The 115,343-nt window shown below is 48.8% G+C and carries 101 protein-coding genes (2 of these 101 cut by a window edge); 26 read left to right on the top strand and 75 right to left on the bottom strand.

The genetic code is table 11. The features are described 5' to 3' along the window. From LZP69_RS10720 to LZP69_RS10480, 49 genes are all read right to left on the bottom strand, one after another. On the bottom strand, window positions 1–50 hold the 5' end (the start) of the coding sequence (locus LZP69_RS10720) for an exonuclease domain-containing protein (protein WP_234200553.1). Its footprint begins 631 nt before the window's first position; only the first 50 of its 681 coding nucleotides appear in the window; its start codon is at window positions 48–50; its stop codon lies off the left edge, out of view. A gap of 1 nt (window position 51) precedes the next feature. Then, a complete protein-coding gene (locus LZP69_RS10715) occupies window positions 52–1,899 on the bottom strand; it encodes a DUF294 nucleotidyltransferase-like domain-containing protein (protein WP_234200551.1) in 1,848 nt (615 codons plus the stop codon). 167 nt (window positions 1,900–2,066) lie between these two features. Continuing rightward, entirely contained in the window at window positions 2,067–3,785 is a 1,719-nt protein-coding gene (locus LZP69_RS10710) for a sodium:solute symporter family protein (RefSeq protein WP_234200549.1), read from the bottom strand. 12 nt (window positions 3,786–3,797) lie between these two features. After that, window positions 3,798–4,064: a DUF4212 domain-containing protein gene (locus tag LZP69_RS10705; protein ID WP_234200547.1), complete on the bottom strand. Its 267-nt coding sequence runs from the start codon at window positions 4,062–4,064 to the stop codon at window positions 3,798–3,800. A 375-nt stretch (window positions 4,065–4,439) separates the two neighbouring features. Next, window positions 4,440–4,691 (bottom strand): hypothetical protein, encoded by a 252-nt coding sequence (locus LZP69_RS10700; RefSeq protein ID WP_234200545.1) that lies wholly within the window; start codon window positions 4,689–4,691, stop codon window positions 4,440–4,442. A gap of 20 nt (window positions 4,692–4,711) precedes the next feature. After that, on the bottom strand, window positions 4,712–5,008 hold the full coding sequence (locus LZP69_RS10695) for a hypothetical protein (RefSeq protein ID WP_234200544.1): 297 nt from the start codon (window positions 5,006–5,008) through the stop codon (window positions 4,712–4,714). A gap of 9 nt (window positions 5,009–5,017) precedes the next feature. After that, window positions 5,018–5,242, bottom strand: a complete 225-nt coding sequence (locus tag LZP69_RS10690; RefSeq protein WP_234200543.1) for a hypothetical protein — start codon at window positions 5,240–5,242, stop codon at window positions 5,018–5,020. A 34-nt stretch (window positions 5,243–5,276) separates the two neighbouring features. Next, a complete protein-coding gene (locus LZP69_RS10685; RefSeq protein WP_234200542.1) occupies window positions 5,277–6,482 on the bottom strand; it encodes a hypothetical protein in 1,206 nt (401 codons plus the stop codon). Then, a complete protein-coding gene (locus LZP69_RS10680; RefSeq protein ID WP_234200541.1) occupies window positions 6,482–12,286 on the bottom strand; it encodes a phage tail tip protein J-related protein in 5,805 nt (1,934 codons plus the stop codon). The genes LZP69_RS10685 and LZP69_RS10680 overlap by 1 nt, the downstream gene beginning before the upstream one ends. Then, window positions 12,274–12,669 carry a DUF6950 family protein gene (locus LZP69_RS10675; protein WP_234200540.1) on the bottom strand — a complete coding sequence of 132 codons (396 nt, stop codon included), beginning with the start codon at window positions 12,667–12,669 and terminating at the stop codon, window positions 12,274–12,276. The genes LZP69_RS10680 and LZP69_RS10675 overlap by 13 nt, the downstream gene beginning before the upstream one ends. 8 nt (window positions 12,670–12,677) lie before the next feature. Next, the gene (locus tag LZP69_RS10670; protein WP_234200539.1) at window positions 12,678–13,313 is read right to left on the bottom strand and encodes a hypothetical protein; all 636 of its coding nucleotides are present in this window, start codon (window positions 13,311–13,313) and stop codon (window positions 12,678–12,680) included. Then, the gene (locus LZP69_RS10665) at window positions 13,310–13,900 is read right to left on the bottom strand and encodes a hypothetical protein (RefSeq protein WP_234200538.1); all 591 of its coding nucleotides are present in this window, start codon (window positions 13,898–13,900) and stop codon (window positions 13,310–13,312) included. Before LZP69_RS10665 ends, LZP69_RS10670 begins: the two co-directional genes overlap by 4 nt. 82 nt (window positions 13,901–13,982) lie before the next feature. After that, entirely contained in the window at window positions 13,983–14,390 is a 408-nt protein-coding gene (locus LZP69_RS10660; protein ID WP_234200537.1) for a hypothetical protein, read from the bottom strand. A 64-nt stretch (window positions 14,391–14,454) separates the two neighbouring features. Next, on the bottom strand, window positions 14,455–17,349 hold the full coding sequence (locus LZP69_RS10655) for a tape measure protein (RefSeq protein ID WP_234200535.1): 2,895 nt from the start codon (window positions 17,347–17,349) through the stop codon (window positions 14,455–14,457). A 124-nt stretch (window positions 17,350–17,473) separates the two neighbouring features. Further along, a complete protein-coding gene (locus LZP69_RS10650) occupies window positions 17,474–17,788 on the bottom strand; it encodes a hypothetical protein (protein WP_234200534.1) in 315 nt (104 codons plus the stop codon). Between the two features lie 23 nt (window positions 17,789–17,811). Next, window positions 17,812–18,150, bottom strand: coding sequence for a hypothetical protein (locus LZP69_RS10645; RefSeq protein ID WP_234200532.1), 339 nt, complete (start codon window positions 18,148–18,150; stop codon window positions 17,812–17,814). A gap of 32 nt (window positions 18,151–18,182) precedes the next feature. Next, window positions 18,183–19,088 (bottom strand): hypothetical protein, encoded by a 906-nt coding sequence (locus LZP69_RS10640; RefSeq protein ID WP_234200531.1) that lies wholly within the window; start codon window positions 19,086–19,088, stop codon window positions 18,183–18,185. A 32-nt stretch (window positions 19,089–19,120) separates the two neighbouring features. After that, a complete protein-coding gene (locus LZP69_RS10635) occupies window positions 19,121–19,543 on the bottom strand; it encodes a phage tail terminator protein (RefSeq protein ID WP_234200530.1) in 423 nt (140 codons plus the stop codon). Then, a complete protein-coding gene (locus LZP69_RS10630) occupies window positions 19,543–19,968 on the bottom strand; it encodes a gp436 family protein (protein WP_234200529.1) in 426 nt (141 codons plus the stop codon). The genes LZP69_RS10635 and LZP69_RS10630 overlap by 1 nt, the downstream gene beginning before the upstream one ends. Then, the gene (locus LZP69_RS10625; RefSeq protein WP_234200528.1) at window positions 19,968–20,444 is read right to left on the bottom strand and encodes an HI1506-related protein; all 477 of its coding nucleotides are present in this window, start codon (window positions 20,442–20,444) and stop codon (window positions 19,968–19,970) included. Before LZP69_RS10625 ends, LZP69_RS10630 begins: the two co-directional genes overlap by 1 nt. A gap of 92 nt (window positions 20,445–20,536) precedes the next feature. After that, on the bottom strand, window positions 20,537–21,430 hold the full coding sequence (locus LZP69_RS10620) for a Mu-like prophage major head subunit gpT family protein (protein ID WP_234200527.1): 894 nt from the start codon (window positions 21,428–21,430) through the stop codon (window positions 20,537–20,539). A 67-nt stretch (window positions 21,431–21,497) separates the two neighbouring features. Continuing rightward, the gene (locus LZP69_RS10615; RefSeq protein ID WP_234200526.1) at window positions 21,498–21,896 is read right to left on the bottom strand and encodes a hypothetical protein; all 399 of its coding nucleotides are present in this window, start codon (window positions 21,894–21,896) and stop codon (window positions 21,498–21,500) included. Window positions 21,897–21,965: 69 nt separating this feature from the next. Next, a complete protein-coding gene (locus LZP69_RS10610) occupies window positions 21,966–23,162 on the bottom strand; it encodes a phage protease (RefSeq protein WP_234200525.1) in 1,197 nt (398 codons plus the stop codon). Window positions 23,163–23,442: 280 nt separating this feature from the next. Then, a complete protein-coding gene (locus LZP69_RS10605) occupies window positions 23,443–23,922 on the bottom strand; it encodes a phage virion morphogenesis protein (protein WP_234200521.1) in 480 nt (159 codons plus the stop codon). Window positions 23,923–24,044: 122 nt separating this feature from the next. Continuing rightward, the gene (locus LZP69_RS10600; RefSeq protein ID WP_234200516.1) at window positions 24,045–25,271 is read right to left on the bottom strand and encodes a PBECR2 nuclease fold domain-containing protein; all 1,227 of its coding nucleotides are present in this window, start codon (window positions 25,269–25,271) and stop codon (window positions 24,045–24,047) included. A gap of 2 nt (window positions 25,272–25,273) precedes the next feature. Further along, window positions 25,274–26,914 (bottom strand): DUF935 domain-containing protein, encoded by a 1,641-nt coding sequence (locus LZP69_RS10595; protein ID WP_234200514.1) that lies wholly within the window; start codon window positions 26,912–26,914, stop codon window positions 25,274–25,276. Continuing rightward, window positions 26,914–28,581, bottom strand: coding sequence for a hypothetical protein (locus tag LZP69_RS10590; protein ID WP_234200512.1), 1,668 nt, complete (start codon window positions 28,579–28,581; stop codon window positions 26,914–26,916). The genes LZP69_RS10595 and LZP69_RS10590 overlap by 1 nt, the downstream gene beginning before the upstream one ends. After that, window positions 28,581–29,156: a DUF3486 family protein gene (locus LZP69_RS10585; RefSeq protein ID WP_234200510.1), complete on the bottom strand. Its 576-nt coding sequence runs from the start codon at window positions 29,154–29,156 to the stop codon at window positions 28,581–28,583. The genes LZP69_RS10590 and LZP69_RS10585 overlap by 1 nt, the downstream gene beginning before the upstream one ends. 2 nt (window positions 29,157–29,158) lie before the next feature. Continuing rightward, a complete protein-coding gene (locus LZP69_RS10580; protein ID WP_234200508.1) occupies window positions 29,159–29,455 on the bottom strand; it encodes a VpaChn25_0724 family phage protein in 297 nt (98 codons plus the stop codon). Further along, window positions 29,455–29,784: a DUF2730 family protein gene (locus LZP69_RS10575; RefSeq protein WP_234200506.1), complete on the bottom strand. Its 330-nt coding sequence runs from the start codon at window positions 29,782–29,784 to the stop codon at window positions 29,455–29,457. The genes LZP69_RS10580 and LZP69_RS10575 overlap by 1 nt, the downstream gene beginning before the upstream one ends. Then, entirely contained in the window at window positions 29,777–29,992 is a 216-nt protein-coding gene (locus LZP69_RS10570; protein WP_234200505.1) for a hypothetical protein, read from the bottom strand. Before LZP69_RS10570 ends, LZP69_RS10575 begins: the two co-directional genes overlap by 8 nt. After that, window positions 29,993–30,547 carry a hypothetical protein gene (locus LZP69_RS10565; protein ID WP_234200503.1) on the bottom strand — a complete coding sequence of 185 codons (555 nt, stop codon included), beginning with the start codon at window positions 30,545–30,547 and terminating at the stop codon, window positions 29,993–29,995. After that, window positions 30,534–30,842: a hypothetical protein gene (locus LZP69_RS10560; RefSeq protein WP_234200501.1), complete on the bottom strand. Its 309-nt coding sequence runs from the start codon at window positions 30,840–30,842 to the stop codon at window positions 30,534–30,536. Before LZP69_RS10560 ends, LZP69_RS10565 begins: the two co-directional genes overlap by 14 nt. Then, on the bottom strand, window positions 30,842–31,357 hold the full coding sequence (locus LZP69_RS10555; RefSeq protein ID WP_234200499.1) for a glycoside hydrolase family protein: 516 nt from the start codon (window positions 31,355–31,357) through the stop codon (window positions 30,842–30,844). Before LZP69_RS10555 ends, LZP69_RS10560 begins: the two co-directional genes overlap by 1 nt. Before the next feature lie 75 nt (window positions 31,358–31,432). Continuing rightward, window positions 31,433–31,666, bottom strand: coding sequence for a hypothetical protein (locus LZP69_RS10550; RefSeq protein WP_234200497.1), 234 nt, complete (start codon window positions 31,664–31,666; stop codon window positions 31,433–31,435). Beyond that, on the bottom strand, window positions 31,654–31,881 hold the full coding sequence (locus LZP69_RS10545; protein ID WP_234200495.1) for a hypothetical protein: 228 nt from the start codon (window positions 31,879–31,881) through the stop codon (window positions 31,654–31,656). The genes LZP69_RS10550 and LZP69_RS10545 overlap by 13 nt, the downstream gene beginning before the upstream one ends. Further along, window positions 31,881–32,468, bottom strand: coding sequence for a KilA-N domain-containing protein (locus LZP69_RS10540; RefSeq protein ID WP_234200494.1), 588 nt, complete (start codon window positions 32,466–32,468; stop codon window positions 31,881–31,883). Before LZP69_RS10540 ends, LZP69_RS10545 begins: the two co-directional genes overlap by 1 nt. A 342-nt stretch (window positions 32,469–32,810) precedes the next feature. Then, the gene (locus LZP69_RS10535) at window positions 32,811–33,272 is read right to left on the bottom strand and encodes a Mor transcription activator family protein (RefSeq protein WP_234200492.1); all 462 of its coding nucleotides are present in this window, start codon (window positions 33,270–33,272) and stop codon (window positions 32,811–32,813) included. Then, entirely contained in the window at window positions 33,272–33,787 is a 516-nt protein-coding gene (locus LZP69_RS10530) for a hypothetical protein (protein ID WP_234200491.1), read from the bottom strand. The genes LZP69_RS10535 and LZP69_RS10530 overlap by 1 nt, the downstream gene beginning before the upstream one ends. Beyond that, window positions 33,784–34,440: a gp16 family protein gene (locus LZP69_RS10525; RefSeq protein WP_234200489.1), complete on the bottom strand. Its 657-nt coding sequence runs from the start codon at window positions 34,438–34,440 to the stop codon at window positions 33,784–33,786. The genes LZP69_RS10530 and LZP69_RS10525 overlap by 4 nt, the downstream gene beginning before the upstream one ends. Continuing rightward, the gene (locus LZP69_RS10520; protein ID WP_234200486.1) at window positions 34,430–34,624 is read right to left on the bottom strand and encodes a hypothetical protein; all 195 of its coding nucleotides are present in this window, start codon (window positions 34,622–34,624) and stop codon (window positions 34,430–34,432) included. Before LZP69_RS10520 ends, LZP69_RS10525 begins: the two co-directional genes overlap by 11 nt. Window positions 34,625–34,719: 95 nt before the next feature. Further along, the gene (locus LZP69_RS10515) at window positions 34,720–35,031 is read right to left on the bottom strand and encodes a hypothetical protein (RefSeq protein WP_234200484.1); all 312 of its coding nucleotides are present in this window, start codon (window positions 35,029–35,031) and stop codon (window positions 34,720–34,722) included. 9 nt (window positions 35,032–35,040) lie between these two features. Further along, a complete protein-coding gene (locus tag LZP69_RS10510) occupies window positions 35,041–35,661 on the bottom strand; it encodes a DUF3164 family protein (RefSeq protein WP_234200483.1) in 621 nt (206 codons plus the stop codon). A gap of 4 nt (window positions 35,662–35,665) precedes the next feature. Continuing rightward, the gene (locus LZP69_RS10505) at window positions 35,666–35,878 is read right to left on the bottom strand and encodes a hypothetical protein (protein ID WP_234200481.1); all 213 of its coding nucleotides are present in this window, start codon (window positions 35,876–35,878) and stop codon (window positions 35,666–35,668) included. Continuing rightward, window positions 35,868–36,407: a helix-turn-helix domain-containing protein gene (locus LZP69_RS10500; RefSeq protein ID WP_234200479.1), complete on the bottom strand. Its 540-nt coding sequence runs from the start codon at window positions 36,405–36,407 to the stop codon at window positions 35,868–35,870. The genes LZP69_RS10505 and LZP69_RS10500 overlap by 11 nt, the downstream gene beginning before the upstream one ends. Next, entirely contained in the window at window positions 36,400–36,975 is a 576-nt protein-coding gene (locus tag LZP69_RS10495) for a hypothetical protein (RefSeq protein WP_234200477.1), read from the bottom strand. The genes LZP69_RS10500 and LZP69_RS10495 overlap by 8 nt, the downstream gene beginning before the upstream one ends. Window positions 36,976–37,013: 38 nt before the next feature. After that, window positions 37,014–37,742 carry an AAA family ATPase gene (locus LZP69_RS10490; protein WP_234200475.1) on the bottom strand — a complete coding sequence of 243 codons (729 nt, stop codon included), beginning with the start codon at window positions 37,740–37,742 and terminating at the stop codon, window positions 37,014–37,016. Between the two features lie 70 nt (window positions 37,743–37,812). Beyond that, complete coding sequence (locus LZP69_RS10485; protein ID WP_234200473.1) at window positions 37,813–40,041, bottom strand: DNA-binding protein; 2,229 nt, start codon at window positions 40,039–40,041, stop codon at window positions 37,813–37,815. Between the two features lie 3 nt (window positions 40,042–40,044). Continuing rightward, complete coding sequence (locus LZP69_RS10480) at window positions 40,045–40,245, bottom strand: hypothetical protein (RefSeq protein ID WP_234200471.1); 201 nt, start codon at window positions 40,243–40,245, stop codon at window positions 40,045–40,047. A gap of 82 nt (window positions 40,246–40,327) precedes the next feature. On the opposite strand from LZP69_RS10480, the gene LZP69_RS10475 reads away from it, so the two are divergent. Further along, complete coding sequence (locus LZP69_RS10475; RefSeq protein ID WP_234200469.1) at window positions 40,328–41,122, top strand: helix-turn-helix domain-containing protein; 795 nt, start codon at window positions 40,328–40,330, stop codon at window positions 41,120–41,122. A 492-nt stretch (window positions 41,123–41,614) separates the two neighbouring features. Here the strand turns inward: LZP69_RS10475 and LZP69_RS10470 are convergent, their stop codons facing one another. The 6 genes from LZP69_RS10470 to smc form a co-directional block, all read right to left on the bottom strand. Continuing rightward, window positions 41,615–42,106 (bottom strand): thiol:disulfide interchange protein DsbA/DsbL, encoded by a 492-nt coding sequence (locus tag LZP69_RS10470; protein ID WP_234200466.1) that lies wholly within the window; start codon window positions 42,104–42,106, stop codon window positions 41,615–41,617. 27 nt (window positions 42,107–42,133) lie between these two features. Continuing rightward, window positions 42,134–42,961 carry an SDR family oxidoreductase gene (locus LZP69_RS10465; protein ID WP_234200464.1) on the bottom strand — a complete coding sequence of 276 codons (828 nt, stop codon included), beginning with the start codon at window positions 42,959–42,961 and terminating at the stop codon, window positions 42,134–42,136. Between the two features lie 166 nt (window positions 42,962–43,127). Next, complete coding sequence (locus LZP69_RS10460; RefSeq protein ID WP_234200571.1) at window positions 43,128–43,601, bottom strand: DUF2919 domain-containing protein; 474 nt, start codon at window positions 43,599–43,601, stop codon at window positions 43,128–43,130. Window positions 43,602–43,767: 166 nt separating this feature from the next. Continuing rightward, entirely contained in the window at window positions 43,768–45,777 is a 2,010-nt protein-coding gene (gene ligA, locus LZP69_RS10455) for an NAD-dependent DNA ligase LigA (RefSeq protein WP_234200462.1), read from the bottom strand. 90 nt (window positions 45,778–45,867) lie between these two features. Next, on the bottom strand, window positions 45,868–46,971 hold the full coding sequence (gene zipA / locus LZP69_RS10450; RefSeq protein ID WP_234200461.1) for a cell division protein ZipA: 1,104 nt from the start codon (window positions 46,969–46,971) through the stop codon (window positions 45,868–45,870). 23 nt (window positions 46,972–46,994) lie between these two features. Further along, window positions 46,995–50,453, bottom strand: a complete 3,459-nt coding sequence (gene smc / locus LZP69_RS10445; protein WP_234200460.1) for a chromosome segregation protein SMC — start codon at window positions 50,451–50,453, stop codon at window positions 46,995–46,997. A 303-nt stretch (window positions 50,454–50,756) separates the two neighbouring features. On the opposite strand from smc, the gene cysZ reads away from it, so the two are divergent. After that, on the top strand, window positions 50,757–51,509 hold the full coding sequence (cysZ, locus tag LZP69_RS10440; protein ID WP_234200569.1) for a sulfate transporter CysZ: 753 nt from the start codon (window positions 50,757–50,759) through the stop codon (window positions 51,507–51,509). Window positions 51,510–51,580: 71 nt separating this feature from the next. On the opposite strand, the gene LZP69_RS10435 is transcribed toward cysZ, so the two are convergent. After that, complete coding sequence (locus LZP69_RS10435; RefSeq protein ID WP_267962078.1) at window positions 51,581–52,633, bottom strand: RDD family protein; 1,053 nt, start codon at window positions 52,631–52,633, stop codon at window positions 51,581–51,583. 276 nt (window positions 52,634–52,909) lie between these two features. Here LZP69_RS10435 and cysK point away from each other — a divergent pair, with 276 nt between their 5' ends. From cysK to LZP69_RS10415, 4 genes are all read left to right on the top strand, one after another. Beyond that, window positions 52,910–53,878 (top strand): cysteine synthase A, encoded by a 969-nt coding sequence (gene cysK / locus LZP69_RS10430; RefSeq protein ID WP_234200457.1) that lies wholly within the window; start codon window positions 52,910–52,912, stop codon window positions 53,876–53,878. Between the two features lie 241 nt (window positions 53,879–54,119). Further along, window positions 54,120–55,193 carry a methyltransferase gene (locus tag LZP69_RS10425; protein WP_234200455.1) on the top strand — a complete coding sequence of 358 codons (1,074 nt, stop codon included), beginning with the start codon at window positions 54,120–54,122 and terminating at the stop codon, window positions 55,191–55,193. A 793-nt stretch (window positions 55,194–55,986) separates the two neighbouring features. Continuing rightward, entirely contained in the window at window positions 55,987–58,695 is a 2,709-nt protein-coding gene (locus LZP69_RS10420) for a TonB-dependent receptor domain-containing protein (protein WP_234200453.1), read from the top strand. A gap of 686 nt (window positions 58,696–59,381) precedes the next feature. Continuing rightward, window positions 59,382–62,078: a TonB-dependent receptor gene (locus LZP69_RS10415; RefSeq protein WP_234200451.1), complete on the top strand. Its 2,697-nt coding sequence runs from the start codon at window positions 59,382–59,384 to the stop codon at window positions 62,076–62,078. 69 nt (window positions 62,079–62,147) lie between these two features. On the opposite strand, the gene yfcC is transcribed toward LZP69_RS10415, so the two are convergent. Both yfcC and focA read right to left on the bottom strand, forming a co-directional pair. Continuing rightward, on the bottom strand, window positions 62,148–63,641 hold the full coding sequence (gene yfcC, locus LZP69_RS10410) for a putative basic amino acid antiporter YfcC (RefSeq protein ID WP_234200568.1): 1,494 nt from the start codon (window positions 63,639–63,641) through the stop codon (window positions 62,148–62,150). Between the two features lie 301 nt (window positions 63,642–63,942). Continuing rightward, window positions 63,943–64,818, bottom strand: a complete 876-nt coding sequence (gene focA, locus LZP69_RS10405; RefSeq protein WP_234200450.1) for a formate transporter FocA — start codon at window positions 64,816–64,818, stop codon at window positions 63,943–63,945. 1,116 nt (window positions 64,819–65,934) lie between these two features. Between focA and pflB the strand changes: the two genes are divergently transcribed. Beyond that, a complete protein-coding gene (pflB, locus tag LZP69_RS10400; RefSeq protein ID WP_234200448.1) occupies window positions 65,935–68,217 on the top strand; it encodes a formate C-acetyltransferase in 2,283 nt (760 codons plus the stop codon). Between the two features lie 90 nt (window positions 68,218–68,307). Then, window positions 68,308–69,048: a pyruvate formate lyase 1-activating protein gene (gene pflA, locus LZP69_RS10395; protein ID WP_234200447.1), complete on the top strand. Its 741-nt coding sequence runs from the start codon at window positions 68,308–68,310 to the stop codon at window positions 69,046–69,048. 26 nt (window positions 69,049–69,074) lie between these two features. Here pflA and yfbV read toward each other — a convergent pair whose 3' ends face one another. After that, entirely contained in the window at window positions 69,075–69,518 is a 444-nt protein-coding gene (gene yfbV, locus LZP69_RS10390; RefSeq protein WP_234200567.1) for a terminus macrodomain insulation protein YfbV, read from the bottom strand. 198 nt (window positions 69,519–69,716) lie between these two features. Between yfbV and ackA the strand changes: the two genes are divergently transcribed. From ackA to LZP69_RS10370, 4 genes are all read left to right on the top strand, one after another. Further along, window positions 69,717–70,913 (top strand): acetate kinase, encoded by a 1,197-nt coding sequence (gene ackA, locus LZP69_RS10385; RefSeq protein ID WP_234200446.1) that lies wholly within the window; start codon window positions 69,717–69,719, stop codon window positions 70,911–70,913. Window positions 70,914–71,022: 109 nt separating this feature from the next. Beyond that, the gene (gene pta / locus LZP69_RS10380; RefSeq protein WP_234200445.1) at window positions 71,023–73,158 is read left to right on the top strand and encodes a phosphate acetyltransferase; all 2,136 of its coding nucleotides are present in this window, start codon (window positions 71,023–71,025) and stop codon (window positions 73,156–73,158) included. Between the two features lie 312 nt (window positions 73,159–73,470). Further along, window positions 73,471–73,902 carry a hypothetical protein gene (locus LZP69_RS10375; protein WP_234200443.1) on the top strand — a complete coding sequence of 144 codons (432 nt, stop codon included), beginning with the start codon at window positions 73,471–73,473 and terminating at the stop codon, window positions 73,900–73,902. 556 nt (window positions 73,903–74,458) lie between these two features. After that, window positions 74,459–74,683, top strand: a complete 225-nt coding sequence (locus LZP69_RS10370) for a hypothetical protein (RefSeq protein WP_234200442.1) — start codon at window positions 74,459–74,461, stop codon at window positions 74,681–74,683. Between the two features lie 82 nt (window positions 74,684–74,765). Here the strand turns inward: LZP69_RS10370 and LZP69_RS10365 are convergent, their stop codons facing one another. Further along, window positions 74,766–75,695 carry a class I SAM-dependent methyltransferase gene (locus LZP69_RS10365; RefSeq protein ID WP_234200441.1) on the bottom strand — a complete coding sequence of 310 codons (930 nt, stop codon included), beginning with the start codon at window positions 75,693–75,695 and terminating at the stop codon, window positions 74,766–74,768. An 18-nt stretch (window positions 75,696–75,713) separates the two neighbouring features. After that, on the bottom strand, window positions 75,714–76,781 hold the full coding sequence (locus tag LZP69_RS10360; protein ID WP_234200440.1) for an AI-2E family transporter: 1,068 nt from the start codon (window positions 76,779–76,781) through the stop codon (window positions 75,714–75,716). Window positions 76,782–76,854: 73 nt separating this feature from the next. On the opposite strand from LZP69_RS10360, the gene folX reads away from it, so the two are divergent. Together folX and LZP69_RS10350 are read left to right on the top strand one after the other, a co-directional pair. Further along, window positions 76,855–77,223, top strand: coding sequence for a dihydroneopterin triphosphate 2'-epimerase (folX, locus tag LZP69_RS10355; protein WP_234200439.1), 369 nt, complete (start codon window positions 76,855–76,857; stop codon window positions 77,221–77,223). A gap of 133 nt (window positions 77,224–77,356) precedes the next feature. Then, the gene (locus LZP69_RS10350; RefSeq protein ID WP_234200437.1) at window positions 77,357–78,286 is read left to right on the top strand and encodes a TIGR01777 family oxidoreductase; all 930 of its coding nucleotides are present in this window, start codon (window positions 77,357–77,359) and stop codon (window positions 78,284–78,286) included. A gap of 117 nt (window positions 78,287–78,403) precedes the next feature. Here the strand turns inward: LZP69_RS10350 and LZP69_RS10345 are convergent, their stop codons facing one another. Both LZP69_RS10345 and LZP69_RS10340 read right to left on the bottom strand, forming a co-directional pair. Next, a complete protein-coding gene (locus LZP69_RS10345; protein ID WP_234200435.1) occupies window positions 78,404–80,863 on the bottom strand; it encodes an ABC transporter permease in 2,460 nt (819 codons plus the stop codon). Then, window positions 80,863–81,582: an ABC transporter ATP-binding protein gene (locus LZP69_RS10340; protein ID WP_234200433.1), complete on the bottom strand. Its 720-nt coding sequence runs from the start codon at window positions 81,580–81,582 to the stop codon at window positions 80,863–80,865. The genes LZP69_RS10345 and LZP69_RS10340 overlap by 1 nt, the downstream gene beginning before the upstream one ends. A 31-nt stretch (window positions 81,583–81,613) precedes the next feature. Between LZP69_RS10340 and LZP69_RS10335 the strand changes: the two genes are divergently transcribed. Further along, window positions 81,614–82,198 (top strand): arylesterase, encoded by a 585-nt coding sequence (locus tag LZP69_RS10335; protein ID WP_442800678.1) that lies wholly within the window; start codon window positions 81,614–81,616, stop codon window positions 82,196–82,198. Between the two features lie 166 nt (window positions 82,199–82,364). On the opposite strand, the gene sohB is transcribed toward LZP69_RS10335, so the two are convergent. Together sohB and LZP69_RS10325 are read right to left on the bottom strand one after the other, a co-directional pair. Beyond that, window positions 82,365–83,381 (bottom strand): protease SohB, encoded by a 1,017-nt coding sequence (sohB, locus tag LZP69_RS10330; RefSeq protein WP_234200430.1) that lies wholly within the window; start codon window positions 83,379–83,381, stop codon window positions 82,365–82,367. A gap of 193 nt (window positions 83,382–83,574) precedes the next feature. After that, a complete protein-coding gene (locus LZP69_RS10325; RefSeq protein WP_234200428.1) occupies window positions 83,575–86,049 on the bottom strand; it encodes a VolA/Pla-1 family phospholipase in 2,475 nt (824 codons plus the stop codon). Between the two features lie 260 nt (window positions 86,050–86,309). On the opposite strand from LZP69_RS10325, the gene LZP69_RS10320 reads away from it, so the two are divergent. Then, a complete protein-coding gene (locus tag LZP69_RS10320) occupies window positions 86,310–87,047 on the top strand; it encodes a YciK family oxidoreductase (protein ID WP_234200427.1) in 738 nt (245 codons plus the stop codon). Window positions 87,048–87,119: 72 nt separating this feature from the next. Here the strand turns inward: LZP69_RS10320 and fabB are convergent, their stop codons facing one another. Beyond that, on the bottom strand, window positions 87,120–88,331 hold the full coding sequence (gene fabB, locus LZP69_RS10315) for a beta-ketoacyl-ACP synthase I (protein WP_234200425.1): 1,212 nt from the start codon (window positions 88,329–88,331) through the stop codon (window positions 87,120–87,122). 212 nt (window positions 88,332–88,543) lie between these two features. Here fabB and mnmC point away from each other — a divergent pair, with 212 nt between their 5' ends. Continuing rightward, a complete protein-coding gene (mnmC, locus tag LZP69_RS10310) occupies window positions 88,544–90,499 on the top strand; it encodes an FAD-dependent 5-carboxymethylaminomethyl-2-thiouridine(34) oxidoreductase MnmC (RefSeq protein WP_234200424.1) in 1,956 nt (651 codons plus the stop codon). Window positions 90,500–90,554: 55 nt separating this feature from the next. Here mnmC and LZP69_RS10305 read toward each other — a convergent pair whose 3' ends face one another. The 6 genes from LZP69_RS10305 to prmB form a co-directional block, all read right to left on the bottom strand. Continuing rightward, window positions 90,555–91,097: an RNA methyltransferase gene (locus LZP69_RS10305; RefSeq protein ID WP_234200420.1), complete on the bottom strand. Its 543-nt coding sequence runs from the start codon at window positions 91,095–91,097 to the stop codon at window positions 90,555–90,557. 63 nt (window positions 91,098–91,160) lie between these two features. Further along, window positions 91,161–91,442 carry a YfcL family protein gene (locus LZP69_RS10300; protein ID WP_234200415.1) on the bottom strand — a complete coding sequence of 94 codons (282 nt, stop codon included), beginning with the start codon at window positions 91,440–91,442 and terminating at the stop codon, window positions 91,161–91,163. Window positions 91,443–91,468: 26 nt separating this feature from the next. Further along, window positions 91,469–92,605 carry an ATP-NAD kinase family protein gene (locus tag LZP69_RS10295; protein WP_234200414.1) on the bottom strand — a complete coding sequence of 379 codons (1,137 nt, stop codon included), beginning with the start codon at window positions 92,603–92,605 and terminating at the stop codon, window positions 91,469–91,471. Window positions 92,606–92,634: 29 nt separating this feature from the next. Beyond that, window positions 92,635–93,834, bottom strand: coding sequence for an MFS transporter (locus tag LZP69_RS10290; RefSeq protein WP_234200566.1), 1,200 nt, complete (start codon window positions 93,832–93,834; stop codon window positions 92,635–92,637). Between the two features lie 151 nt (window positions 93,835–93,985). Next, window positions 93,986–95,080, bottom strand: coding sequence for a chorismate synthase (aroC, locus tag LZP69_RS10285; RefSeq protein ID WP_234200565.1), 1,095 nt, complete (start codon window positions 95,078–95,080; stop codon window positions 93,986–93,988). Between the two features lie 117 nt (window positions 95,081–95,197). Further along, the gene (prmB, locus tag LZP69_RS10280; protein ID WP_234200411.1) at window positions 95,198–96,142 is read right to left on the bottom strand and encodes a 50S ribosomal protein L3 N(5)-glutamine methyltransferase; all 945 of its coding nucleotides are present in this window, start codon (window positions 96,140–96,142) and stop codon (window positions 95,198–95,200) included. Window positions 96,143–96,221: 79 nt separating this feature from the next. On the opposite strand from prmB, the gene smrB reads away from it, so the two are divergent. Continuing rightward, window positions 96,222–96,749 (top strand): endonuclease SmrB, encoded by a 528-nt coding sequence (gene smrB / locus LZP69_RS10275; protein ID WP_234200404.1) that lies wholly within the window; start codon window positions 96,222–96,224, stop codon window positions 96,747–96,749. 209 nt (window positions 96,750–96,958) lie between these two features. On the opposite strand, the gene sixA is transcribed toward smrB, so the two are convergent. Then, window positions 96,959–97,429, bottom strand: a complete 471-nt coding sequence (sixA, locus tag LZP69_RS10270; protein ID WP_234200398.1) for a phosphohistidine phosphatase SixA — start codon at window positions 97,427–97,429, stop codon at window positions 96,959–96,961. A gap of 209 nt (window positions 97,430–97,638) precedes the next feature. Between sixA and LZP69_RS10265 the strand changes: the two genes are divergently transcribed. From LZP69_RS10265 to LZP69_RS10255, 3 genes are all read left to right on the top strand, one after another. Continuing rightward, window positions 97,639–100,428: an insulinase family protein gene (locus LZP69_RS10265; RefSeq protein ID WP_234200396.1), complete on the top strand. Its 2,790-nt coding sequence runs from the start codon at window positions 97,639–97,641 to the stop codon at window positions 100,426–100,428. Window positions 100,429–100,676: 248 nt separating this feature from the next. Further along, window positions 100,677–104,960, top strand: coding sequence for an EAL domain-containing protein (locus LZP69_RS10260; protein ID WP_234200394.1), 4,284 nt, complete (start codon window positions 100,677–100,679; stop codon window positions 104,958–104,960). Between the two features lie 145 nt (window positions 104,961–105,105). Next, entirely contained in the window at window positions 105,106–105,531 is a 426-nt protein-coding gene (locus LZP69_RS10255) for a hypothetical protein (protein ID WP_234200391.1), read from the top strand. Window positions 105,532–106,288: 757 nt separating this feature from the next. Here the strand turns inward: LZP69_RS10255 and fadJ are convergent. Together fadJ and fadI are read right to left on the bottom strand one after the other, a co-directional pair. After that, window positions 106,289–108,409, bottom strand: a complete 2,121-nt coding sequence (gene fadJ / locus LZP69_RS10245; protein WP_234200388.1) for a fatty acid oxidation complex subunit alpha FadJ — start codon at window positions 108,407–108,409, stop codon at window positions 106,289–106,291. Window positions 108,410–108,413: 4 nt separating this feature from the next. Next, entirely contained in the window at window positions 108,414–109,724 is a 1,311-nt protein-coding gene (gene fadI / locus LZP69_RS10240; RefSeq protein WP_234200387.1) for an acetyl-CoA C-acyltransferase FadI, read from the bottom strand. Between the two features lie 413 nt (window positions 109,725–110,137). On the opposite strand from fadI, the gene LZP69_RS10235 reads away from it, so the two are divergent. The 5 genes in view from LZP69_RS10235 to LZP69_RS10215 are tightly spaced (at most 14 nt apart) and all read left to right on the top strand, a layout consistent with a single transcriptional unit that may run on beyond the window. Next, a complete protein-coding gene (locus LZP69_RS10235) occupies window positions 110,138–111,094 on the top strand; it encodes an AAA family ATPase (RefSeq protein WP_234200384.1) in 957 nt (318 codons plus the stop codon). Then, window positions 111,094–112,023, top strand: coding sequence for a DUF58 domain-containing protein (locus tag LZP69_RS10230; protein WP_234200383.1), 930 nt, complete (start codon window positions 111,094–111,096; stop codon window positions 112,021–112,023). The genes LZP69_RS10235 and LZP69_RS10230 overlap by 1 nt, the downstream gene beginning before the upstream one ends. After that, on the top strand, window positions 112,024–112,521 hold the full coding sequence (locus LZP69_RS10225) for a DUF4381 domain-containing protein (RefSeq protein ID WP_234200382.1): 498 nt from the start codon (window positions 112,024–112,026) through the stop codon (window positions 112,519–112,521). Further along, complete coding sequence (locus LZP69_RS10220; protein WP_234200380.1) at window positions 112,509–113,510, top strand: vWA domain-containing protein; 1,002 nt, start codon at window positions 112,509–112,511, stop codon at window positions 113,508–113,510. Before LZP69_RS10225 ends, LZP69_RS10220 begins: the two co-directional genes overlap by 13 nt. Before the next feature lie 14 nt (window positions 113,511–113,524). Then, a protein-coding gene (locus LZP69_RS10215; protein ID WP_234200378.1) for a VWA domain-containing protein crosses the window boundary here: on the top strand, window positions 113,525–115,343 show its 5' portion. Its footprint extends 86 nt past the window's final position; the window shows 1,819 of its 1,905 coding nt (coding positions 1–1,819); it begins with the start codon at window positions 113,525–113,527; its stop codon lies off the right edge, out of view.

Raw genomic sequence — 115,343 nt, 5'->3', positions numbered from 1 at the left:
CTGAAGGCTCGCCAACATAAACGGCTTTTCAGTAGCGACAGCTTGAGCATATTAAAGGGTCCGGGTGAATTTGAGTTTTAAACCAGCCTGAGCATCATGCACAACCTTAAACGCATCTCGCAGCTGATGACGCACCAAGGATGAGACTTGCTGAGGCTTTAAGAAGTTGCTCAAGGGCTCGCCATGGGTAAATTGATAGCCCTGATTGGACAGACGCATGTGAGCAATAAATTCGTGGGCATCGGCAAGATTCAGTGCATCTTTTCGATGAATGATATTCTTCTCCATCAATGCCCGGATCCGCTTGGCGGTATTGACCTCTTTAATCCCCGCAGACAAAGCATACACCCTGGCGATGTCATTGATTAGCGCATTGCCTTTATGTTTTAGATCTATCCCTTTCACCTCTTGTCCATCGCGCTCTAAGACAAACTTCCTAAAAAAGCCTAAAGGAGGCGAGACTTTTAACGAGTTAATCGCCATACCTGCAAGAAAGATGTCGTTATCTTTTGTCGAGGCCAGCACTTCTGACTGCAGCGAGTCGAACAGTGAACTGGCACCATAAACACAACGCATATCGAAGAAGATACTGGCGTGCATTAGCGCCTTAGGCTCGGGTCTTTCGACCCAGTGTTTAAACTTTTGCTGCCACTGCTTCAGGCTCATTTGCCACTTAGGGTTTTGCGCCATGATATCGCCTGGGCAATAGACATAACCACAGCTGTCCAGACCCGCACACACGGCCTTGGTTAGGGTATGAAAATAAGCCTTGGCATAATCATCCATCTCATGGGCGAGTAGCAAACCATTGTCTTGATCGGAACAGGCCGCCTGATCCTGCCGCCCCTGAGAGCCAAATGCCAGCCAACAATAGGGCATAGGCGCCTCGCCTAATATCTGCTCGTTAAGCACTATGAGACGCCGAGTCAGTGCATCTGTGACCGAAGTTAGAATCCGCCCTATCTCCTCTGCCCTGGCATCGGCACCAATTAAGTTTTGCAGCAGCAAGGGGATCTGTTTACTGACACTTATCAGGCTTTCGACACTGTTTTGCCGCTCAATTTCGCCGATCAAGAGTAAAGGCTGTGAACTTTGGCTACGCAAAATGTCTGTGCTGGTGATAATTCCCACGGGCTCACCATCATCGACTATGGGCAAATGATGAATATTATGCTCACTCATCAACAACATAGCTTCGAAAACCAGTGCTGAGGAATGCAATGAAACCGGCTGGCTTGTCATCGCCTGATGCGCGGGCAGACTGGCATCAAGCCCCTCAGCCAACACCCGATTACGCAGGTCCCTGTCGGTTAATATCCCCACCATTTTATGATTATCCATCAGCAACACAGAGGAGACCCTGGCATCTCGCATGCAGCGGGCAGCTAGAGTCACTGTGGCATGGCAATCGAGAGTCAACGGCTGCTTAGACATCAGACTGCTTACCCTATTGGTAGAGCCTAAATCTATCGCCTTGAAACGGCCTTGGTGGCGCAGACGCTTGGCAAAGGCGCGATTAAAGAAACGATCAAATTCACGGCTCTCACTGCGTAAAGCGTTAAAGGTATCTGGGTCTAAGTGATAAACCAAACCATCTTCTAAGATAAGAATACGGTTACTGATCTTCTCGCCGGAAAGCAGAGAGGGGAAACCAAAAAAATCGCCATCACTGAGTCTGTCGATCAACTCTTCATCTTGATCGCGCACCTCAAACACACCGCTACGGACTATGTAGAGCTGAGGATGGGATTCATCTAACGGGACATATTTAGCCGCTTTACTGTAATAGCCTACGGTCAATGCACGGCAACAACGCTCAAGTGTTGCATCAGACAAACTATTAAAAGGCACAAGCTGATGTAAAAACTGGCTGATGGGAAGTAGCTCGCTGGCATCCATGTTATGTCTCAGAGTCAACTGTGATATTGATACTATAACTTTAGCGAACAAAGACTTGATATACGACTAAAGGCCAGATAAGTCATCAGATGCAATACCTATAGAAACACAAGCCAAACAAAAGAAAAAGGAGCGCGATGCGCTCCTTTCATTGCCTAACTCAAAGCTTAGTGTTCATGGGCCTGACCCGAGCCTTTAGGGAAACGGATTGACTCAACCATGTCCACCACATTTTGTGGCACTGCTGCCGTGACTTTGCTGACCACAAATGCAACACCAAAGTTCACTAACATACCTACCATACCTATGCCCTCTGGCGAGATACCAAACAACCAGTTCGATGCATTGTTATCACCAGGATTAATAAATTTAAAGTAGATGATGTAAGAGGCCGAGAACAGCAGACCAGTCACCATACCCGCAATCGCACCCTCTTTATTCATGGTTCTTGAGAAGATACCCATGATGATCGCCGGGAACAGAGATGAAGCCGCCAAACCGAATGCGATCGCCACCACTGCGGCCACAAAGCCTGGAGGGTTGATACCAAAGTAACCCGCCATCACAATACCGGCCGCAGCGGCGATACGTGCATACATCAATTCCTGTTTATCCGAGATATCCGGCATCAAATTCTTCTTAAGCAAGTCATGGGATACCGAAGTCGAGATAACCAGGAGCAAACCAGCGGAAGTAGACAGTGCTGCCGCCAAACCACCTGCCGCAACCAACGCAATGACCCAAGCTGGCAGGCTAGCAATTTCAGGCGTTGCCAACACCATGATATCGCGGTCGATCTTCATCTCATTGGTATCACCTTTGGCATAATAGATGTTGCCATCACTGTTCTTGTCATCCCATTGGATCAAACCGGTTTTTTCCCAGTTTTTAATCCAATCTGGCGCAGTCTCATAAGCGACACCTGTCGATTCAGGACCATTGATGGTTTCAATCATATTTACGCGAGAGAAAGCGGCCAAAGCAGGAATAGTGGTGTACATGATAGCGATAAATACCAAGGTCCAGCCGGCTGAGACACGCGCATCTTTCACCTTAGGCACAGTGAAGAAACGCACAATCACGTGAGGCAGACCCGCAGTACCAAACATCAGCGCCGCAGTGATACAGAAGACATCGATCATGCCTTTGGAGCCTTCGGTATATTGGGAGAATCCAAGCTGCGCCGATAAACCATCGAGTTTATCGAGCAGATAAGTGCCTGTCCCATTCCCCGCGGCATCAATTAGCTCAGCGCCAAAACCAATCTGAGGCAGGATATGACCTGTCATCATGATTGAGATGAAGATAGCTGGCACCATGAAAGCAAAGATAAGCACACAATATTGAGCAACCTGAGTGTAGGTGATCCCCTTCATGCCGCCTAATACCGCATAGAAGAACACCACAGCCATGCCTATGTATACGCCCGTGTTGATATCGACCTCAAGGAAGCGCGAGAACACCACACCCACACCACGCATCTGACCCGCAATATAGGTGAAGCTGATGAAGATAGCGCACACAACGGCAACGGTACGCGCCGCCTGTGAGTAATAACGGTCACCGATAAAGTCTGGCACTGTGTACTTACCAAACTTACGCAGGTAAGGCGCCATACAGAGCGCCAACAGTACGAAACCGCCCGTCCAGCCCATCAGGTAAACCGAACCATCATAACCCACGAAGGAGACGATACCCGCCAAAGAGATAAATGAAGCCGCCGACATCCAGTCCGCCGCCGTCGCCATACCATTTACAACCGGATGCACACCGCCGCCTGCAACGTAAAACTCTTTAGTCGAGCCAGCACGAGACCAGATAGCGATGCCGATATAGAGGGCAAAGGTAAAGCCCACTATAAGATAAGTTAGTGTTTGAACATCCATACTCGTCACTCCTTAATCTTCATGAACATTGTATTTTTCATCTAACGCGTTAGCTTTCTTCACGTAGATAAAAATCAGTGCAACGAATACATAAATCGATCCCTGCTGTGCAAACCAGAATCCCAGTTTGAAGCCCATCAGGTGGATCTCGTTCAACACATCAACTAATAAAATGCCACAGCCATACGACACCGCAGCCCAAATTGCCAGCAGTCCTAATACCAAGCGTAAATTTTCACGCCAGTAACCTTCTGCCTTTTCGTTATTTTCAAAAGCCATAGCGACTCCCCTATGCTGATTATTGTTAAGTCATCAAGTAATCTAGCAAGTAACGAAATAACAACAATCGAGACCTTAGTCTAACGCCCACGTCAACATTGGAAATCACAAAGCATTTACATAATTAAAAACATATACTTATAAAATTAAATTACTTTTACGTAAACGTAATAATGATTAGACTAAGGTCGGACGGCATGTTGCATAAATGTAGAAAAAACCGCCGTTTGGTGTAGCGCGCCGCTTGGTTTTGAATATGAAATCGCTTAGTTTTGAATATTTGCGAGTTCGTTAGGTTTTGAAAACTCAGGTCGGGTAGTTTGAGGCCCTCTAATTTAAACCGCCGTTAAACTCCTTTTTAACGGCTGATTTAATCTACTTCTTTCCACTCTTCGCAGCAGGCTTTTTCTCAGTGGCTTCTAATGCCTGACGTTGCTTGCCGATCAACTGCACAAGTGAGTTCACATCTTGGCCATGCTCTTCTGGATTGAATCCAGTGGCATCGACCACAGCTTTAATGATTTTATCTTTCTCCTGCAGCGCTTCGCTTAAGTCGAAAATTCGAGCCTTGAGGGCTGTTGCCTGAGCTTGTAATTGCTGCTCGTGTTGAGTAGGTGTGGCTTCCATGTTTTTATCCTTTTCTGTGATTAGTGGTACTGGCCTATGAGGCAGTGTAAAACCTCATGTCCCAGCGTCATAGTGATGTCATCGTCAACCGCTTTGGGTTGCTGCAGATAAACATCGCACTGGTTGTCACTCGGCGACCACACAGCAAAGCCTCGTTCTTTGCCAATCAGTCCCCTTGCCTGCGCTGCTGATGCAAGCTCAGCCGAAGACATAAAATGACGCTGCAGTATCACCTGCTCGCGATCAAACTCAGGCTTAACTGGCTTGCCACATGCTGCCAATAAACAGCACACCATCAGTGCGATAGTAAATCTCATCTGAGATACCTAACTGTTCTCAGGCAGGCGACGGGTAATGCGTGCGCCATCGACGGTACACTCTACTGTAGTAGAGGCTACTGGCGTTACACTGCCGCCCTCAGCTGGGTATTGCAGGTTAATATGACCGTGCTGAAATGTGGCATCTGGGCAAGCGGTTAAAAAATCGCTGACCGCTTGGTTGATGGCTGCATTCATCGCGTCTTGCGCTGTGGCTAAATCGTTTAGTGTCATGGTGGTTTCCTTATGGTGTTAAATTAAATACTGGTTATAAGCCGAAGAAACTTAGATACATATTGAATGTGGCGCTAATAATGTATGTCGGCTTGAGCTTGTGGCGGATCTCCACCTTAACGCTGATGTTATACTCCTTGTCTACGGTGCCGCTGACGTTGGCGCTGAATGTCAATTGTCGGCTGGCGCTGCGCCAAGAGGTGTAATTGCTCGGCGTGATTGAATAGTTAGCGTCGGCAAACGACGAGCTTAAGATCGTGTGCCGCACCTCAATGTTATCGCGCATATCCGGCCCATAGCCGATCGTGTAATGGCTCACATCTTCCGACGTGAGCGTCAGACTGCCGCCAGGGGTCGCCCCTGTGTCTCGTCCGGCAAACATGCCGCCGGGGTACTTGGTGAAATACAGCGAGCTGTAAGACGAGTAAAAATTGCTGAACGCAATCGCCCCCGAGGTCGGGATCGCGGCGTTTTGGCTAATGTTGGGCACACGCCCGCCGCCCTTGTAATACTTGTCGATCTCGAACGTCGCGCCGCCAAACAAACCCATAATATCACTGGCACTAATCCCACCACTGCTGATGCCCAGCGGGATCAATAGGCCATTACCAGGATCAAGCACGGTTTTGATTGACCACACATCACTGACGCCGCCAATGGTTAATGTGGTGCTAACTGTGGTGTTATACAGGCTGCTGGAGTTCATGCGCACATAGACGCGATCGCCGTTGCTGACCGTGGTGCTGGTCGTGCGCCAGCCAGTAGTCGAGTTGTTTACAGCGAACTGCGCGCCGTTGCCGCTAATGCTGATCGTCGCTGCCGCGTTAATGCCTGACACAATAAAGCTGTTGTGGTTGTATAACACACTGGGCGCCGCGTCGGTTATGTCAGTAAAACTAAAAGCATTCGGCGTGGTATCAACACTCGATATAACAGAAAAACTCTTACTTTGTGCCGACTGTGCTGTGGCTGAAAAGGTCAAAGAGAAGCTACCTAAAGTAGCTCCAGACTTAATAGTTTTAACAGCACTTTGCCCATTAGTAAGGGATAAATTGCTAGTATTGGTAAATACTCCAGAAGAGAAATTTGATACTGAGGCTGTGCCACTATACCCATTAAAGCTTGCGGAGAATGTTAATGTATCCCCAGCCACTAGTTGTACACCAGTGCCGCCAATGAATAATTGGAAACCAAACTCGGAATCGTAGGCAGCACTTATACCGACGTTATAATTAGCCATTAGTTCAGCCTCCCGCGCAGCTCAGCCACTTCCGCCCTAAGCTCTTTAATCGCGGCCGCCATCATAGCAACTAACTCATGACCTCCCTGTTTAATGGTCTTGTGCTGCATATTATTTTCAGTCACCACATGATCAATGGTGGCCTCAATATCCTGGGCGATCACGCCCGATTCTGACTCCCAACCTGTATGCTTGCCGTCCTCGAAAGTCATTTTTTCGTAGTAGCCAGTGCGCCATGAACAGACTTTATCCAGTGCATTTTCAAACGGGGTGAAATTGCGCTTAACGTTCCAGTCTGAGGTTTGATAGCCTTTGACGTTCCCTGTGGCGTACACATCACCAGGACAAATAATCGCACCGTTAGTGTCAAACAACCATTCTTTGGTCGGATAGCCATCATTACCGCCAAAAGCAATATAGGCATAATCCCACCCACTATTCGTGCGCTTATGTCCCATAGACAGATGTTGTCGATACCCGTTATCTGCCTTGCTGTTGCTAGCAAACGAGGGATAGTATTGTGTGCCATTAGCGCGGGCATGGTCTGGGTGGTTCGCTCGGAAAGCGCCGATGTAACCAATGTTCGCCAGTGCCGCACCCTTGCCTGAGTAATAAGAGTGGCTCTGACCCTCGCAAAGGAAATCTTTGCCACCATACACCCGCACAAAGGTAGTATCGGTCATGTAAATACCGCCACCGTAAGTGCCATTATACCAGCCAGTCGCACCGCTTGACCTGAACCAGTTGGAACAGTTTACCGAGTTAGCAATACCAGAATCGTAGCCGGTATAAATGCGGCCGCCTACTATTGCACCCATAACTGAAAGGTTGCCAGTAGAAGCAGTAAGGTGCATTGCGGAATAGGAGTCATAATAATCCCAAGACCATCCAGTAACCCCGTTACCGCTAGACCTTTGCGAGAACCATGTACTGCCCATGACAGCACTATTAACCCGCATAAGGTTTTGATTGCCAGTACCAAATGCTATCGGGTTCGAGCCAGATGCGGTAACTGTGCCAGTTAATGTGCCACCACTTATAGGCAGCGCACCCACATCACTTGCAGTAAGGCTTATATTCGCTGAGCCATCAAAACTAACTCCTGATATAGTTCTTGGTGTTTGTAGCTTAGTGGCAGAGGCAGCATTACCAGTTAAAGGTAAAGCACCCACATCTGCTGCCGTGTGCGTGTGTGACGTTAGCGCGTATTCACTGTGTGTATGTGAAGTCGCGGCATAACCACTGTGCGTATGTGACAGTGCCGCAAACTTACTGCTGACCGCTGTGCCCTGGTCGTACAATACGCCGGTACTGCTGGCAATCTTGGTCGCAAAGTTGTTGACGTGCAGATCGCCATTGAGTACTGACGCGCCCTGGCCGCCCACAGTGAAATAGTTAACACTGTTGCTGGCCAGTGTTTGGATCACGATGCCGCCAGAGCTGCCGACCGGCTCAGTGGCGGTAAATGACAGCGTCGCCGCAGATAACAAACTGCTGGCGTCGGCAACAGTGATCACCGCACTGTACACATGGTTCTGTCCCTGGGTGGTGGCAAGGTCGGAAAATTCCCAGTTTATCGCGCCAAAGTGCAATTCCCAGGGGTCGCCTGGTGGCTGGATCACGCTGCCGCTAAAGACCTGAGTGTCCAAGGTGGTGCTGTCGCGCTTAATCGCCACAGTCACGCTGGGCGCGCTCGGTTTTGTGCCTAGCCCGGTCGAAAATACGCCGCCCATGTAGACGCGCAGCTTGGTGGTTAAGCCGCCGCTGGCAATCGCGCCCAGGGTGATAGTGCGACTGACACAAGTGCCGGAACCTGTCTTGGTACCGCCGGTTGTCACTGCGCTTGGGTCGATGCGCGCCAAGCTGTTTAGAAAACTGACGTCGAGCATATCCTCAGCAATAGAGCTGGTCGGCAGGTTGACATACTGAGTCACTGCTAGGCTATCGGCGGTAATTGAGCCACCGACAAAGTTGGCGGCGGTGAGGTTTCTTACCAACGCATCGGCGATCACGGTTTTCCCTGTGGTGGCATCGATGATAAAGGGTGACACCGATTCGGTTGCATCATCGCTATCAGGCGGCAATACGATAAATTTGTCAGCGTTAAAGTAGATCGCCGTTTCATCAGGATTAGCCAGCAAGCCAATGCCCGCTACGCGCCCGTTAGCATCCACTTTTAATGAATAAAACGCCTCGTTTTCGTTGGCGGTCATGCGCTGCTCAACGGCGGTAACGCTGGCCTTTGTGGCGTAACTGGTTAAGCTGCTATTGGTTGCATAATCGGCGCTGGCTAACGCGGTGTTGGTTACATAACTGCTTAACGTGGTGCCCAAGCTGCTGGTTGTCACATAGGCAGTTAAATCGCTGCTCTTAGCAAACTGCTCATTGGCGAGCTGGGTGCTGGTGACATAGCTCGATAACCTGGTATCCAAGTCCGTCTGCAGCACGTAAGCGGTTAAGTCGGTGTTTGTGGCATAATCGGCATTCGCTAACGCCGTGGTGGTCACATAGCTGTTTAGCGTGCTGGTTAAGTCCGTTTCTAACACATAGGCGGTTAAACTGGTGTTTGTGGCGTAATCTGCGCTTGCTAGCTCGGTCTGTGTCACATAACTATTTAACGTGACATCAAGGTCATCTTGTTGCACATAAGCCGTTAAACTGGTGTTTGTGGCGTAATCTGCGCTTGCTAGCTCGGTCTGTGTCACATAACTATTTAACGTGACATCAAGGTCATCTTGTTGCACATAGGCCGTTAAGCTGCTGTTCTTCGCATAATCCGCATTCGCCAAGGCTGTGGTGGTTACATAGCTGCCTAGCGTGGTGTTGAGGTCGGTTTGCTGGACGTAAGCCGTTAACGCCGTATTAGTCGCATAATCAGCGTTAGCTAGCTCTGTGTTGGTCACATAGCTATTTAATGTGGCATTAAGGTCATCTTGTTGCACATAAGCCGTTAAACTGGTGTTTGTGGCGTAATCTGCGCTTGCTAGCTCGGTCTGTGTCACATAACTATTTAACGTGACATCAAGGTCATCTTGTTGCACATAAGCCGTTAAACTGGTGTTTGTGGCGTAATCTGCGCTTGCTAGCTCGGTCTGTGTCACATAACTATTTAACGTGACATCAAGGTCATCTTGTTGCACATAGGCCGTTAAGCTGCTGTTCTTCGCATAATCCGCATTCGCCAAGGCTGTGGTGGTTACATAGCTGCCTAGCGTGGTGTTGAGGTCGGTTTGCTGGACGTAAGCCGTTAACGCCGTATTAGTCGCATAATCAGCGTTAGCTAGCTCTGTGTTGGTCACATAGCTATTTAATGTGGCATTAAGGTCATCTTGTTGCACATAAGCCGTTAAACTGGTGTTTGTGGCGTAATCTGCGTTAGCTAGCTCTGTGTTGGTCACATAGCTGTTTAATGTGACATTCAGATCGGTTTGCTGCACATAGGCGGTCAAACTGCTGTTCTTGGCAAAGTCCTCATTAGCCAGGGCGCTGGTTGTCACATAGCCGCCCAGCACCGATCCTAAATCTGTGTCGGTGATGTAATCTTCTAAAGTCAGCAACAAGCTATCGCCTGTCACATAATCGCTGAGGGATTGCGCTAACAAGTCTTGGGTTGCATAGCTGCCAAGGGCGACCATTAACGCGCTGCTATCAATATAATCACTGGCGATATTGCCCACCTGCTCGGTCAGGCCGCCGGGTTGATCGACCAGATCGATTCTGTCGCGTAGTGACTCTGTTAAGTGGTTTTCCTCAATCACCAAATCATCCATGATCAAATCAAGGATCGGCGTACTGTCCTGCGCAGTCGTTACCAGCGTCGGCCCAAACCATTCACCCACACCATAGTTGTTAACAGTTCTTGCCCACAGATAATACTGCGTTGCCGGTTGGCGTTCTGCCCACACTACGGTTTTACCGCTGCCCACAAGCAGCGCATCGGCAAACACATTGGTTTGCGCCCCATACACCTCAAAGGAGGTTGACTGGGCAGTCGCAGCGGCTGTCTGCGGCGTGACGGTTAAACTAAGCGATCCCACCTCAACCACTAGGCCTGTCACTGGCGGTGGCACACTGGCACCGATTGCTATCGTTGCAGGTACGTTCGAGCGGTTAGCGAACAGATTCACCGCCCATAGGGTGATGGTGTAATTACCGGCATCGAGCTTAGGGATATGGTGGCGGGTGCCGTCAATATTGGCCTGATACACCACCACATCTGAACTATTACTGACTTCGAGGCGATAACGATAAGCACTGTTGCCGCCGGGCGCATCCCACGTCAACACCCCCTGCCAGTTGGCATCATCACCCATGGCTGTCCACACCGCGCCAGTGGGTGTTGGGACGCGCGTTGGCGATGGCAGGTTAAGCACTGGGGTCAGTTTACGGCTGGTATAACTGCCTTTGTCATAATCAAACAGGCTGGCGGTAGTCTCGCGCAAAGTCACTTTAACGGGTTGGCCAAAATCAAATGACCAGTCCATCACCTGGTACTCGGCTTTAATTCCCAAGCGCGGCAGGTCTAGCTCAACCACCTGCCCTACGCTGATGCTCAAGCCAATCATGTTAAGCGGTACTGAGATCTGCTGCCCGGCGCGGTTAAGCTCCAAATAGAGTTTGGCTAGGCGCTGGGCGGTATAGGTCGATTGCGTAAAGGGTAGATCGATGTCCTGGTCGATATACTCATCGTTATCCTGGCCGCGATAATAGGCCGACTCATAGGGCGCAAAATCGGTGGGTTGATAAAAATTGTCAGGGTCGACAAAGGTACCGCGCACCGCGTTACACAAGGCAGCGCGTGGGGTAAAGGGGCGTAGCTCCACTTCACCGGCTAAATCGGCCTCGCCCAGGCTGAGCACATACGGCCCCTGATACACCCCAGAGAACAGCTGGTACCGACCAGAGCAGTAGGTTTGCATCCCCGCACCTGCCGTCAGCAGCTTATCCAATACAGATACGGGCGTCATCGACTGGGTAAATGTGCCATTACAGGTGTAACGCGGCTCGCTGTTGCCCTCGTCGTCATACTCTACTGGCTCATCACTGTCGTTGGCCGCCAAGGCATAAGATGGCAGATCAATCTCACTGGCCAGCGCCCCGACACCCGACTCAAAACGGGTGTAATCGAGCACACACAGCGCCCAGTTATCGCTCCATTCCCACGTGCTGTCATCATCCCATCGATGGCTACCGCTGCCACCGACAGTCGAGTCCTTACGGGGATCATAAATCTGCTTGCCCTTCACCAAGGCTTTGATATTGGGCAGGCCGCTGGCAAAAAACTCAGGGTCGTATTTCAGGCGCACATACAGATAAGTGATCCCAAGGCCAAGGTGCTCGGCTGTCCAGTTGTCACATTCGCTCACCAAATCGCTATCGGCTGCAGTCTGGTCGCCAAGATGGATATTAATCCGGGCGTGGTCGCTGTATTCGGCATCCAGACTGCCGCCACTGTATACCCGTTCATCATCAAAATAGATCTCCAGCACCTCTGTGCAGCGATGCGCCGCCAACGGGATCACCAGATGCAGAAATTCGTTGTCGGTACCAGACTCTTCGGCAAACACGATTGGGCCAGACACCATAGCTTTACCGTAAATACTGCGGCGGGCTTCGGTGGGGCTACGCAGCATCTGCTGCTGTGCCATCGCCTCATTGCCAAAGTCATCATCCGGGGTGGGGATCAGCGCTTCACGAATATACTTACCAACACTGATTTCCCACCAGGCATCAACACCCACTGCATCCCATGCTAATTTTCCAAGGGGATCGCCCTTAATCAGGGCATCGACTACCTTACCCATAAGACGTTCCAGCCCTGTTTAATCTGTGTTTTAGGATATGAGACCAAACCATCAGGCCCAAGCGCAAAACAATCGCTCCCCTGATACAGGCCCACCACATCGCCAGTTGGTGTATCGAGCAGCACCACAGCCCCACGGCGCAGCAACAAGGTACTGGTCGGCTCGCCTAACTTGGCCGCAAGCAGATCGGCAATAGAGAAATACCCCTCGCGTCGATAGGCACGTATTGCGCCAAATGCGGTGGTGTATTTACCCCTAAATTCGGCGGCTAAGTCGCCACGGCCATTGGCCTTGAGCCAGTCGGCGGCCATGAGGCAGCAGTCATGCTCGCCCCACACAAAGGGGCGATGGCGCTGCTGATTAACAAAATCTGCTAAGTTCATCAATGCTCCTACTTCTGTGACCGGCGACCAGTGCTGTTGCTGCCATCCCCGCCCCGGCTTCCACCGCCAGACAGCTTGGCACTGCCACCGGGCACACCCCACTGCAGCTCACGCTCAGTGGTCTGGGCAACAAACTCGAAAAAATTATCCCCCGGATGACGGGCTTGCTGATCGGCATGGGTATAGCGGCCATTGCGGGCGCGCTTCCAGTCCACGCCACGGCTATTAAGATCCAGCTGTAAACTGGCGCTGCTACCATCGCGCAGCGTCATCACATCCATCCGGCCACTAAACAGCACATCGGCCGCTAACACAGTGCCGGTTTGCTCATCAAAGGCGGCTAATAAAATTTGTCCAGGACGGTTTTGGTATTGCTCGGTTAAGGCGGTAGACACCAGCGCAGGCGGGATGCCCGAAAGCGTCAGGCGCAGCTTGTTAGGCTGCACCTTGCCGTTTTGCGTGACCGCGCCAATCTTCCCCAGCACGCCAACCCCTAAATAACTGTCAGCATCATAAGCAATAGTGCCGACACCGCTATGCACACACACCAGGCCAGAAGCAAAGTCGAGTTTGGTCAGCAAAATGGCGCACACATTACTCTGACGCAGGTAGGCTTTTAGTTGCGGGGTAGCGAAACCTATCATGCGTAGATATCCTCCACGAACGACAGGCTCACGCTCGATAACACCAGCTTTTTGCTGCTGCGGCGCATGCCCTGGTTGTCATCAATAAACCGCATGGTGGCCTGTGGCGTATCTAGGGTAACGGTTGCACCATTGGCGGGCGATGCTCTGAGCGCAGGCTCAAATGTAAAGGTGCAAGCGCCACCGGCATCGGCCACGGCGTCGGCGGTCAGCACCAGCAGCTGTGAGCCCACCTGGATATAGTGACCTGCAGGTAAAATGGCATTCGCCAACCAAGTGACATTGAGCTGTTTGCCTGCTTGCCCGCCACCTAAAACCTGCGGTGCTGAGGCAAAGCTCGGGTTACTGATGGCATGGTCATGCAGTTGGGTACGCTCGGCCATGCCGCGCATCGATGCCACAAAGCTGTGCAGCTTTGCGCCCTGGGCACGGCTTAAGTTGCTAAAGGTTAGGTTGGCTTCCCAATAGGCACCAGGCAGGCTTAAGGTTTGCACCTGGTTGTTATAGGGGTTGCTAAATGCACGAGTGCGATGGACTAACCGCCAATCGCACTGAGTAGGAAAAATGTCATCGGGAAATGTGACCATAGCCAACCAAATTGAGCATCATAAAAGTGATACCCCATTGTGGCTGGCTGCTGTGGTTGAGCGGATTTGAAAGGTTTCGGGATTACTTTAGAAATGCGCCAATAATCGCTGGCACTGCGGCTGATGTTACTTCTTTTACCCCACCTTTAATGACATCGGCAAATGTTGGCTTACTCTCAAGGCTATCAATCGTTACACTGGCGGCCTGTAATCCTTTAGGCGTGACCACATACCAACTTGGTTGAGAAACATAATTTGTTTTTACACGTATATATCCCTCATGCGTTAACCATGAAATCGTATCTTGCACTTTTTGGTTAAGTAAACCCAAGTGTTGAAAAAGCTTCACTTCATCTGTTGGTTCAGGGAAAAACTCACCGACTTCTCTGGCAATCTTCTTATGGTCTAATTCAACTTCCGATGGAAACTCTTCCAAGCAGAGTCTGAATATTTCGATTGTTGCAACATTAAAAATATCTTTAGATTCCATTAGCCAACCTCATAGTAATTAATTGACCAATAGTAATAACGCGGCTCGCTGCTGAGCGCAAATACTACCGACTCGCCTGCCACACATCACCACGATTATTAAGATCCTCCACCACCGCGCTTTTGGTCATGGCCACCAGCTGTGGTAATACGTCGGCTAAGCTGTCGGCTTGCGCCTCATTGCTCACCACTATGGTGTTGTGCTGCTCGATGCTCAGCTGCTTGCGACCACCACCGCCATTGGCGCTGGCACTCATGGCATTCATCAGGGTTTGTTGCTGCTTGCGGGTGTACACGGTTTCGCCGCCATCGAGCAGATAAGTCCCCTCCCTGGGGATGGTGCCGCCGCCGTGGAATTGACCGATAATGCTTGGCAACAAGGCGATCCCCGCCATCATCGCCGCCATACCGACCACGGCACTGCTACCCCATGAGGCCATTGCCGAGGTGGCTGCAGCGGGTGCCATCGATGTCGCTACAGCGGTTCCTGTCGAGGCGGCTTCTGCCTTGGTCGCGATCCCTTGTGTCTTAGTTAGCGCCATATCTTTAGCGGCTGCTAACGCTCGCTGAACACCCCATTCAACCAGCAGCTTAATCGCCTCTTTGCTCACGCCCCGCAACAATTCCTTAGTGCCCTCACCAAAATTTTTGGCTTCAAACATGGCATCGGCAGTCACTTGGCCAATACCAGCAGAGAAGCGATCGACACTGTTTTCCCATAGCTGATCAAAGTCCATGGCCACATCGCCATTAATGCCTTTCATCGCCTCTGCGTGACGCTTTTGTTCAGCCTCGATCAGCAGATTAATCTGGTTACGCTTTAGCGCCTCAGTCTCAGGGGTGGCCGCCAGTTCGGCATTGAGGATCCCCAAGTTTTCAGTGTGATTTTGCTGCTCGGTATAGGCCGGATCCAGCTTACCGCGCAAATTGTCGAACTCAGAGGGCTTAGTATATTCGCTCTTCAGTGCAGCCAGCAGCTGCTTACGCCGCTCCAGCGGCACGTTAGCCTTTTCAAAATAGGTTTTTAGCAATTGCTCTTTGGCCGCCATTTCATCGGCGGCGCTGCCGACAGGATCGAGCACGGCCAGCAAGGCTTTCAGCTCTTTTGCCTGTTCTTTAGCGGCATCTTTGGCAGCCTTAGTCGCATCGGCACTGGCCTTGGCGGCATCGATCTCTTTGGCCGTCTGTAAAATCTTGGCATTGACCACAGGGTCGAGGTCTTTTAACGCACCATGCTCTATCTCATAGCGCACCTTGGCCGCTTCGCTCACCTCGCCATAGAGGGCCTTTTGCTTGGTAAGATTATCCAGTAGCTGCTGCTGTTGCTTGTCAATTGTGGACGTACTGGATGAATCCCCCGGAGAGTTCGTTAACTCAGGCAATCCCACATTAAACAGCTTCTGCTGCGCTTCACTCGCATCGTTAAGCTTTGCCTCTAGGCTACCAATATATGCCTCAAGTTCCTCAATACGCTTAACACTAAACATGACTGCAGTATCTGAGCCAGTAAAGCCTTTCGCTATTAAGCTATCTATTTCAGCCTGAGCATCGATCATCTTCTGCCGATACTCATTCATTTTTGTCGATAGTTTACTGAGTTCGATACCACGTTGAGCATCATTCATTGAGTTAAGTTTGCTATTAAGCTTTTCAACTTCACTCGTTAAACCTGCGATTGGCTTTTCAGCAGAAGATGCCTCATAGGCTAAATAAGCAATACCCGATGCCGCCATCAGGGCAAAACCTACAGGGCCACCGACCAATGCAGTCACTGCACCAAATGCTCGCGTAGCCGAAGTCGCCTGCTTGGTTGCAATCGTCTGTGCTTCTCGGGCAGCGGTTAATCTGGCTTCAGCAGCTACAGCTTGTCCCGATGTCAACGCAGCCGCACGCTGCACTTTAGCCCGTTGCACCTCTGCCTCTGCTGCTGCAATAGTCGCCATGCGAGTCGCTGCCGCCGCATAGGCATTTTTAACTAAGCTCGCTGCATGCAGCGCCCCCGCTTGAGTCGCACGAGTCAATGCCACTACCACGACTCCACCAAACACTTGCTGCAGCGTATTGGCATTATCCGTCGCCCAGGTTAAGCCATCGGTAACAGCCGATAAAACCGGGGTTAAACTGTCATTAATCGGGCTTTCAAAGGCGACCAACAATTGCTGATAGGCGTTTTTCATGTCGCGGGTCTGAGCACTGATGTTGGCAGCGGTCGCCGCTGCTGCACCCTCGTACTCCTGCAACGCTTTAATCAGGTTGTTGCGCAAAAACTCGGAGGTCACCTTACCTTCAAGCACCATACGCCTAAAGCCACCGGCACTGAGTCCAGCGGCTCTGTCCATCTTATTAAGCAAACCTGGCATGGGCTCAACCAACTGGTTCAGCTCTTCGGCGCGCACTATGGGCGAGGCTAACGCCTGCGACAGACCATACATGGACTGGCCCAGCTGCACCGAGCTGGCACCTAAGGCTGACTGGGCGTTACTCATGCCCTCTAAAATCGCACGTGACTGGCTTTGAGTTAACAAGCCAGAGTCCACCAGATTGAGCATGGCCGCATAGTTATCCGCCAGCGGAATAAGCTCTTTATGGTGCTCACGGGTCAGCTGCAGCAGATACTTTTCATTATTGGCATAGGCGGCCGTGGTACCCGATAAACTCTGCAACCGGGTACGCACATCCTGAAAGGCGGCTAAGTCCTGGGTAACTTTCTGACCTAAATTGATGGCTGACAAGCCAGCAAAGGCGCTCAGCGCCATGTGGCTCATATGTTTAATTGACTTGGCCGTGGCGGCCGATTGACGGTCGAGCTGACTTAAGCCCTGAGAAGCTTGATTGCTGGCACCTTTCGTTTGGCCCAGCTTAGTATTAAGATTAGAGACTACCGTTTTAGTATTGTTGACAGTGGCGATCAGTTGTTTGCCATCGGCACTTAAGGTCAGTGCTACTTTTAAATCATTCATCCTCATACCTTTTTGGCTAACAAGTGTGGAGCAAATATGAATCTGGTACTGCTATTAGGCTTTGTAGTGTGTGTGGCATTTGCTTGCCACTTATTCGCCAAACTGGTGCTGTGGTGGTTACTGCCTAAGTCGTAAGCTTGTCATTAAACAGCTCGGTCACCGTATGGGCGATGAGCCTGAGCTTCTGATAATCCTCCACCGACACCTCGCGGCCACTTAACTCACTGTCAGCCTTGACCGCCAGCACATCGAGCCCCATACAGACGCACTCGTTATACCGCAGCAGATCCTGCACCTGCCACCACCAGTTCAGCGCCGCCTCATGTTCATCCCAAAACACAATCGGCGCATCCTCTTCGGGGGCCTTGTCCTCAATCCCCAGCAGCTGCAGCTCCTTATCTAACTGGCGCTGCTCGGCTTTTGAGGTGGGTGTGCGCAAATACAGCTCGCGCACACCGTCTATCAGTTTTTTCTTGCCGCCTCGCCGGTATTGGCCGCGCGGTAAGCATGCAGCAGCGCATCGGTAAAAGGCGCGTGCTGATATAACGCCGCACGGTTCTCTTCAGTGTCTGCCAGTGGTGAACCATCAGTGGCATTAATGCCGCTAAAGCCCGTTAAAATAGCGTCAAACAGGGCTTTATTACCCTCACTTAACTTGTCCATGTACTTGTCTGTGGGCAGTAAATTGAGATCGAGATAAATCTCAAGTTCAGTGACTTTGCCACCATCGGCCGCCACTTTAATGGTGGCGGGCCACTGCTTTACCTGACGTTCTGGGCTAAACACAAATGCGTTAGTCATTATTTTTCCTTAACTATATTGAGCGAAATGGGTTATTGGGTGGTAAGAAGATCGCCATTACCCAGTGGACGCACAGGGATCTCATAGGTCAAAGTGCCATCTTGCTCACCATACTCAGGGCGGCCTAGCTGCAGCTGACTGGTGGCAAAGATCACCTGGTTAGTGGCCTCGCCATGGGTCAGGTTAAATGGCAGCACTGCCGTATTAGCCGCGAACGGGTCAAAGTTGCCCAAGGTATCGGCCTCCAGTACCAGCTTACCGCTTGGCTTGTAATCGGTGATGATCACCTCTTCATGGCCAACATACTCTTGGTGCACCACTTCATTGCCCTGGTCATATTCAAAGCTAATAAGCTTTATGGCGTTGCCATCTAAGCTGCAGGACGAGTTGGCCGCACCCACCTTCATCGGTGTTTTCCAGGCGCTAAAGTCAGTCACCGGCATGGCATCGGCACTGACCGCCACAAATAAGCCGGTAAAGGTAAACATGATCTTAGGGAAATCTTTGGCCTTGGCTTCCAGCTTGAAACTGCCGCGTGCGCCCACTAAGGCATGCAGCGCGCCATCCAAATAGAAGTAAAAGGTCTGCGAGCTTGTGCCCGCTTCATCGATAGCCATATCGACACTGGAAGCGCCCACTGTTGTCTTGCGCAAACAGGCATCCAGCAAAGGCGCATAAGCCGGGGCTGTGGTGGCTACGCCGCTACCGGCCCAATCCACCCCAAATTCCAGGCTGACATAGGTTTCGGTTTCAATTTCGGCGCTGTTACCTAAGTTGCCGTCATCATAATCAAGCTCAGTATTCTCGCCCGCCATTGGGGTGATCTTCACCTCACGGCCTAACACCGCCGTGGCAGGCTCAGCCGCCGCAATGGCATCGACGCCGTAAGTCAATTCGGTGGCAAACACCAACGCTTTTTTTCTAAATTTACGAGCCATGGTTTATCTCCTTTCAGCCCCTGGCATGACAGCTAGAGGTGATTCGCATCTGCGGTGTATTCAGTCATAAAGCGGTCGAGCCAGGCGATATAACGATCACCAAGTTTTAGTAGGCGGCCACCGGCAAGCGACAGTGGCTCATGTTCATTGCTGGGTGACCAGCCGAACAGGCGCCCTCGCACCTGCTCGCGCATCGGGGTTAAATTGCCCGGCGTGCCATTGATGGTGGCCATCACACAGATCACCCCCACCTCCAGCTGCAATGACTGCAGATAGGGGCCGCTGCCGCGCACATCGGGACGCGCCTGTTCACTCAGTTCAATCACAAACAACTTAGGCAGACGGGTCTTGGTCTTATCATCCAGCGCAGACAGCTGCGACAGACCATCCACATCCACCCAGAGGGCATCTGCAGGATTGAGTCTGGCTTTGAGCAGCGCGACGATATCCTGCATCAGATAAACCCTTTACTGCTTGGCCGGGCAAACACACTGCCCGCGCTGTGGATCTCGGGCATATCCTGAGGGACGGCTTGAGCGCCTTCACTGCTGACGCCTAAGGTGATGCTGCCCTGAGCCACCTTCTCCAGGAATCGCACCGCGTCATCATTACGTTTGGCAACGGCATCACTGACGGCATCGTCGTACAGGCCATAGCGCGCCATGTCACAGCACAAACGAGCCAGCACGGGGAGCGGATTGGCCAAAGGCAAGGCGTAGCGCCCTGCCAAATAGCCGTCGATGATGGCGCTGGCATCAGCGATTGCCGTGTCCAGCACCGTCATCACCACACCACCCGCTGTGCCGTCGCGGTCGGTGAGCGCTATTAACTCCTGCTCACCGAAACGCGCTATCATCTGCTCAGCCGTGGCGTAAGGCATTACTCAGCCCCTTCGTCTTTCAGGTCGCTGTCAGCATCTGCAGGCACTTCCACCTTGATTGCCCCAATAGCGGCGACCAATTCGGCTTTCTTCATGCCCTTGAAGCCCTCGATCTCCATGTCTTCAGCAAGCTGCTTAAGCTCAGCTACCGTCATGTCATCGAGCGACTTAACCGTGCCATCATGCTCTTGTACACCGGCAATGGTACCTTCAAGGCTTTTGTCTACGCCGCCATCCACTGCTGCTGATGCCAGGGCCCCTTGCGATAGTGCTGATGGATCTGCTTGTGGCGCTGCGTCGTCTGCCGCCACCACTTTAAGGCGTGGATCGCTGCAAAGCTGTGCCAGCTGAGCCTCAGTGAAGGTATTGCCTTCAAAGCGGTTTTCACCCTTAGCCAGCGCCACACCCGCTCGGCGATAGCCAGCGTGAACCAAACAGGTAACGATAACAGCCTGTGTAATAAGTAATTTAGCCATTTCATGTATGCTCCAAGTTAAAAGTGGTGGGTAAGCTACTTCGCTTACACTTACCCACCAAGGGAGAGAAAGGTTGATAATCCTAATCTGGGTTAATCCAGCCAAGGCACCACTAGCACCTCAACTGTCTTGTACAGTGGGTTGTCACCACCGCCATCTAAGGTGCGGGTCATGATCAAGGCTTCGGCAGCCGCCTCGTTACTTGGCCCCACCACCAGCAAGTTAGGCATCACCGCCAATGGGCGCCCCTCGTCAGACTTGAGGCTCTTCATCCCCGTGCGCGCCGCCTTGAAGTTGGCCGCATCCAGCACAGCTTTCGAGCCGAACGCCAGCTGCCACAGACCAAAGCCGGCATTGACTCGGGCATCGACGCCGTAGCGGTATTCGTCACGCATAAACACCGCTTCATCATCGTCTTTGGTCATCGCCTTGATGGCGTAATCGCGGCGACGCTGGAAGATAAGCGGCTTAATCGGACGGTTCACATCCAGCAGGAACCAGGGCGCCCCGGCACCGGCCTGCATGTTACTCACCGAGGTGATGCCGCCATCTTCATTGCCGACAGGGTGGTCGGTGTCGAAGAAGTTCTGGCCGTCATAACAGGCCGTGGTAAAGCCTGCTGCCAGCAAGGCGTACACCAGTTCATCCGGGTGGGTTGCCGCGGCATAGCCCATCTCTTCAAACAACGGGGTAAACACGCCATAGGTGTCGTCATCGATGTCATCACGGGGGATGGCCACACTCGATTCAAACTTCTTGTTGACCACGCTGTAGGCATGGGCTGCCAGGCTCTTTAACTGGCGATCGCCAATCCACTCACGTAAACGCGGGAACTGGCCCAGCCAGGCGTAAGTGGTGCTGGCTGTGGTGGACGGGACTAAGGTCGCCACTTTCTGCCACTGGGGGTTTGTGTCTTTTAAGCCCTTGTTAAACGCCGTTTTAATGGCGACAAACAGGGACGATAAATTAGCCTTGTTAATGATCATTGCTGATTCCTTACTGATGAATAATAAAATCGGTTATCGCTACGCTTGGGCTGAGCAACAGCGAGCGTTAGGCGATATCCACCCACACACCCACGGCCTCGACATCGACAATGGTGCCCAATGCGCTGCGGGTGGTACCGCCATCGCTGTTGGCCACTGTCTCATCGTCCACCACATAGGCACTCGCGCCGATATCGGCACGGGTGATGGTGCCGTCGTTTAAGAAACGGTGGCAGCCGTTACGAGTAGTAATGCTTTTATCTCCGGCATTGCCTGCGCTGTTGTCCACTTGCGCCTGTGCCACGCCGCGCGCGCTGAGGCCCGTCGCGGTAGTGCCGGGCACGGCATTGCCTGATGCATCGAGCATCACAATCGCACCGGCATAAATCATCGTTGCCGCCGCCACTGGGTCGCTGCGTAAATCGTTGGCACGTTGTGGGGTGCCTCTGTCTTTGGTTAACGCCATGGTTAGGCTCCTTTTGCTTAAGTTAACTAACTGCTCGCCATGGCGCGCAGCGCGAATGGGTAAACCGGCTTACGCCTTGGCCGCCTTGTACTCTTCAGCCGTGATGCCCATGTTTTTACACACGGCCAACTCTTCGGCGCTCAGCTCATCCTTGTTGCCATCTGGCTTGTCTTTGCCATTGGTCTGGGTGGATTTAAGCGCGGCAATTGAGGGGCGAGCCTCCAGCATGGCTTTGAGCGCCGCGACACCTTGCTGCTCGGCAAAGCTTTTGAGGTAATCGGTTTCAGACTCAAACACCTTGTCGGCGTTGTCTTTGAGCAACTGCGTGACAGAGTCTTTGTCATTGCCCGCTTTGAGGGCGGCAAAGGCGGTCACCTGGGCGTCATAGGTGACCTTGGGCACATACTGGCTCAAGTCAACCTTGCCCTCTTTGGCTTTAAGGGCGGTCACAGTTTCTTTTGCCTGGTTAAGCTCAGTTTCCAGGGTGCCTGCGCGATCAGCCTTGGTTTTTAAGGCAGCAATGGCCGTTTCAGCTTTATCCGTCGCGGCTTTTAAGGCGGCTTCGTTGCTTAAGTCACCTTCGGTTTCGATACCAATTAAACCCAGTAACAGTTTGAGTGCTTCATTCATCGGTTGGCTTCCTTCTATCAGGTTGGGTGAGTCAGTTCGGCCATGACCGGCCTTAAGTGCGGCAATGGCTTTCATGCCATCGAGCGCCGGGTCATTGGTCAGGGCAACATGGAGTAAACGGGTGGGACGACCGCTTTGGGTGTCGTAGGCAAACACCGCCGAGGTATAGCGGTATTCTTTATTGGTAATGTACTGGGCTGCAGGCGCAGTCCAGTCAACATTCAGCGCAAACACCCCTTGCCCTGGCACATACTCCAGCTGCTTAAACCAGCCTGCTGCAGGGGCGGGTTTGCCATTGTCATCGGCGTTGAGGGTCTGGTGTTCATAGTCAAAATGGAAATCGTTTTCGCGGGCGTTAGCGTTGGCCTGCAGCATGGCAAAGGCCAGGTCATCCATCAGCCACTTGCCGCTGTCCACGTCAAAGGGGCGACCATCTTTGGCCGAAAACAGGCCATCGGGCAGCAGCTGCACCCGGCGGGCAATGCTCTTATCAGCACCTGTTTTGTCGGCGTCGGCATCAGTATCGATGGCGGCCAAGGTAAAATTGAGCGCCGCCAGCGACTCGCCCTCACCGGCTAGGTGGGCAGTTTGGGCAGTCAGGACTGCTATGGATTCAAACGCGGTATGTGTTTTCATGACCCCATATTGCGGGGTCACGGATCAGGTGGGGATTGGAAAGGTTTCGGGAATTATGAGTTAGGTTTCACATCGTTTTGAAATTGAGCCAAACACTCAGCAAAGGTCTTTTTCACTAAAACGCATCCATGTTTAATATCTCCTTGCAGCATAACCCAGTTTAAACCCTGTTTAAATCTCTCTTAACGCTTTTAACTGGTTCTGGTGAATACAAGGAGATACAAAAGGTTAGTTAAGGGCTTAAATCGCCTCTGAGAGCTTCGGAGTAAATCAAGAAAGGTTAAGGCAACCCTCGGATGAGGTAATCGCCCACTATCGCCTCCACCTCATCCTTTTCAAATGGCGCCATGCCTAAAAACTCACGGGCGGGGATTTCGACACCTGGGATCCAACTGCGTTCCCCTGTAATACCGCCAAACTGATGCATGGCAGCGTAAACTTCATTACTCCCTAGGCTTAAGGTGTCACTACTGATTTGATAATGCAGGGTATCGGCCAGAGTGCCGACATCGGACAGAATTCTGTCCAGCCTTGCCCCTTTAGCGGCCTTCATATCCAATGTCGTGCTACTGAGCGGCTCCCATGGCGAACCATCGGGTGCCTGCATATCCACAAAGCGTTGTTGAGTGTTGTCGTGTAGATAAGCCCCAATCTTTCCCAGCACCGGCGATAGATTATGGCCTTGTTTCAATAGACTGTTGAGCGCCTTGGTCAGCCCCTTTTCGCCACGGTAATCGACCTTGATGTAACTACCTGCCATCTTGCCTCCCTTACAATAATTGCCTTATACTCAGCGCAGGTGGATTAATTCGGTTGCGGTGTGGCGTGAGAATTAATTGCCAGTGTAGCTATCACCACACGGATAGCAGGCACTTTAGCAAATTACTCATCCTTCCCATCTCCATCTGCCGAATATAACAAACTGCCACGACGCTGTTTGTTAAGATAGCTACCCGGCGTTAAGGGAATAAATGTCCACGCCTCGATACGTCCTTTAACCACCTGGGCGACCAACAACAGGCTTTTGTTTTTGCCGATATTAACGACTTTGATATACCTCAGGCGCAGCGCCACCTTACCCGTACCCAGATGTTTTTCAAACGCGGCCCACACTTCCTGCGGTGTGGCGATCACATCGGTCAGTAGGGGAATAAAACGTGAGCGGTGTAGGTCTTTACTCAGGTGTTCAACCAAGGCGGCACTGTTGATGTAAACCGACAGGCTGTTGGTGGGGCCAGAGACAATCGCCTCCTCACCAAAGGCTTTATGCACAGTATCGCTGAGTTCATCCAGCGTTTGCGCACTGGGTGCCAGCACCGCGCTGGTGTTAATAGCAGGCAACACCGCAGGTAAGCCCAACGTCTTCCAGGTGTCCGAGGTCAAACTTTGCCAAGCATCGGCCTTTTGTGCCTGCCATGCCTGCATCTGCTCACTGGTTAACCGTTTCCCTAAACTAGCCTCACCCACGCTGTAGTCAAAGCCGGGGTCGATACCTTTGGGTATCTGATGCACTTCGCCGGTACGTTTATCCGTCCAGTCTCTGACACCGTCCTCTGGTGCGGGTGTCACGGTGATGCCACGGCGCTCCATGTCATATCGACTGACACCATAGACCCGACACCGGCAACCCCAGCCGTTCTGGGGAAAATGCGTTGACCACCAAGGGTCGGTCTTTGGCAAAACAGTACCATGCCACTTAAGGTGCAGTTCGCGTGGATAGCGGCTATCCCCGTGAGCATAACGCCAATAATCAAACTGCTGTAGCTGCGCGTAACGCCCCGCATTATAGCTTTGCAGCATATTGGTTTGGTAGATCACTTTAGCACGCCAAGCGGCGCTGCCTGTGTGTGCCCAGCCGTGTTTAGCGACGATATTTTTAAACTCTGACTGAAACCAGGTAAGCGACTTGCCATCGGCTATGGCGGCATCGACGGCGCTACGCAGATCAACTAATAAATCATGTTTCATTGCCCCCGCCACCACAAACGCCTTGGCATGGCTTCCCTGCCAAATATCGTTCCAACGCTCTGTGGGCAGGTTGAGCTTATCGCGAAAGAAGCTGATCTGCTCGTTAAAGGGTAGGCTGCCGTAACGGACTTTTGTCGGCATAGCTAGCGCCCCTCACTCACGTCATACTGACCCGCAAGATCTGCCGATACCATGGCCAGCTGCAAGATCTCACTGGCTTCGTCGATATTCAAGTCCAGCTCGGCCAGCTTGACCTGCAGCTCTTCCAGCGACGTTACACCATTAACCAGCGCCTGCACCTCATCGCTAAAGCCTTGCAACACTGGGCTCATCTCATCCACTAGCTGAACATTCATCTCATCCAATGGCTGATCATCATTAACAACGTCTTGCTGCTCGGCCTGTTGTTTAAGTGCCACAATGCGTTTTATTGCCAACTGCTTCAGCTTTGTTTGACTCACCTCCTGCTCGGATGACTTAGCACCAATTGCAAGTACCGGCTCATCCTTTTGCGCGATGGGGATCTGCAGTTTCTCTTGTGCCCAGGACTGCGGAATGGCAAAGCCAATCTCAACCAGCTTTGGCAGCGACTCGGCATAGGCTTTGATGTCCTCGGCCTCTACCAGGTTAAATTCAAGCCGTGGCGCGCGGCTGCTATGGCGATAGCTCTTGCCGTTGAGCATATACAGCGGCAGCACTAAGTCACGGCTGAGGGTATTGGCGATCTGCTTGAGGTCTGAGTCACGCAGTTCCTGACGCACCTCGTTATGGACATTACCCAGGGCATTGGTCGAGCTTTTACCGTCGGCCTGACTGGTGAGCGTGCCGCCCAAAATGGTTTTAGAGATGGTTTTCTCCATCAGCGACACCATGTATTCAAACGGATCTTTGCCGCCCTTGGCCGCCTCGGTAAAGTCGATCTCCATCCCCTTGGGGATGATGCCACCGGCATTGTGGCCGATGCTCATCACCGCCTGCAGCAAGGTAGCCTTCTCGCTTTTACCGGCACCAGCGGGGTATTTACCCAGACGCAGCGGCAAGCCGTAGATCTCCAGAAACTCAGCGAGGTCTCTAACACTGTAGTTTTTAAACAGGTAGGGCCAAGCGAGCACCCGAGCTAAGCCATTGCGGCTCAAGTAGCCTGACTTGGTTTTATGGATATGGCTGACCCAGCCAAAGGGCTGCAGCGCCTCACCATGCAGGCTGTTATCGCGCAAGCGCAGCTCGTTGCGGCTGAGGCCGCTCTCGCTGCCAGGTAACATAAACCAACTGGGATCTTTAAAATTAAACGCCTCAGGCAGCCATAACTTCTCCTGGCGCTGCCAGACAATCTCGCTGTTTGAAAACCCTTTTAAGATGGCGTCCGACATATCGAAGATGAGATCGTCCAAAATCGACAGGTCATCGAGCAGCTCATGCAGCAACTCACAATCGGCCTGTTCAGCGGCGCTGGCATTGCGGGGGGGCACAATTTGCCACTCCACGCCCAGCAGCGCACGGCGGCGTTTTTGCAACTCAGAGAAGATGTGGCCATCTTTCTCTTCCATGTCTTCGGCTAGCTCACACTGGGCGATCAAATCGCCCTGTTCGGCCTGCTGCAGCAAGCCCGCCAGTTTGGTCGGTGTCAGCCCTCGTGTAGGGTGGCTGGCGTAGTGTGACTGCAGATGGGCGAGCCGCGCCTTATCGGTTTGCGATGTCGTCAGCTGCTTGTCGCTCACCTTATAGCGGGTGCCGTTCTTGTCGGTATGAGTGTCGGTTTGCTTGTCTGTATGAGTCTCAGCCATTACCAGGCTCCTTGTTCATAACTGCCTGCATAGAGGTCGTCATCATGGTGGTCATCAAATAGGTCGTCATCATCTCGGCTGGCCTTGCTGGGTAGCGGGGTGTATTCAATGACACTGCCCTCCATCCAGCTGGCGCGAATGGCCATCACCAAACCGACGGCAAAGTCACCGTGGCGCTGCTGTCCCGTGACGGCACTCTTGTCTGAGCCTTTGTCGATTTTTGGTGTGCCGTTAACCACTTTGATCTTGCCCATATCATCAAGCACATCCTGGTGGCGTGGGATAGTCAGGTTCAGGTCTTCAAACTCGGCTTTTAACTTGGGCATCCATTCTCGGTACCAGGCTTCAGACAACATCACCTGATCCACCATATCGGTGCCGTAGCGGAACATGGCGGCCTCGGCCAAGTAGCCACCGTTACCCGTGGCATCAAAGGCCATACCTTGCAGACGCGGCAGATGATCACACACATAGAACAGCAGCTGGCGCTGGGTGTCGTAGGGCAGCTTGGCCAGCTCCAACACAAAGGGGGTGCGCTTGCTTAAATCCGGTTTTATCTCCAGCGGCACAAACACCGACAAGTCCCCCCGACGGGCAAAATCTTCCCCAAAGGCGTGATTCCATAAGGGGTTAAGTGTGTCCAGGTGAGGCTGAATCTGCTCGCACCACTCTTTGACCTGGATGTGCCGATGGGCATCAGACCAGGTTTCAAAATCTTTGGGGGCGGTGAAGCGCAAGATAGGAATGGAGCCATCTTTCACCATGGCCTCTTCGATCAACACCCGTTTGATGTAAGTACCACCGCCCGACTTAGGCACGCAGCCATATTCTTCCAGGGCGTCCTCTTCGGTGGCGGTACCTTTAAGCAAGCCTGCCTTCCAGTCATCTTCCGCTTGCTGACTCCACTGTGTCCCACGCACCTGGCAGATACGCTGATATAAGCCCTCACCGCAGGCATCATCTAAGGTGATACGGTGGACTGAGTAATCTTTTTTACCGGCACGGGAATCATTAATCAGCTCGTTAAACAGATTGTCGATGCCGTTGTGGGTAGAGATGAGGCGCACCTTGGCGCCCCACATGGTCAGTGCCAGCGCGGCCTTAAGCACCTCAGCTAAGCGGTCGTGAAAGGCCGCCTCATCGATGGTCACATTACCTTGCATACCCCGCAGATTAGATGGGTTTGAGGACAGCGCCTGAATTTTAAAGCCAGAAGCAAAGTAAATGGCAAAGGTGAGGATCTCTTTGCCATCTTTGCCTTCATCGATAAACACCTCTTCGCAGATATCACCTGCAGCCCTGTCAAACACCTTGGCCCACATGGCAGCAGCATCGATAAACTCGCGCGCCATCTCTTTATTACTGCCCACATAGAAATGATTGGTACCACCATGGCCACGGGCGGTGCCGGCCATTAATGCGGCATCGGCAGCCTCAGCCCAGGTTAAGCCGGTACGGCGGGATTTCTCGGCGATTTTCAGCTGTGACCTGTCTTCCAGCCAGCGTTTCTGGTACCCCAGCAAGACCTCACCTGGATCAAACTGCCTAAGCTGGGTTGCCTCAAAGTCGTGGTCAAAAGTGGAAATGGCAGACTTAACCGCCTTTGCAATTGCGGTGGTACCATCGTCGACTTTACCTATAGCACCGACATTCACAGCTTGATTCATTAAGCGATCCCCAAGATTTTGTTTCTCAACACTTCGGCCGCTTCCTCTGTCAGCCCTGCGGCCTTAGCCTCTTGCTCAACGGCATTGGCCGCCTCTTCGGCAAACAGTTTGCGGATCTCTTTCTCGCGCTTATGACTGGCCATGGCGGCACTCTCAAGCCGCTGCACCGCCAACATGGCCTCTTTAATCATGCCCACGTCTGCCGCTTCACCATCTTGATTTAACAGGGCTTTAAACAGCTGTGAACGCGCCATTTCAAGGATCAGTTTGGTGACTTCTCCCGTGGGTTTATCACCCAGTTCTGCCGTCCACACCTGAGTGATCTCACGCATTTCGCGCAGGCTTTTGCCCACGGCCTCCATCTTGGTGGCGTAACGATTGATCCCTGCACGGGATAGCTGCTGCTCTTCGGGTAGCCCTGCGGCTTTAATCAGCGCATTGACCTCTTCGAGCAGCTCCATCTGAGTGATAGAGCCATCGCGCAGGCCACTATCCAACCGCTTGCGGATATCATCGGGAAGCAAGTCCACCTTAGAACGGCGGCCACGGGTTGGGGTGTCAGTCTCCTTGCCCATAACTACTCCCCAGCCCGTGGGCGCTTAATGCCGGGTACCACAGCGCGACCGAGCGCGACATCTTCGCCGCGACTGGTAAGCGTGGCCTTTTGGGTGCCGCCCAACTTTTCCAAGCGAATTAAGCCTTGCTCTGCCAACCAGGCAAGCTGGGTGCGCAGACCATCGCGGCTGATATCCAGCCCGTAAGCATCAAGCCCATCTTGCAAAATGGACTCGTTTAAATCGAAACCTGGGACTTCGGCCAGTAGGCGCAAAATCACCAGGCGTTGGTGTTCGGTAATAATGTCTTGCAGCGCCATTAGTCGTTCCTTAGTTCATTTTCCAATAAGAGGTCAGTTTTACGTTCTAGTCGGTTAATGCCTTCTTGGGTGGCGTTAATCGTCTCTGTTAATCCACTTAATGTTCTGTCCAGGCGATGGACTTCTTCCTTGGTTGGCAAGTGCTTAATATCAGACTCAACTTTGGATAATTGCTTTTCCATGCCACTGAATTTGTCACTTAATTGCTCATGTTCTTGACGGGTCGCAAACTTCAAATGAAACCAAGCCAACAATCCCACTAAAGCGAAATAGGCCAAGGCTGAGACTAATTTGAAGTTGGCATTGATAAACTCTAAAAAACTAACCACGGCGGCCTCCATTTCTCTGTCGCAAACGCAGCTCATGATCTTCTTGGCAACTGATACAGCGCAGGGCATTGCCTCGCTGCACCTCAACCGACTCTAAACAGTCCTGGCAGATACCATTGCCGTTAGCTTTTGATGACCGCTTACTGGCAATCGCCGCCTCACGCTCGCGCTGCTCGATGTCGCTGGCCCAGTCGCAAGGATCGCTCATTTACCGCCCCCCCTGCTTGGCTTGGTTAATCATCTGATTTTTATCCTGGCTACCTTTGGATGACCCAAACCAGAAGTTAAGAATTTGCGGAATGGCTGCAGTCAGCACCCCGATAACCGTCCCCAGCATGCCAAACAGCAGCGGATTCACTTCTTGGTCATCGGTAAAGCTCACGGCGTAATAGGCCAGCAAGCCGGTGACAATGAAGTACCCCAACACAAACAGGGCAGATAACAAGATTTGTGGCCAACTGTTTTGCTTAAACAGTTCACGGGCGTTGGCCCTGTCCTGGTACTCCAAATCTTGCTCTTTGATGTCTAAGTCTTTGAGCTTGACCTTAAGATCGTTATCGATACCGCGCAGAGCGATAAGTTGCTCTGGCGTGGCGTCTTTAATCTGCTTTGCAAGCGTCTCTGGCTCAGTTTCATCACTGCCAAGTGCCAGCTGCACCGCAGATATCGCTAGTGCTGCATAAGGGCCACCGATAATCTTGCCCGCCAAGGGGGCGATGGCCGATACGGTTTTGCCTAGGTCGAAATCATCAAACCAGCCCATGGGACTCTCCTTTCTGATGTGGTGGCTGATTGTGGCGTGCACGCGCATGCAAGATGTGCATCGGCGTCACCGCAAACCAGCCTTTGTTGTAATAGCTCTGTCGAGTCTGATGGTGGCTGTATAGCCCTGGTTGAGCGGGCACAGGCTCTGACGAAAGCTCAGCCTTAATGCGGGCATTAAAGCCATCTTTGGCGCACTGGCGATACACTCGGTTAGCAATGCGTCTAGGTTGGGTCGCCGCAATGGGGGCACTGTTGACGGCGCTGCGCGTTTGGTTGTGGTTGATAAAGGCCATTACCACTCCCCTGTCGCCAGCACATCGGCGTGTCGCTGAGCGCGCTTTGGTGTCTGAATGGCCCAGCGGCTATCGAGTGCATGCAGCCAGGCATCCTCCCAGCGCCCATCTGCCAAGGCGGCCAAGGTATGAGTAAATCCAGCCAACCCCTTAAGCCCCATCTGGTACGCCATGCTGATTAACACGGTTTGCCGGGCTAAGTTACAGTTGGCAAAGGCGGCGGCGGTTTTGGGGTTGGTCGCGACCTGACCAACTAACAGCGCCACATTGATCTCCAGCCATTTGAGCGCCGCGCCCTTAGGTAATTTGAATTGATATAAAGCTATGTCGGCATGCTGAGGCCCAATGCGCTGGCCAAATCCAACGGTGGGAAACCCTTCGCTGCACAGGTAAGGTGCTGACTCGAAGCTTTCTTCGGCGATGAGCAGATTTATCGCTGTCGCCACTAAGCTTGGGTTGGCTAGATGCTCTGCTGCACTGGTATGGGCACCGCGTAAATCATCGTAATGGGACATAAAAAAACCGAAACAATTAACGTAATGTTATTGTCTCGGTTTAGGCTGGCGCTCAGGATTGGAAAGGTTTCGGGATTAGAGGCTAACCGCCTCGGTTGCGACAACGCCTTGGCCTGTAATGCGATATTTATAGCCATCACGCTGCACTTGACCTAGCTCAACCAGTACATCTAGGTTAAAACGGCACTCACCAAGGCTGTCGTTAAGATCGTTTTCACTCACAAAGCCCTTTAGGTGTTGCTGCTCATTCTGTCTGGCGCGGTACAGCAACATTAAAATTGCTTGCCGCTGTTTAATTATTTGCTCCATGACGCCTCCTGTTCAATCCCACTCGTCGCTTGTAATTGTGCCAGTATACCGCGCTGTTGCGATAATACCACGGTTAACATCGCCGCAATTTCATGGTGATCAATCGGTTCATTCTCATCGGCCACTTCCAGTAAAAATCGATAACTGTCCAGCGCAACGATACTGTGATTGAGTTGTTCTAGTCCATCGGCCAAGGTCGGACGGTAATGTTTCATTAGGCGTCCCTCCCGCTGGCGGCTTGGTATTCACGCACCAGCGCCCGTACCGCCGAGCGCGAACGTCCTAGCTGCGCTGCAATGTGTGCATTGCTCATTCCCTGTTGGTGCGCCCTGATAATGTGTTGCTTCTCATCGACGCTCAGCGGCACATTGGCGGCCTTTTTCGGCTTTTGTTGTTGCAGCAAATCAAGGCTTTGCTCCAGCAGCGCGATATAGCGGTCTTTGTCGATGGCCATCTGGTTGGCGGGCAGGGCAAGCGCTTTAGGCTGGCGGCGCGAGTCTAAAAACGCTTGATTGACTTGCAACTGAAACCGAGGGCTGATCCAACCAGCATAACTGATGGCTAACAGTTGATGGGCGAAGGTGCCGCCGTTGCGTCCCTCTGTTTTGCAAACACTTAAACTGCTCAGATCTGAGCAGTTTGATAACTCATCGACTAGCTCTGCAGTTGAGGCTAATCGTAACCAATTGCTCGGTTTTTTGGCTGAGCCCAACCCACTTGCGCGATGCAACTCATTGAGGTTTATACGGTCATGTTGATCAAGCGTTATGGGCTGATTTGCCACTGTGATGTGATTAGTCATAAAGACTCCTGTTTGTTTTTTTCGAAAATTGGGTGTCAGGAGGTTCGAAACGGCCAAACAGAGCCGCGGACTTATTTCCCCGAAGGGTGTTGTATTCGTCGCCCTCCCGACCTTGAACTGTACACAGGCAGGGAACTGCTAAACTTGGGGCATAAAAATACCAACGCTTCGGGGTTGGATGACCGCTGTTTGAAGAGGTTTCGACGCCTCCGTACTTAACCAGTAGTTGATAAGTACCCAGCAAGTATGCCCTGACACGGTAAAAAGTGTCAATTTTTTAGGGTGATTAATTGTTTTGATTAAAAGTCTGTGATTAAAAGCCTGCGGTTAAAAAGCCCGCAATTAAAACAACTTCCTCTGCTTTCGCGCCACAAAGGCTGCTCGCTGCTCGGCAATAATCTGACTGATACGTCGCTCAGTGAGCCCATACTTCCTTGATAACGGCTCAAGGTTGTTGCCTTTAAACTCGCGCCAGATGCGAATATCACGCAAGGCGTCTTTAAGCCGCTCACCATTAGGGATATAAATATCACGCCCGCCTAAATAGGTACTCAATGTGGTGGCAAGGGCTTCACTCAAGTGGACAGCGTTATCGACCGCTTGCCCCTCTAAGGTCACCCGCATCACTTCACATAATGACTGCAGCGTCGATGGCCAGCGCTTGGTAAAGTCTTCGCGTTCATCTGGCCGCAGATTGGCCAGTGTGTCCAGCGCCTGTTCCAGTTCTTTGTGGTTGGTGTGCAGCAGCTCTAATTGCTGCTCTCCTTCTGGGTAAGACCTCTCTTTATCATCAGAACAATCCATTAGCGCTTCCTCCCATTGTGACATTTGACTGCTGCCGCTTGTTTATATTTAGCCATCTGCGCCTCCCACTTGGCCTGAGTCTCGGCCAGCGTTTCAACATGGCCTGAGCTTTTAATCTCAATCGATGACATGGCCTTGGCGGGCTTAGATGGCACAATCACCGCTTGGTCATCAATGCTACTAAGCACCTTTTTTAAGTAGTTATGGTTAGTCAACGCTCTTGGCTGACCAGAGGCTCTGCCTGCTCGTATTGAGGCTACTGTTTGCCCTAGCGCAACTCGCAACCAGTCGCGGTTGCTGCACAAAGACAGGGTCTCTTCGGCCAGCTTTAATGCGCGGCTAAAACTCAAGTCCGATTTAGCAGGACGAAACAAGCCGATATAAGCAACTAATGCACGGCCTAAGCCGCCATCGAGCGGCGCAATTAATGCCAAAAGCTCACTGGCGGCGGCATCGTTAACCAAGGCATCGAGATGTAAGTTACTGTGGCACACAGGACAACGGCTCAGTTTCATTGGCTGTCCTCACCAGAAGCAGCCTCATTAGAATCAGCCTCACAAGATGATGTATCGCGCGAGCAGCCCTCATATTGCGCCACAATTACCTCATAGTTTGCTGGACGAGTGCCTTTCTCGTTCATTTGTAATCGTTCACCACGGTTGATGATGCGTTCAATCAACACGCGCTTATGCCAATTTTTCAAGCTCTCAAGCACTCTCTCAGCCTGGTATTCATCTAACCAAGCCGTGGCATCGACACCTTCATTTTTTGAGCGTAAGGTCATGCGGCGCACATAGGTATCAAGCGCGGTTTCACTGCTATCTTGGATAACCAAGTGATGCCCCATAGTGATCCAGATGGCGCGGATCTTGTCGATTTGCGCCACCTTGGCGCTGCCAGACACCGGGCTTAAGCGGCGTTTAACGGTGTTTTTACCCTTGTTTGAACTGGGGTTTGCTCGCACTTTAAAGCCTTTTTGTTTAAAGGCTTCCAGCGCTGTTTCTAGTTCAGGCAATGTCATTGCACGCAGGGAATCTTTGCCTGTGGCGGCTTTTATCATGCTGCGATACAGCAGCTCGTCTAACCCCAATTGACTCTTAGCCACTTGAATTAAAGTGATTAACCGCTTCTTATGGTTATTCACATTAGCGGCTTGATTAGTTTGCATTACACGTCTCTCCTGCTTGTTTTACGCCTTGCCCTTTACCCTTCCCTTTGCTTAGCCAGTAGGGACAGTGTTGATTTAGCCAGTCTGTGGCCAACTGCTGTTTACGCTCTAAGCTGGTGCGCGGCGGTGCTATCCAGTCCATCACGTACTGCAGCAATGCAGTTTGTTTATCAGTTAATGACATACCCTTTCCTTAGCTGCTCATCACGCTTGTTATAAAAAGCCGAGCCACTACACTCGGCAGACCAACCGGCACGAATGCCGGTGGTTTCGCTTGGGTTAACTGGCTTGGCATTCCTCCGCTGTTGCCAGTTCAAACTCCATCTGTTCCAGCACATCCAGAGCACGCTTAGCGGCATAAAACACCGCCTTGCGCTTGTCGCACATACCAACCGACTTGAAATCACGCAGCTCGCTCAGCATGGCGGCGCACAGCTGCAAACATTGGTTGGGCGTGTCATTAGCCATCACACTTAATGCTTGGCGCAGCGGCTCCAACTCTAAGTCCATTAGCTCTGCCAAGCGCAATTTAAACGCGACCCGATCAAGCCCGGCTTGGTTTTCATTAAACAAGTGTTGTACGTGAGTCATAGTGCCTCCTTACAGCGTGCTGATATCCATTGAGATTTGTTGATACTTACCATTGGGCTGACGCTCATAAAGGCGCAGATATTCACTGGTGCCAGTGATTTGAATGGCATCAGCAATGGCATCCATCGCCTGTTGCCAGTTGTCGTCATCAATATCCAGTTGGCGCAGAGACAGCACTTGGTTGACATTGATACGACCTTGCTGGTCAACACGAAATGCATGCTCGACCATGGCCATCAACTTAGTGTCTGCACCATGTGACCAAGAGTGAATGCACTCGTCGATCAAGGCTTTAGCCGTTTGGATGCGCTCATCGAAAATACGGTGCTCGCCCACGGCACGACGCACCTGGTACAAACCATCGAAGCTGGTCAGTGCCACGTTACCTTTTTTGCCGCCGAACTTAGCCCCATACTCGCTGGCTGACAGCTCGACGAAATCACTGATCTCGCCCATGGTGGCTAACTTGAATTCAAGCATGGCCTGACGTAGCGCTTTGGCCTTGGTGGCAATGTTGATCACCACTTCATCGCGCAGCTTGTCCACCGGCTTGATGCGCTCCTCAGCAACTAAGTCACCGATCGCGTTACGACGATAACCGGCAGGAATTGTGTTAGTTTGATTGTTCATGTGTTTACTCCTGGTTCCAGCGCACTGTGACGCCATGAAATTGCGCCGCGCCACTACGACGGCGAATGCCCCTAATGTTTTCGATGATGTCTACCGCCATGGCCTTAAGGTCGGCGGTTGGACGGTCAATGTGGATCACCTTGTTTTGACGACTCAGCACCTTGATACCGCGCAGGCGCAGTGCGGTGATGGCATCGAACTTGCTGTTATTGCTCATTCTTCTCGCTCCCTGATGTTTGCTGTAATAGCGCGTTGTAACGCAGTTCCAGCGCCTTTAACTCGCCCTTTAGCAGGCTGCAAAGCTGCTTTAAACCACCGCCATCCGTTTGTGATTGACGCTCAAGACGGTTATAGGTGGCCTCGGCGCAGTAACGCTTAGGACTGTTGTCATTGGGGTACTCAGCTCGTACTGCAATGCGCTTAAACTGTGCGATTTCGGGCTGAGTCGAGTGCGGGCACCCTCCCCTGCAAGCTCGGTACAAGCGCAACTTAAGAGGGTTGCTGGTGACTGTGTTTTTTTGGTGCCGATCACATTGATGCAGTGGGATCTCTCCCATTACAGGGCAGTTCACAGTGCGGTTCATGTATGCGCCTTCAACCAGCTTTTGCATCCGCGCCATGTCACCCGGATAGTTGCCATTAATCAGCTGACTGACCACGGTTTTGGAAACGCCAAGGGTTTTAGCCACCTCTTTTTGCCCGTACTCCTTGGCTTGCTGAGTTAAGACCTGCTTCCATTTACTCATCGCTTAGCTCCTTGTACGGGATAAACGTCCCGCTATTTTGATCCCACATCCCTTGTGGTTGCGTGGTGGGATACAAGCGACCCAAATCTTTAATCAATACATACTTCCAGCATGAATAACCGATTGAATTTAAAAATCGTCCCTGTTTTCTTATCACCCCACACTGCTCCAACTGCCATAAGTAGCTGTGGATTAAAGTTAATGAGGCATCCGTTGTGGTCTCAATCAACTCCACATTGAACGAACGATTAATGCGGATGGTGTTCCATATTTGCTGTGACCGGGTGCCTTTTTTCTTACGACGTTCCTTGCGTTTCGGGTTAATTTGCAGCGGAATTGATAACTCGCTGCGTGCGATACACACGCGATACAACGCCCCCTTATATTGTGTCCTCCTGTCGACTAACTCGATGGCTTTGCCGCGCAGCAAGGTACGCGCAAAGCCAGCGATTTTGTTAGAGTTGATATTTAAAGCTTGTGCAATCTCTCTGCAGCTAAACGTCTGTCTGCTGCACATAAGCCCCCAAGCCTGATGCTTAAAAGAACCTTGGGATACAGAAGTGGGCATAAATGCTCCTTATAATTGTTGTTAGCGCACCAAAGGTTTTAACGACGGCTGTTATTAAGGAACAACTGACCATCGCCCCATACAGCGCGGTCAACAAAATCCAGGTCGTTTGAGATGGCAAAGCGTTCAATTTTATCTAACGCGATGAGAGTTCGGCGCACCTCGCCACCGCTGCGCACACGAATGTAATCGAGCATGTCCTCACCCACTTTTACATCGACCTCCATCAGTTCTGAGGCAAACATAGAGACATCTTCGTTGTCGGCAGGCAGGAACTCGACCCACTCGCTGATGCGGTTAAACAGTTGCTTACGGTGACTGATGCGGCGGGCGATCTCCTCCATGCCGACCAGCAATACCGGCAGCTCGGTGGCATCATAAATATCGCGAATGGTTTCCATGGTTTTTGACTGACCGACGATGTGGTCTGCCTCATCGACAAACAGCGCGATCTGCTGCTCGTTCATGGTTTCAATAATATAATCAAGTGATTTACGTAACGGATAAATCGGATCGCTGCCTAGCTCTTTAGTCACCCTGGCGAGAAAACTGCTGGGGGTGTCTGTGGCACAGCAGCGGACAAAAGCAGGCACGCTACCCATATTGGTCAGTTGATTGACCATATGGGTCACTGTACTGGTTTTACCAAAACCACTGGGGCCATGGATTAAGCCGATACCTGGGGTGATATCGCTACGACTCTGCAGGTTGGCAAACATGTCGAGAGTACGCAGAACATTTTTTACTTCTACAATTTGACGCTTCATAATGACATTCCTTTGGTTTGACGTTGTTGTATAAAAATGGCGATTAAGCCAGGGGTTAAAGGCTGAGCAGCTATTTCACTTGCCGGTGTTGTTGCTCAGCCTTTGCTAAAATCTTGTCCAAACGACTACGCTGCAACACGTTGTCTAAACGGTATTTCTTAAGCCACTGCTGCTCAGTCTCTGTTAGCGTTCTGCTCAATGACTCCTCAGTTAACATCACCGCTTTTTCGTGGACGCTGCGCACAATGCGCGACTCTTGTGCAGCTACAGATTGCTTACGCTTGGCGATAGCCTCACGCTGCCGCTCAATAGCGGCCAGCTCGGTATTACTCAGCTCGCGCTGTTTGTCTGTAACAGCCTCTTCAAGCCCAGCAATGGCGCTGTTATCGTGGTCGGTGGTGCGTTCGATATAACTGAGGCTGGCTCGCTGCAACTTCTTCTGCGCCAGTTCGTCGGCATACAGTGCATCGATGCCAAACTCTTCCTGCAGGCGCTTAGCCGACTTACGAAATGCGGTAAGTTCTTTCTGGGTCTGTTTACGTCGCTCACGGAACTCGGTAGGCGCAATGCCTCGGTTGACTAGATCCATGTTGACGGCATCGACATAGGTGTCCCAGGCATCAATGGGATAAAGGGTGGCGCGGCCGATATCACAGGGATCAATAAACACTCGCACGGTTTGGCGCTGCCAGGCAGCTTCCATCAACTCTGGTGCGGTGTATTGCACTCCATCGGCTTTAACGCTGCCACGGACGACCTTGGCGGTACCGATAAAGTTAAGTAGGTGATCAAGGGTGTGCACATTGACGATTGTGCGCTTGCGATAACCCGATTCCGCGTACAGTTCAAACGGCGTTTTGCCGGTTTTATCATGTGGCACATGGTTGTAATCGAACTCAAGATAATCGTTCAGCGCCTGCTGCAACTGCTCTGGGGTTAGTGCCAGGCTTAGGCGCTCCTGCTCGGCCTGTTTCTTGCCCTCACCGATGCGCTTGGCAAAGTTGTACATCGCTTCAATTTGCTGGCGATCACTGACACTGTGGCCGATATAGCCGGGCATTTTTTCCATCAGCACACGGCTCATGGTGCCGAAGAAGCGCTCGATAAACGGCTTTTCCCACCCGCTAAACGCATTGGCTTTGGATATATCCAGCTCAAGCAGATTAAAAATAGTGGTGGTACGACTTGACACATAGTCGCTACCATTGTCAGTACGCATGATCGCGCCCTCTTCCGGCAAACCCCATTCCACCAATGTTTTGCGCAGTAGTAGGCAAATCGCCTCGCTATTAGAGGTTGGCGAGACAATCAATTGCACACGGTGGGTATAGGCATCAATCACCGCCACTATGCTGTGACGCTTAAGCTTGCCATTGACGTTTAACTCGACATCGGTTGGCGTTGAGTCGAACTCCCACACCTGGTTAGGCCCATCAATATTGGGGTACATGCGCGCAAACAGCGGGCGATACTTGTCTGTGTACTGCGTAGGATTAGTGGTAAAGGCATGCTCCACTTCATGTTTGACAGAATACTGAGTTAACCAGCGCTTAAACGAGCTGATTGAGGGCAGATCCCAGCCATAATCAGCGGCGCGCACCTTAGCCATATCGCGTACTTTATTGGCCTGCTTAAGCAAGTGTGGCTTCTTGGTGACCAGCGCAATTAAAAACTCATTTAGGCGCGGTTGTTCGTCAATTTTTGACTGTTTAACGGCTTTGTATTGATCCACCAGACCAATAATGCCTTGTTCCTGGTATGCTCTAGCCCAGTAGTAAACCGATGTCTTACCCAGCTGCTTGATGTGTTGACGTATATGAGCTTCAGTCAGTATTAAACTGGCATTAAACGCATGCACAAAAGCATTGTTACCATCAGTTTTATTACCCGCATCGGCATAAGGCGCAATAAACACTTCATAAGCAACGACGACTGACTCACGCGCTTTAGCTTTAGCCTGCTTGGCTTCACTCAAGCACATAAACTGCGCCATACCATCAGCTTTAGAGCTGATCCGCTGAGCGCGAGTTTTCACCTGCAGGGCTTCATCCTGTTTAATCGCTGACTTAGCTGCAACCACCGCTGTCGAGGTGCTTTGCTCAACCGATTTCGCACGCAAATAAGCCTGGGTTTCAACTGGCAAACTGTCGATGTGGTATTCAAAGCCCTTGCCTTTGGCGCACTTTCTTTTTACCCATTCCCCTCGCCTAGCTTTATTTAAGAGGCTTCCTCTTGAATTTGGTATACCAATCAATCCAAGCAAAGCCGTCGATGCAATCCATTCTGACGGAGAACTCATAAACTACACCCCAGCCGCATCTGCGATTTTATTCAGTAACTCAGTCCCTTTTTTTCCAGCCCAAACCCCCATTAACGCTTGCCTAGCATTTGAATAATTAACCTCATTTTCTCTGCACCACTGGTGCAACGAACGCCCTTGAGAAACAAAGCCTGCTCTGACTTTTTCTATAAGCTCTTTGCTTGGTATACGAGTAGTATTCACTTGTGTATACTCCAAGTTGTTTAATTAAATTAGGTAAAACTCACTATATGCCAACACATGTTGGCATGTCAATAGGTGTTGTATGGTTTTTGATCGTGCTGATTTAGCTATGCGCCTTATAGAAGAGCGCACAAAGAAAGGATACTCGCAGGCCAGTTTTGCGAGAGAGCTTGGCATTTCAAGGGAGGGGCTAAGAAAATATGAGATGGGTCAAACAGGTTTAAGTGCTGAGGTTTTGGCTAAGGCGGCGGGATTAGGAGTAGATGTCCAGTATGTTCTCACAGGGGTGTACTCTAAAAATGTTGATGAAACAACGAAAAACACCTCACCAATTTTGAACATCAATGACAATGGTTCCGCTAATGTAATTCAGTTTGCAAATTCAGGTTCAACAATAAATCAGATAAACACTCAGAAGCATGTTACAAAAGTTACAGCTGAAGTGATTCCTGGAGAAAAACATATAACCGAAGAACAGGCAGTAACTCTCCAAAAGTTAGTTAAAGAAGTAGTTGAGCTAGAGAATAGCTCAGGTAGAAAACAGCCCAGAACTCATCAGGCAGTGTGGTCGGCTTTAAACTCACACTGCAAGGTAAGCAGGTATAGGCTGATCGCCAAAGAAGATTTCACTAAAGCTGAAACATACCTAAGACAATGGATTGGTAGACTAAGCAGGCTAAAATCAGCACCAAAGTCCAACAACAGCGAATGGCGAAAACGAAAATATGCGTACATCAAGATTAATACTAGTAACGCAAACATTTGGCTCACAAACTATTTAGCAAGTCGGTTTGGGGTAAGCTCTATAACTGAGCTTAGTGATGAAAACTTAGGAAAGTTATACAATGCCGTCGCAGCTAAAAAGAGAAAAAAATAGAAAACATTTTTGGAATTTGTTCATTTATCCAAAATAATAAATTTATAAGAAAAACATGCATTTACTAGAATGTTTCCTGTCACCCTCCTATGTTTCTGCCGGAAACATAGGAAAACATTCCACACTACAGGCGTTTGGCTTCGAACTCTACGCCAAACGCTTACAAAAACGGTTCGACGGCAGCATTGAACTCATTAGTGACAATAAGGAATACAGCAACCAGGTTGAAATTATTGGTGAAGCTTTTTGTAAACTAGGTAAAATTAGAATGAAGTCCTCACCACTCATACCAACCGCTTCATAATTTTCAAAACCTAGCGATTTATCAAGCCAAAGTGCGATATATTTTCAAAACCTAGCGATTTTATGATTTTTAACCTTATCTCTCCTCTTAAAATCGCAAACCCGCACCCAGCCTGAATTTCTCAGCAAATTTTACCTAATCTCGTTTAATCTCGGTTTAATCATCAATATTCAATACCTAACGACTGGTTACACATAATTTGAAAGAGTTAATTTATTATCGGCCGAGGCTAAGGCCGCATCTATATCGCCTTTAGCTATCCCCTGCTCGACAAAGAACTGACTCAACTCCTCCTGACGGGTGAAAGCACCCGGCCCTTCATGAATACGCTTAAACAGATTGCCGTGCACCTGGTCTGTCACCTTAAATTTCTGTGCCAAGTAATAAGCCTCCTGACTCAACTGCCAACTAAGGCGCCCTGCGCCAACTGGCGTACGTTCAAAATCAATGTCATCGCCAAGCTTAGCCATACTGGCCTTAAACAGACCATCCTGACGGTAACAATGTGGGCAATTATAGGAGAAGAACTCTCTAACAACAGGCTTAACTGACTCGGGGATCCCAGCGACTCTGACATAATCACGCCCCTCGACAAATTGGGGCTGAGCGGCGAGCTGACCTGCAAAAAACGCTGAAAAAACAAGTGTAATAAGGCCGATAAATTGGGTCACTCTCTTCATAATTCGTTTCTCTTTTATTTAGATGAATCACTCGCAAAAAGACAAGGCATCAAACAGGTCTTGATGTCGATATGTAAAGTCTAGCTGCTCACAGATCAAATGACCCTCAACTATCTTGTCTTCGCTGATTTCACCATCAGACGCAAACTCAGGCAGAGGCAATCCAAGTCGCTTCGCGGCTTGCTGATAAAAATCGCGCTTACTGGGATGATGAGGCGAACAGACGTTATAGATTGGCGCTAAGGGTGACTGAGACTCAAGCAGAGTAATGATTGCTGTGACTGCATCATATTGGTGGGTCATATTGACTGACAGGTTTGCCCCGCCCAGCCCGGTTTTGCCGGCCAAGAAACGCCCAGGATGGCGCTTGGGCCCCATAAGACCGGCAAATCTGACAACGACAGCGTCACTGAATACGGCTTCGGCCTGTAACAAGGTTTGGCTCATGGAGGAAAATGGCGCCGCATCCGCTTCCGACACCCTCTGACCATTGGCCGGATAAACACCTGTCGTGCTTATAAAAATGACTTTTTGATAGGTATGACAAGCAATCATTTTTTTCAGGCGACCGAGTCGCTCTAGGTAATCTGCCTCTGCGTTTCCCCCACTGCGGCGAAGCCCTGGAGGAATATTAATGACGATGGCATCGCATTCAAGCTGAGCCATGCAGGTTTGTTCATCGATGGGGAGCCTGTCCAGATCCAGCTCAAACCCCGCGATGCCATAATCTGACAACTGCTCAGCCTGAGCCTTTGTGCGTTTAGAGCCTGTCACCCGATAGCCTCGACTGACTAGCTCTTTACCTAAGGCTAAACCAAACCAACCACATCCAACGAGTGCGATAGAACTGAGCATACTTGTCTCTATAGTCTTGACCTAATGGGGTTAAACTACCTCAATCCCCATTGCCATTAAAGGGAATACGCTTAATGTTAAGCTAAATTAATCAAACTATTACTTTGCTAAAATGTTTAGCTAAAATCACGCTAGGATTATCCCTAAAAGGATTGCTTAAACGTACCTATTGTGACGTTTCTTTTTGCCAGTCGTTCAGATACAGCTTCAAATGTTTGGACTTAGCGATATAGATCAGACTCCAAAACAGCAGCAAGGCGTCCAATCCAAAACTCCAGGTATAGAGAAAATGGCTGTGCACCAGGCGTTGCAGCAGCAGGCCGGCATCGAGCAGTAACAATAGGATTAAACAAAAAGCCATCTGCTTAAACAGCACTCTGGCCCAGGATGGCGAACGCTTGCGCTCTGCAATAATCAAAAAATAGAGAATGACCGCACCAAAGCCGGCAATAAGCGCCAATAAGAAATCGGACTTTTGTGGGTAAATGAGCGCAACCAACCCCGCTCTGTCGGCCGCCTGAGTCAAGGATGCCACTAAGACACACCAGCCTCTGGCAATAAAAGCCAGGATAAGATAAAGCATCAAAGGCGGCTTAACATGCCCTTTATCATCGATCCAGTTTATATAAGCAAAGTTCAACGCCACGCCCCCACTCTTTCACTTTCCATCGTTTTTCATCCCTATTGTTTTTTTATTAAGATGGAGACGAATCTAGCGTTTTCAATCATAGTTTTAAAAAAACAGCTATAAAAAAACGCCACTCGAGATGACGTTTTCATGATTTAGCTCATTACTTAAACATCAACTAACTGCCCAGTAACTGCAAAAGCTCAGCTTCGTCGATGATTTTAATGCCCAGCTCCTGCGCCTTGGTCAACTTGGAACCGGCGCTCTCACCAGCCACCAAACAATCGGTATTTTTAGAGACACTGCCCGCCACTTTCGCGCCCAGGGCTTGTAACTTAGCCTTGGCCTCATTACGATTAAGCTGAGTCAGAGTACCGGTCAGCACCCAGGTCTGGCCTTTGAGTGACAATGCTTCTTCGGCAACTTCTTCTATTGCTGGCCAATGGATCCCGGCGTTAATAAGCCCGTCAATCACCTCCAAGTTATGGGGCTGTGCAAAGAAGTGCACCAGATGCTGAGCGACAATCACGCCCACATCATCAACCGCCATAAAGTCATCGGTCTCGGCCTGAGTCAGTTTATCGAGTGTCTTAAAATGATTAGCCAGGTTCACTGCCGTGGCTTCACCCACCTCACGAATACCCAGCGAATAAAGGAAACGGGGAAAGGTAGTGCTTTTGGCTCTATCAATGGCGGCCACCAGATTATTCGCCGATTTTAAGCCCATGCGATCTAACATAGAAATCGCCGAGGCAGTGAGCTTAAACAGATCCGCCGGACTCTCCACCAGTTCCTTATCGATAAGCTGTTCGACGACTTTATCGCCCATGCCATCGATATCGAGCGCCTTACGGGAAGCAAAATGCTTAATCGCCTCCTTTCGCTGCGCCTCGCAGAACAGGCCGCCGCTACAGCGGGCAACCGCCTCCCCTTCAAGGCGTTCAACATCACTCTGGCACACGGGGCACATTAGAGGAAACGCTATCGCTTGAGCATTAGCGGGGCGTTTTTCAGGCACTATGGCAACAATCTGCGGGATCACATCCCCGGCGCGGCGAATGATGACACTATCACCAATCATCAGCCCTAAACGCGCAATCTCATCGGCATTATGCAAGGTCGCGTTAGAGACAGTAACCCCGCCGACAAACACTGGCTTTAATCTGGCTACAGGTGTAATAGCGCCGGTGCGGCCCACTTGAAAATCGACGCCTTCAAGCAGAGTTATCTCCTCTTGGGCGGGAAACTTATAGGCCGTTGCCCAGCGGGGCGCCCGCGCCACAAAGCCTAACTGCTGCTGCAAGGCTATCTCGTTGACCTTGAGCACCACACCATCAATTTCATAGGCAAGGTCACCTCTTCGGGCGAGAATATCCTGATAATAGGCCTGAATCGTGGGGACATCTTGGCAAACTTTCACTTCACTGCTGACAGGAAAGCCCATGGCTTTTAATTGCATCAACTGGGCGTAGTGGGTGTTTTCCAGCGGCCAGGAGTCCGGCTCGACCACCCCAAGGGCATAGGCATAAAATGCCAAAGAGCGACTGGCGGTAATTTTACTGTCGAGCTGACGCAGACTGCCGGCGGCCGCATTGCGGGGGTTCACAAACAGCTTATCCCCTTTTTGCAGCGCCTTCTCATTTAAGGCCTCGAACGCGGCTTTAGGCATAAACACTTCCCCACGTACCTCAAGCAGAGGCGGGAAGTTATCGCCCCTAAGTGTCAGGGGAATCGATCTGATGGTTCGCACGTTTTCGGTAATATCTTCACCGACACTGCCATCGCCGCGAGTCGCTGCGCGTTCAAACCGGCCATCGCGATAAAGCAGGCTCACGGCCAGTCCATCGAGCTTAGGTTCACAGCAAAATTCTATCTGTGAGAGCGTCTTATCGCTTACCCTTTTATAAAAACCATTAAACTCCTGCTCGTTAAACACATTGTCTAAACTCAGCATGGGCTTAAGATGGGTCACCTGCTCAAACTTAGCCAGCGCCTCACCGCCGACTCGTTTGGTGGGCGAGTTGGCATCTGCAAACTCAGGATGGGCCTGTTCAAGCTCCTGGAGCCTGCGCATCAACCTGTCATATTCCGCATCGGGAACGGAAGGGGCATCGTCAACATAATAACGGTAATTATGCAGGTTAATCTCTTGGGTAAGTTGTTTGATCTCGTCTTGTATCGCTTGCATTATCTTTGTTCGTCCAGATTAAGCAGTAGAGGCCGCGATTGCGGCCTCTATTAAGATATCTAATTATTGCAGCTAATGATATTCACTCGATTAGAGCTGAGCGCGGATCCGCTGCACATAAGCTTGTTTCTTCGCTTCACTCCAGGGTTCACGTCCGCCATCGAGCAGCTCGGCCCCTAAGTCATCCACCAGCTGATACGCACTGTTAAGCATGTTTGAAAAGTTCATCAAGGCATCGCCATAACAGGGCAAGGTCATAAAGAGTACGACACCTTGGGTGGTAAACTGCTCCATCTGGTCGGGATTGAATACCCCAGGCTTCACCATATTAGCCAGAGAAAACAGAACCTTACCTGTGCCAGCATTATCTTCATGACGATGGAAAATATCCATGTCGCCAAACTTAAAGTTTAAGGTTAACAAACTCGGTAATAGCTCTGCGCCGTTAAGCTCTTCACCTTCTGCAGCCACCACATGCAAAACCAACACATCTTGGGGGTCGCCAAGCGGCTGCTCCTTAGCTGGCTTCTCACTAGCCGCCTGCTCATTAGAGGTTTGCGCCTTTGGAGAGTGTGCGTTTTGAGAATGCGCTTGGTGCAGTTCGGCATCGACTCTTGGCTCAGGCGTGTGAGCAGTTTCAACCCTTTCAGAAGCGGCTTGGATTTCGGGCGCGATGGCAGGTTTAACCTCTGGCTTGACTTCAGCAGGCTTGGGTTCATCAGACTTGATTTCAGCAGGCTTAGCTTTGGCGCGCTGCGGCTTACGTGACTGAACGGGATCTTCAAACAGGGAAGTTTGCGCCGGTGCCTGAGGCAAGCCTAACTCCATCTGCTCAGCCGCAGCATCTTCTGCCGTGATGACCGGTTCATGTCGGGCTTTTGGTGTTTTTAGCGATGGCGCATCAGACAAGGAGAACTGAGTCTCATCCTGCTCATCCGTTGCACTGCTCTCTCTCTCGGCGCTTGATTGTTGACTGTTTGGCGCTACAACACCCGCCTTTTTCACTCTTACCGTACCAATGCCATCGGCATCAAAGCCATCCTTATCCCGTTGATGGTCTTTATAAAGATCGGCAATCGGCGTGTCTTTGAGTGATTTTGGTTGCTGCCTTCTAATGGACCAAAAACCATGCAAAAGTACCGCGATAATGGCTACCGCGCCTAACACAAACAATACCAGTTGCAAATTTTCCATTGATTACCCTGTATTTCCCCAAATTATCCAGCGTCAGCTAATGCCACCGCTTCATCGATATCGACGGCCACTATACGCGATACGCCAGGCTCATGCATAGTGACACCCGTTAGTTGATCTGCCAATTCCATGGTGATCTTATTGTGACTAATATAAACAAATTGTACGCTTTGAGACATCTCTTTAACCAAACGACAAAACCGGTCGACATTGGCATCATCCAGCGGTGCATCCACTTCGTCCAGCATACAAAATGGCGCAGGATTCAGTCTGAAAATTGCAAATACCAATGATAAAGCGGTTAGTGCCTTTTCTCCACCGGATAGCAGATGAATGGTACTGTTCTTTTTACCCGGTGGCCTGGCCATAATGGTTACGCCGGTTTCGAGCAGATCATCATCGGTTAATGCCAGATAGGCGCTGCCTCCGCCAAATACTTTAGGAAACAAAATGCCAAGATCCTGGTTAACCTTATCGAAGGTGGCCTTAAAGCGGATCTTAGTCTCCTTGTCTATCTTACGGATCGCCTCCTCAAGGCTGTTTAACGCCTTATTGAGATCCGCATCCTGTGTGTCCAGATAGTGTTTACGCTCACTCTGCTGTTCATATTCCTCAATCGCCGCCAGGTTAATGGCACCAAGCTGAGTAATTTGCCCGCGGATCCGCTCCAAGGCTTTTTGCCGGGCATTTATCGAGACACCAAGATCGATAGTCGCCTGCATCGCCGCGACATCTATCTCATATTCCTCCAGCTGCGACTGCTGGCTATCGGCCTGTCCTTTTATTCCTTCACGACGTAACTTTAACTCGCCGATCCCCTGAGTCAAGTCATCTATCTTTTCAAGCTGTTGTTTTTGCTCTGCTTCAATCTCATCAACCTGACTCTGCAGCTGCGCCTGTTGACGGCGAAGAGTATCGAGCTGCTGCTGTTTGTGCTGCTGTGCCTCAAGGGAGATTTCGAGTCTTTGGCCAATTTGCGCTACGGACTCCTGACTGCTGGCCACCTTAGCCCCTTGCAGCTGTTCGTCGAGCTTAGCCAGGTTCGACCCGCACTCTTCAATCAGCGTCTGATATTGCCTGACTTGCTGCTCGTTGAGCGCACCTTCTGTCTCAATCGACTGTAACTGGCGTTGGCTTTGGTTACTCTTAATCACCTGTTCGCTGCGACTCTGCTTGAGACGTTTAGCCAACTCATGGCTTTGACTGTAACGGGTACGGCAAAGTTCATACTGCTCACTAAACTGATGTGACAGCGCCTGATCTTCGGCTATCTGCTCGAGTAAACTGTCTAGTTGCTGCTGCTCGAACATCATCTCTTCAACAAGCGCTTCAACTTGTGTTTGCAACGACTCGGCTTGCTGGGCCGAATAATAGATTCGGGTCTGAATCGCCTCCAACTGCGCCTTGGTACGCTCATAGTCGAGCTGAATCTCTTGTTGTTGCTGCACCATTTGCCGTAAATTTTGACGGCACGTCTGCAGCTGCTCGTTGCACTCACAGTGCAGCGCGTTAAGCTCAGTCAGGCTTTCTTCATCCATCTTGATGCTGCTCACTAGCGCCTGCTGCTCAATTTTCAGCTGCACCAGATTGTCACTCTTGGCAGATTGTTGCAGTAAAAAGCCATGGCCCAGCAGATAGCCATCTGCGGTGACAATACGCTCATGCTCTGCCAGATCATTAAGCATCTGCTTTGCCTGCTCAAGATCTTGCGCCCAATGAAGATGACTCATCCAGGGAGCGAGATTCACCCATGTCTTAACCCCTTGCCACTGCTGAGATTCACCTTTCCTGCTAAAACCTGTCGGCTCTTCGCCCTGCTGCGTCTCTGTCTTATTTAAAGCTGTCTTATTTGAGACTGACTGATTTAAGACGGCCTGAGTCAAGACGCCTTCGAGCACCAGATCCACAGCGACCTCCCAGCCAGGAGTCACCTCAAGTGTCTGCCATAGCGCCTCGCCTTCAGTCTCATCATCCTGAGGCAAAAGGCGCTCAACCACCTGATAACGGCCGCGGGCTTCAGACAACACCTGAGACAAGGTCTGTATTTGGCTAAGATGCTGCTTTTCTTGCTGCTCTAGCTGGGCAAGCAGGCTCTCACACTCTCGATGGGATAACTCAGTTTGCTGGACTTGAAGCTGCAGCTGCTCACATTTTTCCTGTTGCAGCGCAAGAGCTCGATTATCCTCATCACTGCTCAGTTGACTCAATTGCTTCTGCAGGTGCGATCTCTGCTCACCTTTGCGGGCCAGGCTGGTATTAAGATGTTTTTGCTCAGATACACGGCTCTGAGTCTGCAGCTGATGCTGATGCTGTTGTTGCTGCTTTTCCCTGAGCTGCTCGTTGTCTTGCTCTAGATGCAACTCAGCTTCGATAAGCTGCTCATCGAGCAGAGACAACTGCTGCTCACTCCCTTGTAACTCGCTGGCGGTATCAGCATAGCGCGATTGCAGCGCCTTCGCCGCCTGCTGTAATTGAGCCAGTTCCTCCTCTGCAGCGATTCGCTTTTTGATAAGCTCATCGACTCTGGCATTGAGGTGGGCATCCTGCTCCTGCCTGTGTTTGAGCCCCTGCTCCAACTTGGCTATCTGGGTGGCATTTTGGTAGAAATCTTCGACCTGCGTCTGTTCCCTGCTGGCCAGATCTTCGATTTGCAGCGTCAACTTGGTGATCTGAGTCTGTAACAGCTGAGCGGCTGCATCAAGTTCACTCTTAGTGAGCAGCTTTTGATTGATACTTTGGGTGAGTTTTTCCAGCTGTGACTGCAGCTCGAGCCAGCGCGCCACATGCAGCTCACTGTCCTGGGTTCGTTCCTGCTGTTTAAGCTCACGATAACGCTTAGCCGCCTTGGCCTGCTCGGCGAGTTTTTCTATCTGCATACCGAGCTCTTGGCGAATATCTCCCAGACGCTCCAGGTTCTCCCGTGTATGGCGAATTCGGTTTTCGGTTTCCCGGCGCCGTTCCTTGTAGCGCGATATCCCCGCCGCCTCTTCGATAAATACCCTGAGCTCCTGGGGTTTGGACTCGATCAGACGAGAAATCGTCCCCTGCTCGATAATGGCGTAACTGCGCGGTCCAAGACCCGTGCCCATAAAGAGGTCGGTAATATCTTTACGACGGCATTTTTGCCCGTTGAGAAAATAGGAGGAGTCACCATCACGGCTCACCTGACGTTTAACGGCTATCTCCTGATAACTGGCATATTGCCCCGCCAGTCGCCCCTGCTGATTATCGAATGTCAGCTCGACGCTGGCGACAGAGACAGGCCGACGCGCGGAGGAGCCATTAAAGATCACATCCGCCATGGAATCGCCGCGCAGGTGTTTGGCCGAGCTTTCACCCAGCACCCAGCGCACCGCGTCTATCACATTGGATTTGCCGCAGCCATTAGGGCCAATGATGGCGGTGAGAGGTTGATTGAAAGGGATTTTAGTGACATCAACAAACGACTTAAATCCAGCAAGTTTTATCTGTGTGAGTCTCATTGTGCCAGTGGTCGTCAAGAAAGCGGCAATATCATGATGCCTGTTATTATTGTTTGACACTTTAACAAAGCGGGCTGCATTTTGTAACGTTTTTTATCGCCACTCGCTTCATTTCACTCTTGTTTTTCAATTTACGCTGACTCACAATCGTGAGCAAGCTCACTAAATTGAATTCACAGAACAATTTACCCAACAATTCACGGAACCATTCACTAAACCATTAACTAAACAATTAACTAAACAATTAACTAAACAATTAACTAAACAGGGGAGTACAAGCCGGTGAAGCAATCCAGAACCACTATGCCTAAGAGTGGTGTGAACTATTTTATTGAAGGTTTTCGCCTAATAAAGCAGCCGGGATTACGCCGCTTTGTGTTTATCCCGCTGAGCGTCAATATCCTGTTATTTAGCACGCTTATCTATTTTGCTATCGCTCAACTAGAGCGGGTATTTGAGTGGATCAATGCTCAGATGCCAGATTATCTGAGCTGGTTGAACTTTCTGTTATGGCCTATCGCCATCCTGGCGCTGTTGGTTGTGCTCTCCTTTATCTTCAGTTCAGTGATGAACTGGATTGCAGCTCCCTTTAACGGCCTGCTCGCGGAGAAGGTTGAGCAGTTTTTAACGGGCAAAAACTTACATTCTGGCACCACAGTGGATCTGATTAAAGATCTGCCCCGGGTCCTAGGACGGGAATGGCTCAAACTCAAATATTATCTGCCCCGCGCCCTGCTGTTTCTGGTGCTGTTTTGGATCCCCTTTATCGGCCAAACCGCCGCGCCAGTATTATGGTTCCTCTTTAGTGCCTGGATGATGGCCATTCAGTACTGCGATTATCCCTTCGATAATCACAAGGTTCCCTTTGAAGATATGAAGTTTGCCCTCAAGCAAACTAAGGGCACGAGTTTTAGTTTTGGCGCGGCTGTGACCCTGTTTTCCATGATCCCCATAGTCAACTTTATCGTGATGCCGGTCGCTATCTGCGGCGCTACCGCCATGTGGGTGGATAAATACCGCGAAGCTTACCGCAATGAACTGATCGCCCCAGAATAATCGAGTGTGGCGGTCACGCTGGCCGCCATCAAATTTCAGTTAACCTTGGCGAACTTGCAGCCTGAGTATCATCAATTGTAACTCGTTTTGGAGAGATCTATGACCACAGTGGCAGAGATCTTATCCTGAATGGCTTGCCTGTTGGCATCCCAATAGATCTGCATAAAACCCAGTAAACCCGTAGCAAACCCGGCGCCATAACCACCATAGCGACCAAAAGCGGCCCAGAGTGAAATAGGCGCAGCATCGAGGCGAATCACGCGGATGTTCAGCAATTTTTTGCCTAATGTCTGGCCATCGAACCAGGCAATAAACACAGTAAAATAAAATGCCGCCCAGCCAAAACCTAAGCCAAGATCATCCAATATTCCCTTGGCCCAATTGAGCAGGCTGTATGCTTGTTCCTTGTCAGCCCTTTTCCCTAGCTCTAAATCAGAAGAGGTTCCCACTGAGTTGGCTTCCCCGTCACCATGCATATTCAGTGCTTCTCCTTGATTGCCAGTGCCTTGCTCATGAGTGGATTGCTCGTTAGTGGCTTGAGTTGAAGAGCGCGGCATATTGGCTTGGACAAGGGGGATTTTGTCATCACGAATGGCTTGCAGCTTGAGTTTCTCTGCCTCAGAAAGCTCGAGTTCATCGAGCAAATCACTCAGCACTTTACGTTTCTTCGACTGAGTTAAGCTGGTGTTATTCAGTGTATTGGCCATGCGAATATAATGTTTTTCGATGCAGGTAAACTCTTCACAGCGAATGATGGCCCAGATATCGATTAATGAAACAATAGCAGCGGCATCTGGATCTTCTATCTTAACGCTGTTTTGCGTCACCTTGGCCTGCTCATCTTTGGCATTACGATACTCAATGATATTGTCGCTGGTGACATACAGCCCCATCACTAACATAGAAAGGTATAAGCCCCATTTAAAAAATCGACCTATCTGATGACTGCGCCGTTCAATCAACAGAGTCACGCCAACGAACAGCAGAAACAACCAACCCGCTTGATCGGCCAATACGGCGACGATCAAGCCATCTATCAAAATGGCCAATCCGCGCTTTAGGGGGGATGCCAAGGGCGTATATAAGATGCCCTGTGCAACGTTAAAGGCAAAAGGGGTGATCATGGATTTGGTATCTTTATCAGGACTCACACCTCACTCCTCTAAGGAATTAAAAAATCTAGAGATAAAATCTGTTGATATCATTAATTTACCAGTAACTGATTTTCCAGACTAGAAGATAAATCCAAATCGTCAGTTGAGCCAAGTCACTAATTAAGATAAACATGATAAATAAACATGTTTTTATAACCAAATAGAATAATGAAGATGAAACTAGCATTTCTCATGTCGAAAATCCGCACTATGATTTATCTATATAAATAAAGGAGTGAGTAATCCATGAGTAAAATTTTCGATGACAATTCACACACTATAGGTAATACACCTCTGGTTCGACTGAACCGCGTAAGTAACGGCCGAGTGCTTGCAAAGATCGAAGCCCGTAACCCTAGCTTCAGTGTTAAATGTCGTATCGGCTCCAACATGATATGGGATGCCGAAAAAAAGGGATTACTCACTAAAGATATCGAGCTAATCGAACCTACTTCGGGTAACACAGGTATTGCACTAGCCTATGTCGCTGCTGCCCGTGGTTACAAGTTAACCTTAACTATGCCAAACACTATGAGCCTAGAGCGCCGTAAATTGCTCAAAGCCCTTGGTGCAAACCTGGTATTAACCGAAGGGGCTAAAGGCATGAAAGGGGCGATTGATAAAGCAGAAGAGCTGCGTCAGTCCAACCCAGAAAAATACCTTGTCCTTGGACAGTTTGATAACCCGGCCAATCCAGAGATACATGAGCAAACCACAGGCCCAGAAATTTGGAATGACACCGATGGTGAAGTGGATGTGTTAATCGCAGGTGTGGGTACGGGCGGCACGATCACAGGTGTGAGCCGCTACATCAAAAATGCTAAGGGTAAAGCCATTACATCCGTTGCAGTGGAACCCGCTGACTCACCGGTTATCTCTCAAACCCTCGCGGGTGAGACAGTACAACCTGGCCCCCATAAGATCCAGGGCATTGGCGCAGGCTTCATCCCCAAAAACTTAGATCTTGAGATGGTCGATCGCGTCGAGGCTGTCAGTAATGAAGATGCTATCGAGATGGCGCAGCGTCTGATGAAAGAGGAAGGCATCTTAGTCGGTATCTCATCAGGTGCCGCCGTGGTCGCCGCCAACCGTATTGCGGCGCTTCCTGAGTTTGCAGATAAGAACATAGTTGTGATCTTACCTTCAGCCGCTGAGCGTTACCTCTCTTCAGTGCTTTTCCAAGGTCAATTTGGCGACGCAGAGAATATCCAATAAATCCTGGCTTATGACACCTAATACAGCCCGCAATGGTTATGCCATCGCGGGCTTTTTTTTAAGCAAGATCAGCAAGCTGCTGACTAACATCCATCCTCGACTTCTGCAAGCTAGCAAAGATAACAAAAAGAAATTTCGAGAAGCAGCTCCCTTATTATCACTTTGTTTCGTGCGATATCGCCAAGTTACTGATACAGTTAATGAATCACAGTGACTATCTGCTGCACGGGTCAGCTTGCTTATGCCTTTTTATCGTTCACCCAAATCCATCAGTGCGTTTGATGCCAAATTCGAAGCGCAGAAAATCGCCTTTGCCCCCATCGCCTTTCAAGTGACGCGCTGTCTGCTTAAGTTTAATCTGCTCGCCTATATCGATCAGGCCAAAGGCAAACACTGTACACGAGCTGAGATAGCAGCAAACTGCAACATCAGCGACTATGGTGCCGGCGTGCTGTTAGATATGGGGTTGAGCATGGGATTGTTGTGGCTGGACGGCGACCAATATCGGCTCGATAAAACTGGGGATTTCATGCTTAACGATAAGATGGCACAGATCAACTTACACTTTATTCATGATGTCTGTTATCAGGGGCTGTTTGAGCTCGAATCCTCCCTCATCGAAGGCAAAGCAAACGGCCTTAAAGTGTTTGGCGATTGGGAGACCATCTACCCGACCCTGAGTGAACTACCGGAGCAGGCCAAGAAAAGCTGGTTTGCATTCGACCACTTCTATTCTGACTTCGCCTTCGAAGCCCTGTTACCACTGATTTTTCAGCACAAACCTAAACAGATTGTCGATATCGGCGGTAACACAGGCAAATGGGCTTTGGCTTGTACCAAGTTCGATCCCCAAGTAAAAGTCACTATTATGGATCTTCCTGGCCAGCTCAAGGTCGCCCTCGCTAATGCTAAAAGTCAAAATGTCGAGGATAGAATCACAGGGTTTAAGTGCGATCTGTTAGATAAGGATACTCCCTTCTTCCAAGGCGGTGATCTCTACTGGATGAGCCAGTTTTTAGACTGCTTCAGCGAAGCACAAATCCTCACCATCTTAGAAAATACCGCTGCTAATATGCGGCCCGACAGCGAATTGTGTATTCTGGAAACCTACTGGGACAGACAACCCTTCGAGGCGGGTGCCTACTGCGTTAATGCCACTTCCCTCTACTTTACCGCGATGGCCAACGGCAATAGCCGCATGTACCACTCTAAAGATATGCTGAAACTAATATCACAGGCTGGGCTGTATGTTGATCAGGATATAGATAATATTGGTTTAGGACACACACTACTGCGCTGTAAGTTAAAGCCCTAATTGCTCGGGGTGTTCCAGCCTCCCTTCAGCCCTGAGTAAGCCGATGTCAATACACAGCCTTTGATATCGGCTTTTTCCTCTTTAGCCTGCGGCTTGTTTACTTAGCAGCTTACTTAACTGTTTGATTCATTGGCAGCTCTGCTTGGCATAAGCCCCTGAGCCCTCAATCTTCATTGCTTTAGATTATTAGTTATCTCTATTACAACTGTAATGCTAAGCGACTTAATCGGACTAGACTGCTGATTTGTTAATGAATTTATCTATTTCGCCCCATATAAACAGAATCTATTCTCGGTTAATAAGGTAAATAGAGATCCCAATAACCAGCTAAAAGCAGATATGAACCTAATTTTTCTCAAGGTAACAAGTTTGATATAGGTCACGATTAACTCAATTAACATGTTTTCTGTTAGAAAAAATATTTAATAAAAAGTAAACAAAAAAACATTAAAACTAAAAAATAGAAACAATAATCACAACAAAAACAAACAAACCGTAAACATCTTCTGTCTTATTAGAACAAAATAAAACCAATTAACTTAATTAAAACTTAAATAGAAAACAAAACATACAAATTGTAAAAAACAAAAGATATTTTTGTTAAATTTATATTAACCAAACAGCCTTGATTCCGCTTTAATCTGGCTGTAACAAACATGTTGTAGTTGTTACTTCATTATGATTATATCCATCCCCTAGTTAAAAGCTTGAAAAATAGAAATCATTCAGGCTTTACTAATAAAGTTTCATTAAATAGAAACTAAAAATTAAAATAAGTATCGGGGAGAAAATAATGCGACCTAATTTTATATTAGCTAAAGCAGTCCGTTTTGCATTAATTGGCGGTGCTGCTACTGCGGCACTCAGCGCGCCAGCTGTATATGCAGCTGAACAAGATCAAGATAAAGTTGAACGCATCGAAGTAACGGGTTCACGTATTAAGCGTACCGATATGGAAACTGCCACGCCTGTGACTGTGATGAGCGCAGACGACATGGCAAAACAGGGCTTTAACAATATTCAAGACGCTCTACAGAGCCTGACTTCAACTACAGGTGCAATGACAACGCAGGAAGTTCACGGTTTCACACCTGCGGCAACTTCTATCAGCCTTCGTGGTGCCGGTGCTAACCGTACTCTGACCTTGATCAACGGTAAGCGTCTGAACCAGTATCCAAAACCAGCTGGCGGTGTGAATAACTTCGTTGACACGGCTAACCTGCCTATGGAAGCTGTAGCGCGTATCGAAGTACTGCAGTCTGGCGGCTCTGCGATTTACGGTGCCGATGCGGTCGGTGGTGTAGTCAACATCATTTTAAAGAAAGATTATGAAGGTGCAGCCATCAAGTATCGCCATGGCGATACCAGCAATGGCGGTGGTGAAAGTGATCGTATCGCCCTATCTCTCGGCTCATCTTCTGAACGTGGCAACGTGTCAACTTTCATCGAGTTCACCACTAACGAAGAGCTAAAAGCCACTGACCGCGAAAACTTTGGCCTACACACAGATAAAGTGCCATACAGCCCATATTCAGCATACAGCTCATATGGTGCTCGTATTGCTGCAATCTCTAGTACTGGTGCCGACGTGAGCACAGTTCGTCAGCTCACTCCTGCAGAGTGTGAGGCAGGCGGCTTCTTATGGACTGGCACATTATGTGGTTTCGATCGCTCTGAATGGCGCGATCTGGCACCAGAAAACAGACGTTTCATCAGCACCACCACTTTCAACTACGAGGTGAGTGATGATGTTAACTTCGTAGGTCGTTTAGACTTTGCCGAAGCAAAATCGACCACCAACATCGAACCAATGGCTGTTGATGCCTACGATATTACGGTGAATGGTAATGCACTAACCGTGTCTGCGGGCAACCTGAGCAAGACCTTCAACGACAAGACAACCGCTCTTGGCGGTGACTTTGCTAACGCGACCGACGGGACTTACTACTATGCTCGCCGTTTCCATGAATTCGGTAACCGTGGTAGCGACACTAAGACACGTAACTACTTCTTCAGCACAGGTCTAGAAGGCATGTTAGCCGATGAGTACAGCTGGGATATGTCACTGAACTATGGCCGCACCAACGTGGATGTAACTGACTACGGTTATGGCACTATTGCTAGCGTTTTCGATTACATCACAGCAGGAACAAACGGTAATTCACTGCTAGAAACCATGTCTCCTGCCGATGTTGAGGCAATGGAATACAGCCCATTTGAAACGGCGCAATCAACCCAGAAAAACGTCCAGGCGAACATTTCAGGTTACGCCTTCGAGCTACCAGCAGGTGATGTACAGTTCGCCTTTGGTGCCGAGTACACCAAGCAAGATTACTCTTCTGACTCAGACTCTGAGTCTAAGAAAGGCAACATCCTGACCACAGGTGGTTCATCAGGACAGGGCGAACGTTCTTACTGGGCAACTTACGCTGAATTAAGTGTACCTGTAATTGAAGATTTAACGGTTAACGGTGCAATCCGTTACGACAGATACAGCGACTTTGGTGGCAACGTTTCACCTCAAATCGCTGTTGAATACCGTCCAGTCTCAGAACTCTTGGTTCGTGGTTCATTCTCTAGCGTATTCCGTGCTCCAGACATGCACCGTGTCTATGGCGATCCGACCCAAGGCTTTAACACTGTTATCGACTTCAAGCAGTGTGAAGCGTTAGGTGGTACACCTGGTCAACCATCAAGCGATTCACTTACCAATCAAGTGTGTAACGAACTGCATATCGACACCACAGGTGGTTCAAACAAAAACCTGAAAGCTGAGACAGGTTATACCGCTAACATTGGTGCAGTTTGGGGTGGTGACAGCCTAAACGCTTCTATCGATATCTGGGAATGGAAACTGGATGACATGGTAAGCAGCATCAGCGCGGCTAAAGCCGCCCGTGAATGGCAGCAATATGACTTCATGATCACCCGTGATGCCAGCGGTACCATTACTCACATCAATGCAACTGCGCAGAACCTGGCGTACCAAAAAGTACGTGGTATTGACCTAACTGCGGGTTACACCTTTGATATGGGCTCACTAGGTGACTTAAAACTGAATGTTAACGGTACTTACATCCTTAACTCTGAATATCAGTTGTCACCAACAGACCCTGTTGAAGATGATATCGACAACGGCGGCCTGCCACAGTACCGTGCAAATGCAACTTTAGGCTGGTACATCAACGACTTTGAAACCACATTAGGTGCTTACCATACTGCACGTATGCATGGTGTGCAATACAAGTCATTCAAAGAATCAGCTGCCGCCAGCGGTGCTGACTTCAACGAAAGTGATTATGAAGTGGCTTCACAAACCACTTGGAACCTGACCAGTACTTATCACCTCTCTGATAAGATCACTTTATCAGCGGGTATCGTCAACCTATTTGATGCAGGTCCTAACTTCGACCCAACTGATACAGGTTGGCCACACTACCCACGTTCAACTTACAACGCACGTGGACAAGAGTGGTTCCTAGAAGGTGAGTTTAAGTTCTAATCAAACCCTTCAAGGTTTTTAGTTAAACTCAAAAAAAACGGCACCTCAGGGTGCCGTTTTTATATTCTATATATCTGACATTCATTCATCTGTGCTTTATCCATCTACAATAAGCTTTACTCGGCCTGACCTGCCCCTGACTTATTCAATTTTGTCTAGGCTGCATAAATATAACTCAGAATAAAGGTGATAAATTAACCAGCTAAATATTAAAGATAACTCTGTCACTTTAAAAATAAGCACAAACTGCCCCACAAAAATCGAGACAGGGTTCACACTTTCTTACATCACCAAATAATTTATCACTAAATAAGCATTTTTATTCAGGTTACATTGGTAAAAAAATGGTAACACTACAAATTACAAATATAAAAAAAAGACCAACAAACAGACACATAAATAAAAACAATCACAATACAATTCGCCGAAAATAATAATACTTATAACAACAATAAAAAGCATCAACCAATATAAACAACAAGTTTGGGTGTAAATGTTTTTTTGATGTTATTTCATTGATTGAGATATTTACATTAGTGACAAAAGCTGATCTGTTGCGGTTATCCCCCTCCTGTGATTACATCCCTCTCCATTAAAAATACCTTAAAACAAACAAATCAATAATAAGTACATGCTAATTAACTTTTTCATCAAAATTAGCATGATAAACACCATCAGGGGGAAAAATGCAGCCTAATTCAAGATTGGCTAAAGCAATACGTTTTGCTTTAATTAGCGGAGCCGCGACTGCGGCAATCAGCGTTACAACAGCTTATGCGGCAGATGATGACCAAGTCGAGCGTATTGAAGTCACAGGTTCACGTATTAAACGTACCGACATGGAAACCGCGACACCTGTGACTGTGATGAGTGCAGAAGACATGGCCAAACAAGGGTTTACCAATGTCCAGGATGCACTACAGAGTCTGACATCAACCACAAGCGCCATGACTACTCAGTCAATCCATGGTTTTACACCTGCGGCATCTTCCATCAGCCTAAGGGGCGCAGGTGCTAACCGTACTCTGACCTTGATCAACGGCAAGCGTCTCAACCAGTATCCTAAAGCTGCTGGCGGCACCAGTAACTTCGTTGACACGGCTAACCTGCCAATGGAGGCGGTACAGCGTATCGAAGTACTGCAATCGGGCGGCTCGGCCATCTACGGTGCCGATGCAGTCGGCGGCGTGGTTAACATTATCTTAAAAAAAGATTTTGATGGTGCGGCAGTCAAATATCGTCATGGCGACACCCAACATGGTGGCGGCGGCAGCGACCGAATCGCCCTCTCCTTAGGTTCCTCTTCCGATCGTGGTAATGTATCAACTTTCCTGGAATTCTCCACTAATGAACAGTTGAAAGCGACCGACCGTGAAAACTTCGGTCTGCACACAGACAAAGTTGCATACAGCCCCTATTCTGCCTATAGCTCATACGGCGCTCGCATCGCAGCAGATAGTGCTTCGGCCGATATAAGCACTGTAAGACAACTCACCAAAGCCGAGTGTACCGCCGGTGGTTATACCTGGACAGGCACAGGCTGTGGTTTCGACCGCTCTGAGTGGCGTGACCTGGCGCCAGAAAGCTCACGCTTTATCAGCACCACCACCTTTAACTATGAGTTAACCGATGATCTTAACTTAGTCGGCCGCCTAGACTTTGCTCAGGCTAAATCGGTCACTAACATCGAACCTATGTCTATCGATGAGTATGGCATTAATGTCAATGGTAATGACTTAACTGTCTCTTACGACAACTTTAGCCGTACCTTTAATAAAACCACAGCCCTTGGTGGCGATTTCGCCAACGCCACAGATGGTGATTATTACTATGTTCGCCGACTACAAGAGTTTGGTAACCGTGCTGACGAAACCAACACTCGCAACTATTTCTTTACTCTAGGTTTAGAAGGCTTGTTAGCCGATGAGTACAGCTGGGATCTGTCTGTTAACTATGGCCGTACCGATCTGGATGTACAGAGCCATGGTTACGCAACTTATGAAACCATGTTTAATTACATCACGGCGGGTACAGCGGGTAATTCACTGTATCAACCTATGTCTGCGGCAGATGTAACAGCAACAACTTATACCCCCTATGAAACGGCGCAATCGACACAAAAAAATATTCAGGCCAATATCTCAGGCTTCGCCTTCGAACTGCCAGCCGGTGATGCCCAGTTCGCCTTCGGCGCCGAGTACACTGAACAAGATTACCAGTCTGATTCAGATTCTGAGTCTAAGAACGGCAATATCATCAACACTGGCTCTTCATCTGGGCAGGGTGAGCGCTCTTACTGGGCGACCTATGCCGAGTTAAGCATTCCTGTGTTAGAGGATGTGACCGTTAGTACCGCGATCCGTTACGATGATTACAGCGACTTTGGTGGCAACTTATCCCCCCAAATTGCGGTTGAATACCGTCCTATGGCTGAACTGTTAGTACGTGGATCCTACTCGCGCGTGTTCCGGGCACCTGATATGCAGCGTGTCTATGGTGATGCCACCGACAGCTTCACCAGTGTCATCGACTTCAAGCAGTGTCAGGATCTGGGCGGCTCTGTCGGGGTTTCCTCAACTAATCCTCTGATTGACTCGGTCTGTAACGAACACCGTATCACGGCCACAACCGGCGCCAACAAAGATCTTGATGCAGAAACCGGTTATACCGCCAATATCGGTGCGGTATGGGGTGACGATCAACTCAACTGGTCGGTAGATTTATGGGAATGGAAACTTGACGATATGGTCAGCACCATTAGCGCGAGTACCGCCGCCCGCGAATATCAGCAATATGCCAACATGCTGGTTCGCGACGCCAGCGGCACCCTGACCCATGTCAATGCCGTGGCACAGAACCTAGCATTCCAAAAAGTCAGGGGCATCGATATTTCAGCAGGTTATACCTGGGATTTGGCCGACTGGGGTGATTTAAAGCTAAATGCAAGCGGAACCTATATTCTCGCTTCTGAGTACCAGTTATCACCTACCGATCCTGTAGAAGATGATATCGATAATGGTGGTCTGCCACAGTATCGTGCAAATGCCACACTTGGCTGGTACATTGCTGATTTTGAAACCACTCTGGGTGCCTTCCATACGGCGCGGATGCATGGTGATTCTTATAAGTCATTCAAACAAAGTGCAATTAATAATGGTATACCATTTAACGAGAGTGATAACGAGGTTGCTTCACAAACCCGATGGAATCTGACCTCCAGCTATAATGTCACAGATGACTTCAAAGTCACCGCAGGTATTATCAACCTGTTCGATGCCGGTCCTAACTTCGACCCAACCGATACAGGCTGGCCTCACTATCCGCGTTCAAACTATAACGCCCGTGGACGTGAGTGGTTCATCGAAGGTGAGATCAAGTTCTAAACCGAACTGATATCCATAAAAAACGGCATCCTTGGATGCCGTTTTTATTATTATCTGAACCGTAAAAAGTTAATGCCAGCCCAAATAATGGCTTGCTATCACCAGTACACTGGAGACGATAAACAGGGCCAACAAGAAGCGCCAGATAAACTTGATCCATACCCCCCAATCGACCCGACACACCCCTAGCGTCGCCATCAAAGAGGCCGAGGTCGGCACGATAACATTGGTAAAACCATCCCCCAATTGGAAAGCCAATACTGCCACCTGACGACTGACCCCGACGATATCCGCTAAAGGCGCCATCAATGGCATGGTTAACGCGGCCTGTCCTGAACCCGATGTCACAAAGAAATTAAATACCGACTGAAACACTAACATAAACCAGGCAGAAAAAGCCCCCGGCAGCTCGCCAATGATCCCGCCTGCACCACTGAGCAAGGTATTGAGCACACTCGGTGTTGTCGGATCGCCGCCGCCCAGCAAAATGAGGATCCCAGAAGCACAGCCCACTAACATTGCTGGCTCCAGCATAGTAGCGGCCCCTTGCTTAAAGCTGGTCGCCACACGATTGATTGTCATACCATTGAGCTTAAACAATACGGCAATCACACCCACAATGATCCCCATAGTAAAGAACTGGCTGGCGATCTGTGGAATAAACCAAGCGTGAGCCACCACACCCCATATCACCCAAATGACTGTAAGCAGTATAGTCAGCAAGACCAACTTGTCGCCAAGATTAAAGCGGCTGTCTAAGCTTGCGTTGGATTGATGCTCACGAAAGTAACTGTCACTCTCATAGCTGTAGGAAGAACTCGGCTCGCGGCGGATCCTAGCCCCATATCTCATGGTAAAGAGGATCCCCATCAGGGTGAATCCGGCCCACATCATGCCGCGAACACCGGCGCCAGAAAGTACAGGCACACCGGCTATCCCCTGGGCAATCGCCACACTAAAAGGGTTCATCCATGAACTGGCAAAGCCAATTTGGGTGGCAACATAGGTCACCATCACAGTCGTAATGCCATCGAATCCTAGGCGGATCATCAAAGGACAGATGATAATGGCAAAGGCGATCGCCTCCTCCCCCATCCCGAAAACCGCCCCGCCGAGGGAAAACAGGGTAAAGAGTACAGGAATAAATAAGCTTTCATTGCCCCTTGTCTTATCAATGAGTCTTATTATGGCGTTGTCTATAGTGCCACTTTCGGTCACTATGCCAAAGGCGCCGCCAATCACCAGCATGAACATGATAACCCCGATGGCGGTGCCCCATTTAGAGCCTGAGGTTAACCCCTCAAAGGCAAAGTTGAAAAAACCTACTCCTTCATCGCCTTCAAATAGGCCAACGGGTTGAATTTGTGGCTCTCCTTGCTCATCGAGTTGATATTGAAATGAACTAGGATCAACCACGCTGCGCGTTTTACTCACGCCATCACTCTGATAAAGGATCTCCTGAGTGTCGAACGAACCTATAGGCACTAAATAAGTCAATAACATAGCCGCAAAAGCAACAAAAAATATAATGACTAAAGTATCTGGCATCTGCCAATTTTTCATCGAGGAGCAAAGCGCTGAATCTGGCTGCTCAACTGACTTATCGTTCACATTATTCTGGATATTTGGAGTAGGTTCTGAGTGTAAAGACATAATGCTAAGAAGGTGATAATTATTTGTTGGCCAATATAAACCAAAACCGCAATCTTTACACTGAAGTCACGTTGCAGAGATCAAACTACTGGATTAAAAGCGCCACATTGATTAACAAATAAGGAGAGATAAACTTTAGCCAGCTTAGAAGAAGATAGGGTGGGGGCGCTAAGCCGTTGACGGGGCCTATACAGCCCCATCTGTTTTTTGATTAGCGATTTAACTGGCGCGATGCTAACGTCTGAGATTCCGTGTTCTCTTTATGAGAAAGAGTTTGAGTAGCATTTTTTTCTTGATTACTCACGGCCCAAAAACCTAATCCCACTAATACGCCACCACCAACAATATTCCCAAGCACAACCGGAATAAGATTATGAAAAATAAAATGACTAACTGTCAGATCGCTAAACTCAGCTGCACTCACCCCCACAGTTTCAAAAAAGCCACTACCTGCAAAATTAGCGATCACTATGCCAAAAGGCACCATAAACAGATTAGCGATGCTGTGCTCAAAACCACTGCTAACAAACATGGCTACGGGTAAAATCAATAAGACCACCTTGGTGAGCACATCTTTAGTTGCAAACGTCATCCAAACACCAAGACAAACCAACATATTACATAAGATGCCTAAGGCAAACGCCTGTCCCCAAGTATGATGTAACTTATGCTGAGCAATATGCAAGGCATTTAAGCCCCATGCTCCCCCATCAAGATCATGCATCTTAGCGGCAAAGACAAGCAATAGGATCAATATGGCACCAATAAAGTTACCTATAAACACTCTAACCCAACAGATAAACATATCCCGAGTTGTGATGAGCTTCTGAGCCCAGGCAACTGTATTTAATACTGTACTAGTAAATAACTCACCACCGCATACAACCACCAAGATCAGCCCTAAACTAAAAGCCAACCCCCCCAGTAAACGTACACCACCCCACGATGCAGTCGAACCTGTGGTCACAGTAATATAAAAAACAAACGCCAATGCAATAAAGGCCCCTGCAAAAATCGCCAGAGCAATGGATTGTTTATGACCACGAGCAGATTTAGTCACACCATAATTTTCGGCATATTGATACATGCTAGCAATCGCATCCAGCTTAGGGCTCTGCTGCCCATCAGAGTTATCTTTGGGATACTGAGAATTAAATGAGAAAGATGCCATTACTTACTTCCTTACTGGGTGAAAATGTGTTTTACACTTCCCAACTACATTAGCAACTCATTATTAAATAGTCGTTGCAATTAAGCCAGTTTCTCCTAACAAGCTAAAGCCGATACTGACTTACCAGAAAGATGTGGCAATCAGGGGCGTGCTAATTGTTAATGAGGCTAACTAACCAAACCATAATTGTAAATTGGTATGACCGCCTTAAAAAGGACAAATTGTGCAAATAGTGAGCTAACACAACTAATGATTGATTTAGAGTATTCTCTTCCCATCTTTCATTCATTGAGGCCTGGATTTCCAGAATGAATCATTATGAGATGACGCTTGTGCCTAACATCAGTCATTCACTCAAATCTGAATCAGTAAAAGAGTCACCACCTTTCGTAAACAGCTACTAGCATAACCAGACACCTATCCGTTAATGAACGTCAGCTTATCCCTCTTTGTCTCAATGACAGTAAACTTCTTAACCTTCCCTCAAAAAAGATTAAAGCCACCATTGTATTCACTCTGAAATCAAGCTAAATCACGAGGCTCATCAGTCAATTCTCCCCTATACTTATTGCAGTATCATCATGGTAGAACCTGCATCATATGCTGATAAGTCGCTGATGTGAAAATAACAAAATTTATACGATGACTAGGCCTAACTAAAAATAAAGCATGAGAGTAACCACAAATGAATATTGAAATATAAGTTCCCAAATTAAATGGAACTTAAAATGATAACTTGTTAACAGTTTTGGCAAAATAATAGCCAATCAAGGTGCAGCTATATAAGAGGTATGATAATATTAAAGGGTAAATTGGTAAGACCAATTTACCCGCTCGTTTTTATAAAAAGAACCGATTCATATACACAGTATTCCATCGACACGCTAACGCGATTCGATAAGCGGTTCCCTCATCTGGCAGCATCTATGGGGAGCTGGTAAGACATAGCTATTGGCGTATCGTCACACTGTGCTTTTGTAGCCTATCTTCGATACCCAATAACCTTTATCTCAAACAAAAGGTAATAGTACGATGACTGAAAAAACAGAATTGTTCACCAAAGCATGGGAAAGTTTTACTCCTGGTGACTGGAAGTCTGAAGTAAATGTACGCGATTTTATTCAAGCCAACTACCTACCCTATGAAGGCGATGAATCTTTCCTAGCCGACGCAACTGACGCAACCACTCAACTGTGGGATAAAGTCATGGAAGGGATCAAACAGGAAAACCGCACCCATGCGCCTGTTGATTTTGATACCGCCAAAGTGTCAACCATCACCTCTCACGAAGCCGGTTATATCAACCAAGATTTAGAAACCATTGTCGGCTTACAGACAGAAGCGCCACTCAAGCGCGCCATGTTGCCTAACGGCGGTATTCGCATGGTTGAAGGTTCTTGTGCCGCCTATGGCCGCGAGCTAGATCCAACCATTAAGTATGTTTACTCTGAACTGCGCAAAACCCATAACCAAGGTGTATTTGACATCTATACGCCAGAAATCATGCGTTGTCGTAAATCCGGCGTATTAACCGGTTTACCCGATGCCTATGGTCGTGGCCGTATTATCGGCGATTACCGTCGTGTCGCCCTTTACGGTATCGACTACCTGATGCAAGACAAGTTTGAGCAATTCACCTCTTTGCAAGAAAGATTTGAAACAGGTGAAGACTTAAGCGCAACTATGCAACTGCGTGAAGAGATTGCCGAGCAGCACCGCGCACTTGGTCAGATCAAGCAGATGGCTGCCAGCTATGGTTTTGATATCTCTGGTCCTGCGACCAATGCTAAAGAAGCTATCCAGTGGACTTACTTCGGCTACCTGGCTGCGGTTAAGAGCCAAAACGGCGCAGCTATGTCACTTGGCCGTACTTCAAGCTTCCTCGATATCTATATCGAACGTGACATCAAAAATGGCACATTAACCGAGCAACAGGCTCAGGAGATGATCGACCACTTCGTGATGAAACTGCGTATGGTGCGCTTCCTGCGTACGCCAGAATATGATGAGTTGTTCTCAGGCGATCCTATCTGGGCAACTGAATCTATCGCGGGTATGGGTCTTGATGGTCGTACTTTGGTCACCAAATCAAGCTTCCGCTTCCTGCACACCCTATACAACATGGGTCCAAGCCCAGAGCCAAACATCACTGTGCTTTGGTCTGAAAAGCTGCCGCTAAGCTTTAAAAAGTATTGTGCTAAAGTCTCTATCGACACCAGCTCAATTCAATATGAGAACGATGACTTAATGCGTCCAGACTTCCAGTCTGACGACTATGCTATCGCCTGCTGTGTAAGCCCTATGGTTGTGGGTAAGCATATGCAGTTCTTCGGTGCTCGTGCCAACTTAGCCAAAACCATGCTTTACGCCATCAACGGCGGCGTGGATGAGAAACTTAAGACTCAAATCGGTCCTAAGAGTGCGCCTATCACAGACGAAGTGCTCGATTTTGACGATGTACTGACACGTCTAGACAGCATGATGGACTGGTTGGCCAAGCAGTATGTCACTGCCCTGAACGCCATCCACTATATGCACGACAAGTACTCTTATGAAGCCGCTCTGATGGCGCTGCATGACAGAGATGTACGTCGTACTATGGCCTGTGGTATCGCTGGTCTGTCGATTGCTGCCGACTCGCTGTCAGCCATCAAGTACGCCAAAGTGAAGCCAATTCGCGATGAAAACGGCATTGCCGTCGATTTCGAAATCGAAGGTGATTACCCTAAATTTGGTAACAACGATGCCCGCGTTGACGATTTAGCCACAGAACTGGTTGAGCGTTTCATGGCTAAGATCCGTGATCTTAAGATGTACCGCAATGCGATCCCAACTCAATCCATTCTGACCATCACCTCTAACGTGGTTTATGGTAAGAAGACAGGTACCACACCCGATGGTCGTCGTGCCGGTGCACCATTCGCACCAGGTGCAAACCCAATGCACGGTCGTGATGAGAAAGGTGCTGTTGCCTCATTAACCTCAGTTGCCAAACTGCCATTTGCCCACGCACAAGACGGTATCTCTTATACTTTCTCTATCGTGCCAAATGCCTTAGGCAAGGATGATGATGGTCGTCGTGCTAACCTGGCAGCCCTGATGGATGGTTATTTCGCCAATAACGAAACACGTGAAGGTGGTCAACACTTGAACGTGAACGTGATGAACCGTGAAATGCTTGAAGATGCTGTGGTTAACCCAGACAAGTACCCACAACTGACAATCCGTGTGTCAGGCTATGCGGTACGCTTCAATGCGTTAACCCCAGAGCAGCAACAGGACGTGATCACCCGTACCTTCACAAAAGGTATGTAATCTCCTGTTATCAAAGGTAGATTTTACTCAATTTAAGTTAGGCTGCACAATTAAGTGCAGCCTACTTTAATCAAGTATTAGGGAGTCACAATGACAGTAAAAGGCCGGATCCATTCACTGGAATCCTTCGGTACCGTCGATGGGCCAGGCATCAGATTTATCGCCTTTATGCAAGGTTGTTTGATGCGTTGCCAGTACTGCCATAACCGTGATACCTGGGATCTACATGATGGACACGAGATAGAGGTCGATGAGCTGATGCAACAAATCATCAGTTACCGCCCCTTCCTCGAATCCAGTGGTGGTGGCGTTACCGCCAGCGGTGGAGAAGCGATTCTTCAAGCTGAATTTGTCGCCGCACTCTTCAAAGCCTGCAAGGATGAGGGCATACACACCTGTCTTGATACCAATGGCTTCGTTAGAAAATACACTCCCATCATTGATGAACTGCTCGATAACACAGATCTCGTCCTGTTAGACATCAAACAGATGGACGATGACAAACATATCGCACTGACCCAAGTCAGTAATCATCGCACCTTACAGTTTGCCCAATACCTGCACCAGCGCCAGCAAAAGACCTGGATACGTTATGTCGTAGTGGGTGGCTTTACCGATGATGTCGCTTCAGCGCAAAGACTGGCTGAATTTATCAAGCCTATGATGAATGTTGAAAAGGTGGAACTGCTGCCCTATCACGAATTAGGCAAACACAAATGGGAAGCCCTGGGGGAAACCTACCAGCTTGACGGGGTATCGCCACCCAGCAGGGAAACCATGGAACAGATTAAACACGTTTTTACCGATATGGGAATCGCCGCGGCTTATTAAGTCGGGTAGTTGAGGAATAACTGAGATTAGAGTTCTTCCCAATAACTGTTATCTAAGGATTCAAAGGCTAATTTCAAAATGATGGCCATATCAAGATAACAGGCTTTAGCACCAAGCTGAGCGCAATTCACGCCCATGCCTTGTAGCTTGATTGAGAGCGAATTGCACCAGTCAAATAAGCTCAGGGGCAAAGGATGAGAGGCGCGCCAGCCCAGCCAGATAAGGCCTTGGAGCGGTAAACTGAGAAAAAATAACCCTATGGTGATGGCCTGGGGTAATACTGCCCAGCCATAGAGGTAAAGCTGACTAGATGCAGCGATGATCGCCAGCAAAGGCATGAAACGCAGCGCCAGTTCAGTCGCACGAACAACGCGATACTCTGGGAAATAGAAACTAAGCTGTTTAACCATGGGCCAAGTTTTCATATAACGGCGGCCAGAGGTCAAAGTTTTAAACAGTTTAAAGGTCAATGACGACACCTGATGTTTTTTAGACACTGGCTTAGATTTTAGCACAGGCAGATCCTGAGTCCCAAATACTCAGCGTCGTACTAAGACAGGAATCGCCCACAGGAATTGGGCAAAACAACTTAAATTGCACTACATATTATTGCTGTCATAAGAGATTGAGACAGACAACCGAACCATCATTTTGCAAAAGGTTTTAGCATGTCAAATAAACTGGTATTAGTACTTAACTGCGGCAGCTCCTCGTTGAAGTTTGCCATCATTGATGCACTCACAGGTGATGACCAGATCTCAGGTCTTGCAGAGTGTTTTGGCCTTGAAGACTCACGCATCAAATGGAAAGTTGATGGCCAAAAATCGGAAGCGAAACTGGGTGCCTTCACGGCTCACCGTGAAGCTGTAGAATTTATTGTGACAAAAATCTTAGCTGAGCATCCACAGATCGCCGAGCAGATCCAGGCTATCGGCCATCGCATCGTGCATGGCGGTGAGAAGTTTACTCATTCAGTCATTATCGATGAGCAGGTCGTTAAAGGTATCGAAGACTGTGCCGCTCTGGCGCCACTGCATAACCCTGCTCACCTTATCGGTATTCGCGCCGCGCAAGCCTCATTTCCTAAGCTGCCTCAGGTAGCGGTATTCGATACTGCATTCCATCAAACCATGCCAGCCCACGCCTATGTGTATGCCCTGCCCTACAAGCTTTATCGCGAGCACAACATTCGCCGCTACGGTATGCATGGAACCAGCCACCTGTTTGTCAGCCGTGAGGCGGCAAAAGCCATAGGTAAAGATTTGGCCGATACCAATGTTATCTGCGCCCACTTAGGTAACGGGGCATCTGTTACTGCGGTCAAAGGCGGCAAGAGTGTTGATACCTCTATGGGCTTAACCCCTCTTGAAGGTTTAGTGATGGGAACCCGCTGCGGCGATTTAGACCCTTCTATCATCTATCACCTGGTTGACCGTCTCGGTTACACCTTAGATGAAGTTAATAACATAATGAACAAGCAGAGTGGTTTACTGGGTATCTCCGAATTAACCAACGACTGTCGTGGCATCGAAGAGGGTTATCAAGAAGGCCATAAAGGTGCCACTCTGGCTCTGGAGATCTTCTGTTATCGTCTGGCGAAATATATTGCCTCATACACTGTACCACTCGGCCGTTTAGATGCTTTGGTGTTCACCGGCGGTATCGGTGAAAACTCAGATCTTATCCGTGAAAAGGTCCTCAACCTTCTGAGCATCTTTAACTTTGAAGTGGATAAAGAACGTAACCTAGCGGCTCGCTTTGGTAAACAGGGTCAGATCACTACAGATAATGGCCCTGTTGCCCTGGTTATCCCCACCAACGAAGAGTGGGTGATCGCACAAGATTCTGTGTCACTGCTGAAGTAATCGCGCTGAAGTAATTGCGCTTAGGTATTTGCGCTTAGGTGGGCCACAAGGCCCACCCGCTAACAGCTAATTTTCTGCCCACTATTGGCAGTTACATTAAGAGGTAACTATGTCTCGCAACATTATTCTCATTCCCAACGGCACAGGTGTTGGCCTAACCTCCATCAGCCTAGGTATGGTTCGAGCTCTGGAGCGCCACGGGGTTAAAGTCCGCTTTTTCAAACCGATTGCTCAGCAGCGTCCTACCGATCCTGGTCCAGAACGTTCCACTACCATTTTAAGCAAGTCACCAACTGTTAACCCCCTTGAGCCATTTGATATGGCCCATGCGGAAAAGTTGATCCGCGCCGATCAAACCGATGTGTTGATGGAGCAGATCATTGCCCGTGCCAACGAGTGCGATCCCAGTGAAACCTTAGTGGTTGAAGGCTTAGTACAAACCCGCAATCACCCCTTCTCTGACGATATTAACTATCAGCTCGCCAAAGCCCTAGATGCCGATATTATCTTTGTCGCGGCGCCTGGTAATGAAACTCCAACTGCATTGATGAATCGTTTAGAGATTGCCTTTAACGCCTGGGGCGGTGTCAAAAACAAACGTCTGATTGGCGCCATTGTCAATAAGATTGGTGCACCTGTGGACGATGAGGGCCGCGCTCGTCCCGATCTGTCAGAGATGTTTGATAATCTCACCACACCAAGGTTAGATGCCGCCAGCATGTTCCAGCTGCCTGGCAAGAGCAAATTGCGCATTCTAGGCAGCGTGCCCTATAACTTAGATCTGGTCGCGCCTCGCGCCTCGGATCTGGCCAAACACTTGCGTGCCCGCATTATCAACGCTGGTGAGATGAATACCCGCCGTCTGCGTAAAGTTACCTTCTGCGCCCGCAGTATTCCTAACATGGTCTCCCATATAAAGAGCGACTCCCTGTTAGTGACATCGGGCGATCGCTCCGATGTGATAGTCTCAGCCTGCCTAGCCTCGATGAACGGCGTTAAAATCGGTGCCTTGCTGCTTACAGGCAGCTATGAGCCCGAGCCAGAGATCTTAAGCCTGTGTGAACAGGCGTTCGAAACTGGCCTACCCGTGTTTCTTATCGATACCAACACCTGGCAAACATCGCTGAATATTCAGCGTTTCGATCATGAAGTGCCTGTCGATGATGCGGTCCGTATCGAGCAGGTACAGGAATATGTCGCCAGCCATATCGATCAGAACTGGATTGAAAGCGTCACAGAAAACTCGCCACGTGAACACAGACTGTCACCACCGGCATTCAGATACAAGCTGACAGAGCTTGCTCGTGCAGCGCGTAAGACTGTCGTCCTCCCTGAAGGTGATGAGCCAAGAACCATTGAGGCGGCTGCAATATGTGCCCAGCGTGGCATCGCCCGTTGTGTGCTGCTGGGGAACCCAGAAGAGATTGAACGTATCGCCAACCAGCAAGGCGTCACCTTAGGCGAAGGTATTGAAATCCTCGATCCTGAAGTGATCCGCGAACGCTATGTCGAACCTATGCTGGACTTACGTCGTCACAAGGGCTTAACCGAAGTCGTAGCCAGAGAGCAGCTTGAGGACAACATGGTGCTGGGTACCATGATGCTGGCACAAGATGAAGTGGATGGTATAGTATCCGGTGCGGTTAACACCACGGCCAATACGATTCGTCCTCCTCTTCAGTTGATTAAGACGGCACCCGGCTCAAGCCTGGTCTCCTCTATCTTCTTCATGCTGATGCCAGATCAGGTGCTGGTTTATGGTGACTGTGCCATCAACCCAGATCCCAACGCCGAGCAGCTTGCTGATATCGCCATTCAGTCGGCAAGCAGTGCTGCGGCCTTTGGTATTGAGCCAAGAGTCGCGATGATCAGCTACTCGACCGGTAGTTCAGGCACAGGCTCAGATGTGGATAAAGTGCGCGAAGCGACCCGTATTGCCAAGGAGAAACGTCCTGATCTTATCATCGACGGTCCACTGCAATATGATGCTGCCGTTATGCCGAACGTTGCACGCTCAAAAGCCCCTGACAGCCCAGTGGCCGGCCAGGCGACTGTGTTTGTCTTCCCGGATCTCAATACGGGTAACACCACTTATAAGGCGGTACAGCGTAGCGCCGATCTCATCAGTATCGGTCCTATGCTGCAAGGGATGCGTAAACCTGTAAACGATCTCTCTCGCGGCGCGCTGGTAGACGATATCGTTTACACAATCGCATTGACTGCGATTCAAGCCTCGCAAAACTAAGCCTGAACTCTTATCAGCCCAAAACCTGCCTACTGGCAGGTTTTTTATATCCAAATAAAAATAATGGCAACCGTAACAAAGATTTTTGACTAATCAGGAGATGCGTCAAAAATTGAACAAACAAAATTAATCAAAAAATTCAGCAAGTTAAAACTTATGCCTATATTATTCAACAAACTTGTCCACAGAATCTGTGGATAAGAGTCACATTTTCTGTCCAATCGTTGATATACCAAGCAGTGAAAAAGGGCTTTCCCTTGCAAAGCAAAACAGAATCAGGATACTAGTTACAAATTCCCTACAATAGCCCCCATGAAACACATCTTATTCGTCTTACTCATTTTGCTGCTTGGCTGTGGTCAGGGCTCGGAACAAACCGCACGAGTAAAAACACCGGAAGAGGTCTCCTTAGGTTTCTTTAAAGCCATCTATGTCGACAGAGACGTTGAGCAAGCCAAACAGTATGTCGATGATTCAATGAAGCAAGTGTTGGCTCACTATTACCTCGCCTCTGCAGTTCAAAGACACGTGCTAAACCTGGCAATGACAGAGGTCACCATGGAAATTGAAGAGATAGATATCGATTTTTTCCGCAAATTTACCAAAGACGTCACAGTGATAGTTAAGATGTTCGGCAAAAAAGGCGGTGACAAGTGGATAGATGATCGCACTGTGCGCCTACACAAGATCAACCGAGAGTGGATTATTGTCGAGATATTACCAGAGAAAGGAAATATCAATTAACACGCCTAGACAAACATCAGGAAAATGAGACAAAAAAATAGCAACCCACTGGTTGCTATTTTTATATCCAAATCCTAGGAATTACGCGCGGCAGTTTTGTCTGCTTGACTCAACTAACGGCGGTTTTATTAATCCAAAAACGCTTCTTCATCCATCTCTACAGGTAAAGACTCAAGTACTTCATCCTGAACTTGATAGTATGCACTTTCGTACTCATGAACTTCCATAACGGACTCCAGATATTTGTAAGGTAAGGCATGTAATATGTTTTACATTCTGCCTTGAGTGTTTAGGTCGCCAACTGGCTAATCACAGGCCTGTATCATACCGCAAACCGTCGTGACTTTCAAAAAACTTTCACAAATATTGGCGCAAAAATAGCCATAAAGCCTAAAAGCCGTTAAATATGAAATATTTTATGAAAGACTTTCAGTTTTTGAGTACTTATAAGCCTAAAAAATGGGCTTTTAAAAGAATAAAGTCTAATGTTTCTATACCCAACTGCTATTGGTTAATAGACAGGCAAGATGCGAATGAACATCATTCAGGGGGTATCATGAACGCACTCGTCGAATTTGAAGCCAGAAAATTAGTGGATCTATTGGGCCGCGGCGATCTGCTCTCTGTCCAGATGTTTATGGACTCTATGTCCATGCCGTTCGATGTGCAGGACAAGTTACTCAATGAACTGGCTTCACTTAAAAATCCCGACCAAAATGCCATAGCCGCACTTATCGAATCCCATGGCAATTCATTACTCAGTGAATATTTGGGATATTAGCCCTACAAGCTTGATAAAAAAACGGCCATGGAGATCAGGCTTCATGGCCGTTTGGCTTACACCTTCTGTTCAAACAAAGCCATCAAAAAGTCAGTGCCTCACTCGAATTTGCATGACGATAACGTAGCACCTTGAGTGCTTTGTTAGGATCTTTATCGGTAAACACTTCTGGATTAGCCAACTGCTCAATAAACACCAGATCTGGGCTGAACTCCTCAACCTGCTGCTTTAAAAAATCGATTCCTAATTCGGGTGCATTTAAACAGAGCAGAAGATCTCCCTGCTCGCTCAGCAGAGTTGGCAGACGTTTGAGTAACCTTGCATAATCTTTTGTCGCAACAAAGCTCCCTCTTTGATTACTCGGTGGATCGGCGATGATGAGATCGTAAGGGCCAAACCTGGTCAATTTTCCCCAGGATTTAAAAATATCATGACCTAAAAAACGTGCGCCATGGGGCAAGTCATTAAGCAGATGATTCTGCTTACCTATCGCCAGCGCTCCTTTGCTCATATCGATATTCACCACTCCATCGGCGCCACCTTGCAGCGCCATAACGGAGAAACCACAGGTATAGGCAAATAGATTCAAGACCTTGGCTTGATGTGAGTGCTGCTTCACCCAGGCGCGACCGGCACGCATATCGAGAAATAGCCCATGATTTTGTCCCCTGAGCAGATGCACCTGAAATTTGGCGCCGTTCTCAATAACATAGTGAGATTCTGGCACTTGGCCCTGCAGTAACTCGGTCTGAGTCTGTCCGGCGCACCTATGTTGAAACACTATGTTTAAGGACTCACCGTCAGCTGAGATAAATCGCCGATTGATCGCATCACTCAGGTAAGCCACATCATCATCAGAGATAGCTTTGAAACTGGTCAATAGCAGCACAGGCGGGAACCAGTCGAGACACAGGTGCTCACACCCGCTATACATGCCTCCACGGCCATGAAAAAGCCGCTCAGCTTCCTCGCCCAGACTCATCTTTTGCAGAGCTTCAACAAATAACTGCATTAATTCTTAAACCTTTCCTTATTCAACGTTCTTTTGAGTCGATTGTTCAACCAATCCATCCACATTATCGGTTAGCAATATCGCCAACCAGTTCCCGCCCTGGCTCGATTCCAGTGCTATTTTCACTATCATGGTCAAAGGCACAGATAATAGCATGCCAACAGAGCCCAATAACCAGCCCCAGAAAATCAAGGACAAGAACACCACTAAGGTCGATAACCCTAAACCGCGGCCCATATATTTAGGCTCAACGACATTGCCCATCACCATATTGGTGGTGAAATAGAGTAAAGCTGTGCCTCCTGCAGCTGCGGGGCCCATCTGTATGAACGCCAGCAATACCGCAGGAATGGCGGCAATGATAGAGCCGATATTAGGAATATAGTTAAACAGAAAAGCCACTACCGCCCAGAGCAGAGCATAATCGACGCCAATAAGTTTCAGCCCTATGCCGACAATCGCCCCCGTGCCAAGGCTAACCAGGGTTTTGATCACCATATACTGATTCACTGACTGTAAAAACTTATCTATTTGCTTGAGACGCATATCGGGATCATCGAGCGCCAGATGCAGCTTCTTAGGTAAGTTTTCCGCCTCAAACAGCATAAACACTACAGTCAGAATGATCAGAAATAGATTTGCCATCACGCCGCCCACGCTGGATAACATATTGGTGGTCATCGACAGGGCAACACCCGGGTCAAAATAAGCCAGGATCTGCTCCCGGGATAGTTCGATATTAAAGGCTCTTAGCTTCACTAAAATCCAGGAGAACTGCTCGACTAGCTGATCCCGGTAAACAGGTAACTGTTTAGAGAAGGCATTGATTGAGCTACCCACCAAAGATGCCAGCCATAATCCCATCAACACAATAAAGATCATCATCAGAATCACCGCCAGCAGGCGTGGCACTTTAAAGCGTGTCATCCCCTTGATGGCCGGATTACAGATCACCGCAATAAAAACCGACAACACAAATGGCACGACTATGGGGCTCGCTAATTTCATTCCGGCCAGGATCACCACAAGACAGGCCATCACAGCAAATCCCTTGAGGGCGACACCTTGATTGTTAAATCGAGTCATCTAAATAAATTCCTTCTGAATTACCCATAAAATTGATAGGCTTAACTTTCCTATAACAATATAAATCACGCTTATGAATCCTGAAATCGCCATCATTCGAATCAAAAATTTACGCCTGCGCACCTATATTGGCATAAAAGAGGACGAAATAAACAATAAGCAAGATGTCACTATTAACGCCGAAATCCATTATTGCGCCGACAAAGCCCGTAATAGTGACAATATGCAAGATGCGCTAAATTATCGCACGATCACCAAAAAAATCATTGCCTTGGTTGAAAATAATCGCTTTTCACTACTGGAACATTTAACCGATCAGGTACTCAATATCGCCAGCGAGCATGAATGGGTCGATCAGGCTAAGGTCGAGATAGATAAGCCCCATGCGCTACGCTTTGCTGATTCTGTCTCTTTACAACTCTGTTATAAGAAAAATCCTTAATCCCAGCGCTGACAATGGCTGACTGAGTGTCAGCCATTGCCCAGTCCTGCTATAGGGCGGCAGATTAAAGTGATCTTAAATCCCTTTGATCGTGTATATTTTTCATATAACAGCGATAAAAATGGGATCCTTAATGAAAATACTCATCACAGGTGGTACTGGTTTTATCGGACGACAACTGGTTCAGGCATTAGGCCAAGATAATCAACTGACCTTACTCACCCGCTCCGCAGGCAAAGCACATCTGGAAAAAGAGGGGCAACATAAGTTAATCGGCAACCTATCAGCCCTGAGCTCTCTTGACGGCTACGATGCTGTCATCAACCTGGCTGGTGAGCCCATCGCCGATAAACGCTGGACATTGGCGCAAAAGCAGCAAATTTGCCACAGCCGCTGGGGCATCACAGAACAACTCAGCCAACTGATCATCGCCAGCAAGCAGCCTCCTTCTGTATTTATTAGTGGTTCAGCCATAGGTATTTATGGCCATCACGATAAAAATGCCCCCATAGATGAAGACTTTAGCCTGGCTCATTTCAGTGAGACAGGACAAGAGGAGAAATTTGCTCACAGCGTCTGTTCCCGCTGGGAAGAGCTTGCCTTTAATGCCGATACACACACTCGTGTCTGCATCATCAGGATAGGCATAGTATTGGGGCTCACAGGCGGCGCGTTGAAGAAAATGCTAGTGCCTTTTAAACTCGGCGGAGGCGGCACCATAGGCTCGGGAACTCAAGGCATGAGTTGGGTCCACCAACAAGATCTGATCAGTATCATACTGTTTCTGCTAAATAATCCAGAATGCCAAGGGATCTACAACGCCACAGCGCCCCATCCTGTCAGCAATAAAGAGTTTACCCTTGCCCTAGGTCAGGCCCTTCACCGTCCAACCATATTGCCTGTTCCGGCCCCTATGCTAAGCCTGATGCTAGGCGAACTCTCGGAGCTATTATTAGAGGGACAGTATGTCTACCCCAAACGTTTGCTTGAGGCTGGCTTCCAATTCCACTACACAGAGCTTGAAGACGCCCTAGCAGCGCTATTTTCAAAACAGGCCGCTTAACTCATAGAGCAAGATGATTCTTAAGACGAGAAAAGCCTAATGAATCGGAGAAGTAAAAAAGAAGGGCCTGTACTAATGCTCCCTAACAGGCCCTTCTTTATTTAATGAGTAGACAATTTAATGAGCTGACAACTTCAGCAATTGACTGCAGGATTTTTGCAGTAGCTGGCGACAGCGCCAGGTTCCCAGTAAACCCACTATTACGGCACCAGATACAGGTGCAAGCAACCACCAGTTCCAGTGCATATACACCACTAGCTCAAACACCTGAGTCTTTAGCAGATAAAGAGTAAACTCCGCCACCACAACGGCCAGCACACCGGCTATCATACCTAACAGCGCAAATTCGAGAGCTGTCGCAAGTCGCAGCAGCCAGCCAGACGCGCCGAAGGTTCTGAGCACAGCCAGTTCGCGTTGACGAGTCGCCATCCCGGCTTCTGTCTGGGCTATCATCACCAGAGAACTGGCAAGCAGCACCAGCACTAATACTAAGGTCAGCGACAATGATACTTGCTCGATGATCTGTCTAAGCTGAGTGATCATGGCGCCCACATCTATGATAGAAACGGTGGGAAAGCGCTTGATCAAACCCAGCACCAAAGACTTCTGACTCTCATCCAGATAAAAACTTGCCATCGAGGTATAGGCAAAAGGCGCTAAGGCTTCGCGGCTGAAGATCATAAAGAAGTTAGGCTGCAAAGTCTCCCAATGCACGCCACGAATACTGGCGATCTTAACCGTTAACCTCTGGTTATCTATAACATAAGTTAAGCGGTCCCCTATGCTCACCCCTAAGCGCTCGGCCACCCCAGACTCAACTGACACCTCATCGGCCGCTTGATTAAAGTGGCCTTCGAGCAGATCATTATTCGGCGGCAAACTATCGCGCCAGGTCAGGTTAAGCTCACGGGATATACCTACGCGCCCTGGTTCTCCAGCCTCAGCCTGTTCATTGGTGATAAGCACCTCATCATTGATCTCCACCAAACGGCCACGGATCACAGGATAGATGTCGGTTGCCTCTATCTGGTTCTGGCTAAAATAATCGGCCAAAGGCTGCTCCTCATCGGGGGAGATATTGACCAAGAAGTAGTTGGGGGAACCTTCAGGCAACTGCTTTTGCCATTCATCCAACAAATCCTGACGCAGCGCAATAATGGTCAGCAATAATACCAGCGCACTACTAAAGCCAACCAACTGCACCGCATTTTGCCTGGCGCGGCGTCTAAGCCCCGCCAGGGCCAACTGCATAGGATTGGTGGTTTTCATCCCTACACTGCTGCCGGCATGGATTAATACAAATCCAAAGGCGCTAAGTAAAACCCCCAGCAGTAGCACGCTTGCAACCACAGTGAACGTTAATGCCAAACTTTGGGAATAGAGATAGCCAAGCAGCGCCATGGCACCCAGACTGAGCAGTAGATGCAACCACATCCCCAGCTGTATCCCCTCTAATTGACGCTGCAGCACCCGCAGCGGTGGGATAGCGAGCAGGCGCATCAAGGGGTAGGCAGAAAACATGAATGCCGATATCAAGCCAGTAGACACCCCAAGCAGCAGCGGCCTGATAAGCGGCGCCTGATATTCGGCGATCTCCTGCGGCAGATAGGCGCTGATCAATCCATCTAACCCAATCCCCCCAATAAGACCTAAGACTATGCCTACTGCGGTCACTAACAACAGATGCAAACCAAACAGCACTCGGATCTGTCGGCTCGAGGCACCAAAGGTTTTCAGCATAGCCACCACATCGAAATGACGCTGACAATAGCGCTGCGCCGCGATGCCGATCGCCGCACAGGCCAGCGCAATCCCCAGCAGGCTGGCCAATAGCAGAAAACGTTCGGCGCGCTTAACCGCATTGGCGATGGGTGAGTCGCCGGACTGTACATCGACCCAGCGCTGACTGTTATTCAGCAGCGGTTTTACCTGAGTCTCAAACGCGGTCAAATCCGATGCATCCCCTGTAAATTGAGCAACATAAGTCACTCGGCTGCCGGGCTGGATCACCCCGGTCTTGTCAACATCTGCTAAGCGCATCAAGACAACTGGCGCTGAGGCAAAAGGATTAAATCCGGCATCGGGCAAGCGGGCAATTTCACCGCTCAGGCTAAATTCGGCATTACCCAGTTCAATGGAGTCCGGATAGCCTAAGATCCCGCCGAGGCGCGTCTCGAACCATAGGGTATTTTCAGCAGGTAGGCTCTGGGTTACGCCGTCAGACAGTTCTATCTTTCCCTTGAGCGGATACTCAGGACCAACAGCCCTAACAGTGACTAACTGAAAGTTGTCGTTGGCATAAACCATAGAGTTGAACTGCATGCTCTTCACATGCTTAAGCCCCAACTTATCGGCAATCGTGAGAATATTTGAGTCGATAGGCGTCGGCGAGTTGATTATTCTGTCAGCCGCGATGAACTTGGATGCCTGACCATTAATGGCTATCTGTAATCGCTCACTCACCCTGGCAAGGCCTGTCACCGAAAGCACAGCTAAGGTGATAGCTAAAATGATCAGCAGCAGTTGCCCTTGAAATAGTTCGCGCTTAAAGAGCTTCCAGGCGATGCGTTTCTCCATTAACCCGCCTCCGCCGATCTATTCGCTTCTGCCTCATCAGCTTGGGGCTCAGATAACTGGCCTGCTTGCATTAATAACTGCCGTTGGCAGCGGCTGGCCAGCTGTAAATCATGGGTCACCAAAATCAAGGTGGTATCGCTCTGGCGATTTAGCTCAAACAGCATATCGGCAACTCTGTCGCTGTTGGCACTGTCCAGATTACCCGTGGGCTCATCGGCAAATAGCACCTTAGGCTCGCTGATAAATGCTCTGGCGATAGCAACACGCTGCTGCTCACCACCGGAGAGCTGATTGGGGAAGTGACGTAATCTGTGGCTCAATCCCACCCGCTCTAGCATCTGCTGGGCTTTTTCTTTGGCATTCGTGATACCGGCAAGCTCAGCGGGTAACATGACGTTTTCCAAGGCATTCAGGGTATCGACTAACATAAAGGACTGAAAAATAAAGCTGACTTTATTTTTCCTCAAGGCTGCCTTGCCCTCTTCATCCAGATCATGCAAGGCGGTGCCATCGAGAAAGATGGCGCCCGATGTGGGTGAGTCCAGCGCCGCTAACAAGCCAAGCAAGGTTGACTTGCCCGAACCCGATGGGCCCAGGATAGCCACACTCTCACCTAACTTGACATCCATATTAATGCCGTTGAGGATAGTAAGCTCTCCCTCTTGGGTAGCTACTGACTTAATGAGATTATTTACTGTGATAGCGCTATTAACTGACATAAAATCCTTATTCACTCGTCACGTTGCTCTGATAACCAGATTGTTAGCTCTAGCCTGGCTACTTTCTTTCCCCCACGCCCATGCTAACCCGATTTTAATCTTAGGTGATAGTTTAAGTGCAAGTTATGGCATGGAGCCACAAAAAGGCTGGGTCTCCCTTTTACAACAGCAGCAACCCCAATTGACCATTATCAATGGCTCTGTCAGCGGTGAAACATCGGCGGGAGGATTGCGCCGCTTACCCGCTCTGCTCAAATCGACCCAGGCCAAACTGGTATTGATTGAGTTAGGCGGCAATGATGGTCTGCGGGGATTTACGCCAAAACAGCTGAAAAATAATCTTACAAAAATGATTGAGCTTAGCCAGGAAGCTGGCGCGAAAGTGCTGCTCAGTGAGGTCATGGTGCCGCCCAATTATGGGCCGCGCTATGCCAAACTTTTCACTCAGGTATATCAAGATCTGGCCATAGAGTATGAGATCACCCTGATGCCCTTCTTCATGACTAAAATCGCCATTCATCCCGAACTGATGCAGGCCGACGGTATCCATCCTAACGAACAGGCCCAGCAGCAGATAGCCGACTTTGTCACCCCTTGGCTGACAAAAGCCGATTAATGACGTAAAGGCTCAGCCCGGCACCTAGTCCGAATAACAGCCCAAGAAAAGTCCAACAAATGCACAAAAAAATAGCCCAGCGTTTGCTGGGCTGTTTTTTAACTTACTTTTAAACTTGCTTGTGAACTAGCCCGTAAACAACTCTTCCTCTAGGCAAGTTGCCAAGTTAATTGAGAGGCTGATTTTTCTCGGCAACACGGTTAAATACCGCATTGATACATAATGCAGCGCTGTGAGCGATTTTATCGGCCAGTTTCTTCTTAAGCTGGTAATGCACCTTAATCACTGTCTTATCTTGCGCCAACTTCATCACCACATCATCACTGGTGGATAGCGCGTCGACCAACCCTAAATCAATCGCCTGTTGACCATACCAATGCTCACCGGTCGCCACCTTGGCAATATCCAGCTCGGGACGGTATTTAGCGATAAAGGCCTTGAATAACACATGGGTCTCTTCCAGCTCCTGCTGAAACTTCTCCCGGCCCTCATCCGTGTTCTCGCCAAACAGGGTCAGGGTACGCTTAAAATCGCCGGCCGTGTGCTGCTCATAATCGATATCGTGTTTCTTGAGCAGACGGTTGAAGTTAGGGATCTGCGCCACCACACCGATAGAACCAACGATGGCAAAAGGTGCGGCATAAATTTTATTGGCAACACAGGCCATCATATAGCCGCCACTGGCCGCGACTTTATCGACACAAATGGTCAGCGGAATATTGGCGCTGCGAATACGATCCAGTTGGCTGGCAGCGAGGCCGTAGCCATGCACCATACCACCGCCACTCTCGACGTTCACTATCACTTCATCATCACTTTCGGCGATAGCCAAAATTGCGCTTATCTCTTCACGCAGCGAAGCAACTTCACTGGCATCGATACTGCCTTTAAAGTCGATGACAAATACCCTGGGCGTCTTGGTCTCTTCCTGCTTTTTCTGTGCCTTCTCTTCGGCCTTCAGACTTTTCTCATAGGCTTTAAATTGCTTTTTCGTCAGTAACTCATGCTTTAAATCATGCTTTAGTGTCTTAAGATCTTCAGACACATTGGTGAGTTTCAACTCACCTTTATCCGCCTTTTGTTTTACCGCAGAAGCCAAAATAATAATCACCACAGCTGCAATCGATACCACTATGGTGATGGCTTTTGCGAAAAACAGTCCATACTCGTACAAAAATTCCAAAATAAGCTCCGCTTTAAGGCCATTTAAGGGATAAAAAAGATGGTCGCTATTCTATCAGCACTGATCCGAATAACAAACCAGCAATAAAAAACCCAGACAAACTGGGCTTTTTATTTCACGCCACTTTTTATATCAAGCCACTTTTTATTTCACTTCACTTAGCTAACCACTAAGCGGCATTGACATAACTGGCTTACGTGCAAGGCTGAATCACGCTTGCATCCGAAACCATAATGCCGACCTGGCCCTGTGACGCCGAAGAGGCAAAACCTGCAACCTGTTTTTGCATCTCAACGGTTGCCGCAGCGGCGCTGCCATCGGTGACATTAGGTACTTCTCTTGGGTTCACAATAGAGCTGTGATGTCCCTTAGCGAAGCGAACCGCACCCGAACCTGCAACGCTTTGATCAACGCAAGCTAAGCCTAAGTTGGCAATAAGAGGCTCAGTACCTGAAACAGGGAAGTTCTCCACCTGATTTGGTAAGACTTGATCCGCAAGATTGCTACCATCGCCCACCACCTCGATAACATGCACTGGCAGGTTGGTGGCCTTAAGCATAGCGGCATGGTTGATAGGGTCGATACTGTCTACCGCCGTCTGCACCGCAAAGGCAAAAGTCGGGATAAACTCAGCATAGACAGCTTGTACCAGCGCGGCATACTCGCTGCTACCTGGTGCATAGCCCTGGGTATTGGCATCGTCCACCAGCGCCTGGAACGTCGCGCTAGCGGTCACGTTGCTAAACAGGACTGGGCCAAAGGTGGCCGAGCCGATAAAGGTGCCCGCTAATCCGCCCGCTGGTGCCACTAGAGAGACGCCGTTCAATGCATGCACATAGCTTAAATCTGTACCATCCGGATGAGTCAGGCCGCTGTTGGCATAAGTGGCAAAATCGGTTCCGACTATCGCCCCCAGACTCAACCCCTGGGCACTGATCTTAGTGACATCGAACATCTGCGGCATCTGCGCCTGGGCTAAACCGCCCGCAAGCCCTGTCAGTGCTGCACGCAGGCCTAGCTGATCGATTGTTGCCTGTCTGAAATTATCCCGCACAGATAAACTACTTTCGATGTTAACAAACACCAGTGGATTACCGTTCTGGAACGCATCTGGCTTGCCAACAAGAGCGCCAAATGAAGGATCGGTCGCCGATACCTCATAAATACCATCGCCATTGGCATCAAAGGAACGTTCGCCATGAAGCGGCATATCGATGGCAATCGTCGCTACGCCCATCGCCGCATAGCTGCCCGCATAGGCCAGTGACATCTCTTTGCCGCCACCTAAGCCATGCATAGCAATTGTCGTTGGCCAACCATTGGTCGGCGGTGTGAATGTCATCCCCTGATTTGCATAAAACGCCGCAAGACGCTGGGCATTGGGCATAGAGATCAGCACAGAAACAGTTTCGCTTCCTGTCGGTGCTGGGATCGGGTTGAACTTGGTCAGATGTTTTGCCTTGTCGGCTGCAGTGCCATCGTCGAGTAACCAGGCTTTGCCCGCTAACAGACTCGGATCGGCAAGGGCCTGGGCAGGATCGATACCGTATGCCATCACCTGAGCGCCAAAGTTTTGCTGGCTTAAGGTGCCCGCCTGAAGCGCCAGTAATACAGAAACCGGGCTATCGCCCAACGCTTTCCAGAAGCCGCCTATCCCAGCACAGCTGTTCGTATTACAGCTGCCATAGGTTGGCAGTGTCAGCTCGGCAACATACACATCCGCCAAACTTGCGGTGACATAGGCCGCCCCATCGGCTGCGGTTAACCCTGCAGCGTCAGCCACGGTCAAACCCAGCGGATGAGGCATAGGCACTGTCATCGAAGGCGCAAAAGGAGAGCCACTTTGCAACATTAATAACTTGGTTGTCTCATAGACATCGCTCACTGATTGAGTCGTAAAGAGGCCGGAATAACTAATAGTCGCAAGATCCACCCCATGAGCAGCCGCCATCCCCTTTTCATAGCTGTTCACTAAGGTTTGCAGCATCAACTGATCTGCAGTTTGCAGCGGCTGAGTCTCTATATCCAACTTTAACGAGTTATAACTGGAAGATGGGGCAATAGACTGGCCAGCAGAATCCAAGATCAGTGACGTTGTTGCAAAAATATAAGACTGACCTGGTTTTAGGGGCTTTAGCGGCACAATCGCTATGGTGTTGCCAGAGGCTTTAGAAACAAAATCGACCCCAAATTGTAATTCATTCCCGACCTTACAGGCGGAGACAGAAGGCGCCGCCTGACAATCGACATCCGCAGATAGCGGCCCGCCAACTGTGGCCTCAAAGACACGCACCGCCCCCGGCTGGAAAACAGAGGCGGCATCTAAGGTCAGCGGATTACCATCAAGATCGTTTGCAGGATCGACTGAGATAGAAATAGGAGAAGTCGTCGACCAACCATCGAGGGCGCCTAAGGCCATCTGAGGATCAGTATAATCACTGCTGCCATCACCCATTTCGCCTGGCATAGTTAATGTCCCATCCATGGTGCCACTAAATAACAGGTCATTTGGTAAAGGCACCACACTATTAGCAGGATCAAATGCGATATGCGACTGCGGAAGCAAAGGCTGCGTCTTTTCGGCTAAGTCATCAACACTGTCCTCACTGCAGCCTGCCGTCATGCCCAACACAGATGCTATTGCCATCCCCAAAAAGAGTCTTTTCATCTTTTTTCCCCAAATCTTGTTGTAATAATTTTGTTTTCCCCAAAAATTAGTCACAATACTCTTCCTTGCGTGACTAATGGGGCTTTTTAGCCCCGATCAAAACTCAAGTTAACGTAAAATTATAGAGTTAGCTACATCTTTGTCACATTTGAATGATGCTAAGGCAGCCAAAAATGAATCGTTTGTTTTAAACAGGTGTTTCTGGCTGTTCTCTACCACAGGAAATGGCGGGAAATTCCGCAAATAGGAAAAATAGGCTCATGTTGGAATATCAAGCAGCAAAAGATCTACTAAAAGATAAAACGATCCTTGTCACTGGTGCTGGCGATGGTATTGGCCGCGTCGCAGCCATCACTTATGCATCCCACGGTGCCACAGTGATCTTGTTAGGCAAAACAGTGAAGAAGCTGGAGGCGGTTTATGATGAAATCGAGCAAGCTGGCTACCCGACTCCCGCGATTGTCCCTTTAGACTTAAAAGGTGCCAGCGAACAAAATTACCTGGATATGGCCGAAACCATAGAGCAGCAGTTTGGTCACTTAGACGGCCTGCTTCATAACGCTAGTCTACTCGGCGTGTTAGGGCCTTTTGAGCATATATCAATGGACTCAGTGAAGGAGGTACTCCAGGTAAACCTAGTTGCCGAGATCATGATGACCAAAGCCTTGATCCCTGTGATGAAGAAGGCACCAGCGGCATCCATTATCTTCACCTCCAGCGGTGTAGGCAGACAAGGGCGCGCTTTTTGGGGTGAATATGCCATCTCTAAATTTGCTACCGAAGGCATGATGCAATGCCTGGCCCACGAATATCAGGGCAGCACACTGAGGGTAAACAGCATCAATCCGGGTGCCACTCGGACGAAAATGCGTGCCAATGCGTATCCGGCAGAGGATGCTCGTACGCTAAAAACACCTGAAGAGATCATGGCAACCTATCTGTATTTGATGGGTGATGATTCAAAAGAAGTGACTGGTCAGCAATTTTCAGCCCAATAATTCAGGCGAAAAACAGACACTAAAAAGGGAAGCCATCGCTTCCCTTTTTTATCAATAATCGCTTATCGCCAATTATTTATATTTACGCATTACCAGCGTTGCGTTTGTACCACCAAAACCAAAGCTGTTGCTCATAATGGTGTTGAGTTCAGCATCACGATACTCAGTCACAATTGGCATACCAACGGCTTTCTCGTCCACATTATCGATATTGATACTAGGTGCGATAAAGCTGTTTTCCATCATGATCAGGCTATAGATGGCTTCATGAACACCCGCAGCACCCAAGGCGTGACCCGTTAATGACTTAGTCGATGCAATGGCTGGCAGCTTGTCACCAAAGGTTTCGGCCAGTGCTTCAAGCTCACGCATATCACCCACAGGCGTTGAAGTACCATGGGTGTTGATGTAATCGATTGGCGAATCAACATCGGCAAGGGCCATCTGCATACAACGCACAGCGCCTTCACCCGAAGGAGCAACCATGTCATAACCGTCAGATGATGCACCATAACCTATCACTTCGGCGTAGATCTTAGCGCCGCGGGCTAAGGCGTGCTCTAACTCTTCAACGACAACAATCCCGCCGCCGCCAGAGATCACGAAACCATCGCGGTCTGCATCATAAGTACGTGACGCCTTCTCAGGACAATCATTGTACTTGGTCGACAGTGCACCCATGGCATCAAACCCCATAGTCAGGGTCCAATCAACCTCTTCTGCACCACCGGCAAACACCATATCCTGTTTACCCATCTGGATAAGTTCAACGGCATGACCAATACAGTGTGCACTGGTTGCACAGGCAGAACTGATGGAGTAGTTCATACCCTTAATCTTAAAAGGCGTAGCCAAACAAGCACTTGCTGTACTTGCCATGATACGAGGCACGATATAGGGTCCGACTCGCTTGACGCCCTTTTCACGCAAGGTGTCAGCCGCCTGTACCTGATTAGCAGAAGATGCACCACCCGTACCCGCAATGATACCCACGCGTGGATTAGAGTATTGCTCTTCGGTCAGTCCCGCATCGGCAATCGCCTGCTCCATCGCAATATAAGCATAAGCTGCGGCATCACCCATAAAACGCAGTGCTTTACGGTCGATATGCTCTTTAGGATCCAGTTTGATATTACCCCAAACATGGCTACGCAGGTTCATCTCTTCAAATTGATCTGAGTGAGTGATCCCACTGCGACCCGCTTTCAATGATTCGGTGACTTCTTGCTTGTTATTACCAATACTTGAAACTATGCCAAGTCCGGTGATCACGACTCTTTTCATTATTTACTATCCATTCCGTACATCTAGTACCAATTTTGCTGCGCCAATAGTATCGCCTTTAGGGCATTTAAGTGGTCAGCTTTCCATAATTATCAGGTAAAATAATGCCTAATATCACAGTAAGAGTAAATTCTTTGGCCACTAAATCACATAATAAGCCGTCAGATAGCGACACCTTAGTGTCTAAAAGCTGTGCAGCTCGAACAGTAAGTATGGCAGATTTACTCCTGGATGAGACAAACAGTCAGCGTGCTGATGCGCTAGTCCTCATAGGCAAGCCAAGCAAGATAACACTGCTCAATTTATTAACTCGGCTCACCCAAGAGGTTAACGCCACTGAGCCTAGGACAAATAGAGTCAAGTTGCATCTTTTTTGCGAAAATCCAGCCGAGCTGCTTTCACTCTCCAAGGCATTAACATCCTGGGACGCCATCGCCTGTCAATTGCGGGACATTGGCCTGTGTCAGATTGAGGGGAGCCATACGCTATTAGCCTTAGATGGACGTTTCTCTTTAACCATTTATCTTGGCAAATTCGCAAGCCTGCTAAAACAGATACCGCATCCAAAAGGAGAGCTCTGCCTGCACTGGCTCTTTACCGACCCTGCCGCCCTTGGCTGTATCGACCACAAGCAGCTTTGGCAGATGGCCCGTTTGTCTCACAGCGCAAGCAAACTGTGTCTGCTACAAACAGCAAGCCAGAGTCTGAATGAGCCTCAGCTCACCGCCTTTTTATCCCAGAGTCAGCAAGCTGGTTTTACTGTCTATCAGTGCGATGAGCAGCTGCAAGATCCCCTACAGCCTCTAAATTGTGTTGATGAGATAGACTTAGAGATCGCCGCCAAAGAGCGCACAGCCTTAAGAAACCGTTTCCAGCAGCAGATAAAATACAACCCTGTCGAGCAGGCTGCCCAAGAGGAACATCCGGGCAATATCGCCATCATTGGCGGCGGCGTGGCCAGTGCCTGCCTAGCACTTTCGCTAGCAGAGCGAGGAAAGCCAATCAGCCTATTTTGCATGGACAGCGCGCCAGGCCAGCAAGCTTCTGGCAACAAACAGGGCGCCATCTATCCCCTGCTGACGCCAGAATATGGCCCCCTCAGCCATTTTTTCCTGCAAGGCTATCTTTTCAGCCGCCAGCGGATCCGCGCCCTGACGGCTCAGGGGTATGATATTGCCCATGATTTTTGCGGCGTGCTGCAAACCCCTTTCGATGGACGCAGTAAAAAGCGCCTCGATAAGATAATGACGGCCCAGCCCTGGCCACAAGAGATAGCCCGGAGTGTGGATACAGTGCAGGCTGGGCAGATAGCGGGGATTGAGATTGGTCAGCCGGGGATTTTTTATCCCTTGGGCGGATGGGTCAGTCCGCAGCAGCTAACGGCTGCAGCCATAACCAAGGCGGCCAGCCTGACTCAGATGGAGCAAGATTATCATACCGAGATCTTACGCATAGAAAAGCGAGGCAATCAATGGCACCTCTATGGTAAGGATCAGCATGGTCACTCCCAAGCCTTTGGACCTTTTGCCAACTTAGTCCTGGCCAATGGGCGACATCTGACAGATTATCCCCAGACAGCAAAGCTACCTATCAGCGGCTTTCGCGGACAGGTCAGTCATATCCCTTCACGTGGTCAGCTCACTCGCCTGAGCACTGTCTTGTGCGCCCAGGGCTACCTCACGCCGGCCAATGAACACCTGCATTGCAGTGGCGCAAGTTATGTGAAAGATCCCGATAATCTGGACTACAGTCCCACAGAGCAATTGGGCAATCTGGATAAACTGCGCAGCAGTTATCAGCAAACTTGGGTGGAGGAGGATGTCGATATTTCAGGCCACAGTGCCCGAGTTGGCGTACGTATGGTGACAAGGGATCACGCCCCTATGATGGGCTGTGCCCCGGATTTTGAGGCGATTGAAGCCAGCTATCAGAACTTGCCCCAAGGCAAAGCTCACGGCGATTTTTGGCAAAAAAGCCAAGCGCCTATCCATGAAGGCCTGTTTATCTTAGGTGGCTTGGGGTCGCGCGGACTCACATCTGGGCCGTTAGCAGCTGAGATACTGGCCGCGCAGCTGTGCGGCGAACTGCTGGTGCCGCTCGAGATACTCACACTGCTCAACCCCAATCGCATGTGGATGCGAAAACTTGTGAAGGGAAAGGCGCTGTAGGCGGCTCACTCAAGAAATTACTGTTAAGCTTGTTTCAGCCTAAGCTCGTTTCAGCCTAAGCTTGTTTGACCTTAACCCTGTTATTGGTATCCCGGCTCTGACGGATCAATTCGTCACTGCCGTGGGAGCGGCCTTTGGCCAATCTGTCATAGAGCAGTACATTGACCGAAGAAGCCAGATTCATGCAGCCAACCGTCGGCACATACACGACTGAATCAGCCCTATCTACCAAGCCTTGATCTAAGGTGCCATCTTCCGGGCCAAACAGATAAATCGCCTTTTTGGGGTGACGAAATTCAGGCAGCGGAATCGCCCCTTCAATCAGGTCGACACAAATTACTTGAGTGTCATCATCGAGATCATCAAGCAGACATTCAACCCCTGTTAGCGGAATATTACGGCTGACACGTTTAGTGTCGGTATTGTATTGCTCGCCGCGATGGGACGCCGCAAGGGCGTAGCGTTTACCCGTGTAACGCACGCCATCGGCCTGATAACAGCCGGCGGCGCGCATCACGCCGCCCACATTGGTCGGGCTCTTGGGGTTCAATAGACCGATTAAGACTAACTCTTTGCTCGATTTCACAGGCTCACTCATGTTCTGATCACTGCCACTGGCTACCGGCAATAGACAACACTCGGCAATAGACAACTCGCGGCCTTAGGCGCTCAGCGAGCCATCGATCTGCGCGCGCAGCTCATCCCAGGCTGCTGCGACCAAGACGAGATCTGCCGGTTCTAATTCGGTTTTAGCCGTTGCCAAACAAAGCTGCATCTTGTCGGCTAATGCTTGCTTGTCCTGAGTCTCTTCGCTTTCAAGCTCAGACAACACAACGGCAAAATGCCCTTGCAAATAACCGCTGGCAAAAAGCTGGTCATCATCGCCCTGCTCTACTTTCGCCGCAATCCAGGCATCTAATGCTTGTTCGTACTGCTCTAACATGATCTCTCCAATCGATACGTCATTCTTTAACTTAAATCAGCCGACAGATCAGGGTTTGCGACCTGATACATCACATAATCGTGATAACCTGTGATGATTTTATAATAACCACAGAGTTCGGCATCGAGCTGAGGGTCGCCACTATCCACAATTAACGGGCGTCCTTCAAGTGCTTTTAACTTAGTTTTCGTCGCTAGGATAAGAATATTCTCTTTGCCAAGGCGCCTTATTAAGGCGGGTAAAAGCTGCTGATTGCCCCGTCCTAATATATGGCCCTGGCCACCAATCAGGGTGATCACTAACTTACACGGCCGCTCTTGCGTCAGTTCAAGCAGCTGCGCGGCGCTCAAATCACTGGCGATTAAATTTTGATTTTCAATAAGATCGACACCAAGAAGTGTATTGTCCAGCCCAAGCTCCTCCATTACAGCAGCGACAGTACTGCCAGAGCCCATGATAAACAGCTCATCATCCATCTGCTCAATCACTTCGGCGGCGATATCGCTGAGCACCAGTTCATCGACCTCTTTGCCGCCCATCTTGACCGCCTGAATATAACGGGGCTCGGCTGGCACTAACATCTCGCCAAAACACTTGGCTCGCACTGTGCCCTGACGAAAAGCGACCTCATCTATGTCCATTACATCGGCCGACATCAGGCTAACTAACTGGCCATCGAGCAGCATCTTCAGCACCTTGCCAGATGCGTGGGGAGTGATACCGTAAACTCCCGAGTGAATTTTCACCCCGGCAGGCACACCCAGCACAGGCTGACGCTCATCCAGTGCCATGAACAGATCTCGCGCCGTACCGTCGCCCCCGGCAAATAGCAAGAGATCGACCTCCTGCTCGGCAATGGCTTTTGCCGCCAACTGAGTATCTTCACTGCCAGTTGTCTCACCGGCCTGATAGACAACGGAGACAGAAAAACCCAACTCGGTAGCTAAGGCCTCTCCCATGCAGCCAGAGGCGGTCACTATCTCGATACGGCTACGGTAAGCCAAAATAACTTCCAGAGCCTGAGCCATTCGAAGATGGGCTTTAGGCTCGGCACCACGCGCCAAGGCTTCGCTGGCAACGCCATCGCTACCTTTTAATGCAACACTGCCGCCTAATCCGGCGAGCGGGTTAATGATCAACCCCAATCGAAATCGGCTATTCACATCCATTCCTTCTTCTTATTAGCCTGAATCTAATTATGCGCCGTCAATTCTACCTCATTTCTGGCCTGATATTGAGGAATAAGTCCCACGAATAACATGGCAAACAGGGCACATACCGCCGCAGCCAGCCAGCAGAGCCAGGTCTGGGTGCCATCGCCCCAAATAATACCGCAAAGCCAGGTTCCTAGTGCCCCCCCCACACCGAAACTGAGGCTGGCATAGAGTGCCTGCCCCTTACTGCGATTACGTACATCGAACCTTTGGTGCACAAATTGTATCGAGGCGGCGTGGACCAGGCCAAAAGTAAAGGCATGCAGAATTTGGCTTAACCCTAGTAATGCAGCGTATTGCACGCCAAACGCCATCAAGAGCCAGCGCAGTGACGTGAGCGCCAGACTCACCAATAACAAACTTTTGGCGCTGTAACGTGCCATCAGTTTAGGGGCAAACATAAACATCACTATCTCAGCCATGACCCCTAGGGCCACAAATACGCCAGCAATAAACTCACTGTAGCCCGCCTGCTTCAGATAAAGCACAAAGAAGCCATAAAAGGGGCCGGCACTCATCTGCAATAGCAGCGCGGACACCAAAAACCAGAAGATACCGCGATCGAGTTTTAATTGGCCTTTACTGTTTTGCCAATCGTTTGTGACCCGGGTATTTGGCAAAGATAAGGCGCAGCCAAGCAACCCCAAAAACAGAGCAAACCCCACAAAGGGCAAGATCTCTGTGCCCCATTGGCTAATACCATAACCCACTGCGACCACGAAGATCAGGTAACCTAAACTACCAAAACTGCGGACCTTGCCGTATCCCCCACTATTGGCGCCCAGGGTTTCCAGAGTGATCACTTCAAGCTGGGCTAAAATCGCGTTCCAGAAGAAGGTATAGATAGCCAGGCTAACGGCAAGATAGACAAAACCACCTTGATAGAAAAAACTCAAAAACGCCACCGCAGAGCAGGCGGCACCGAGCTTCACCAACTGCCCCCGCATGCCGGTTTTATCCGCCACCACGGCCCAGATATTGGGTGCAATAATTCGGGTGGCCATCAAGATAGCGAGCAGAAAGCCAATCTCCTGGGCATCGAAGCCTCTGTGCTGGAAAAAGACCCCAAGATAAGGGACTAACACCCCAAGGATGGCAAAAAAGAAGAAGTAACAGGCACTGATCCAACTCAGTTGATGCTGGGTACTCTCAGTGCTCTCATTACTCTCACGAGACATGATCGACAACTTAATCTCTCAATAAATGGCCTGAAAAAGCCTAAAAACAGAAATGAGTATCGACACAAAGTTAAAGCAGCCATAGGGCAAAGAAGGTACAAACTGTACCCTCTTATTCAACTCATTTGTTACTCAGTTATTCGAGCAGCGACTAGCGCATGCCTATTACAGGCGTCTGGCTGTGAACATCGGCATTTTGCGCCCTGTGACGCAGCAGGTGATCCATCAACACAATAGCAAGCATGGCTTCGGCAATGGGCACGGCTCGGATCCCCACACAGGGATCGTGACGGCCTTTGGTGACAACTTCTGTCACATTGCCATCGACCGTGATGCTCTCACCGGGCACACTGATACTTGATGTGGGTTTCATTGCGATATGCGCGACTATGGGCTGACCCGAGGAGATCCCACCTAATATGCCACCGGCATGGTTTGAAGCAAACCCTTGGGGCGACATCAGATCCCTGTGCAGAGAGCCTTTCTGATTTACCACAGCAAATCCATCGCCAATCTCAACGCCTTTTACCGCATTGATCCCCATGAGCGCATGGGCGATATCCGCATCGAGCCTGTCAAAGACTGGCTCGCCCAACCCAACGGGGACATTGGTGGCAATCACTGATACTTTGGCTCCGATAGAATCACCGGATTTTTTCAGCTCACGCATATATTCATCGAGCGCCTCTAGTTTATCGGCATCGGGAAAGAAAAAGGCATTTTGCTCAACCTGAGTAAGGTCGACTTTATCGGCCATAATCGGCCCTAATGCCGACAGATAACCGGCTATTTCTATGCCGTGAACCTGCTTGAGGTATTTTTTGGCCACGGCACCAGCCGCCACTCGCATCGCGGTTTCTCGTGCGGAAGAACGCCCGCCGCCACGGTAATCCCGCAGGCCATATTTTTGCTGATAGGTATAATCGGCATGGCCCGGACGGAACTGATCTTTGATGTTGGAGTAGTCCTGACTGCGCTGATCGGTATTTTGGATCAACAAACCGATAGAGGTGCCTGTGGTTTTGCCTTCAAATACCCCTGACAGGATCTGCACTTCATCGGCCTCGCGTCTGGCCGTGGTGTAACGAGAGGTACCGGGGCGTCGACGGTCAAGATCGTGCTGCATATCGGCTTCATCGAGTGCTATCCCTGGAGGACACCCATCGATAATACAACCTAGCGCTTTACCATGGCTTTCACCAAAGGTGGTGACCACGAAGTTTTGACCAATACTGTTTCCCGACATCTGTTTCATTCACCTCTTATCGCTGGATAGCTTTAGCATAACCTAAATTTTATCTACCACTTATGGCTAAAAATGCTGACCTATTCACTTTAGTCAGTTAACCCAAAGTCGCGAGACTTACTCGGCATCTTTAAAAATCACAAACAGCGACTCATTTTCAACTAACTGCTGTCGCGTTAGGACGAATACACCATCGCCCCCATTTTCAAAGCTCACCCAGGTGAAAGGCACATCTGGGAACTGTTCGATAAGGTGAACCATAGAGTTGCCCACTTCAACCACCAACACGCCATCTTCAGTGAGGTAATCGGCGGCATTGGCTAAGATGCGCTTGGTTAAGTCTAGGCCATCACGACCCGATGCCAGTCCCATCTCAGGCTCATGGTGATATTCATCAGGCATATCGCCTAAGTCTTCTGCATCCACATAAGGTGGATTCGACACAATCAAATCATATTGCGGCGCACGAGGAATGGCAGAGAAGAGATCCGACTCGATGGGGAAGACTCTGTCCATCACATCTAAGGTTTCAATGTTAATTTGTGCCACATCCAGCGCATCTGTACTTAAGTCGAGCGCATCAACTTCGGCATCTTCAAACTCGTAAGCACAGGCAATCGCGATACAGCCACTGCCGGTGCAGAGATCTAGGATACGATTAACAGGCTTATTATATAACCAAGGGCTAAATCGATTAGCTATCATCTCGGCTATGGGTGAGCGAGGCACAAGCACCCTTGAATCTACAAAAAATTCGAGTCCGGCAAAATAGGCTTTATTAGTGAGGTAAGGCACGGGCAGACGTTCACGGACACGGCGAATGATCAATTCAACGATTTTATGCTTCTCACTGCTGGTTAAATTTGCGTGGATCACTTGTTGACCTATCTCTTCTGGCAGATGCAAGGCATGGAAAACCAAGGCGATTGCTTCATCCCAGGCATTATCAGTGCCATGGCCATAATAGATATTAGCATCGTTAAAACGACTCACAGCCCAGCGCAACATATCACCTATGGTACGCAATTCAGTGACGGCTTCATCAACAAAAATCTTATCCAAAATTCACTCCCGCTTTTTAATTCTGCTTCATTGTAACTGAACTCTATTCATAAGGCATCGGATTCAATAAAATAGCAAGATGAATAAAGAAAAAGATGAAGATATGGCACTCTTTTCTGCGCTGACTAAGGGCATGAAACCCTTAACGCAGGATAAGCGCCATTTTCGTGAACCGCCGAAACAGAAGCGCGAGTTAGAACTCAAAACCACTCAGCTGCATGCCGATAGTTACTTTTCCGATACCTATCAGCCCCATCTGCCGCTGGAGGGTGCGATGCGTTGGGCGCGGGAAGATGTGGATAGTCTCGAGCTCAAACGGTTACGCCGAGGCGACTATCAGCCCGAATTGCTGCTCGATCTACATGGTATGCGGCAAACCGAAGCTAAACTCGAACTCGCGGCACTTATCCAGGCTTGCGTAAAACAGCACTGCGCCTGTTGCTGTGTGATGCATGGCCACGGCTTAGGCATTCTAAAACAAAATATTCCCATGTGGCTGGCTCAGCATCCTCAGGTGAAAGCCTTTCATAAAGCCCCTAAGGAGTGGGGAGGCGATGCGGCGCTGCTTGTCTTAGTCGAGATAGGTGAACATCCTAGCTGGGATTAACTAGTATAAGCTGCTCTTTGAGCTCTTCAGATAATCTGGTCATCTCCGCAGAAATAGCGGGAATAGCGCTAAAAAGAACAAAAATAAGGCACAAAAAAAGGACGCTAAGCGTCCTTTTTACTTTCTACTTTTATTTTTAGCTTTACGCTTTCTTTTAGCCTAAAGCCGAAATAAGCTTTGCACAAACAATGCTAAGCAAACAGTCACTATCAGCCCACTGTATGTGGGTTATGCTGCCAGATGATCTCTGTTTCCCTGCCCTGCTTCTCAATCAAGGTAACCCCTGATGTGGCAAAAAGCGGTGGCTCGACGCCTGCAACCAATTCACTGACCATATAACCGAGTAAAGGCATGTGCGCTATTACCAATACCCGCTCGGCGCTGCATTGCTCAGCATAAGCCAGTACTAACTCCACGGCCGTAATGGGGTCAGATGAAGGAGTCAACTCATCGAAAACTAACCATTTTTTCGGTTCAGGGAAATGCTTACTCACCTCTTGCCAAGTCTGTTGCGCCCTCAGGTAGGGGCTAACAACAACCAAGTCAAAATCTTTGATACTCAAGGCTAACCAATTACTCATCAGCCCTGTTTGATAACGACCGACATCGGACAAAACACGTTCTCTATCGGAATGTGCGTTGTACCCAGCCTCACCATGGCGCATCAAGAATAGCTGCATACTACTTCTCGCTGTATATTTTGTTATTAAGCCAATTGTAACGCTAAAGTCATAGTCAACAAAACTGAACTGAGTCAATAATTAGTCGAATATTGGATAAGTTATTTGCTAAAGTTTACTTTGAAGCCCAATATGAAGACTTATTGTTTTTTCAGTCTTTATCAACCATCTTGGTTTAGCAATTTTGCGACATTAAGGATCCTCGACTCTTGCCAGCTCCAACGCAGATCACTAAAAGCCCAAACGATCATCGCCAGTATCAATACCTTCAACTTGATAACGATCTAAAAGTGCTCTTAGTCGAAGATATGCAAACCTCTCAAGCCGCCGCTTCTATGGCGGTCAATGTTGGCCATTTCGATGATCCTGTCTCTCGCCCCGGAATGGCCCACTTTCTGGAGCACATGTTATTTTTGGGCACTGAAAAATTCCCGACACCTGGAGAGTATCACGCCTTTGTCAATCAACATGGTGGCAGCAACAATGCCTGGACAGGCACAGAGCAAACTAATTTCTTTTTCTCCATCGACTGTCAGGTATTTGAAGAGTCATTAGACAGATTTAGCCAATTCTTTATTGCACCTTGCTTCGATCTTGAACTGGTTGATAGAGAACGCCACGCCATCGAATCCGAGTTCAGCCTTAAGCTCAAGGATGATGTACGCCGCACCTACCAGGTACAAAAAGAGACAGTGAATCCCAAACACCCGTTCTCAAAATTTTCTGTGGGTAACTTAACAACCTTGTCCGGTAGCCAGCAGATGCTGCGAGAGGAGTTACTCGCTTTCTATCAGCAGCATTACAGCGCAAATTTAATGACCCTGTGCTTGGTTGCCCCGCTGCCACTCGATGAGCTAAAACGCCTGGCGCAAACCTATTTTGCGGCCATCAAGAATCATGGACTGGATAAGCAATATCCTGATACACCTATATATGATACGGCGCAGCTGCAACAAGAGATCAATATCGTTCCGCTAAAAGAGCAAAGACGCGTTGCAATTACCTTCTCCTTGCCCGCAATCAACCTGTTTTACAAACGTAAACCACTCACTTTTATCAGCCATTTATTGGGATACGAAGGCAAAGGCAGCCTCCTGAGCTACCTCAAGCAACAGGGGTTAGCCAGTAACCTTTCGGCCGGCGGAGGGGTGAATGGTTACAATTTCAAAGATTACAACATCAGTATTCAGTTAACCGAAAAAGGCCTGAACAATTTAGACGATATTATTCGGGCGGCATTTGAATATTTGGAGCTGATTAAAAATCAGGGGCTGGAATTGTGGCGTTACGAAGAAAGAGCCAATCTATTAAAGCTGGCCTTTAAATATCAGGAGCAGATAAAGCCGCTGGATCTCGCCAGTCACCTCAGCATCAATATGCATCATTACGAAATTGAAGATGTTATCTATGGTGACTACCGCATGGACGGTTTAGATCCTGAGCAAGCCAGTGCTTTGCTGGCAAAAATGACACCGGATAATATGCGTTTGCAACTGATCGCGCCTGATTTAAATACCGAGAAACAGGCCGCCTGGTACCACTCCCCATACCAAGTCAAACCCATTGCAGCTAAGAGATTAAAGGCCTGGTACACACCAGAGGTTCGCCAGGCGTTAACCTTACCGGATGCCAACCCTTTTATCATCAGTGACTCAATCGCCCGCCCAGACAAGAGCCTTCATCCTGTCCCCACTGTGGTGTGCGAGGAAAACGGCTATCGGATTTGGCATAAAAAAGATGATGAGTTTAAGGTGCCGAAAGGACATATGTACTTGTCTCTCGACTCAGATCAGGCAGCGTTAACCCCAAGACATGCGGCCTTGACCCGCTTATATGTCGAGATGTTGCTCGATCATCTCACCGAATTTACCTATCCGGCAGAAGTTGCAGGACTCAGTTACAATATCTACCCCCATCAAGGCGGGATCACACTGCACTTAACTGGCTTTACCGGTAAACAGGAAGCCTTGCTGTCCCTGCTTATTAATAAAGCAAGAGAGCGCAGTTTTACGCCTGAGCGCTTTAAGCAGATAAAAAAGCAGATCCTACGTACCTGGTACAACCAAAGCCGAGCAAAGCCAATCTCACAGCTCTTCACCAGCTTATCTGTGACATTACAGAAACGCAGTTTCGAACCCCACAGAATGGCAGAGGAACTGGAAGAGATAGACTTAGAAGATCTTCACGAACATGTGCGCAGTTTCTATGAGAAAATCCATCTCGAAGGCTTAGTCTACGGCGACTGGTTAACCAAAGAAGCGCAAACATTAGGAAAAAGACTGGAACATATTCTCTCGCTGGTCTCCTCCCCTAGTCCGGAGTCTGAGCGAGAATTGATCAATCTGACCAACATGGGCACAGTGATGCGGGAAGTATCGGTCGATCACCAAGACAGCGGCATCATAGTCTATTACCAATCGGCAGAGACGACTCCGCTGAAAATGGCCTTGTTCAGCTTGTTAAACCACACTATGTCATCCACCTTTTTCCATGAACTGAGAACCAAAAAGCAATTGGGTTATATGGTGGGTACAGGTTACCTACCGCTGAATCGATACCCTGGAATGATTTTCTATATTCAGTCTCCTTCTACTGGCCCTTTGCAACTTCTACAAGCTATCGATGAGTTTATTGCAGACTTTAATTATGCGGTTATGCAAATTACCAATGAGCAATGGCAACAAACCAAACAGGGATTGATTAATCAGATAATGGAGCACGACCCTAATCTGAAGACCCGCGGACAAAGATACTGGTCAAGTATTGGCAACAAAGATTATCAATTCAACCAAAGGGAATCTGTTGTCGAGCAGATAGCCGATTTAACCCGTGCAGAACTCATCAAATTCATGATGAAAAAGATGAGAACCAAACGCGGCGACAGGCTGATACTCTTTACAACGGGTAACGAACATCAGCACCAAGAAAGATTAATGTCAGACAAAATGATCACAGATCTGCGCACCTTTAAACAGCAAGCACCTAAGTTTAATTATTAAACAGACTCTGGAACAAGATTAACCAATTGTTTGTCCTGTATAAAATAATCTTCCATACAAAATTTTTCTGCTAAAATGGTTAAATATTCAGCAATACTAGTCAGTACTTACTAAAAAAGGAGTACTGACTGTTAACCTGAATGGCGCTAGCATATGTAACCTTATTTTGACAAAACATTCACTTTCTGAAAAAGTAGTCTAAATAACTCTTGCCTATGCATTTTTGGCTAATAATTAATCGTAAAAAGATGGCTAAAATTTTGAAGACATTCATACAGACTCTCCTACTGGCTCTCGCCTTTACCAGCCAGGCTTTCGCCGATGAACCACAGGCCAATTACCCTATACTCAACCTTGAACACTACAACGTTCAAGAAGGCCTGTCTCAAAGCACAGTCACTTCAGTGGTAGAAGACCAATATGGGTATGTCTGGATAGGTACCTTGAATGGTTTAAACCGCTTTGATGGTAAAAATTTCAAACACTATTTTGCTTCAAATGATGGCTCTTCATTACCAAGCCCATTCATTAGAAGCTTATATCTAGATAGTAATGGGAAGTTATTAATTGGAACTGATAAAGGCTTGGTTATTTATAATAATGAATTAGATAACTTTGATGACATTGAAAATATATTAACACTTAAAAGCTCACCGATTTGGTCAATAACTGAATATAATAAAAACTTAATAATAGGCACCAATAATGAAGTTTTTATTTTTAACAATGAATCATTTTATTTAACAAAAAAAATCGCATATCCATTCGATGGAGCAAAAAACACTATACTGACTGATGATGCATTATACATAAGAACATCTAATGGCGATGTTTTAAAAATAAAAAACAGTGAAAGTAGCGAAGTTAATAAAATAGAAAGCAATGTTACATCTATAAACAAAATCAATGGTGACATATTTGCAACTAAAAATGAAAATTTGTTTTCACTAGAAAAACCAACCAAAAAAAATACATTAAAAAGAATTAAATCCATATCTGAAAGTGACAAAAATACTTATGCAATTCATGAAAACTTTATATGCGAGTTTAACAGCATTAATAAATGCGCTGTTATTGGATCACTTGAAATAAATGAAGAGAACAATGATAGAGTATCTATTTTTCAAGGGAATAAAAACATATATGTGTCAATTCAGAGTAATGGAATTTATATATTTAAAAAAGAAAAAAAATTAATTGAAAACTTCTTAACATCGAAAAACATCTGGTCAATAACATCAATAAATAATAGTGAAATATTAATAAGCTCAGATTCACCTATTATTGAGGTATATAATGACAACATTATTAATATAGATAGTTATGATACGGGTATAACAGGACCAAAATCTGCACTTATTATTAAAAATAAAATATATATTGGAACATCTAAAGGTTTATACTCAATTGACAGAGTCACAAAAGAAAAAGTCCTACTCAATGAGGGGAGCTTTTTTTTAGTAAAAAAAGATCCTAACAGCAACGAAATTGTAGCAGGCAGCTTTAATGGGAAGCTAGTCAAACTAAATATAAAAAACAATTACAAAGATGAAATTATAGTTGATGATGGAAACCCAATATTTGACATACAAATCCACAACAACACTTATTGGCTCGGAACACAGTTCGGATTATATGAGGTAAATCAAGGTAAAATAAATAAAGTCGTAGATGCAGATCTTGTTAGTAGTCTGTACCTAGATGAAGACAACATTTACTTTGGAACAAGAGATTCACTATCAAAAATAAATTTAAAAACCAAGATTAAAACTAAAATTTTATCCACCAAAAAACCTATATATGCAATAACAAAACACAATCAAAATATAATAGCCTCTTCTAATGCTGAGATAATAGTGTTGGTAGATGACAAACCTTACATTTTTTCATTAGAATATGGCAGTCAAAAGGAATACAATTCACAAGCTATGTCACGGATGGGAGATAATATATATATAGGTGGCATCTCCGGTCTGAGTAAAGCCTCTCTGGATGAAATAAATTCTTTTATAGAACAAAAATCACCCCCAAAAATTGTATTAGATGAGTTATCAGTATTTAATATGCCGGTAAACATCGATGGGACAACGCTCAGTAAAAACTTAAATTTTACTGATAAGTTAGCCCTTAAGTATTCAGATTATCCGTTCACATTGACTTTTGTTTCCCCTGGAAACATGGATAAAGCACTGCAATATGCTTATCAGATGGAAGGCCTATCTGATAACTGGTTGATATCCAAAGGTACTAACTCAGCTACATACACAAACCTCTCTCCAGGTGAATATAAGTTCAATGTTTATGCTATCGATCCTCTGACGAACGAAAAAGGTCAAATAAAGAGCATCAACATAGAGATCACTCCACCTTGGTGGAGTTCATTAAGTGCCAAAATTATTTATTGCACTATTGTATTGATTATTTTGGCATTAATAATTAAAGCCTTCTTGAAACGCCAAGAGATCCAGAGACAGATAGCTGCTTCCGAAGAGCGTCTCAAACTGTCTCTATGGGGAAGTGGTGATGAGATGTGGGACTGGAACATTGAGACAGGTCATATCTACCGCTCTAACATCTGGGGCTCGTTAGAGTTTCCTCGTGATGGTCAGCGTTCGGGTGAGTCCGGTGAAGAGAGTAATATTCACCCTATGGATCAAGAGCGGGTCAATACTGCTCTTAATAAGCACTTTTATGGCGAAACCGATCATTTTGAGGCCGCATATAGAGTCAAAGGTAAGAATAATCAGTGGGTATGGATCTTAGATAGGGCCAAAATTGTGGAGCGCGATGAGAATGACAAAGCCTTGCGTATGACAGGTACCATTAAAAATATCCATAACTTTAAACAAGCAGAAGAGCAACTTAGACTCTTTGAGCGTGCAATTGAAAACATCTCTGAAGGCATGTTCATCCTTGACAGTAAGTTTAATTTTGTCGAAGTAAACCAGGCATGTTGCGAACTATGCGATCGCCCCAGAGACTATTTTATCGACACATTGTTTAAATTTGATCTCTATCCTGACAGCTATTCCCAGCAGATCCGCAATATTCTCCAGCAACAAGGTAGCTGGAGTAATGAGATAGAGTCCTCTAAAGGGGATGGTTCCAAGTTTTTAATGGAGCTAACTGTCGATGCCATTTACGATGAAATGGGAGTCTTAACCCACTATGTTGGCGTATTCTCTGATATTTCTCGCCGTAAACGCCAAGAAGAAGAGTTAAGAAAACTGACCAACAGCGATATGCTAACCAACCTGCCAAATCGCTCAAGCCTTATGGTGACCCTAGGGAACTTAGTAAAAAAAGACACCCACCATACCCTCATGGTGCTTGACCTAGATAACTTTAAAAAGATCAACGATTCCCTCGGACACCAGGTCGGTGATGAACTTCTGATTAAAGTATCTCGCAGAATCGAATCAACTGTCCCCTCTCACACCAGTATATATAGGCTGGGTGGCGATGAGTTCGCAATACTCATAGACAATAACCCCGATATTGGTTCCAGTGCAGTGATCGCTCACAATGTCGTAGAAGCCTTTTCCAGCCCCTTCGAGCTGACAAGTGAGCGCGTTGTCGTCAGCGTCAGTATCGGTATCGTACTCTACCCTGAAGACGATCAAAATGAGCAGGCGCTGCTCCGTAAGGCCGACATTGCCATGTATCATGCGAAATCTGCTGGCGGCAATCGCTATCAATTCTATTCGGAGTCCCTGAATCGTAACGCAATACGCCAACTGGAAGTAGAAAACCTCATCCGTGAAGGCTTACGTGACGACCTATTCGAAGTTCATTATCAGCCCAAGATCGATCTGCGCAGCGGAAAGATGGCAGGGATGGAGGCCCTAGTTAGATTAAACCATCCTACACATGGCTTAATCCCACCTGGTGAGTTTATTCCTCTAGCCGAAGAAAATGGCCTGATTGTCGAAATAGGTGAATTGGTGCTGCGTAAAGCTTGCTTCGCAGCGCAAAAATGGCGCCGAGAAGGTCTATTCGATGGACGAGTTGCCGTCAATTTATCGTCACTCCAATTCGCTCTGCCCGATCTTCAGGACAGAATAACGTCAATTTTACGTCTCACTCAGCTTCCTGCTGCCAATTTAGAACTGGAGATCACCGAAGGAACCGTGATTAAACAGCCAGAAAAAGCCATTAAAGTCATGATGCAGCTCTCTAAGATGGGCGTTCACCTGGCGTTAGATGATTTTGGCACAGGTTACTCATCCCTGTCCTACCTGAAACGCTTCCCTATCAATACCCTAAAAATTGATAAAGCCTTCGTGGATGATATCGACAAGTCGGATCGCGATCTTAAGATGGTCGACTCAATTATCACTATCGCTCATAACATGGGCCTATCTGTTGTCGGAGAAGGGGTCGAAGAAGCGTCACAACTGAGCATATTAAAAGCATTGAAGTGCGAGGAAATTCAAGGCTTTATATTCAGCAAAGCGGTCAAAGAGGAAGAGTTTACAGTCCTGCTTAAGAACGATCTTGTTGCGCCACAGCCACTGAGAAAAACCAAATAGCACAGCCTGACCGATCAAAAAACATACATTTATTTAACTAGTTTAAAAATATTTTTAAACTTTGGCACAACATCTGCATTAATTCTCTCAAGCGTCAACAACACGTTGGCATCACAAGTTAAATAACACTGAGAGAATAAAGACTATGATTAAAGGATTAGTTACAGCAGCTGTTTTAGCAGCCCTTTCATTAAATGTTGTTAACGCAAATGAAGAGCAAACCCAACCTGCAAAAGTAAAGGAGTTACAAACTGCAGGCTACCCTTATGTAAAATTCAAACCTGTTGAAGTTGCTGGCTATCCATACGTGAAATTTAAGCCAATGGATGTTGCCGGTTACCCATATGTCAAATTCAAGCCTTTAGAAGTTGCTGGCTATCCATACGTGAAATTCAAGCCTGTTGAAGTTGCCGGTTACCCATATGTCAAATTCAAGCCTTTGGAAGTTGCTGGTTACCCATATGTGAAATTCAAGCCTGTCGAGGTTGCTGGTTACCCATACGTTAAATTCAAGCCAATGCAAGTCGCTGGTTACCCATACGTTAAATTCATCAACTCGGCAGTGGCTTAGGTCTTAAGGAGAATCATCATGTTAAATTCAATCAAAAAAGCTCTTGGACTGAACAGCAAACCACAACGTAAGAAAGTACAATTACCTTCTGGTTTAGAGCATTTAGAAGTGATTTCAGCCAAAGGTTGGTGGAACTAATAGCCGCCACAACATTGCAGCAATAGCGCTGTTAAAAACAAAAAGGAGCATAATTGCTCCTTTTCTGTTTCGCGCGTTACTGCTCAGGCGTTCTAGTTTGGGTGTACTAGTTTGGGTGAATTAGCTTAAGCTCGCACGACTATACAAGCTAAAGGCGTATAACTACGGCTCCCTTGCCCTGAGCTCGCTTTAAAGCAAAGCGTTTATGAGTCAACAATAAGGGGTAGCACAAGGGGCCTGAAATCAAGCCTAACAAGGCCCAGCGCTTAACATTTAGCCCAGATCTGAATGCCAGGTTTCCCATTACCAGACTACTTGTAATTAATGCACCGACCACAAACAACATAAACAACCCTCTTTAACAACAGATGCAAACGACTGATAAAAATGACTGATGCGGTCGAATGACTCACTCAAAAAACCTTTTAAAAGCCCATAAAACACTCAATAGAATCAGTTCCGCTGGCATAGGTTTCAATAAACAGGCAGGCATATTACCCAAACAGCTCAGAGAAGTGAACAAAAAACAGGCAAAAAATAGCCATAAGGCAAACAAAAAGCGGCATTAATTTGCCGCTTTTTTGAACATCTCAACACTTTTATAAATTACTTTATGAGTTTAAGAATGGAAAGTCTCACCACTCGCAGCCATTTCAATCAGCCTGCCACATGGCGTAAAGCGTTCACCATGAAGCGATACGTAATGATTCAGTACCTCAACCAATTTATCTGCACCTAAGGTATCGATATACCTGAAGGGGCCCCCTAGGAAAGGGGGGAAACCAATACCAAATATGGCACCAATATCACCATCACGAGCTGAGGCAATGATCCCCTCTTCGAGACAGCGAACCGATTCGTTAAGCATCTGCACAATGCAGCGCTGAGCCAACTCTTCTCTATCGCCACTCTCCGATGGCGCTATCCCTAGCACTTTATACACACTCTCATCGACTAACTTCTTCTTACTCTTAGCGCCATATAGATAGAAGCCTTTGCCATTCTTGCGCCCCTTACGCTCATCGAGCAATAACTTATCGAAAGCACTCGGCGCTTTGAAACGATGGCCTAACTCTTTCTCCAAAATAGGTGCAATTTTGGCCCCAACATCTATGCCAACCTCATCGAGCAAAGTCATAGGGCCAACGGGGAAACCAAATTTCACCAACGCTTTATCGAGGTGATTAACACTCTGCCCTTCGAGCAGCAAATTAGCGGCCTCATTCATATAGAGCGCCAGAATACGGTTCACATAAAAACCCGCGCCGTCTTGAACTACTATCGGCGTTTTCCCCTGCTTCCTGGCGAATGCCACTGTGGTCGCTATGGTTTGAGCTGATGTGCCCTTATGAGCAATCACTTCAACCAGCGGCATCTTCTCAACAGGTGAGAAATAGTGCAGACCGATAACATTTTCAGGGCGCGTTGCGGCCTCGGCAATTTGCGAAATAGGCAAAGAGGAGGTATTGGATGCAAAAATTGTCTGCTCGTTACACTCACGTTCAACCTCTTTGACCATCTGATGTTTGAGGTTTAAATCCTCAAATACCGCTTCGACCACAATGTCGGCATCCTTAACCCCTTTGTACTCGGTTGTGGTCGTCATGAGTGACATCAGATTATCTCGCACCGCACGGGTCATATGCCGGCGCTTTACACCCTTATCGAGCAGCTTGTAGGCATAGGACAAGGCATTACTCAGCCCCTTTTCATTGATATCTTTCACGCGCGCAGGAATTTTCGCCTTAGTGGTCGTAACCGAGGCAATGCCGCCGCCCATCAGGCCACCGCCCAACACCATGACTTTGTTGACAGGCCTATGCTCGACATCGCCCGCCCCTGACTCCTTCTTCATTTCTGTTGTCGCAAAGAAAATGCTTCTTAAGGCAGCAGATTCCGGCGAGATAACCAGATCGCCAAAATGACTGGCTTCAGTCTCTAATCCCACCAGCATGCCTTTGCTCATTCCCTGGCGCACACAGTCAATTATTTTCGCAGGAGCAGGATAATTCCCCTGCGTCTTCTTATAAACCTGCTTCAATGCCTGATCGAAAATAATATTTCGTCCGATACTGTTAGACTCTAACAGCCTGCTTATCAGTGATTGCCTAGGTTTTAACGGCACTTTTTTACCATTTAGCGCCATTTCAATGGCGGTTTGTAACAGAATGGAGTGCGGCACCACATCATGCACTAAGCCGAGTTTCAGCGCCTGTTTAGGTCGTAACTGTTTACCCGTGAGCATCATATCCAGCGCAGCCGTAATCCCCACTAAACGCGGCAAACGCTGAGTCCCGCCACTACCAGGAAGCAGACCTAACTGCACCTCAGGCAAGCCCATCACAGTCTTGCTCTCTTCGCTGCACACTCGCAGATGACAAGCCAGCGCCAGCTCCAAGCCGCCCCCTAAACAGGCGCCGTGGATGGCAGCAACCACAGGAATATTAAGTGACTCAAGCGCAAAAAAGACCTCATGCCCCTGCTTAGATAGCTGCCTAGCATCCTCACGAGTCTGGCATGCGCCGAGCATGGAGATATCGGCACCGGCAATAAAGGAGTCCTTTTTACCTGAGATAATCACTAATCCTCGGATCTGACTATCCGCCTTAATTTGAGCAAGAATGTCACAGATCTCGGGTGCAAAATCACCACGCAGGGTATTCATTGTCTCACCCGGTACATCCATGGTGAGCACTGCAATGCCATTTTCAAGACAATTTAGGTTAAAACTCTTTTCCATAAGATCACTCCACTTCCACTATCATAGCTGCGCCTAAACCGCCTGCGGCGCAAGCGGTCGCCAAACCAACACCGCCACCACGGCGCTTGAGCTCGCGGCAAAGCTGAGTGATTAAACGAGTACCGGTTGCGGCAAAGGGGTGACCATAAGCCAAAGAGCCACCAAGCACATTAAACTTAGCCATATCTATCTCACCTATGGCGCGACTGCGTCCCAGTTTTTCCTCGGCAAACTTTTTAGAAGCAAACATCTGCATATTGGCCAGCGTCTGCGCCGCAAAGGCCTCGTGCATCTCAATCAGAGTCAAATCCTCAAGCTCCATTCCGGCGCGCTTTAGTGCTAGAGGTGTCGCATAGGAAGGGCCCATCAACATATCCTGCCATACGTCTATGGCGCTAAAAGCATAGCTCTTGATATAACCTAAAGGCTGATACCCCAGAGCTTTGGCACGGCTCTCACTCATCAGAAGCACAGCCGAGGCGCCATCGGTTAACGGCGTGCTGTTCGCGGCCGTCACTGTGCCGTGCTTACGGTCAAAGGCGGGACGCAATTTAGCGTAAGACTCCAGTGTGGAGTTGTCGCGAATATTATTATCACGCTCGATATAAGCCGTATACGGCGGTACATGGGCTGTCATAACCTCATCATGCAACAGGCCAGCATCCCAGGTTTTCGAGGCTAATGTATGAGAACGATGCGCTAAGGCATCTTGGTCGCTACGGCTGATATTATAGGTCTTGGCCATCTGCTCGGCGGTTTGTCCCATGGATAGACCGGTTGAGTATTCGGCAACGGCTGGCGGTACAGGCAGTAGATCCTTTAACCCCAAACGTCTGATGATAGCGAGCTTCTGACGGAAACTGCGCGCTTTATTCAAGTCGACTAAGGCATGGGCCAGTTTCTTGGATACCCCAATTGGCAACACAGAGGATGAGTCTGCTCCACCGGCAATACCTATCTCAATGTTGCCCGTTAAAATCGATTCAGCCACATTGACGGTAGACTGAAAACTGGTGGCACAGGCTCGAGTCACACTGTAGGCATCGGTCGCGACATCCATACCTGTACCTAACACGATTTCCCTAGCGATATTAGGTGCGGCAGGCATTTGAACAACCTGGCCATAGACTAATTGCTCGATGGCATTGGGGTCTAGCTCAGAGCGTGATAGCAGTTCATTGACCACCATTTTTCCCATATCCAACGCAGAGACGCCATGAAATGCGGTCGCTTGTTTCGCGAACGGGGTTCGCAGCCCCATCACAATCGCAATACGATCGCCCTTTGCATTCCTTACTTGCTGTAACTCACTCATTATCTATCCTCATACCCGCGGCCATCACAGGCATATCTAGTGTGGTTTCCCTACTGTGGTTTCCATACTGTGGTTTCCCTACTCTCTTGTCTAGCTACACGACTCAACAGGTCTGACCATCAAAATGTGATCTGATTCTAACTTCTTATTATCTGATTTTAAACACCTGTTTGGTTTTTAATAAGCCACTCTCGGGAAAGTACTGATTAATATTGCTTAATAAAGGCTATTTCACACCACAGCGCAGTTTAAATCCCAGATAGGCCGTGCTAACGTATTCCCACTTGTAAAGGTCAGTTGGCTGGGTTGCCAGGGAGAACCGCACAAAGCTTATCCAGATGATTGACCCTATCTGAATTTTTAATCCTGTTGGCTGTCTACAGCTAACATTATTGATAAAACTGAGTAGCATCATGCCGTTAAGTCGATTCCACGCATTACGTGAATACCTAGATAGAGTGATACTAGGTCAACCTTCTCTCACCGAAAACCTGTTAATCGCACTGATCGCCGATGGACACTTACTGGTCGAAGGCCCCCCAGGTCTCGCAAAAACCCGTGCGGTCAAAGCCTTAAGTGATGGTGTCGAAGGCAATTTTCACCGTATTCAGTTTACACCGGATCTACTGCCAGCGGATCTGACCGGCACTGACATCTACCGCGCCCAAACAGCGACCTTTGAGTTTGAAGCCGGCCCCATCTTTCATAATTTAATCCTAGCCGATGAGATCAACCGCGCCCCGGCTAAAGTCCAATCTGCACTGCTCGAAGCCATGGCCGAGGGGCAAGTCACAGTAGGGAAACACAGCTATCAGCTGCCTAAGCTTTTCCTGGTGATGGCTACCCAAAACCCGCTGGAAAACGAAGGCACTTACCCGTTACCAGAGGCGCAGCTGGATCGTTTCCTTATGCACCTGAATCTCGACTATCCCAGTGCGGAGACGGAATTTGAGATCATGCGCCTATCTCGCAATGAAGCGAAAACTCATGCCTTACCTAAGGTCGAGCCTATTAGCGAGATTGATGTCTTTGCTGCCCGAAATGAGGCCTTAGAGCTCTATTTAGCCGAGCCACTCGAGCAATACATAGTCAACATCATAATGGCAACCCGCCAACCCCAGCGATACAGCGATCAGCTCGCCTCCTGGCTCGAATATGGTGTCAGCCCCAGGGCCACCATTGCCATAGAGCGCTGCGCCCGTGCCAGAGCCTGGCTGATGGAGCGTGATTTTGTGTCACCAGAAGATATTCAAGCGGTTGTGCCCAATGTGCTGCGTCACCGCCTGCTGCTAAGCTATCAGGCACAAGCCGATGGCATCAGTAGCGATGACGTAATTAACCATATTCTGACTCAAGTTGCGGTGCCTTAATGTCAAAGGGGGAATTGCCGCTATTTGCCGATGGCGTCTCGCTTAATCAACAAGAACTGCTGGCCTGTCAGAATATTGCCCGTGCCCTGCCCCATAGGCGTACTAAAGCAAGGGCGGCCCTGGCCGGCCACAGAGCCAGCAATATAAAAGGTCGAGGCATGGAGTTTGCCGAGGTTCGCCATTATCAGAATGGTGACGATGTGCGCACTATCGACTGGCGCGTCACTGCTCGCACGGGTCAGGCACACACAAAACTCTTTGTCGAAGAACGCGAACGGCCGGTTTTGTTACTGCTGGATCTCAGTCATAGCCTCTATTTTGGCTCAAGCCTGATGCTGCAAGCTGTGCAGGCTGCTCATTTGAGCGCAACGCTTGGCTGGCATGCGATTGCCCATGGCGATCGTTTAGGCGCCTTAATTGCCAGCGAACATCAACATATTGAACTAAAGCCACGTAGCCGCCAAACGGCTATCTTGTCACTCATTAACGGCATTCAAAAAGTGCATCAGCAGCAGCTAGAAGGCCTGAGCCAGATCAATCCTGAGCCTGAACACATTTATCACGCCTGCCAACGTTTAAGGCGAATAGCCAAACCCGGCTCCTTGGTATGGATCATCAGTGATGGTACCCATTTCACGCCCGAATGCCTGGCGCCCTTAAGTGAACTTAAACGCCACTGCGATATCGGCGCTTTTGTCATTAGCGACCCTCTGCGGCAAGGCGAGCTGCAGCTGCCGACGCATTTTCAGTTGCCAGTAAAAGAAGGCAGTAAAGAATTGATATTAAATCGCCAAAGCTACGATGCCTGGCTGAATCAGCAGTTGGCTCAGCAACAGGGCTTTATCACCATGATGACGCAACTTGGCGCCCAGCCTAAGGTGATCAGTGCCGCGATGACGCTTAACAAACAGCTTGGAGCCCTAAGGTAAATGCAACAGGCGAACAATCCCGCTCTAGGTGCTTTAAAAGACATACACACGCCAGCCGAGATAGGAGCCTGGCCCTTAGCTTATGGCTATTGGCTCGCCCTTGCTGCCGTCCTTATTCTCCTGATCACCAGTCTCATCTGGTTAATTAAACGTCACAAACACCTGGCCGCTAAACGCCAAGCCCTGCAAGCAATTAAGCAGCTGGATCTCAATCACCCACAGTTTGCTATCGAGATAAACGCCATCGTCAAACGTGCAGCCATGAGCTACCTGCCCCGCGGCGAGATCGCATCACTCGATGGTGATGCCTGGTATCGCTGGCTGGTTGATCGAGCGCCATCTACAGATCAGCGGCTCTGCCAACTGCTGGCCAAACGCTATCAAGCACAAGCTTTGACCTTAACCGAAGCCGAGCTGCTAAAAGCCCTGACCAGCAACTGGATGAAGCAAGCCTTGCCCTTAAAAACGAGTAATAAGGAGCAGTCATGTTCACACTAGCCTGGCCCTGGTTATTACTCCTGCTGCCTCTCCCCCTGATTTTCTATAAAGCGAAGAAGAGACAGACTCAGGCGATGGGGGGACACTTGCAGCTGCCTGGGATTAGTGAGAACCGTTTTACAACCACTCAGCGCCAGCCGCCTAAGCGCCAGTTGCCGCTGTGGTTAGTCTGGGTCTTACTGGTCTTCACCGCATCGCGCCCCCTGTGGGTTGGCGATGCCATTGAGCTGCCCAGTAAAGGGCGTGACTTAATGCTGGCCATAGATCTCTCCGGCAGTATGCAGATTGAAGATATGGTATTTGAGGGTAAGCCCGTCGATCGTTTTACCATGGTAAAGCATGTGATGAGCGATTTTATCGATAGACGCCAAGGCGACAAGTTAGGCCTTATTCTGTTTGCCGATCATGCCTATCTGCAGGCGCCATTGACACAAGACAGGCGTTCAATCGCGCAATTTCTCTCTGAGGCACAAATCGGTCTAGTGGGTAAACAGACCGCCATAGGCGAAGCGATCGCCCTGGCGGTGAAACGCTTCGATAAAGCTGAGCAGAGCAACCGTGTACTCATTCTGCTGACTGACGGCTCGAACAACTCAGGGGCTATCACGCCAGATCAAGCCGCAGAGATAGCCGCAAAACGGGGGGTGACCATCTACACCATAGGGGTCGGCGCCGAGGTAATGGAGCGGCGTACCCTGTTTGGTAAAGAGCGGGTTAATCCGGCGGTCGATCTCGACGAAACCCAGTTAACTAAACTGGCGAGCATGACTCAGGGGCGCTATTTCCGTGCCCGTAACGCCAAGGAGCTGGAACAGATTTACCATGAGATTGACAAGCTGGAACCGACAGAGAGCGAGCAGTTAACCTACCGCCCGCAGTCTGAACTGTTTTATTACCCGTTAGCACTCGCGCTGCTGCTTAATCTGCTGTTTATTCTGTGGCGCCATCCGCTGATTGCATCCAAGCTGACAAAACAGGAGGCACTATGATCCCAGGAGGCACTATGATCCATTTTTTGCGTCCTGAGTGGTTACTTGCACTGCTGCCACTGCTGGCGGTGTTGTACTTGCTGCTAAACCATAAACAGCAGCAATCTAGCTGGAGCCGCTATATTGCGCCCCATCTGGCTAAGGTGTTGATATCCAGTTCGGCCGCTGCCAGAAAATCCAATACCAATATAATCGCACTGTGCTGGCTGATTGCCGTGTTAGCCTTATCTGGGCCGGCCTTAACCAAACGTGAGCTACCTGTATTTGAAACTGATCAGGGGCGCGTGATTTTGATGGACATGTCCCTGTCTATGTACGCCACGGATCTGGCGCCTAACCGTTTGACTCAAGCCAAGTTCAAGGCAACCGATCTGATAAAAAGCCTCGATGAGGGAGAAACTGGGCTAGTCGCCTATGCAGGTGAAGCCTTCACTATCAGCCCACTGACACGCGACAGAGCCACATTGCTCAACCTGCTGCCAACCCTCTCCCCCGATATCATGCCGATTATGGGGTCTAACCTTCCGGCGGCGCTGACTCAGGCTAAAAATCTCCTGATCCAAGGCGGCCACATTCAAGGGGACATTATTTTACTGACGGACGGCGTTGCGACAGAGCAAGTCAATCGAGCCAAGAAGGTGTTATCTAATAGCCAGTACCGCTTATCCATCATTGCTCTTGGCAGTCAACAGGGGGCGCCTATCCGCTTGCCTAACGGACAATTGCTGCGCGATAGAAGCGATCAAATCGTGATCCCTAAAACCGACTATGAGGCACTTAACGCCCTCACGGTTGCTAATGGCGGACAGGTTTATCCCTACCGCGCCGATGGCAGCGACCTGAATGAGCTCAATCATTGGCTGGCGCAGAGTCAATCGACCAAAGCCTCAGATAAACAAGGCGAAGTCTGGCTGGATCTTGGCCCCTATCTCGCCCTTTTGCTGCTCTTGCCCGCCCTACTCGGTTTTCGTCAGGCATTTATCGCCATCGCCTGTATCCTCTTGTTCCCTATGCAAAATCCTGTCTATGCCAATAGCTGGCAACACCCTTGGCAAACCGATAACCAAAGAGCCATGCAGGCCTATCAACAAGGCGATTTTGCCAACGCAGCTAAGTTGTTTAAGGAGCCAAACTGGCAGGCAAGTGCTCACTATCGTAATGGCGATTATCAGCAAGCCCTTAAACTTTATGAGCAGGACGAGTCAGCCACTGGATTATACAATCAGGGCAACAGCCTGATGCAGATGCAAAAATTCGATGAGGCCATCGAGCGCTATCAGGCCGCCTTAACCAAAAATCCAGACTTAAACGAGGCCAAAGCCAATCTAAAGCAGGCAGAAAAGCTCAAACAAGAGCAAGGCCAGCAACAAGAGCAAAATAGTCAGGGTGACTCTCAATCAGAGCAAGATAAATCGCAGTCTGGGCAGGATAATTCGAAATCGAGCCAAGATGACGCTGAAGAGCAAGGCCAAAATCAGCAGGATAGTGGACAAAGCCAGCAACAAGATGAGCAAAGCAGTGCTGATGCGCAAAGTGCCCAAGCCAGCTCGGATAATGAAGCGCAGATGAGCGCCGCCCCCAATAAGGAAGCATCGAACTTAGCAGATAATGCATCTGAATCTGAAAAGTCTGCAGAGTCCCAGGAAGTAACGCAGTCCAGCCAAGGGGCTAATGCGAGCAAAGATGAGGCTCACGCGAGCAATGAAGAGGCTTCTCAAGCACAAACATCTAAGTCTCAAACATCTGAGGCTCTGGCGCTTAGCACAGGCCTGAGCGATGATGAGTTGCCACCCGAGATGCAGCGCGCCCTGGGCGCCGTTATCGACGATCCTC

Source organism: Shewanella sp. AS1, from assembly GCF_021412565.1.
Lineage (GTDB): Bacteria > Pseudomonadota > Gammaproteobacteria > Enterobacterales > Shewanellaceae > Shewanella.
Note: the sequence above shows the minus strand (reverse complement) of the source record. Positions and strands in the feature narration are given on the sequence as shown.

Bases quoted from the DNA above. Each gene is read 5' to 3' on its own strand.
- LZP69_RS10715 (WP_234200551.1), bottom strand. From the start codon at position 1,899: ATGGATGCCAGCGAGCTACTTCCCATCAGCCAGTTTTTACATCAGCTT.
- LZP69_RS10710 (WP_234200549.1), bottom strand. From the start codon at position 3,785: ATGGATGTTCAAACACTAACTTATCTTATAGTGGGCTTTACCTTTGCC.
- LZP69_RS10705 (WP_234200547.1), bottom strand. From the start codon at position 4,064: ATGGCTTTTGAAAATAACGAAAAGGCAGAAGGTTACTGGCGTGAAAAT.
- LZP69_RS10700 (WP_234200545.1), bottom strand. From the start codon at position 4,691: ATGGAAGCCACACCTACTCAACACGAGCAGCAATTACAAGCTCAGGCA.
- LZP69_RS10695 (WP_234200544.1), bottom strand. From the start codon at position 5,008: ATGAGATTTACTATCGCACTGATGGTGTGCTGTTTATTGGCAGCATGT.
- LZP69_RS10690 (WP_234200543.1), bottom strand. From the start codon at position 5,242: ATGACACTAAACGATTTAGCCACAGCGCAAGACGCGATGAATGCAGCC.
- LZP69_RS10685 (WP_234200542.1), bottom strand. From the start codon at position 6,482: ATGGCTAATTATAACGTCGGTATAAGTGCTGCCTACGATTCCGAGTTT.
- LZP69_RS10680 (WP_234200541.1), bottom strand. From the start codon at position 12,286: ATGGGTAAGGTAGTCGATGCCCTGATTAAGGGCGATCCCCTTGGAAAA.
- LZP69_RS10675 (WP_234200540.1), bottom strand. From the start codon at position 12,669: ATGAACTTAGCAGATTTTGTTAATCAGCAGCGCCATCGCCCCTTTGTG.
- LZP69_RS10670 (WP_234200539.1), bottom strand. From the start codon at position 13,313: ATGATAGGTTTCGCTACCCCGCAACTAAAAGCCTACCTGCGTCAGAGT.
- LZP69_RS10665 (WP_234200538.1), bottom strand. From the start codon at position 13,900: ATGGTCACATTTCCCGATGACATTTTTCCTACTCAGTGCGATTGGCGG.
- LZP69_RS10660 (WP_234200537.1), bottom strand. From the start codon at position 14,390: ATGGAATCTAAAGATATTTTTAATGTTGCAACAATCGAAATATTCAGA.
- LZP69_RS10655 (WP_234200535.1), bottom strand. From the start codon at position 17,349: ATGAATGATTTAAAAGTAGCACTGACCTTAAGTGCCGATGGCAAACAA.
- LZP69_RS10645 (WP_234200532.1), bottom strand. From the start codon at position 18,150: ATGACTAACGCATTTGTGTTTAGCCCAGAACGTCAGGTAAAGCAGTGG.
- LZP69_RS10640 (WP_234200531.1), bottom strand. From the start codon at position 19,088: ATGGCTCGTAAATTTAGAAAAAAAGCGTTGGTGTTTGCCACCGAATTG.
- LZP69_RS10635 (WP_234200530.1), bottom strand. From the start codon at position 19,543: ATGCAGGATATCGTCGCGCTGCTCAAAGCCAGACTCAATCCTGCAGAT.
- LZP69_RS10630 (WP_234200529.1), bottom strand. From the start codon at position 19,968: ATGCCTTACGCCACGGCTGAGCAGATGATAGCGCGTTTCGGTGAGCAG.
- LZP69_RS10625 (WP_234200528.1), bottom strand. From the start codon at position 20,444: ATGGCTAAATTACTTATTACACAGGCTGTTATCGTTACCTGTTTGGTT.
- LZP69_RS10620 (WP_234200527.1), bottom strand. From the start codon at position 21,430: ATGATCATTAACAAGGCTAATTTATCGTCCCTGTTTGTCGCCATTAAA.
- LZP69_RS10615 (WP_234200526.1), bottom strand. From the start codon at position 21,896: ATGGCGTTAACCAAAGACAGAGGCACCCCACAACGTGCCAACGATTTA.
- LZP69_RS10610 (WP_234200525.1), bottom strand. From the start codon at position 23,162: ATGAAAACACATACCGCGTTTGAATCCATAGCAGTCCTGACTGCCCAA.
- LZP69_RS10605 (WP_234200521.1), bottom strand. From the start codon at position 23,922: ATGGCAGGTAGTTACATCAAGGTCGATTACCGTGGCGAAAAGGGGCTG.
- LZP69_RS10600 (WP_234200516.1), bottom strand. From the start codon at position 25,271: ATGCCGACAAAAGTCCGTTACGGCAGCCTACCCTTTAACGAGCAGATC.
- LZP69_RS10595 (WP_234200514.1), bottom strand. From the start codon at position 26,914: ATGGCTGAGACTCATACAGACAAGCAAACCGACACTCATACCGACAAG.
- LZP69_RS10590 (WP_234200512.1), bottom strand. From the start codon at position 28,581: ATGAATCAAGCTGTGAATGTCGGTGCTATAGGTAAAGTCGACGATGGT.
- LZP69_RS10585 (WP_234200510.1), bottom strand. From the start codon at position 29,156: ATGGGCAAGGAGACTGACACCCCAACCCGTGGCCGCCGTTCTAAGGTG.
- LZP69_RS10580 (WP_234200508.1), bottom strand. From the start codon at position 29,455: ATGGCGCTGCAAGACATTATTACCGAACACCAACGCCTGGTGATTTTG.
- LZP69_RS10570 (WP_234200505.1), bottom strand. From the start codon at position 29,992: ATGAGCGATCCTTGCGACTGGGCCAGCGACATCGAGCAGCGCGAGCGT.
- LZP69_RS10565 (WP_234200503.1), bottom strand. From the start codon at position 30,547: ATGGGCTGGTTTGATGATTTCGACCTAGGCAAAACCGTATCGGCCATC.
- LZP69_RS10560 (WP_234200501.1), bottom strand. From the start codon at position 30,842: ATGGCCTTTATCAACCACAACCAAACGCGCAGCGCCGTCAACAGTGCC.
- LZP69_RS10555 (WP_234200499.1), bottom strand. From the start codon at position 31,357: ATGTCCCATTACGATGATTTACGCGGTGCCCATACCAGTGCAGCAGAG.
- LZP69_RS10550 (WP_234200497.1), bottom strand. From the start codon at position 31,666: ATGGAGCAAATAATTAAACAGCGGCAAGCAATTTTAATGTTGCTGTAC.
- LZP69_RS10545 (WP_234200495.1), bottom strand. From the start codon at position 31,881: ATGAAACATTACCGTCCGACCTTGGCCGATGGACTAGAACAACTCAAT.
- LZP69_RS10540 (WP_234200494.1), bottom strand. From the start codon at position 32,468: ATGACTAATCACATCACAGTGGCAAATCAGCCCATAACGCTTGATCAA.
- LZP69_RS10535 (WP_234200492.1), bottom strand. From the start codon at position 33,272: ATGGATTGTTCTGATGATAAAGAGAGGTCTTACCCAGAAGGAGAGCAG.
- LZP69_RS10530 (WP_234200491.1), bottom strand. From the start codon at position 33,787: ATGAAACTGAGCCGTTGTCCTGTGTGCCACAGTAACTTACATCTCGAT.
- LZP69_RS10525 (WP_234200489.1), bottom strand. From the start codon at position 34,440: ATGCAAACTAATCAAGCCGCTAATGTGAATAACCATAAGAAGCGGTTA.
- LZP69_RS10520 (WP_234200486.1), bottom strand. From the start codon at position 34,624: ATGTCATTAACTGATAAACAAACTGCATTGCTGCAGTACGTGATGGAC.
- LZP69_RS10515 (WP_234200484.1), bottom strand. From the start codon at position 35,031: ATGACTCACGTACAACACTTGTTTAATGAAAACCAAGCCGGGCTTGAT.
- LZP69_RS10510 (WP_234200483.1), bottom strand. From the start codon at position 35,661: ATGAACAATCAAACTAACACAATTCCTGCCGGTTATCGTCGTAACGCG.
- LZP69_RS10505 (WP_234200481.1), bottom strand. From the start codon at position 35,878: ATGAGCAATAACAGCAAGTTCGATGCCATCACCGCACTGCGCCTGCGC.
- LZP69_RS10500 (WP_234200479.1), bottom strand. From the start codon at position 36,407: ATGAGTAAATGGAAGCAGGTCTTAACTCAGCAAGCCAAGGAGTACGGG.
- LZP69_RS10495 (WP_234200477.1), bottom strand. From the start codon at position 36,975: ATGCCCACTTCTGTATCCCAAGGTTCTTTTAAGCATCAGGCTTGGGGG.
- LZP69_RS10490 (WP_234200475.1), bottom strand. From the start codon at position 37,742: ATGAAGCGTCAAATTGTAGAAGTAAAAAATGTTCTGCGTACTCTCGAC.
- LZP69_RS10485 (WP_234200473.1), bottom strand. From the start codon at position 40,041: ATGAGTTCTCCGTCAGAATGGATTGCATCGACGGCTTTGCTTGGATTG.
- LZP69_RS10475 (WP_234200469.1), top strand. From the start codon at position 40,328: ATGGTTTTTGATCGTGCTGATTTAGCTATGCGCCTTATAGAAGAGCGC.
- LZP69_RS10470 (WP_234200466.1), bottom strand. From the start codon at position 42,106: ATGAAGAGAGTGACCCAATTTATCGGCCTTATTACACTTGTTTTTTCA.
- LZP69_RS10465 (WP_234200464.1), bottom strand. From the start codon at position 42,961: ATGCTCAGTTCTATCGCACTCGTTGGATGTGGTTGGTTTGGTTTAGCC.
- ligA (WP_234200462.1), bottom strand. From the start codon at position 45,777: ATGCAAGCGATACAAGACGAGATCAAACAACTTACCCAAGAGATTAAC.
- zipA (WP_234200461.1), bottom strand. From the start codon at position 46,971: ATGGAAAATTTGCAACTGGTATTGTTTGTGTTAGGCGCGGTAGCCATT.
- smc (WP_234200460.1), bottom strand. From the start codon at position 50,453: ATGAGACTCACACAGATAAAACTTGCTGGATTTAAGTCGTTTGTTGAT.
- cysZ (WP_234200569.1), top strand. From the start codon at position 50,757: ATGCCTAAGAGTGGTGTGAACTATTTTATTGAAGGTTTTCGCCTAATA.
- LZP69_RS10435 (WP_267962078.1), bottom strand. From the start codon at position 52,633: ATGATCACCCCTTTTGCCTTTAACGTTGCACAGGGCATCTTATATACG.
- cysK (WP_234200457.1), top strand. From the start codon at position 52,910: ATGAGTAAAATTTTCGATGACAATTCACACACTATAGGTAATACACCT.
- LZP69_RS10425 (WP_234200455.1), top strand. From the start codon at position 54,120: ATGCCTTTTTATCGTTCACCCAAATCCATCAGTGCGTTTGATGCCAAA.
- LZP69_RS10420 (WP_234200453.1), top strand. From the start codon at position 55,987: ATGCGACCTAATTTTATATTAGCTAAAGCAGTCCGTTTTGCATTAATT.
- LZP69_RS10415 (WP_234200451.1), top strand. From the start codon at position 59,382: ATGCAGCCTAATTCAAGATTGGCTAAAGCAATACGTTTTGCTTTAATT.
- yfcC (WP_234200568.1), bottom strand. From the start codon at position 63,641: ATGAAAAATTGGCAGATGCCAGATACTTTAGTCATTATATTTTTTGTT.
- focA (WP_234200450.1), bottom strand. From the start codon at position 64,818: ATGTATCAATATGCCGAAAATTATGGTGTGACTAAATCTGCTCGTGGT.
- pflB (WP_234200448.1), top strand. From the start codon at position 65,935: ATGACTGAAAAAACAGAATTGTTCACCAAAGCATGGGAAAGTTTTACT.
- pflA (WP_234200447.1), top strand. From the start codon at position 68,308: ATGACAGTAAAAGGCCGGATCCATTCACTGGAATCCTTCGGTACCGTC.
- ackA (WP_234200446.1), top strand. From the start codon at position 69,717: ATGTCAAATAAACTGGTATTAGTACTTAACTGCGGCAGCTCCTCGTTG.
- pta (WP_234200445.1), top strand. From the start codon at position 71,023: ATGTCTCGCAACATTATTCTCATTCCCAACGGCACAGGTGTTGGCCTA.
- LZP69_RS10375 (WP_234200443.1), top strand. From the start codon at position 73,471: ATGAAACACATCTTATTCGTCTTACTCATTTTGCTGCTTGGCTGTGGT.
- LZP69_RS10370 (WP_234200442.1), top strand. From the start codon at position 74,459: ATGAACGCACTCGTCGAATTTGAAGCCAGAAAATTAGTGGATCTATTG.
- LZP69_RS10365 (WP_234200441.1), bottom strand. From the start codon at position 75,695: ATGCAGTTATTTGTTGAAGCTCTGCAAAAGATGAGTCTGGGCGAGGAA.
- LZP69_RS10360 (WP_234200440.1), bottom strand. From the start codon at position 76,781: ATGACTCGATTTAACAATCAAGGTGTCGCCCTCAAGGGATTTGCTGTG.
- folX (WP_234200439.1), top strand. From the start codon at position 76,855: ATGAATCCTGAAATCGCCATCATTCGAATCAAAAATTTACGCCTGCGC.
- LZP69_RS10350 (WP_234200437.1), top strand. From the start codon at position 77,357: ATGAAAATACTCATCACAGGTGGTACTGGTTTTATCGGACGACAACTG.
- LZP69_RS10345 (WP_234200435.1), bottom strand. From the start codon at position 80,863: ATGGAGAAACGCATCGCCTGGAAGCTCTTTAAGCGCGAACTATTTCAA.
- LZP69_RS10340 (WP_234200433.1), bottom strand. From the start codon at position 81,582: ATGTCAGTTAATAGCGCTATCACAGTAAATAATCTCATTAAGTCAGTA.
- LZP69_RS10325 (WP_234200428.1), bottom strand. From the start codon at position 86,049: ATGAAAAGACTCTTTTTGGGGATGGCAATAGCATCTGTGTTGGGCATG.
- LZP69_RS10320 (WP_234200427.1), top strand. From the start codon at position 86,310: ATGTTGGAATATCAAGCAGCAAAAGATCTACTAAAAGATAAAACGATC.
- fabB (WP_234200425.1), bottom strand. From the start codon at position 88,331: ATGAAAAGAGTCGTGATCACCGGACTTGGCATAGTTTCAAGTATTGGT.
- mnmC (WP_234200424.1), top strand. From the start codon at position 88,544: ATGGCAGATTTACTCCTGGATGAGACAAACAGTCAGCGTGCTGATGCG.
- LZP69_RS10305 (WP_234200420.1), bottom strand. From the start codon at position 91,097: ATGAGTGAGCCTGTGAAATCGAGCAAAGAGTTAGTCTTAATCGGTCTA.
- LZP69_RS10300 (WP_234200415.1), bottom strand. From the start codon at position 91,442: ATGTTAGAGCAGTACGAACAAGCATTAGATGCCTGGATTGCGGCGAAA.
- LZP69_RS10290 (WP_234200566.1), bottom strand. From the start codon at position 93,834: ATGTCTCGTGAGAGTAATGAGAGCACTGAGAGTACCCAGCATCAACTG.
- aroC (WP_234200565.1), bottom strand. From the start codon at position 95,080: ATGTCGGGAAACAGTATTGGTCAAAACTTCGTGGTCACCACCTTTGGT.
- smrB (WP_234200404.1), top strand. From the start codon at position 96,222: ATGAATAAAGAAAAAGATGAAGATATGGCACTCTTTTCTGCGCTGACT.
- sixA (WP_234200398.1), bottom strand. From the start codon at position 97,429: ATGCAGCTATTCTTGATGCGCCATGGTGAGGCTGGGTACAACGCACAT.
- LZP69_RS10260 (WP_234200394.1), top strand. From the start codon at position 100,677: ATGGCTAAAATTTTGAAGACATTCATACAGACTCTCCTACTGGCTCTC.
- LZP69_RS10255 (WP_234200391.1), top strand. From the start codon at position 105,106: ATGATTAAAGGATTAGTTACAGCAGCTGTTTTAGCAGCCCTTTCATTA.
- fadJ (WP_234200388.1), bottom strand. From the start codon at position 108,409: ATGGAAAAGAGTTTTAACCTAAATTGTCTTGAAAATGGCATTGCAGTG.
- fadI (WP_234200387.1), bottom strand. From the start codon at position 109,724: ATGAGTGAGTTACAGCAAGTAAGGAATGCAAAGGGCGATCGTATTGCG.
- LZP69_RS10235 (WP_234200384.1), top strand. From the start codon at position 110,138: ATGCCGTTAAGTCGATTCCACGCATTACGTGAATACCTAGATAGAGTG.
- LZP69_RS10230 (WP_234200383.1), top strand. From the start codon at position 111,094: ATGTCAAAGGGGGAATTGCCGCTATTTGCCGATGGCGTCTCGCTTAAT.
- LZP69_RS10225 (WP_234200382.1), top strand. From the start codon at position 112,024: ATGCAACAGGCGAACAATCCCGCTCTAGGTGCTTTAAAAGACATACAC.
- LZP69_RS10220 (WP_234200380.1), top strand. From the start codon at position 112,509: ATGTTCACACTAGCCTGGCCCTGGTTATTACTCCTGCTGCCTCTCCCC.